This is a genomic window from Xanthomonas sp. BRIP62409 (assembly GCF_003992965.1).
Taxonomy (GTDB): domain Bacteria; phylum Pseudomonadota; class Gammaproteobacteria; order Xanthomonadales; family Xanthomonadaceae; genus Xanthomonas; species Xanthomonas euroxanthea.
The window spans coordinates 1-89,015 of the sequence record NZ_QEZJ01000035.1 but is presented as its reverse complement, the minus strand read 5'-3'; the positions used below and the strand labels follow the sequence as shown (position 1 = coordinate 89,015).

The following is an 89,015-nucleotide window of genomic DNA, read 5'->3' as shown; positions in this document are numbered from 1 at the left end:
GGCGTACTGCCCGGCCCACCCACCCCGGCTCAGCGACCGAGCGCGGTGCCGATACGCTCCAGCACTTCATCCAGCGAACCTACGCCGTCCACGCGTGCCAGCTTGCCGCGCTGTTCGTAGAAACCGATCACCGGCGCCGTGGAGTCGGTATAGACCTGCAGGCGCTTGCGCACCGACTCGGGATTGTCGTCCTCGCGGCCCTCGGCCTTGGCGCGGCCGGCAATGCGCTCGACCAGCAATTCGCTGGCCACATCCAGCTGCACCACCGCATCCAGCGGCTGACCGATCTTGCCGAGCAGGTCGTCCAGCGCATTGGCCTGCGCCACGTTGCGCGGATAGCCGTCGAGAATGAAGCCCTTGGCGACATCGGCCTGACCAAGCCGCGCCTCCAGCATGCCGAGCAGGATCTCGTCGGAAACCAGATCGCCGCGTGCCATCACTTCCTTGGCCTTCAGGCCCAGCGGTGAGCCGGCGGCCACTTCGGCACGCAGCAGATCGCCGGTGGAAATATGCGGGATCCCAAACTTGTCTTTGAGACGTGTCGCCTGGGTGCCCTTGCCCGAACCGGGCGGTCCCAACAGAACCAATCGCATCAGTGGACTCCACTTTCGAATAAAAACGCGTTGCGGTTGGCGGCGTTAGACTCAGGTCTTCGCCAGCGCTGACCGTATGGTCGTGCAGCTTACCGCATCCGGGGAATGTCCCGGCACTGTCCCCTGCGCCATCGCCCATGTAAGGAGCCCGTCCCCTATGTCCACTGGCAACTTGCTGTACGCCCAATCCGGCGGCGTCACTGCCGTCATCAACGCCACCGCCGCCGGTGTGATCACCGAGGCGCGCGCACGCAAGGTCAAGGTACTGGCCGCACGCAACGGCATCCTGGGCGCCTTGCGCGAGGAGCTGATCGACACCTCGAAGGAGTCCGCCGCCACGATCGCCGCACTGGCGCAGACTCCGGGCGGCGCGTTCGGCTCGTGCCGCTACAAGCTCAAGTCGCTGGAAGAAGACAGTGCCAAATACGAGCGCCTGCTCGAGGTGCTGCGCGCGCACGACGTGCGCTGGTTCCTCTACAACGGCGGCAACGACTCGGCCGACACCGCGTGGAAGGTCTCGCAGCTGGCCAAGGCCTATGGTTACCCGCTGCACTGCATCGGCGTGCCCAAGACCATCGACAACGATCTGGCGGTGACCGACACCTGCCCCGGCTTCGGCTCGGCGGCCAAGTACACCGCGGTGTCGGTCCGCGAGGCCGCACTGGATGTCGCCGCCATGGCCGACACCTCCACCAAGGTCTTCATCTATGAGGCGATGGGCCGCCACGCCGGCTGGCTCGCCGCCGCCGCAGGCCTGGCCGGCCAGGGCCCGGACGATGCACCGCAGGTCATCCTGCTGCCCGAGCGCGCCTACGACCAGGCGGTGTTTCTGGCCAAGGTCAAGCAGGTAGTGGAAAAAGTCGGCTGGTGCGTGGTCGTGGCCAGCGAAGGCATCCAGGACGCGCAGGGCCGTTTCGTCGCCGATGCCGGCGGCGCGACCGACTCGTTCGGCCATGCGCAACTCGGCGGCGTGGCCTCGTTCCTGGCCGCGCAGGTCAAGCAGGAACTCGGCTACAAGGTGCACTGGACGCTGCCCGATTACCTGCAGCGTTCCGCACGCCACCTGGCGTCAAAGACCGACTGGGAACAGGCCCAGGCCGTGGGCAAGGCGGCGGTGCAATACGCCCTCAAGGGCATGAACGCGGTGATCCCGGTGATCGAACGTGTCAGCGACGCGCCGTACCGCTGGAAGATCGTGCCCGCCCCGCTGCACAAGGTGGCCAACCACGAAAAGAAGATGCCGCCCAGCTTCCTGCGCAAGGACGGCTTCGGCATCACCGAGCGCGCCCGCCGCTATTTCGCCCCGCTGATCAAGGGCGAGGCGCCGCTGGCCTACGGCAGCGACGGCCTGCCGAAGTACGTGACGCTGAAGAATGTGGCGGTGGCGAAGAAATTGCCGGTGTGGGAGGGGTGACAGGGGGAGCATAGCCTCCAGCCCGGGCGCCCGCGGCACCGCTGGCGCTTCGGCGGCGCAGGGGTGCAACCGACTCCGGCTGTTGAAGCCAAGGGCGTGTGTGGATTGCCGTCCGATCCGGTTGAGTCCGTGCCGCACCCGCTGCCTACTGACCGGGGCTGGCAAAGGAAAGGGCTACGCAGGCAAATGCCGCGATCGACTGTAGGGATTTTCCTACACAAACGGGCAGAGCAAGCCGGGCCGCGCCCGGACGGCTCCCCCCCAGGAGTACAGCCTGACCTCATTAGTAGAATTTTGGTTAAGTGTGTGCCACAGTTCGCACCAAACCTGCCTCATCGCGCATAGGGATAATGGCTTCAGCAGGCAATCCTCTCCAACACCCCGAGGCGGCAGCCCCTGTCGCAGGTGCCTGCGCGCCGAAAGAAGCGGCCTCACTCAGTCGCGACGAGCCGATGATTTATAACGCCAGCGCTGCTGGCTGACCAAGCAAGCGGCCTTCACTTTTGTCCCCGCTGTACTGCTCCTGCCAACTATCTATACCGTAAAGATCGACGAGACTCGCCATGACCGCACGTTCCCGCCGCCCCCGCCATCCGATTTCCCGCCTTGCCGCCGGCCTGCTGCTAACCATTGGGCTGTGCGTAGGGCCCGCCAACGCGCAAGTAGTCGTCATTAACCCGACGGGAGAGTCGAAGGATATCGCGGAATATGCGGAACAGGCCAAGCGATGGACCGACACGGCCAAGCAGTATCAACAACAGCTGCAGCATTATCAGCAGCAGCTCATCAAGTGGCAGCGTCTGCAGTTCAATGAGCCTGGACTGGAAAACAAATTTGTCACGCGCAATTTGAATCATGGGCTGGACGCCTATTGTCCCGGAGCTTCCGGCATTGCCGGTCTTTTTGAAAAAATGGCACCGATTTCACTGGATTCGCTTACTGGCAACAATTTGCAGAAAACGCAAAACGAAATTTGCAAGCAAATTGTGGTAGCACAAAACTCGCAGTACAACGAGGCGATTTTGATGATCCAGCGCCTGGTGGAACGTTCCAGAGACTTCGAACGTGTGCAACGCCAGCGCGATAAGGTGGGAGACAAGGAGGGTGCGCTCGCTGCGAACGACAACGAAATTCGGCGTTATGCGGCACGCAACGCGATGGAGCTCACCCACTGGGAAGCCAGGATGAAGGCCTATGACATCTACATCGCAGGCCTCAAGGATGACCAGAGCCTGCTGGCCAAGCGCGCGCTGGAAGGTGACAAGAACGACATCCTCGGGCAGGTCATCCAGGCAGCTGCGTTAAAGATTGCGCTGTCCAAGTAAATGAATTAGCAGGCAACAAAGCCTCATCACGGTACATAGGCAGACAGCAATGGACGTTTTTTTTCAGGGCGGGATGAACTGGTTGCAGCCGCTGGCGGACGCCAACCTTGGCGACTTCGTTTTCTTCAAACTGGTCAGCGATTATTTCAACCAGGAAATCCAGACCTTCGGCCTAGATTTGATGAAGGAGACCATGAAGTGGGTCAGCACGATCGCGCTGACGGTAACCACGCTCTGGATCCTGATTCTGGGCTACCGCATCGCCACCGGGCAATCGCGCGAGAGTGCGATGGCCACCATGGTCAAGGCCGCCAAGGTCGCCATCATCATCAGCGTGGCCTCGGCGGTCGGGGCCAATGGAGCCATGCTGCACAAGACCGTGACCCAAAACCTGGACAAGGAAATCCACGGTCTGTTCACCGGTGACGACGACAGCACCGCTGAGGACGCTATCGACGATAACCTGGCCTACACCCAGCTCGCCTTGGCGGCGCTGGATGCCGTCCGGGTGGATGCCAGCGAGCCGGAGATGCTGGAGAAAAAAGGCAGGGCCGTGATGTTGGCGGGCTTTGGCACCGCCAGCCCACCGATGGCCGCCGGCGCGATGTTGTTGCTGTTCAAGTTCACCATGGCCTTCTTGATCGGCGTCGGGCCGATCTTTATCCTGGCGTTGGTTTTCGACCAGACCAAGGACCTGTTCAAGAAGTGGCTGTTCTACCTCATCGGCACCTTGTTCTCGATGGCCATGCTGTCGGTGGTCACGGCCATGGTGCTCAAGTTCACCGCGAAGGTGGCCGCGGCCTACTGGGCGGTCAAGTTCATTAAATTCGGCGATGCCGAAGGCTTGTCCAGCCAGGCCCTGCAGCAAGGCGGCATCGGCCTGATCATGACCATGCTCATCGTCACCGTCCCCACCATCGCCGCCGCGCTATGGCAGGGCAATATGGGCACGTTCATGGCCTACTCCGCGTTTGGGACTGCGGCAAGCCCTGGACCTCAGGGCCAGCCGGCTGGGTCGTATGTGCCGCAGCAGGCTCCTAGAAATAACAGTCAAGGAGATGAGCGCAGCACAGAGACGGCGAACGCTACTAAGGCAATCGCTGGAGGTTCAACTCCAACATATATCCAGGCGCCAGGCTCACGAGGAAATGCCAGCAGAAGTGAAGGCAGTGCCACCTAGCCAACCTAGTTATTGGAATACAGTGAATTTTCAAATGAAGACACATAAATTTTTACTTACCTTCATTTTTATGAATGCCTTCCCTGCTATGGCAGAACAGGGCTGTCCCCCTGGACAATACCCTATCGGCGGACAAGGTGTAGCGGCATGCGCGCCAATTCCTCAAGAAAACTCTAGCAATCAAGCTCCTCGCCCACTCGGCAAGTGGCTCAAGACTTGGGGCGCCATTGCCCATGACCCTGTTGATGGCGTGCTAGGTGTTTCGTCAGGAAAATTTTCTAAACGAGATGCTGAAAAAGATGCACTTATGAAGTGTACCGAAGCTGGAGGAACTAGGTGCAAAGACTGGGCAAGCTACCAAAATCAGTGTGCCGCAGTTGCAGGCCCGCAAAGAAATGGAGTCAATGTTGCTGGAGCATTACAATTTTCTAGGGGTCCATCTCTTGAAGACGTGAGACGAAAAGCGGAAAACGACTGCACCTCTTCAGGCGGTCTTACGTGCACCATTCTTTATTCGAATTGCTCGGAACAAGTATTCAAAGCCTACTAAATATCACTTTCCAATAAAATAATATTTTATGGAGAGTCTTATAATACTAGCGGCATTGCTTCCATCGACCATCAGCCTCACCTCTCTCGCGAAATACCGCCAAGGTCATTATGAATGATGGCCTGGCTCAGCCACCGGCACCTTTACGACCACTAATCCAGGCCGGTTCAACGCAGTGTCAGCTTAGATATTCGCGTACCCCTGTCGCGTACAAATGCAGCAGCCCTAAAATCCGAGCAGCGTTACCGTGCAGTAGATGCTTTCAAACGCATACATGGCTTGCAACTTTCCAGACAGCTTTAACCGATAGCTCGATCTTGAATTTTTCCGGACCCTGCTAATTTGCACTGGTGTAATGTCAAGATTAGTACGGTCGCATCCACTGCGGACCAAAACTGTATTTTCTATCGCAGAGTACGCGCAGGCAGCAGAAGTACCTCCAATGACCTCAATAAGTGTCAGCCGTTTCGCTTTCCTCCTAATGCCCTTTTTCTTCGCAGGATGCAAGCCCATGAATGGCTCCGGCGAGCCCTCGCCTCCCTACAACCTCGACACCGATCCGGTCTATCGCAAAAACCCGCATCCGGCGCAGGCGTATCGTATTACCATGACGATTGAGGATGCCCCGGGGCCGTTTGACTGGATCTCAGGCACGGCGTTTTACGCGATGAGCAACCGCGATGCATGCACGCCAATTGACCGCTCGCTGGGGTTTTCAACAAAGCAAAAAGAAGATGCAATCCCCATCCATTTCGAAAAAAACAGTGACATCACATATGTGGCAACCATCTACGCCGATGGAATGATAGATGCGGACTATTATGGAAAGGGAATTTGCACCTTCGAGCTCAATGGAGTTGGGATCTCATTGAGAGCAACTGGAAAAAAAGAAGAAACCCGATTCCAGCCTTCATTATTCAAAAACGAGATTTATAGCCCAGAACCCAAAGTTACCTACTTTTGGAAAGAGCGTTACCCACAAGCAGGCATGGATGATTTTCCTGACGGCGGCGAAGCCAGACTTGACCAATTTAATGATGCCGCGCGAAAAAACACGTTCAAGGTAACCTTGACTACTGAAAAGGTGAGCCCATGAGCCTCACAAGCCAACAGTATGCCGCGCTTTCGAGAGATGTATACGACGAGCCGAAAAAGGTTGGAGAGAACAGCGACCCTGTAAACATTGGCGGGGATTTTTATAAGCGACTCAAATATGTCGATAGCTCATCAGGCTATCAAGGCATCGTCTATCAGCGAGTTGATACAAAAGATATTATTGTCGCTCACCGTGGCACAGAGACCGAGCGGCAGCCCAAAGAAGATGGTCTTTACACCGATGGCGGCATGGTGACGTTGCGTCAAAACAATCAAGCTGCCGAAGCGATCGAGCTAACCAAGTATGCATTGAACTATGCCCACGAAACAGGCCAGGGTGGAAAGACACCGGAAGTCACCGTCACCGGCCACTCCCTCGGCGGCGACTTGGCCCAAGTTTCCGCTCATCACTATGGCCTCAAGGGCGAGACTTTCAACGCCTATGGCGCCGTCAGCTTGGACCGGCGCATTCCCGAAGGCGGCTCTGCTGTCATCAATCATGTGATGGCTGGCGACGCGGTCAGTGCTGCCAGCAAGCATTATGGACAGGTCAGGATCTACGCTGCGCCACAGGAAATCACTGCCCTGCAGAAGGCCGGCTATGCCAATGACGACAGCTCGTTTGACGACCGCAATCCGGCGGTCGTCAAACCGCTTGGCGACTCTCATAGGATGCATAACTTCCTCCCTGTCGATGGCAATGGCAAACCGGATCGCTCGGTGCTGGAGGACCCCAAATCGCAGCAGTTGGCGCAGCAGTACGCACCGATGATCGAAAAGTATCGCGACGATGTGGCGCTCTCGCGCGGCGGCCTGACGCTGGCATCGCGCCACCTGCAGTCCATGAGCGTGGTCGATGGCATCAATCACCTGCGCGGCACGCTGGCCCCCGGTGCCGGTGCAGCGGAGATGGCGGCCGAGCGTTGGAGGGAAACGCAGCAGCGCATGGAGCGCGAAGACAAGCCAGTCTATGTAGCCCCTGGCTGGAAGCTGCCGCTCGGCACTACTCCCGAGCGCTGCGTAGATCCGGGCGCGGCGGCTCTTTCCAATGATCCGTTGTACCGTTCCATCCACAGCAAGTTGCCGCAGGGCACGTCCGATGCCGTAGCCCTGCATGCCACTGTGGAAGCCAAGCGCGCAGGCATCGTCAACGTCGACCAGCTGCGCACCGTGACGGTGCAAGACGGCAATGCCTGGATCGTCGGTCACACGCCGGGCTTCCGGGCCAAGATCGATCTGGCAGCCGAAGTACCACCTGTGCAGGAAAGTTTGCGCCAGTCACAGGCTTTGGATACGCAGCGATCGCAGGAGATTTCCCAGCCCTCGCCTGCGCGTGTACTCTGAGAACTATTATCCTTGCAGCAGAGCGCACGATGCGTATGCAAGCAACCACTGCAGGTACTGGCTTTAATCCCTGCGCCAGCTCTGAGACAGGCGGCCTGGAGTTGATGAGCCGTGCCATGAAGTGGGTCAGCACGATCGCGCTGACGGTAACCACGCTCTGGATCCTGATTCTGGGCTATCGCATCGCCACCGGGCAATCGCGCGAGAGTGCGATGGCCACCATGATCAAGGCGGCCAAAGTCGCCATCATCATCAGCGTGGCCTCGGCGGTCGGGGCCAATGGAGCCATGCTGCACAAGACCGTGACCCAAAACCTGGACAAGGAAATCCACGGTCTGTTCACCGGTGACGACGACAGCACCGCTGAGGACGCTATCGACGATAACCTGGCCTACACCCAGCTCGCCTTGGCGGCGCTGGATGCCGTCCGGGTAGATGCCAGCGAGCCGGAGATGCTGGAGAAAAAAGGCAGGGCCGTGATGTTGGCGGGCTTTGGCACCGCCAGCCCACCGATGGCCGCCGGCGCGATGTTGTTGCTGTTCAAGTTCACCATGGCCTTCTTGATCGGCGTCGGGCCGATCTTTATCCTGGCGTTGGTTTTCGACCAGACCAAGGACCTGTTCAAGAAGTGGCTGTTCTACCTCATCGGCACCTTGTTCTCGATGGCCATGCTGTCGGTGGTCACGGCCATGGTGCTCAAGTTCACCGCGAAGGTGGCCGCGGCCTACTGGGCGGTCAAGTTCATTAAATTCGGCGATGCCGAAGGCTTGTCCAGCCAGGCCCTGCAGCAACGCGGCATCGGCCTGATCATGACCATGCTCATCGTCACCGTCCCCACCATCGCCGCCGCGCTATGGCAGGGCAATATGGGCACGTTCATGGCCTACTCGGCGTTTGGGACTGCAGCAAGCCCTGGACCGCAGGGACAGCCGGCTGGGTCGTATATGCCATCCCGTATTGAAGCAAACAACAACCAAATAGGTTCTGAGGCGAGCCCGTCAAGTTTGTCTTCAGGACGGGTTTCTGGCCCTCCACATTCTAGCCCCGAAAATCCCCAAGTAGGGACGCGAGGAATCGCCACTCAACGGGATAGCGGCCGCTTGGGCTGATACGTGAACTGACTGTTTTTGATATGCAATGGCGTTTTAATTTCCTGAGAGAGAAATGCTGAAAATTACGCTACTTGGGTCGTTCATTTGTGCTTTTTGTGGCCATGCTGCCGCCGAAGGAAACTGTCCTCCTGGGCAGTATCCAATTGGCGGCCAAGGAGCCGTCGCTTGCGCACCTATGCCGCAATCAGGCTCCGCCATGCCTCAGGAACCACGCCCGCTTGGTAAGTGGATTAAAACTTGGGGAGCGATTGCTCTTGGCACTATTGATTCCACTCCCTATTATGGAGTGCCGACAGGGGCGTTATCAGAGTCGGAAGCCAAACAACAGTCTTTAGAACGTTGCGCGAAGCTTGGGGCAAAAAACTGCCGTGTCACGCTAACTTATCAGAATCAATGTGCAGCTATAAGTGAACCACAATTTGATGGAAAACCAAATCCTGATGGGTTAGTTCAATTTATAGGAAGATCAACTAAAGCAAAAGCATCGGAAGATGCTTTACATCAGTGCGAAAAAAGGAATCCTGGCATGCAGTGCAAGGTCATTTATCAGGAATGCTCAGAACCGGTCCTTAAAAAATATTAGCTATATCACACTAAATTTATCAAGCAAACCGACGCCATCTTTCTGATTTCGAAGCAAGGATTACAATCTAAAGGAGTTGATAGTAGGCGACCCCAAAGAACTTTAGATTAATTATAAATCCATTACTGCGGGCCTTAACGCCCCAGTCTCCAGCATAGAGCGGCGGTCACCATGAGATCATTTCTTGCTACAACAATGATCCGTTTACGCTCTGCGTCTTTATGCTCCGACTGGTTATTGGCTGCCCCTAGCTTCACAAAACCATACTTTATTCAATGCAGCATTCGCATAGATTTTTGCACGGGTCGCCTTATCGCATGCCACCGTGGTTGTGCCGCAGGATGCTTTAGGTGCCGCGCAGCAGATAACTCGCACTTCATAGGAGCGATGCAGTGGTAGAACACTCTTCCTCCATAATGCTGATTTGGTATCGGTCAGCCGAGAGCCTGCGCAATCTCCCAATCGTCGTTGTCTTAACGCTCACGCTCACTGCCAGCCTTCTTGCCTTAGCTCACGCACAACGTTTACCCACTTTCTTGTGCTCGCACACTCTGGAGCCAGAGTGGGGGCGGCGATGCACATTGCCGTTGCACTACTGCTGACGGCGTAGATTGCACAAAACCTTCGCAAATCAGGATAAACAGACTGCGGAATTACGACAGTTGCACAATACAAGTTTCAACAACGCGTTGATGCTCCTATTAACCGTTGGCGCGGCATGCACCCCTTGGCGATGCCATCTAGTGATGCAACTCCCGGAGTTCGGACTGATTTTCGGCTTCCTACACATTGCAGGGTATTGCGCAGCCCTAACATCAACCGTAGCGCTCGTCAGCTGGGTGATGGGATCACCGTTGCCGAGCGGTCTGCACGGTGCACAATGGTGACATGAACAGCTATCTGAAGATCAAGATTTTGGGCTACCTTTTCCTCACGTTCCTGGCAGGGTGCAATCCCATGAACGCTGCTTCTGAGAAACACGAAACCGACGCGACGCCCGTCGACGGCGAACCTGTCTATCGCAAGAATCCGAATCCGACGCAAGCGTACCGAATAACGATGACCATCGAGGATGCGCCGGGGCCGTTTGAGTGGATCTCAGGCACGGCCTTCTACCAGATGACTAACCACAAGCAATGTACTCCAATTGAGCCCATTGCCGGGGTGTGGAACAAGCCTGATGAAGATGGCATCCCCATTCACTTTGAGAAGCGCGATGCCTCCATTTACGTCGCGACGATCTATGCCGATGGCATGATTGATGCAGACTACTATGCCAAGGGAGTCTGCCGATGGGAACTCACTAGCATAGATGTTTCGTTAAAGGCTACCGGGAGACACGAAGAAACCAAGTTTCAGCCAGGTTTATACAAAGATAAATTATGGAGCGGCATTCCGGCTACGACCTATTTCTGGTCAGGTGGGTATCCCGAAGATGAGATGAGCGACTACCCCGACTCTGGCCACTCAGACCCAAGTCAATTCAAGGAAGATTTGCGCAAGCAGTTGTTCAAAGTGACTTTGATAGCCAGAAAGGACGCACTATGACTCTGACCGCACAACAATATGCTGCGCTGGCAAGTGATGTTTATAAAAAGCCAGATGAAACGGGCGAAAATAGTCGAACCGCAAATATCGGCGGCGTTCCCTATAAGCGGCTCGAATACGTTGATACTCCGTCCGGCTATCAGGGAACCATCTATCAGCGGATAGATACAGGTGAAATTGTCGTCGCCCATCGCGGCACCGAATTTGATCGTCAACCCAAACAAGATGGCGCCTACGCAGATGGTGGCATGGTTGCAACTCGTCACAATAACCAAGCTGCTGATGCAATTGAACTCACCCGACATGCAATGGAGATAGCTGAGCGGCGAGGCAAGCGTGACGGGCATACACCGGTAGTCACCGTTACTGGCCACTCCCTCGGCGGCGACCTTGCGCAGGTGAGTGCACACCACTTCGGCATCAAGGGCGAGACTTTCAACGCCTACGGCGCGGTCAGCTTGGACCGGCGCATTCCGGAAGGCGGCACCGATGTCATCAATCACGTGATGGCAGGCGATGCGGTCAGTGCCGCCAGCAGACATTACGGCCAAGTGAAGCTCTATGCCACGCCGCAGGAGATCGCTTTGCTGGAACAGGCCGGTTACAACAACACCCGCAGCGTGCTGGACGCGCGTAATCCTCTTGTGGCCATTCCGCTCGGCGAATCGCACCGCATCCACAATTTCCTGCCGGTCGATGGTGATGGCAAGCCGGATCGATCGGTACTAGAACACCCCGAAGCGCAGCAGTTGGCCCAGCAATATGCACCTTTGATCGACAAGTATCGCGACGATGTTGGGTCGATGCGACTTGGCGCCACTCTCGGTGCACGTAGCATGCAGGCGATGACCCTGGCCGATGGCATTAATTACATGCGCGGCACGCTGGCACCGGGCGCCGGACATACGGAGATAGCAGCGGCGCGTTGGAAGGAGCTGCAAGAGCGGATGCAAACCGAGCACGCACCGATGTATTTCCCGCCAGGTTGGAAGATGCTGTTAGGCAGGTCGCCTGAGCGCTGCGTTGAGCCCACGCCCGCATCGATACCCAACGATCCTCTTTACCAAGCCATCCACAGCAAGCTCCCCGCCGGCACTTCGCCGGCAGAGGCCATGTACGCCACCGTCGAGGCCAAACGCGCTGGCATCCTCGACGTCGGCCAGCTGCGTAGCGTCACCGTGCAGGACGGCAATGCCTGGATCATCGGCAACACGCCGGGATTCCGGGCCAAAGTGGACCTGTCGGCTGACGTGCCGCCGCTGCAGGAGAGCCTGCAAAACTCGCGCGCACTGGACGCGCAGCGATCGCAGGCGGACATGACTCAGCAATCGCCTGCACGTGTAATGTAAGGCCATGATCGAGCGGATCACACCGATGACTGCCCAGTTGCCGACTGTTACGGCAGCTCGGTGCGCGCCGCGTGGGACGCGCTGGTTGCAGCCCCTGGTGGACGCCACGCTCGGCGACTTCGTCTTCTTCAAACTGGTCAACGATTACTTCAACCGGGAAATCCAGGATTTCGGCCTTGAACTGATGAAACGGGCCATGAAGTGGGTCAGCACGATCGCGCTGACAGTGACCACGCTGTGGATCCTGATTCTGGGTTACCGCATCGCCACCGGGCAGTCGCGCGAGAGTGCGATGGCCACCATGGTCAAAGCCGCCAAGGTCGCGGTCATCATCAGCATTGCCTCGGCCCTCGGGGTCAACGGCGCCATGCTGCACCAGACCATGACCCAGAACCTGGACAAGGAAATCCACCGCCTGTTCACCGGCGATGAGGGCACTGCCGCCGATGCCATCGACGAGAACTTGGCGTACACGCAGGTCGCAATGGCCACACTGGATGCGGTGCGCGTAGATCCGGCCCAGCCGGAAGTGCTCGAGAAAAAAGGGCGCGCCATGCTGATGGCAGGCTTCGGCACCGCCAGCCCACCGATGGCCGCCGGCGCGATGTTGTTGCTGTTCAAGTTCACCATGGCTTTCTTGATCGGCATCGGGCCGATCTTCATCCTGGCGCTGATCTTCGACCAGACCAAGGACCTGTTCAAGAAGTGGCTGTTCTACGTCATCGGTACGTTGTTCTCAATGTCAATGCTGTCGGTCGTGACGGCCATGGTGCTTAAGTTCACCGCCAAGGTCGCCGCCGCCTACTGGGTGGTCAAGTTCATCCCTCTGGCCAGTGCCGAAGGCCTCTCCAGCCAGGCCCTGCAGCAGGGCGGCATCGGCCTGATCATGACCATGCTCATCATCACCGTCCCCACCATCGCCGCCGCGCTATGGCAGGGCAATATGGGCACGTTCCTGTCCTACACTGCATTCAACAACACAGCAGCCCTGGGACCTCAGGGCCAGCCGGCTGTGTCGTATATGCCAGCGCAGGTGGCAAGAAATAGCAACCCGGGTGAAGAGCGGGGTGCAGACTCGACGAGCACCAATAAAATAATCACTGGCAACACTAATTCGACACCCATTCAAGTAGCCGGCTCGCGGGGAAATGCCAGCAGAAACGGAGATAACAGTATTTAAACACCTTCATTTTCGCCAGAAAGAAGTTTTTATGAATCTCAATGTAATTATATCTTTTCTGATTTTAATCACTACATTCTCGGCAGCGGCAGAACAAGGCTGCCCACCTGGACAGTATCCGATCGGGGGACAAGGGGTGGCGGCATGCGCCCCGATTCCTCAGGGTGGCTCTGGCCAACAGGACCCTAAACCGATAGGCAAGTGGATAAAAACGTGGGGAGCAGTCGCACACGACCCTCAAAATGGAATTCTCGGTGTTTCGTTAGGAAAATTCTCCAAGCGTGAAGCAGAAAAAGATGCGCTTACCAAGTGCTCCGAAGGCGGAGGGACTAACTGTAAAGCCTGGGCAAGCTATCAGAACCAATGCACTGCCATAGCTGGGCCTCAAAAAGATAGCAGAGACGTACCCGGCGCACCATATTTTGCTAGAGGATCTTCGTTGGAGGACGTCCAAAATAGAGCTATAGATGGGTGTATTTCAGCGAACGGACTTAAGTGCGCAACTCTCTATTCAGCATGTTCAGAGCCAGTATTTAAAAGTTATTGATTTGTCATCATCTCTAGAGGAACCGCTATAAAGCTTTCCCTGGACAGTGCTGAGGTGCTGTCCAGTCGGACCCAGCGATAGGGCGACATCAGCCTTATGTTGACCATGCTCATCATCACCGACCTCGCCGCCGCGCTATGGCAGGGCATTATGGGCGCGTTCATGGCTTACTCGGCGTTTGGGACTGCGCTAGCCCTAGACCGCAGGGACAGCCGGCTGGGTCGTATATGCCGCAGCAGGCTCCTAGAAATAACAGTCAAGGAGATGAGCGCAGCACAGAGACGGCGAACGCTACTAAGGCACTCGCTGGAGGTTCAACTCCAACATTACCCAGGCGCCAGGCTCACGAGGAAATGCCCGCAAAAGTGAAGGCAATGCCACTTAGTCATCCTAGCTATTGGAATACAGTGAATTTCAAATGAAGATAAATAAATTTTTACTCACCCTCATGCTCATGAATGCCTTCTCTGCCATGGCAGAACAGGGCTGTCCCCCTGGGCAATACCCTATCGGCAGACAGGGTGTAGCGGCATGCGCGCCAATTCCTCAAGAAAACTCTAGCAATCCAGCTCCTCGCCCACTCGGCAAGTGGCTCAAGACTTGGGGCGCCGTTGCCCATGACCCTGTTGATGGCGTGCTAGGCTGAAAAAGATGCACTTATGAGATGTACCGAAGCTGGAGGAACTAGGTGCAAAGACTGGGCAAACTACCAAAATCAGTGTGCCGCAGTTGCAGGCCCGCAAAGAAATGGAGTCAATGTTGCTGGAGCATTACAATTTTCCAGGGGTCCATCTCTTGAAAACGTGAGACGCAAAGCGGAAAACGAATGCACCTCTTCAGGCGGTCTTACCTGCACCATTCTTTATTCGAATTGCTCGGAACAAGTATTCAAAGCCCACTAAATATCAATTTCCCACTAAATAATATTTATGGAGAGTCTTATACCACTACCGGCATTGCTTCCATTGACCATCAGCTTCACCTCTCTCGCAAGATACCGCCAAATTCATTATGAATGATGGCCCTGGCCCAGCCACCGGCACCTTTACGACCACTAATCCAGGCCGGTTTAATGCAGTGTCAGATACCGCGGCTTAGCAGGCACCAAGGACACTAGCGCTAGCTCACTAGTACAGGCCTATTCGTTTATGAGACTCTTGAGCTATCTAGTTTTTTTCACGTTTCTTTTCTCAGCGACTGCTCATGCAGAGCAGGGCTGCCCTCCTGGCCAATAACCCCATCGGCGGACAAGGAGTTGCTGCATGCGCCCCATTCCTGGAGGGAATACTCAAAGTACAACTGAGCCCCGCCCACTTGGCAAGTGGATAAAAACTTGGGGGGCCGTTGCAATGGGTTCGCTCGGCTTGGAAAGAAATATTGGCGTAACCGCTGGGAAATTATCTAACAAGGAAGCTGAAAGCGATGCTCTAGCTCGCTGCTCAAAGCATGGCGAAGAAGATTGCCAAATCGGACTGTCATATAGAAACCAATGTATCGCTATTGGGGAGCCACAGATTGATGGCAAACCAAATTTAGTTGGGAATGTGCAATTCTTTACCGACCAGGCAGTCGAGCAAGCCTCAGGTTTGACACAAGCCGTATGTGAAAGAAGAAATCCAGCGAACCAATGCAAAGTGCTTCACACAGCGTGATCAGAGCCGATATTTAAATATTATTAGATATTTATTTCCGATGAAAGGCGCGACTTAAACGCAGCATCACCTCAGACGTTTGCGCGTGCCTGCCCTTTGCTTGCCGACGTGGCAGTCGCAAAAGTTCAAGCGTCCGCATAGGTCGGCAGCACGCTTCCTCTACACGTGCACGGCGTGCAGCCTTCCAGTCAGCGTTGGTTTCAGCTTGGCAGTTAACCAATAATCCGGCTCTTGAACTCTTGCGAACTTCCAAACTCGTGTTATCGAGCTAGCGCAGCGTCAGAAGTAGCGCCCCCAAATGCGTGTCAAAGCTGCGTATCTTCTATCGCGCAATGTGTGCATCGTCAAAAACCGACGCGACGACCAGCGATCCGGTCTACCGAAAGAACCCGCATCCGACGCAGGCGTATCGCATCACTTTGAAAATGAAGATGCGCCAGGGCCGTTTGACTGGATCTCGGGTACGGTTTTACCAGATGACCAACCGCAAGCAATGCACGCAAATCGAGCCCATCGCTGGTGTGTGGAGCAAGCATGATGAGGATGACATCCCCATCCACCCTGAGAAGCGCTATGCATCCACATACGTCACGACGATCTACGCCGATGGCATGGATGATGCGGACTACTATGCCAAGGGAGTCTGCCGATGGGACTCATTGGCGTAGATGCTTCGTTAAAGGCTACCGGGAGACACGAAGGAACCAGGTTTCAGTCAGGATTATACAAAGATAAATTATTGAGCGGCATTCCGGCTACGACCTATTTCTAGTCAGGTGGGTATCCGAAGATGAGATGAGTAACTACCCCGACTCGGGACACTCAAACCCAAGTCAATTCAAGGAAGATTTGCGCAAGCAGTTGTTCAAAGTGACTTTAGCAGCCAGAAAGTACGCACCATAAAAATTCACACCAGAAGCAGAATTTAACTGTTTATACAGCCTGCTCTAACCCAGTTTACAATGAATTTGGCCTTTGGCGCATGCTCTTAATAGGAAGGTAAGATTTACATTAATTTCATCCGTGCGTCAGGCCTTGGGAAACGAAAAACCCATTTCCCGGATGTCGCAGCAAATGACAGGTACGCACGCCTGCGGCGTCGGCGGCATCTACTAATTGTAAGCGGCTGACAAAAGCGGCAGGCATCTGCCAGGTGGATGCGTAGGGCGAGTACTGGGCATGCAAGTTATGTATGCCACTCGCGAACACCAGCCGCATCCATCTGACGGCTGTGAAGCAGGCCTCCTCGCCTCTCCTATTGACAGGCCTTGCCTTCCATCGTCTGCTGCGCAGCGAACATCGGTACCTGCGGGATCTTGCCGGCGGCGGCTTGTTGCTTCGCATCCTCCAGGTAGATGCGCGACTGGCCTTGGCCATCGAGCTGCGGCTTGGCCTCCACCGGCTTGCGCCAGACGCGCACCACCGCCTGCTGCGCGGGGCAGGTTGCGCTGGGGACGCGGATCACATCGTTGAAGATCCAGCCAGACGCGACGCTGGGCGCGGCCTTGGCGAAATCCACGAAGCGTGCACGCGGCTGGCAGGTGGGACTGCTGCTCACCACCGACAACGTATACGGCTGCGCGGCATTGCCGGTGAACACGCCTTCCAGGCGCGCGCAGGCCTCGGGAATCTGGCGCAGGGTGTGCACGGCGCCGACCGCTTGCGCGGTGCCGGCTGGACGCTGCTTCAATTCCGGCGTCGGTTCGGCAGCGAGCGCTTGGGCGCTGAGCAAGACTGCAGCGATCGTCACGGCATATTTTGCGGCATGGTTCGACATCGTCACTCCTGGATCGGCTCGATCACGTTGGCCGCAGGCTGTCATGCCGCAACTGAACGACGCGCCAAAGCCGCAGTGGTGGCAGCGGCGCAAGCCGCGGCGCATACTCGCCCGCAATCCGGCCACCTGAACATCGCGACGCGCATTACGGTCCCCATGGCCGTCGAGTCCGTATTCGCCACTCCACTCGCTGCGTGCATCGCCCTTGGTTCGTCCGACCGGACGACATCCATTCTCTGGGAGGGGTCATGCTGGAACACTACGGGTTACTACTTGCGCTGGGCTGTGCAGTCCTGGCAATCGTCTATGGCGGTATGTCGGCACGCTGGGTGATCGCGCAGCCGAGCGGCAATGCACGCATGCAGGAGATCGCCGCCGCAATCCAGGAAGGCGCACGCGCGTATCTCAATCGGCAATACCTCACCATTTCGATTGCCGGCGGCGTGCTGTTCGTCCTGGTCGGGCTGTTTCTAAGCTGGTACACCGCCGTCGGGTTTGCGATCGGCGCGGTGCTGTCGGGGTTGGCCGGCTATATCGGCATGAACGTGTCGGTCCGTGCCAACGTCCGTACGGCCGAGGCCGCGCGGCATGGCATCGGCCCTGCGATGGATGTGGCGTTCCGTGGCGGTGCCATCACCGGCATGCTGGTGGTCGGCCTGGGACTGCTCGGTGTCGCCGGTTACTACGCGCTGTTGCAAGCGGTGGGACTGCCGCTGGAGCGCAACCTGCATGCACTGGTGGGGCTGGCATTCGGCTCGTCGCTGATTTCGATCTTCGCGCGCCTGGGTGGCGGTATTTTCACCAAGGGTGCGGACGTGGGCGCGGACCTGGTCGGCAAGGTGGAAGCCGGTATCCCCGAGGACGATCCACGCAACCCGGCGGTGATCGCCGACAACGTGGGCGACAATGTCGGCGACTGCGCCGGCATGGCGGCGGATCTGTTCGAAACCTATGCAGTCACCGTGATCGCCACCATGCTGCTGGGCAGCCTGACGCTGGCCGAAACCGGGCCGCAGGCGGTGCTGTACCCGCTGGTGCTGGGTGGTGTCTCCATCATCGCTTCAATCGTGGGCGCCTCGTTTGTCAAGGTCAAAGCGGGCGGCTCGATCATGGGCGCGCTCTACAAGGGCGTGATCGTCTCCGGCGTGCTGGCCGCACTGGCCTACTGGCCGATCACCCAGTCGTTGATGCGCGACAACACGCATGGCGCCACCGCGTTGTATGCCTGCGCCTTGATCGGCCTGGTGCTCACCGGCCTGATCGTCTGGATCACCGAGTACTACACCGGCACCCAGTACAAGCCAGTGCAGCACGTTGCCGCCGCAAGCACCACCGGCCACGGCACCAATATCATTGCCGGGCTTGGCGTCTCGATGAAATCCACTGCGTTGCCGGTCATTGCGGTGTGCGCGGCAATCTGGGGCGCATTTCATTTTGGCGGTTTGTACGGCATCGCGACCGCAGCAACTGCAATGCTGTCGATGGCCGGCATGATCGTGGCGCTGGATGCATACGGGCCGATTACCGACAACGCCGGCGGCATCGCCGAAATGGCCGAGTTGCCGCCGGAAGTACGCAACATCACCGATCCGCTGGATGCGGTGGGCAACACCACCAAGGCGGTCACCAAGGGCTATGCGATCGGCTCGGCCGCGCTGGCCGCGCTGGTGCTGTTTGCCGACTACACCCACAACCTGCAGGCGGCAAATCCCGGCCAGGTATTCGCCTTCGACCTGTCCGACCACACCGTGATCATCGGTTTGTTGATCGGCGGCTTGATCCCGTATCTGTTCGGCGCAATGGCGATGGAAGCGGTTGGACGCGCGGCAGGCGCCGTAGTCGAGGAAGTGCGTCGCCAGTTCCGCGAGATTCCGGGGATCATGGCCGGCACCGCCAGGCCCCAGTACGACCGCGCGGTCGACATGCTGACCCGCTCGGCGATCCGCGAAATGATCCTGCCCTCGCTACTGCCGGTGGTGGTGCCGGTGGTGGTCGGGCTGCTGCTGGGGCCGCGGGCACTGGGCGGATTGTTGATCGGCACGATCGTGACCGGCCTGTTTCTGGCGATTTCGATGACCACCGGTGGCGGGGCCTGGGACAACGCCAAGAAGTACATCGAAGACGGCCACTTCGGCGGCAAGGGCAGCGAAGCGCACAAGGCAGCCATCACCGGCGATACGGTAGGCGACCCGTACAAGGACACCGCCGGGCCGGCGATCAATCCGCTGATCAAGATCATCAACATCGTGGCCTTGCTGCTGGTACCGCTGCTTTGAGGGGGACGTGCCGCAAGCCGCGGGCTGACCGAAGGTGACGGGGCGGGACCCGGAACGTGCCAACGCACGCCCCGGGTCCCTACGCCACGCCAGGCCCGACGACTGCCTGCGGTGCTTACCTGACCACCGCGGACAAGCCCATTGGCCTGCCGCGTGCGATGCTGGCGTACTGCATAGCTCGATCGCCCAAGCCGCGCCTGCCCCGCTGCTGCCCGGATGCGGTCACTGCACCAGGCAGCCCACAGCGCAACAGCCTGCGGTGCGGCCGGTCCTCAAAGGCAACCGATCAGGCCGTCATAGATCGGCGGCGCGCCACCGGGCAGTGGCTGGAACAGCGGATTGTTCACCGACAGGGTGCGATACATCTCGTCCAGGCGCGTCCCGGCCTTCAGTGGCGCCGTGCAGCGCCAGACCCGGCTGTCCGAGCGCAGGTACCCGCTTTGGGGGTCGACGCTGACCTCGCTGGCGCCGAAGGTCCAGATGCAGCTGCGCACCACCCCGCTCACCCGATGCACCGAGCAGCGGAAGCGCAGCGGCTGGTAGTCGCTGAATTCGCCGCCGCAAAAGGTATCGCCGCAGATCTGGTCGAAGTCGTGCTCCAGGCGCTGTTCCAGATCGACAAAGGCCTCCCAGCCCTCGCCGTTGGCGGGCCAGTCCACCGCGTCGACGAAGACCGGCGGTGACGCAGGCGTCGCCGCACCAGCGAGCTGGGCGGCACCGCAGAGCAGCAGCACAACAAGCAAACGCACAGGCTTGAACATGGCAGTTCCCGAGCAGTGGAGGAGTCTGCAGCGTGCGCCGCGCTGCGTGCCGCGTGGATCGGAGAGCTCCCCGGGATGAATGCGGGCTATGCCGCATATGGCAGTCAGAACATTGCCCATTCAGTGTCGCTGCACCGCAACAGCCGAACGCGTAGAATCGCGCTCCACACACTAGATGACGTCTCGGGAGTTACGCGCATGGGTCTTGAACTGGTCACCTCCGGCAAGAATCTGCCGGAAGAAATCAACGTCGTCATCGAAATTCCAAAGGATTCGGAGCCGGTCAAGTACGAAGTGGACAAGGCCAGCGGCGCGATCTTCGTCGACCGCATCCTGTCCACTCCGATGCGTTACCCCTGCAACTACGGCTATGTGCCCAACACCCTGTGTGGCGACGGCGACCCGGCCGACGTGCTGGTGGTGCTGCCGCTGCCGTTGGTGCCCGGCTCGGTGGTGCGTTGCCGTCCGGTCGGCGTGCTGCGCATGAGCGATGAGGCCGGTAGCGACGAGAAGATCCTGGCGGTGCCGATCGAGAAGATCTTCTCCGGCTACGCGCATATCGAGGATATCGACCAGGTGTCCAGCCACTGGATGGAGCGCATCGGTCATTTCTTCGAGCATTACAAGGACTTGGAGAAGGGCAAGTGGGTCAAGCTGGATGGTTGGGGCGGCGCGGCCGAGGCCAAGCGCATCCTGGTGGAGTCGGTGGAACGCTATAATTCCGACGCACCCTGATTCAACGACCGTGATGCAGCCCCGCAACCGCGGGGCGATCGGGATCACGCTTTTGGCGTGATCCCGGTGACCGCCAGCGGCAGATTGGGTACATTGCCGACAGCGTTTGGCCGGTGTCTGCCACCGGTGACTCTTGGGGAAGTGTCTTGCGTATTCTGTTTGTTGGGGACGAAGCCAGTCTTCCGTCCGAACTGAGCGACTACGTCGCTGATCTGGGTGATCAATGGCAGGTGCAGCAGGTGGCCGATGGTAATTCGGCCATTGAAGCGGCTGCGTTGTCGCCGTTCGATGCGGTCATCGTCGCCCCCGTCTTGCCCGATCTTACTTCCGCCACGCTGCTGGGGCAGATCCGTACACTGCGCCCGGACACCATCCGCATCGCCTTGATCGATGCCCGGGATGGCCAACGCACGCCGCCGGCGCGCATCATTGGCGTGGCGCACCGCTTCCTGCCGATGCCGCTGGCCCCGGAAGTCCTGCTCGAAGCCATCACCAGCCTGGAAGAACTGCGCGATCTGCTCAGCAATCCGCGTTTGCGCGCTGCGATCGGCCGGATCGAAAAACTGCCGTCGCCACCGCACCTGTATCTGAGCCTGATGCATGCCCTGGAAGAGGACGAAGGCACCGATGCGGCCGATATCGCCAAGCTGATCGCTGGCGATCCGGCGATTGCGGCCAAGGTACTGCAGCTGTGCAATTCGGCGTTCTTCTCCGGCGGCCGCAGCATCACCGATCTGCGCACGGCAGTGACCCGCCTGGGCGTAGCCACGCTGCGCGACCTGGTCCTGGCCAGCGAAGTGTTCTCGGTACAGACCCTGACCCCGGCCGAACGCAATGCGATGCAGCGCCGCGCCCTGCTCTCTTCGCGCCTGGCGGCCAAGGTGTTGCCGCCGACCAGCGCAGAACTCGGCTCCACCGCCGCGCTGCTGGCCGACATCGGCCTGCTGCTGCCCGGTGTGCGCGACGAGCGCGAACCGGCGCTGGAAGGCGGTGACGATCGCCTGGGCCACACCGAGGCCGGCGCGTACCTGCTCGGCCTGTGGGGCCTGCCGATGCCGATCATCGAAGCGGTGGCCTTCCATCGCCACCCGCAGCGCTCCAGCCTGCGCAGTTTCTGGGTGACCGGCGCGGTGCATGTGGCGACCGCATTGGCCAGCGGCGAAACCGTGGACGAAGAATACCTGTCCAAGGTCGGCGTGCTCACCCGCCTGCCGGCCTGGCGCGAACAGGCCGATACCTTGCTGGGGCTTGCCGAGGCCTGAGAGCAGCACCAGGTTGATGCAACAGGAAAGGCGCGACGTGGTCGCGCCTTTTTTCTTTGGCTGTTTGCGAAACGCCCACGCTGACATGGCGCAATGCGATTTGTCTGCGCACGCATCGCGGCGCTTGCGATCTGCACAGATATCGCAACATGACGCGCGCGGCGACGTGCAGCAAACCATCAAGCACGCTTGTCATCCCAGCGCGCGCAGCAGCTGATCAGGCAAGCAGGGACACAACGCACATGGCAGCAATAATGTTTGCCAGGCCTTGTTCCTTACTCGATCTCCGGAAACAAAAAAAACGGGCCTTTCGGCCCGTTTTTTCTTTACGACACTTCGATGATCAGAAGCGCTGGTTGTACTGCACAAACAGGAAGCGGTCGTAGTCGAGCATCGGATCGATCGCAGCGGTGCTGCTGTTGGTGATCGAGTAGGTGATCGGTGGCTGCTTGTTCCAGATGTTGCGGGCACCAACGGTCACGCTGCCATCCCACGGAGCCTGCCAGGTAACCGAGACGTCCTGGTAGGAGATCGAGCCCTTCTTGTTGGAACCGGTGCCACCAGCCCAGCCCGGATTCGGCGTCTGGTAGTTCGGGTTGTTGCACTCGATACCTGCGGCTGCATCCCAGCAGTAATCACGGAAACCGCCGTAGTAGCGCAGGTTCCAGTTGGCCGACAATGCACCCAGCGACCAGTCCAGACCCAAGGTGGCACGCACGCGCGGGAAGTTCCAGTAGCCAGCCGAGTTGGCCCATTCGGCGCCTGCTTCGGCCTGCGACTTGTAGGTCGCCAGGTAGTTGGTGTCCAGGTTGACGGCGAACTTGCCGTAGGCGGTTTCGGGCATGCGGTAACGCACGCCGAAGTTGTAGCCCTCGGTTTCCAGACGACCCAGGTTGACGTTACCGCGGCTCAGCGTGGTGACCTGGCCGGTGACCGCATCGCGGCCGTAGTCGGCGCAGTAGCTGGCCAGGCTGTTGAGGTAGCAGTTGTTCAACACATCATTGGCCGTCAGCGACGTAATGATGTTGGAGATCGAAATGCGGTACCAGTCCAGCGAGAAGTCCAGGCCCTGCACCCAATGCGGGCTGTACACCATGCCCACGGTGCGGGTGATGCTGTATTCCGGCTCGAGCTCGTCGTTACCCACGCCCGAGTTGAACGGCGCGTTGCCCTGCACGTCGCGACGCGTCACCGGGTTGCCCGCGGTATCGGTCTGACGGAAACCTGCCGGCAGGCCTTCCCCGGCGCAGCGTGCTGCCACGCCTGCATTGCCCAGCGAGCCGAAGGTCGCATCGCACGGATCGGTGAAGGTATCGAACGTCTGCGAACCGCCGCCGAAGGTGTCCGACAGCGTCGGCGCACGGAAACCGGTGCCGTAGGTACCACGCACCAGCAGGTCGTCGATCGGCTTCCAGGTGAAGCTGAACTTGCTGTTGGTGGTGTCGCCGAAGCGGCTGTAGTTGCTGTAACGCGCGGCCACGTCGAACGACAGTTCCTTGGCGCCCGGCAGATCCTTCAACACCGGGATCAACAGCTCCAGGTAGGCTTCGTTGGTCTGGTAGCGACCTTCGGTTGCCTGTGCAGCCAGGTCGGTGGTGTAACCGGCGCTGGACAGCTGATCCGGATAGTCGTAACCGCTGATTTCGCGGTGTTCGACGCCTGCGGCGAAGCCCAGTTCACCAGCCGGCAGGTCGAACAGGCCGCCGGTGACGTTGGCGGTCCACTGCTTGCTCAGGCTCTGCTGCGTGGACTGACCCAGCGCATTGATGTACTGCAGCGCGTTGGGCGTGGAGGCCGACGGGCCGCCCAGGATGTTGAACGGGGTGCACTGGCCCAGCGCATTGCTGGTACCCAGCGCGATCGGGGCCGCTGCGGTACCGCACTGCACCTGACCCTGCGCATTGAGGAACGACGGGCCCAGTGCCTTCTGCAGCGCCAGCAGGTTGATGTTGCCGCGCGAAACCTGCGTCACATCGTACTTGTTGTAGTTGAAGCCCACGTCCCAGTTCCAGCCGTGGCTGCCAACGTCGAACACGCCTTCCAGCGCCGCATCGAAGTGCAGGGTCTTGACGTTGCTTTCGGTGGTGCGCGGCAGTTCAACCGTGCGACGGAACCAGCTGTTGATGTCCTGGCCGATCGGGTTGTAGTAGCTGGCACCGCTGATCGCCACCGGGAACTGCGGCTGCGAAGAAGCCTGCAGCGGGTAGCCGGCAATCTGACGGTTCGAGTCGCGCTCGGAGTACATCGCCGTCGACTTGAAGGTGATGCTGTCGGTGATGTTGTAGCTGCCGGTGGTGAAGATCGATTTGTTGCGGCTGGACTGCTGCAACATCATCTGGTCGACGGAGTTGTAGTAGTCGTCGGTGGTGATGTCGTTGTGGTAGTTGGCGATGTTGCGCGAATCGGCGCCCACGCCACGGCCGTCGAACGAACCGGTGTGGTTGAGGATGTAGGTGTCGCCATTGGCGGTGAAGCGGCCCCACGGACCGGTCGCGCTCAGGCTGTCTTCGATATGGTTCGGGCCGGCCGAGTAACGGGTCAGCGCGCGATCCTTGGCCCACACCGGATCTTCGTTGGTGTAGTTGGCACCGAACACCAGCGAGGAGCGGTCGGTGGTGGTGCCGGCGGTGAAGGAGTACTGCTCCTTGGAACCGTCGCCACGGCCGTTCTGGCCGAAGTAGGCCGACGCTTCGGCACCGTCGTAGTTCTGGCGCAGGATGATGTTGACCACACCGGCCACGGCGTCGGAACCGTAGATCGCCGAGGCGCCATCCTTGAGGACTTCGATGCGCTCGATCAGCGAGCTGGGAATGGTGGACATGTCGGTCAGGCCGTTCAGGCTGCTGGTCCAACGCTTGCCGTTCACCAATACCAGGGTGCGGTTTTCATTCAGGTTGTACAGATTGACGTACTGGCCGCCCTGCTCCGAATCGGACGTCAGCACTGCAGCCTTGCTGTAGGACTGCGTACCGGCAATCGACAGGTTCTGCAGGATGTCACCAACGCTGACCAGGCCCGACTTCTGGATGTCCTGCTGGGAGACGGTGAACACCGGCTGTGCGGTTTCGACGTCGACCGAGCGGATGCGCGAGCCGGTGATTTCGATGCGGTCCAGCGTCGTGGTCGACGGGGCGGACTGCTCTTGTGCATTGGCGGCAAAAGCCGGCGTCAACGCGATCGCAATACCGGCGGGCAACAGGCCCAGCCGCACTGCGGAGGTGCGAAGGTTCATCAATCTCTCCAGGGTTCGTTAGTGGCGCGTTAAGCGCCCCTGTGCAAATTACGATTGCGTGAACATCGTCGCTTTGCGCGTCACGTTCCGTGGCTTTGCCGAATCTGGCGGATTTGTCGTTTGGTCCCGGTAATGCGATGCGGAGACCCCGAAACGCGCACGAAACGCACGCGCAAAGCTGCAGCAATTGTCGAAGCCGCTTGCGGCCGCAACCTCACCGATCATCATCGAGGTATCGCGCAGCAGATCGGAGGCGCGCTCCAGGCGCAGACGTGCCGACAGGGCCTGCGGGCTTTCCTCGTACAGGCTCTGGAACGTCTTGGACACATACCAGCTGGAGAAGTTGGTCAGCTGCGCCAGCTCGGCGATGCGCACCACGCGGTCACTGTTGCCTTCCAGATACAGACGGGCGCGTTGCATGCGACCGAACACCTGACGGCGACGGCTGCGCGAACGGCCCGGGCAGCGCTGCTCCTGCGCGATGAAGTCGCGCTGCATCGCGGCCAGATGCAGCAACAAGGGGCGTGCCGACGCACTGCCGCTTTGTGCGGCCGCGTTGCGCCACAAGCGCAGTGCAATCCGCAGATCGCCGCGTGACAGCTGGCTGCGCCCCGGATACAACGTGGCGTCTGTCAGTTCGGCCAGGGATTGCAGGCTGTCGCCATCGAGGCTGACGCCGACACAGAGCGCGCTGCGGTCGGCCTGTACGGTGGGATGCGATTCCTTGTCGAAGGCGATCCAGTCGCCGGCGCGCAGACGGAAACGCCCTTCCTTGGACTCCACCCAGGCGCGGCCGCGCAACTGCACCCACAGTGTGAAGGTGGCGGCGGCAGTGCGGATACTGCCCAGGCGCGAGACGGCCAGACAGGTCGTCGACGTCGGCTCGCTGGTGCCGTCCAGTGAGAGTGCGAGCCCGCGATCTGCGGTGATGACCTGTTGCATGGTGGCAGCCCCCTGTACAAAAGAGGGCGTAGTGTTTTGCCGAATCTGGCGTGAGTCAGGAAGTTCCGACGAAGGTCTGCCGAAATTGCGACGAAGTCTTTCCGAAGAACTTACGAGGCGATTTTTCTCAACACGATCAACAGGTTGGATACCACACCCAGGGGCGTCACCAGGCGTTCCGGCAACGGCATGAAGGCGATCGCGCTGCCGTCTTCTTCCGCCAATGCCACATACAGCGCGCCGCTGCGCTGATCCACGCTGAAGCCGTTGATGGTGGTGTACTTGGCCGCATCCAGGCACCGCCCGGCGCCGGCGCGCAGGTCGCTGTCGTGGGTGGCACAGGTGTCGGTGGACGACAGGTAATGCAACTGGCCTCGCGCACCGGGCGCCCAGCTGCGGTAACGCCAGCGCGATGGCTGCTGCGGATCGACTTGCTGCAAGGTGTCGGCGGCCAGCGACGGGGCGACCTGCCATAACCCGCCGCCGGTCAGGCGCGTCAGCAGTACCTGGCCACTGACGCGATCCAGCCGCAGCTGCGAAACGTCCTGCAGCGACGCCAGCGCGCGCCAGGGAGAGCTGCGTCTGTCGTAGAGCGTGGCGAAGGTGCGCCCGTCATCCGCTGCGGCAACGACCAGCAACCGGTCGGGATCGGGAAGATGGATCGCCTGCAACGGTCGCGCCTGCGGCACCGGCAGCCGCAGCACCCTGCCCGTGCCTGGGGTCACTTCGAACAAGGCCGCATGCCCTTGCGCATCGCTGCCGCTGACCAGCACGCGTTGCGAATCGGCCGACCAGTCGGCGGCCTGGCGCGCATCCGGCCGCAGGCCTTCGATCAGGCGCACCGAGCCAGGTTTGCCGACATCGCCCCACCACAGGCCGTACGCACCGGAGCGGTTGGAGGCAAAGATCAGCTGGTGCCCGTCCGGCGCGATCATCGGCTGGTCGTCGCGCCCGCTGGAGGGAAACAGCCGGCGGCGGATGTAGCCGCCATTCATGGGGTCGTGAATCACCTGATACACGCCAAATTGCGGCTTACGCTGCACGAACACCAGATGGCCCTGCGCCACATCCGGCGCCTGCGCATCGTCCACACCAAGGTCATGCAGGCTGCGGTCGACCAGATCGAGCCGGTAGAGCCGCGCCTCGCTGTCCACACGACGCCCGAAGATCAGGCCGCTGCCGTCGGGCAACCAGCTCCAGCCGCGGACATCCGCGTTGTCATGGGTCAGCCGTTCGGCGGTTCCGCCGCTTGCCGGAATGCGCCACAGGTCGCCAAGCTGCGGATTGCGCAGAAACACGATCCAGTGGCCGTCCGGCGAATAGCGCGGCGTGTAGTCGAAGTCGCTCGGCTGCGCGCTGTAGCTCAGCGGCTGCCATTGACCGGTTTCCAGATCCAGCCGCCGCATGTGCGGCGCCCCGTGCGCGCCGGTCATGCTGCCGAACAGCAACGCACGGCCGTCTGGCGACCAGCTGAAACTCAGCATGTCCGCGCCGTCGCAGCGCGCCACCTCGCGCGCGGCAGCCGGGCCGCTGGCGGCGGCAATCATGACGCGGCAGCCGCCATCGGGCGCCTGCCGCGAGAAGGCGATCTCGCGCCCGTCCGGCGACCAGGCCGGCAGCCGATCGGAGATGCCGGCCGCCGGCGTATCGAGCACGCGCGGATAGGCGTTGTTGGTGGTCTTGACCAGGATCGAGGTGCCTGCGCGATCGCTGGTCAGCGAGGCATAGGCCACCATCGCCCCGTCCGGCGACAGGCTGGGCGTGAGATCGAAACCGCCGCCTGCAGTGATGATCTGATACGGGCGCTTGGGGCTGCCCAGCACTGCCGAGGCCGCCGCGGTATCGCTGGCTGGCGCACGCATCCACAGCGTCCGTGCCGCCAGCCCCAGCACCACTAGCAAGGTCACGCCGGCCACTGCCAGTGCCATCCAGCGGCGCCGCTGCGCGGCCGCCGGTGCGGACCGGACCAACGGCAGCGGCTGCCGGTTTGCCGCGTCACGCTCCAGGGCAGCAGCGGCCGCGACGTCGGCCGTGGGATCGCGATCCTCAAGTGCCGTGCTCGATACCGTTGCCACCGATGGGCCCGCGACGGTATCGGCGGAGCTGTCCGAGCGTTGCTCCCACGCCACCGGCGCCAGCAGGCGATAGCCGGTCTTGGCGATGGTCTCGATATGCTCGAAGCGCTGGCTGCCATTGCTGGCCAACGCCTTGCGCAATTGCGTGACCGCCTGGGTCACCACGTCGTTGGTCGGCAAGGTGTCGGGCCAGACCTCGGCCAACAACTGCTCGCGGGTCACCACCTGGCCCGGCTGCCGCGCCAGCGTCAGCAACACAGCCAGGGATTTCGGCGCCAGACGCGCGGCGCGCCTGGCGCCGGGCGCATGCACTTCGCGCGAGGCAACATCGACCACGCACTGGCCGACACGCAACCGGCCCGATGGCATCGCATTAGCGGGAGGAACACTCATCGGCAAGAACACGCACCGGCATGCAAGGACTACAAAGAACGCATCACGCACTTCGCGCGAAGCGCCAAATTCAGCAAAGGACCACAACCAACTGTGTCATGCATCCATTTGGTGCAAATTTTACTCTATGCCCCGTTGCTTCCCTACGACAGGTGGCGACGTCAGGCTCTCTCTCTCTCGCCGACGAATTCAAATAATTACGATGTCCCCTTCGCGCCTCTGGCGCGATTTTTTTATCTGCGATTCAGAAAAATGCGCTGAAATGCTTGCCAGCTGTAACCGCTTGCAATGCAGTCGCAGCGCGGCACTTGCGCACCACGCTGCGATCTGCCTAAGCCGAAGCTGAATTTTTCTTAAGCGACCTATCGGCCCGCTGCAACGCAACATTGCTGGCGCGTGTCAGGTGGCGCGATACACCTGCGCACCCTGCGCCAGGAACTGCGCCGACTTCTCTTCCATTCCCGCCGACAAGGCATGCGCTTCGCCCATACCGTGCTCGGCTGCGTAATCGCGCACGTCCTGGGTGATCTTCATCGAGCAGAAATGCGGCCCGCACATCGAGCAGAAGTGCGCCAGCTTGTGCGCGTCCTTGGGCAGGGTTTCGTCGTGGAACTCCTTGGCCTTTTCCGGATCCAGCCCGAGATGGAACTGGTCATCCCAACGGAATTCGAAACGCGCCTTGCTCAAGGCGTTGTCGCGCACCTGCGCACCGGGATGGCCCTTGGCCAGGTCCGCGGCATGCGCGGCGATCTTGTAGGCCATGATGCCGTCACGTACGTCCTGCCGGTTGGGCAGGCCCAGATGCTCCTTGGGCGTGACATAGCAAAGCATCGCGGTGCCGAACCAGCCGATCATCGCCGCGCCGATCGCGCTGGTGATGTGGTCGTAGCCGGGCGCGATATCGGTGGTCAGCGGCCCCAGCGTGTAGAACGGCGCCTCGCCGCATTCGCGCAGCTGCTTGTCCATGTTTTCCTTGATCAACTGCATCGGCACATGCCCCGGGCCTTCGATCATGGTCTGCACATCGTGCTTCCAGGCGATCCTGGTCAGCTCGCCCAGCGTTTCCAGCTCGCCGAACTGTGCTGCGTCGTTGGCATCGGCAATGCAGCCCGGGCGTAAGCCATCGCCCAGCGAAAACGCCACGTCGTAGGCCTTCATGATCTGGCAGATGTCTTCGAAATGCGTGTAGAGAAAGTTTTCCTTGTGGTGGGCCAGGCACCACTTGGCCAGGATCGACCCGCCGCGCGAGACGATGCCGGTAACCCGTTTGGCAGTCAGCGGCACATAGCGCAGCAGCACACCGGCATGAATGGTGAAGTAGTCCACGCCCTGCTCGGCCTGCTCGATCAAGGTGTCGCGGAAGATCTCCCAGGTCAGCTCTTCTGCGCGCCCGTCGACCTTTTCCAGCGCCTGATAGATCGGCACCGTGCCGATCGGCACCGGCGAGTTGCGGATGATCCATTCGCGGGTCTCGTGGATGTGCTTGCCGGTGGACAGGTCCATCACCGTGTCGCCGCCCCAGCGGATCGACCACACCAGCTTTTCGACCTCTTCTGCAATACCGGACGACACCGCGCTGTTGCCAATGTTGGCGTTGATCTTGGTCAGGAAATTGCGACCGATGATCATCGGCTCGCTTTCCGGGTGATTGATGTTGTTGGGCAGGATCGCGCGGCCGCGGGCGATTTCCTCGCGGACGAATTCCGGCGTGATGCGGTGCTGGATCGCAGCGCCGAAGGCCTCGCCCGGATGCTGCTTGCACAGGATCGCGTCGGTCACCGCTTCCAGGCGCTGGTTTTCGCGGATCGCCACGAACTCCATTTCTGGGGTGATGATGCCGCGCCGCGCGTAATGCATCTGGGTGACATTGGCACCGTCGCGTGCCACGCGCGGCAGGCGCCGCGCAGGAAAACGCACGGCATCCAGGCGCGCATCGTGCTCGCGGCCGCGGCCGAAGCTGGAACTCAGGCCGTCCAGCGCCACGGTGTCGTCGCGCTCGGCAATCCAGCGCGCGCGCAGCGGCGCCAGACCGGCGGCAAGATCGATCGCCGCGTGCGGGTCGGTATATGGCCCGGAGGTGTCATAGACACTGAGCGGCGCATTGTCCTCACCGCCGAACAAGGTGGGGGTGCGGGTCAATGCGATCTCGCGCATCGGCACCTGCAGATCGGCGCGCGAGCCCTGCACGAAGATCTTGCGGGACCCTGGAATCGGCTGGGTCACAGCCTCGGACAGCGACTGGGCTTGTTGCTGCAAAACGGTAGGCGCGGCATTCATGGCGTTCGTCCTGTGTGCTGGAAAACCAGCACCCACGGCGCTGGCTCTGCGAAGAAGTCGCAGGAGGACGAAGCGGCGGCGCTCAATGGCGATGCGCCCGTGCACGGCACGGACCATCGCATCTAACGAAGCTTCCCTACGCCGGTATCAGCCGGATCAGGTTCGAAGGGACTATCTCAACCGCAGCGCACTGCGGTACCCCCACTTCGGCGGCGATTAAACCACATCGCACCCTGCGCGGCTAAAAAATGTCGCCAGCTGTCGGCACCGCGCTCGGCGAAGAGATGCACGCCTGGTGCAGGCCGTTGCGTGCAGCGGCCGCGCTCGCCTGGCGATGACCAACGCAGTGTTGTCACCTTCGGCAGCGACCGTTGTCCGTGTATGGCAGCGCAGGTCGGCAGCACACGCGCAGCGTCGCTGCGGCGCTACAAGAGCGCCCTCGCACTGCACGCCTCGCACTGCAACACAACGCGCATTCGCGAACAGCGCGTCTGCCAACGCGTTCGATTCGGCCTGGGCCATCCCGGGACGCAGCAGCCACACGTAGACGCCCAGCGCTTCTGATCGCACCCATGAGCCGCCGGTCCGCTGCCTGGAAACGCCGGTTGTCACAACGACCACTTTTGGGAAGTCGTTGTCCACGTGCCAGGACTGCCACGTCACCGGCCGCCTGGCACGCAGCAGCGCGGTGGTGCCATGCACGGACATTTCCACGGCACATCACACCGCTAGCCTGCAGTCACCACAACAAGAAACCTGCTCTCTCTCCCTGCCGTCGATCTTCGGCGGCTTTTTTTTGATCCACTTGCCACAGCTATCGCCGGTTCGTTATCTTTCTGTGAAACAGGGGAATGGACGACGCAGATGCAAGGGATGCACCGGTTTGGCTGGGCAGCGATGCTGCTGATGGGTTTTTTTTCAGGGACTGCGCAGGCCGCGTCCCCGCCGCCTGTAGAGGCCTTCGTCGAATCCGGCCCGATCTCCTCGCCGGCGATGTCGCCCGATGGGAAGCATCTGGCGGTCAGCGCGGATCTGGGCGATGGCAACTACGCGCTGGTGGTCTACCGCATTGCCGGCATGCAGTCCACCACGATGCTGCGCCTGCCGCGCTATGAATTGCCGGTGCGCATTGCCTGGGTCAGCGACCGCCGGCTGGTGATCGGCAAGGGGCGCAAACTCGGCTCGCTGGAAGAGCCCATGCCGATGGGCGAGATCATCGCCACCGATCTGGATGGCAGCAATCAGCGCTATGTGTACGGCTACCTGCAAAGCACCCGCAACGCGGGGCTGGAGCGCGGGTTCGGCTATATCGAGGGCCTGCCGAGTCGCCGCAACGGGCACTTCTACATGCGACGCCTGTCGCTGGACTCGCGCCACTCGATGCTCTACGACGTCGACGCCAGCACCACTACCCATCGCCTGATGGCAGACGTCGACGTCCCCGATCTGCGCTTCGTGCTCGACCACGATGGCGTGGCGCAATACGCGTACGGCACCGACGACAACGATAACCCGTTGCTGTTCCGCCGATCGGGCAATGGCTGGTCGCCGATGTCCCAGGTCCAGGCCAACTGGCGACCGATCGCATTTGCACGGCAGCCTGGCCGCGTCTACGGCTGGTATAGCGAGGCCGGTGGCCCTGCAGTCCTGGTGGCCAGCGATCCCGACGGCCAGCAGCGCAGCGTGCTCGCGTCGGACCCGTTCTACAGCGTGGACGATCTGCAGTGGGGTCCGGCGCCGCAGACGCCATTTGCTGCACGACTTGGACCAGGGCGACCGACGCTGCGCTATTTCGAGCAGGACACTGCCGAAGCGCAACTGCACCGGAGCCTGAGCCAGACCCTGGCCGGCCAGTACGTGGACTTCGTCAATTTCACCGAGGACGGCAGCAGCCTGCTGCTACGGGCCTATAGCGACCGCGATGCAGGTGCCTGGTACATCTTCGACCGGCCGAGCAACACGCTGAAACTTGTCATCAAGGCACGCAGTGCATTGCCGGCGGCGCAGATGAACGAGCGGCGCATGGTGACGTTTCAGGCCAGCGACGGGTTGATCCTGGACGGCGTGCTCACCGTCCCCGGCACCGCCGCACGCGGTGAACGGCTGCCGATGATCCTGCTGCCGCACGGTGGCCCGCATGCAGATGGCGATGGCTGGGCCTTCGATACCGACGCCCAGTTCCTGGCCAGCCGCGGCTATCTGGTGCTGCAGGTCAATTACCGCGGCGGCCTGGGGCGTGGCAACCGGTTCGAGCGCGCCGGGTATCGCCAATGGGGCGAGCGTATCCAGGACGATCTGGTCGACGGCGTTCGCTGGGCAGTGGGCCAGGGACTCGCGGATCAGACGCGCATCTGCAGCTATGGCGCCAGCTTCGGCGCGTATGCCGCCATGATGGTGCAGGTCAAGGCGCCGGAGTTGTTCCGCTGCGCGGTGGGCGTGGCCGGCATCTACGACCTGCAGATGATGTACAGCAAGGGCGACATCAATCGCAGCGACTACGGGCTGAATTATCTGGAGCGCGCCATTGGCCGTGATACGGCTGAACTGGCGGCGCACTCCCCGGTGATGCTGGCTGATCGCATCAAGGTACCGGTGCTGCTCGTGCACGGCGAAGAGGACGAGCGAGCTCCCTTCGCACAGGCCAAGAGCCTGCGCGCGGCATTGACGCGCAGCGGCAACGCGCCGCAATGGATGTCCGTTCCCAAGGAGGGACACGGTTTCTACAAGGAGGCCAACCAGATCACGTTCTATCGCACCCTGGAACGTTTTCTTGCCGAGCAGTTGGGTGGCGACACTGCGACGGCGACGTCCAGTGCCGTATCCGCCGCGCCGCAGTGACGCGGCGCGCTAGTCCAGCGTATAGCCCACCCGCAAACCGCCCCAGTGCCTGCGGCCGACGTAGATCGGCACCGACAGGTCGAACATGATCTGGCCGGTGTCGCGGCGGTAGACCTGCAGGCGGTACGGGTCGGTGTGCGCGCCCACGCTGCGGCCGACACGGTCGGTGAACTTGCGCTTGGTGCGGTTGCCGATCAGATCGCGTTTGGGATCGCCGGTCAGCGGCTGGGTGAAGCGCAGGTTGTGCGTGGGCACATAACCATCGGGATTGGCGCAGATCGCGAACACGATCCAGGGATGCGCATCCAGCAGCGGCTCCTGCAAGGCAGGCAACACCGCGTCGCAAAGCGCATCGAAGTCGGTGCTGAACTTGGCGGGCTCCACGCCGGCAATCGGCGTGTAGGTGCGTGCGAACAGCGCCGCTTCGTCGATCTGGCCGCGTGCGATGGCCTGCGCCAGGGCGGTGCCGATGCGAGCGGCAGCGGCCACGGCGAGTTCCTTGACGCGCGCGTGGCGGGGAACTGCCAGCGGATCGGCCGGCAGACGGAACAGGCCCACGCAGTCGCGCAGCGTCTCGGTGCCGCGCTCCAGCGCCTCGCTGCGTTCGGCCACATGCGCGGCATGCTGCAGGTTGCTGCGCCCCAGCGCCACCACGCCATCGACGGCACGTTCGATGCCGCGAATCTCGCCGTCCTGCGCCTGGATCCGCCCGGCCACCGTGGTCATCGCGCTGCTGGCCTGGCCGAGCACGCGGGTGATGCCATCGAGCACCGCTTCGGTGCCGCGCGCCGAGGCCGCGCCCTCGCCCACCGCGGCGCTGGTTTCGGCCAGGATCGCGCGCACGTCGCGCGCTGCCGCTGCGGCCCGTTCGGCCAGACGGCGGATCTCGGTGGCGACCACCGCAAAGCCGCGCCCGGCATCGCCGGCATGCGCCGCTTCGATGCTGGCGTTGATCGACAGGATGTTGGTCTGGAACGCCACCGAGTCGATGACTTCGATGACCTCTCCGGCACGCGCCGCACGACGTTCCACCTCGTGCATGGCCTGGCCCAGCGCATGTGCGGCAGCGACGCCCTGACGTGCGCTTTCGTCGGCGCTGGCGGCCAGCGCAATCACCTGCGCCAGATCGGCGTTGACGTCCTGCAGGCTCGCAGCAAGGCGCTCCACCGCCGTGCGCGCGCCATCCAGCGCGTCGGTCTGCGCCTGCGACTGACGTACCATCTCGTCGTTTTCGGCCACCAGCGGCGGCACTTCGGCAGCGATCTGCACCGACAACGCCACTGCCTGGCGGATCGCTTCGGCCAGATTGCCGAAGCCGGCCTGCAGCCGGCGCCCCATGTCGGTCTCGGACAGACCGGGCGGCAGCAACAGCTCCAGCTCGCACCCGGCCAGTGCCTGGGCGGTGCGCTCGAGTACGGTGCGGTCTTCATGTTCGGCCTGCAGGCGCGCCACCAATGGCTGCAGCAGCGGCGAGATCGGCACCGGCCGGCTGTCTTCGGCCAGGCGGGTGGCTTCGCGCAGCAGGATCGCGGTTTCCACATGCGGCAGCGACAGCATCCAGCCCCCGTGCTCGCGGTCGCGCACATAGCGCACGCGCCGGGCCGGGTCGTCGCCGGGGGCGGCCCATACGCCGTCTTCGCCGGCCAGATCGGCTGCACTCAATCCCCACACCACCGACACCGGCGCGCCCTGCAGCTCGCTGGCGGTCTTGCCCAGGACGTCCAGGCCTGCGCGGTTGCAGGCCACCACGCAGGCCTCGGCCGATAGCCGCAGCAGCGCGACCGGTGCATCGGGGAGCAGCGCCGCCTGCGTTTGCGACGGCGGACCGGGCTGTTGCATCGAGCTCATGGGCGTTCCTAATCCATCACGATCATTAGCGGCGCGCCGCGGCTGCAATTGAGCGGCGCCATGCATCCGCAGGCGCCTGCTCAGTAACCGGCGGCTTGCCCGTCCTTGCGGCTTTCCGAGGCGCCGTAATACACCCCGCTGGCCGGATCACGCGCGATCGCCTGATATCCGCCATACGGGCCATCGGCAAAGATCACCCGGTGGCCCTTGCGCATCAGCGCGCGAATGGTGTCGTAGGAGAAGCCGGTTTCCAGATTGACCTCGCCGCCATCGCTCATCGCGGTGGCCTGGCCGGTCGGCTCGGTGGAGCCTTCGTGCTGGATGCGCGGCGCGTCACCGGCTTCCTGCAGATTCATGTGGAAGTCCACCAGGTTCATCACGATCTGCACGTGGCCCTGCGGCTGCATCGCCCCGCCCATCACCCCGAAGCTCAGCCACGGCTTGCCGTCCTTGGTGACGAAGGCGGGAATGATGGTCTGGAACGGCCGCTTGCCCGGCGCGTAGCCGTTGGGGTGATCCTTCTTCAGCACGAACATCTCGCCACGGTCCTGCAGGATGAAGCCCAGCCCCGGCGGGGCCATGCCGCTGCCCATGCCGCGGTAATTGGACTGGATCAACGACACCATCATGCCGTCGGCATCGGCCACGGTCATGTAGATCGTGTCGCCCTCTTCCAGCTGCTTGGGCGTGCCCGGCTGCACCTCCTTGAGCGCCTTGTCCACGGAGATCAGCGCGCGACGCTGCGCGGCGTAATCCTTGGAGATCAGCCTGGCCAGCGGTGCCGGCTGGAACGCCGGGTCGGCATAGAAACGCGCGCGGTCGGCGAAGGCAAGCTTCTTGGCTTCGGTGAACAGGTGCACGTGCTCGGCCGAGCCGTACGGGATCTTGGAGAAGTCGTAGCCCTCCAGGATGTTGAGCATCTGCAGCGCGGCAATGCCCTGGCTGTTGGGCGGCAACTCCCAGACATCAACGCCACGGTAGTTGGTGGACACCGGCTCCACCCACTCGCCGGTGTGGCTGGCCAGATCCTCGTAGCTCAGGTAGCCGCCATTGGCCTTGAAATAGGCGCCGATGGTGCGGGCGATGTCGCCCTTGTAGAACGCATCGCGGCCGCCGTCGGCGATCTGCTGCAAGGTGTTGGCCAGGTTGGGGTTCTTCCACAGCTCGCCCTTGCGCGGGGCATGGCCGTCGATGGTGAACTGCTCCTTGAAGCCGGGGTATTGCGACAGGCGCGGCACCGAGCGGTCCCAGTAATAGGCGATGGTCTCGGCCACCGGATGGCCTTCGCGGGCATAACGGATGGCCGGGGCCAGGTTCTGCGCCATCGGCTTGCGCCCGAAGCGCTCATGCAACGCGAACCAGCCATCCACCGCGCCCGGCACCGACACCGGCAACGGGCCGGTCGGCGGAATGTCCTTCAACCCACGGCGCTGGAACTCGGCCAGGGTCAGCGACTTCGGCGAGCGGCCCGAGCCGTTGTAGCCGTAGAGCTTGCTGGTCCTGGGGTCCCAGACGATGGCGAACAGATCCCCGCCCACGCCGTTGCCGGTTGGCTCCATCAGCCCCAGCGCGGCATTGGCGGCGATCGCCGCATCCACCGCCGAGCCGCCGCTCTTCATCACATCCAGCGCGATCTGGGTGGCCAACGGCTGCGAGGTCGCCGCCATTGCGTGCGGGGCGATGACTTCCGAGCGGGTGGCAAACGGCTGCCCGGTGATCCGGTCGGCAGCACTCAGAGGTGGCGCAAGCAGCGCCAAGGCAGACACCAACAACACAGGTACGCGACGCATGACAGACGATCCCCGAAACACCACATGTGAGTGGTCAACCATACCAGCGGGTCAGGCCACTTCGTTCGGCACGCACTGCCTGTCAGCACAAATGCCGCGCATTTAGTGACGCGTAGCGCCTGCCGCTGGCCCGTACCGATCCGGTTTCAACAGCAACCATGCTGCTGCCACGCGGTTTTGCGCGACACAGCGCCCATTGACGCGGCCGTTTCACGCGCAAGGGTTGACACCCCACCAGCAGCGATGGTTATCTCGGTCTCATGCCGCACCGCCACACCACCTCGAACGCCCCAGTGTCCGCGCCCATCGGCGCGTCGGCAGCGTCGCTTCTCGTGCTCGTACTTATTACCTCGCCAACCGGTGCGGGACGGGACTTCGTGTAGGCAACAGACACACAAGGCTTCGATCAGACCCCGCACCGGCAACGGCGCGGGGTTTCGCGTTTCAGGGACCACCAAAAGTTTCGAATGACATGAACGACATCACTGACATCGCCGCAATGCCCATCACGCGTGCCCACCGGCGCGCTGGTGCTTGCGCGTGCATGCGCAGTGCCATCGTCCATCCCCGCTTTGCCTGGCCGGCCAGTGTCTGCACTGCCGGCTGATTTCTTTCCCACTGCCAAACCCGCAAGGACTACTCCATGAGCAACGACACCCAACCGAAAATCGCGATCATCGGCTACGGCAGCCAGGGCCGCGCACATGCGCTGAACCTGCGCGATTCCGGCTTCGACGTCACCGTCGGCCTGCGTGCCGGTGGCCCGACCGAATCCAAGGCCCAGGCCGACGGCTTCACCGTGGTGGCGCCGGCCGAGGCGGTGAAGAGTGCCGACCTTGTCGCGATCCTGACCCCGGACATGGTGCAGAAGAAGCTCTACGAAGAAGTCATCGCCCCGAACATGAAACAGGGCGCCTGCCTGCTGTTCGCGCATGGCCTGAACGTGCATTTCGACATGATCACCCCGCGCGCCGACCTGGACGTGGTGCTGGTCGCGCCGAAGGGCCCGGGTGCGCTGGTACGTCGCGAGTATGAAATCGGTCGCGGCGTGCCGTGCATCTACGCGGTCTACCAGGACACCAGCGGCAAGGCCGAGCAGTTCGCGCTGACCTATGCCGGCGGCCTAGGCGGGGCGCGTGCCAACATCATCAAGACCACCTTCAAGGAAGAGACCGAGACCGATCTGTTCGGCGAGCAGGCGGTGCTGTGCGGCGGCGCCTCGTCGCTGGTGCAGGCCGGTTTTGAGGTGTTGGTGGAAGCAGGCTACCAGCCGGAGATCGCGTATTACGAAGTGCTGCACGAACTGAAGTTGATCGTGGACCTGTTTTACGAAGGCGGCATCACCCGCATGCTGGAATTCGTGTCCGAAACCGCGCAATACGGCGACTATGTCAGCGGCCCGCGCGTGATCGACGCCAGCACCAAGGCGCGCATGAAGGACGTGCTGACCGACATCCAGAACGGCACCTTCACCAAGAACTGGGTGGCCGAATACGAAGCGGGCCTGCCGAACTACACCAAGTTCAAGCAGGCCGATCTGGAGCACCCGATCGAGGAAGTGGGCAAGAAGCTGCGCGCCAAGATGGTGTGGCTCAACGGGCAGCAACAAGCCGCCGCCGCACCCGCGAATCAACAAGCGGCGTAATGCCGCCGCACCCCCACCGCTAACACCGAAGGTCCGCAACGCATGAACACCTCCGCACACAGCACGCCCCGCAACGGCGCGCGCTGGCTGACGCAGGCCCTGGAAGCCGAAGGCGTGGAAACGCTGTTCGGTTATCCGGGCGGCACCATCATGCCGTTCTACGACGCCCTGGTGGATTCCAGGCTCAAGCACATCCTGGTCCGTCACGAACAGGGCGCCGCCCTGGCCGCCAATGGCTACGCCCGTGCCAGCGGCCGGGTCGGCGTGTGCGTGGCCACCTCCGGCCCGGGCGCGTCCAATCTGGTCACCGGCATCGCCGATGCGATGCTCGATTCGGTCCCGATGGTGTGCCTGACCGGCCAGGTCGCCACGCCGCTGCTGGGCACCGATGCGTTCCAGGAACTGGATGTGTTCGGCATGACCATGCCGATCGTCAAGCACAGCTTCCTGGTGCGGCGCGTGGAGGATCTTCCGGGCATGGTGCGCGAAGCGTTCCGCATCGCGCGCGAGGGGCGTCCCGGGCCGGTCCTGATCGACCTGCCCAAGGACGTGCAGATTGCCGACGCGTCGCATCTGCCCGATCACGTGCCGGCGGCGGTGTTGCCGCCCCCGGCGCCGGAAGATGCAAAACTGGCGCAGGCCCTGGCGGCCATCGCCAGTGCCGAACGCCCGGTGGTTTATGGCGGTGGCGGGATCGCGCTGGCCGGCGCGGTGGAGGCGTTCCGGCGCTTTGTCGAAGCCACCGGCATCCCCACCGCGCTGACCTTGCGCGGCCTGGGCGCGTTGCCGCATGCGCATCCGGACTATCTGGGGATGCTGGGCATGCATGGCACGCGTGCGGCCAACATGGCGATCCAGGAATGCGATCTGCTGGTCGTTGTCGGCGCGCGCTTCGACGACCGTGCCACCGGCAAGCTGAGCGAATTCGCACCCTTCGCACGCGTCATCCACCTGGATGCCGACGCCTATGAAATTTCCAAGCTGCGCACGGCCGACATCGCCGTGCCCGGCGATGTGGCGACCAGCCTGAAAGCGCTGAGCGCGGCACGCGGCAATTGCCAGGCGTGGCGCACGCGCTGCTTTGCCAACCGCGAGAAATTCGGCGCACGCTACGACGCGCCCGGCACCGATATCTACGCGCCGGCGTTGCTCAAGCGCCTGAGCGAAGTGGCCCCGGCCGACACCATCATCGCCTGCGACGTGGGCCAGCACCAGATGTGGGTGGCCCAGCATTGCCGCTTCAACGATCCGCGCAACCACCTCACCAGCGGCGCGCTCGGCACGATGGGCTTCGGCCTGCCGGCGGCGATGGGCGCGCAGTTCGCCTGCCCCGACCGCACCGTGGTGCTGGTGTCCGGCGACGGCAGCTTCATGATGAACGTGCAGGAACTGGTGACGATTGCACGCTGCAAGCTGCCGGTGAAGATCGTGCTGCTGGACAACAGTTCGCTGGGCATGGTGCGGCAGTGGCAGGAGCTGTTCTTTGCCGAGCGCTACAGCGAAATCGACCTGTCCGACAACCCGGATTTTGCGGCGTTGGCGCAGGTCTTCGGCATCCCCGCCAAGCGCATCATCGCGCGCGGCGACGTGGACGCGGCGCTGGCCGAGCTGTTGGCACAACCCGGCCCCGGCCTGCTGCACGTGGCCATCGACGCACGCGCCAACGTGTGGCCGCTGGTGCCGCCCAACAACGCCAACAGCACCATGCTGGACAGCAATCCCGCACACGCGGCCAAGGAGACATCGCATGCGTTACCGGCTTGATCTGGTGCTGACGCCGGCCGAAGGCGCCCTGGTGCGCGTGCTCGGCATGACCGAGCGACGCGGCTTTCGCCCCTGTGCCATCCAGGGCGCCTGCGCACCGGACGATGCCGGCCGCTGGCATCTGCAACTGGACGTGGACAGCACGCGCCCGCCGGAGACGCTGCGCCTGCAGCTGGAAAAAGTGTACGACTGCGAGTCGGTGGTGATCACCGCGCTGGACTCGGTCGAGGTTGCGGCATGAACGCCCAGACCTCGCGCGACCAGCAAATCGCCATCCGGAGGTGTCTTCTTCCGGATCGGCCGTGCGCGTGCCGCAATGCCTGATTCCGGCCGCCCCTCCCCGCAGGAGCCAGACGTAGGCGACGTGGCCGTCAGCGTGGCCGACGTGCTGGCCGCACAGGCACGTCTGCGCAAGTACCTGTCGCCCACACCGCTGCATTACGCCGAGCGCTTCGGTGTGTGGTTGAAGCTGGAAAACCTGCAGCGCACCGGCTCGTACAAGGTGCGCGGCGCATTGAACGCGTTGCTGGCGGGCCTGGAACGCGGCGACGAGCGCCCGGTGATCTGCGCCTCGGCCGGCAACCATGCGCAGGGCGTGGCGTGGTCGGCATATCGGTTGGGCGTGCAGGCCATCACGGTGATGCCCTACGGCGCGCCGCAGACCAAGATCGCCGGCGTCGCGCACTGGGGTGCCACCGTCCGTCAGCATGGCAACAGCTACGACGAAGCGTTTGCGTTCGCGCGTGAGCTGGCCGAGCAGAACGGCTACCGCTTTCTGTCCGCCTTCGACGACCCGGACGTGATCGCCGGGCAAGGCACGGTCGGCATCGAACTGGCTGCGCATGCCCCTGACGTGGTGATCGTGCCGATTGGCGGCGGCGGGCTGGCCTCCGGTGTGGCGCTGGCACTGAAATCGCAAGGTGTGCGCATCGTCGGCGCGCAGGTGGAGGGCGTCGATTCGATGGCCCGTGCCGTGCGCGGCGACTTCCGCGAAATCACTCCGGTCCCCACACTGGCCGATGGCGTGAAGGTCAAGATTCCCGGCTTTCTGACCCGCCGCCTGTGCTCGAGCCTGCTTGACGATGTGGTGATCGTGCGCGAGGCCGAATTGCGCGAAACCCTGGTGCGCCTGGCGCTGGAGGAACACGTCATCGCCGAGGGCGCTGGCGCGCTGGCCCTGGCCGCCGGTCGTCGCGTTTCAGGCAAACGCAAGTGCGCGGTGGTCTCTGGCGGTAATATCGACGCAACTGTTCTGGCCACACTCTTGTCCGAGGTGCGGCCGCGGCCGCCACGCAAGCCGCGTCGTCGCAATACCGAGCGGCTGCGCAACGAACGCAGCGCCAAGTCACTTCCCGAAACACCCGTCCTTTCCCGCCCATCCGCAGTCGCTTCAACGCCTGTCACCGCCATCGCCGTAGAGGAGTCATCCTGGTGAACACGACCGTATCCAACCAGACCCCGCGTATCCGAATTTTCGACACCACCCTGCGCGACGGCGAGCAATCCCCCGGTTGCAGCATGACGCCCCAGCAAAAGCTGGTGATGGCGCGCGCGCTGGACGAGCTCGGCGTGGACATCATCGAAACCGGTTTTCCGGCCAGTTCGCATTCCGACCGCGAGGCGGTGGCGATGATCGGCCGCGAGTTGCGTCGCCCCACACTGGCGGTGCTGTCGCGCTGCCTGCAGGCCGATATCGAAACTTCCGCACGTGCACTGGAAGCGGCCGCCAATCCGCGCCTGCATGTCTTCCTGTCCACCAGCCCGCTGCATCGCGAGCACAAGCTGCGCATGAGCCGCGAGCAGGTGCTGGAATCGGTGCACAGGCATGTGACGCTGGCGCGCGGCTATATCGACGATGTCGAGTTCTCCGCCGAGGACGCCACCCGCACCGAGGAGGATTTCCTGGCCGAGGTCGCGCGCGTGGCGATCGCCGCCGGTGCCACCACGATCAATCTGCCGGACACGGTGGGCTTCACCACGCCGGAAGAAATCCGCGGCATGTTCTCGCGCCTGATCGCCAGCGTGGAAGGTGCCGACAGCGTCATCTTCAGTGCGCACTGCCACAACGATCTGGGTCTGGCGGTGGCCAATTCGCTGGCGGCGATCGAAGGCGGTGCACGCCAGGTCGAATGCACCATCAACGGCATCGGCGAGCGCGCCGGCAATTGTGCACTGGAAGAAATCACCATGGCACTGAAGGTGCGCGGTGCGTTCTACAACATCGACACCGACATCAACACCCCACGCATCGTCTCTACCTCGCAGTTGCTGCAGCGCCTGGTCGGCATGCCGGTGCAGCGCAACAAGGCGGTGGTGGGCGGCAATGCGTTCGCGCACGAGTCGGGCATCCACCAGCACGGCATGCTGCGCCATCGCGGCACCTACGAAATCATGCGTCCGGAAGACGTGGGCTGGGAGTCCTCGCAGATGGTGCTGGGCCGCCACAGCGGCCGCGCGGCAGTGGAGCAGCGCCTGCGTGCCCTGGGATATCTGCTGGAGGAAGAAGAGGTCAAACTGGTCTTCGAGCAGTTCAAGGCATTGTGCGAAAAGCAGCGCGTGGTCACCGACGCGGACCTGCAGGCATTGATGCAGGATGCCACCGTGCAGGAAGGCTACCGCCTGGCGTCGATGACCATCAGCGATGTCGGCAGCCGTGCCAATGCGCTGGTGGAATTGTCCGATCCAGAAGGCAACCGCGTGGCCGAAACCGCGCAGGGCAATGGTCCGGTGGACGCGCTATTCGGCGCGTTGGCCTCGGCCACCGGTGTGAAGCTGGAGCTGGACAGCTACCAGGTGCACAGCGTGGGCATCGGCGCGGACGCACGTGGCGAAGCCAGCCTGAGCGTGCGCCACGACGGCGTGGAATACGAAGGCACCGGCACCAGCAAGGACATCATCGAAGCCAGCGCACTGGCCTGGCTGGACGTGGCCAATCGCCTGTTGCGTCAGCGCGAGCGCGGCGTGGTCGCGGGCAAGACGGCTGCGGTGGCGTAACACCGCTCATTCGCTGGACAATGCAAACCTGACGGCCGGCAGAGTGATCTGCTGGCCGTTTTTGTGCTTGCTGCTGGTGTTTGGTGTTCCAGCTTTCTTGCAAGCGCATCGACTTTCTGCGGGCGCCTGTGTACGTACCGACACGGGATGCGGCGTCGTGCCACCTGCCTTGCGGCGGTGTCTGCGGGTTCTGTGCGAATGCTTCGGTTTGCTGCGGGCGCTTGCACGCGCACCGGCGTGGGACACGCCGCAAGTACGTCCATGTAGGCTCTGGCGCGGCATCCCTGCCGCTCAAGGTCCCACGCCGGCACCCGCGCAAGCACCACCAATTGCTATCGGTTGCGGAACGAAATGCAGAGGGCATGCTGGGCTGGAGTTCCTTCGGACTGGGCTGGAGATCCTTCGGAGCATCCATCCTGGCGCCATGAGAGCAGATAGATGGCTTGCCGATTACATCGGCTGGGAAGTCTGCAGGCATCAACAAGTGCTTGAAGCATTGCTTGCCGATCAGCGATAGCAATGGTGGAAGCGTGGTGTCGCTTCCGGGGGCGGGACCGTGTGGCGGCATGGATGCCGCCACCGAGCCTCCAGGGACGGATTCACGGCGTGTCCCGACACCGGATGCGGCACCGCGCTGCCGACCAGCTCCGCTTACCGATCAATCTTGCGCACGACATCTGGCGTTCCACGCGAACTTAAAAGCATTGCTTGCCGATCAGCGGCGGCAATATTGGGAGCGTGGTGTTGCGTCCGGGGGCGGGACCGTGTGGCGGCATGGATGCCGCCACCGAGCCTCCAGGGACGGATTTACGGCGTGTCCCGACACCGGATGCGGCGCCGCGCCGCCGACCAACTCCGCACACCGACCGGCCTTGTGTACGACATCTGGCGTTCCATGCGAATGCTCCGGTTTGCTGCGGGCGCTTGCACGCGTGCCTGCGTGGGACACGCCGCAAGTACGTCCATGTAGGCGCTGGCGCGGCATCCATGCCGCTCAAGGTCCCACGCCGGCACGCGCGCAAGCACCACCAGTTGCTGTCGCCAGCTGAGGACAGGGATGCGGCATCGCGCTACCGACCAACACCCGCATGCCGGCCACTCCTGCGCACCACAACACTTCAGGAATGCGGGCGCTGTTACAGCGCTGCCACCACTGCGTCCCCCATTGCCACGGTGCCGACCTTGGTCGTGCCTTCCGACCAGATGTCGGCGGTGCGCAGGCCCTGGTCGAGCACCTTGCCGACAGCCTGCTCGATGGCATCCGCCGGAGCCGATTGCGCGAAGGTGTAGCGCAACATCATTGCCACCGACAGGATGGTGGCCAACGGATTGGCAATGCCCTTTCCTGCGATGTCCGGCGCCGAGCCATGACATGGCTCGTACATGCCCTTGTTGTTGGCATCCAGCGAGGCCGAAGGCAGCATGCCGATCGAGCCGGTGAGCATCGACGCCTGATCGGACAGGATGTCGCCGAACATGTTGTCGGTCACGATCACATCGAACTGCTTGGGCGCACGCACCAACTGCATCGCCGCGTTGTCCACGTACATGTGCGACAGCGCAATGTCCGGATAGTCCTTGGCCACCTCTTCGACGACCGCGCGCCACAGCTGGCTCGATGCCAGGACGTTGGCCTTGTCGACCGAGCACAGCTTCTTGCCGCGTAGGCGTGCCATCTCGAAGCCGGCCTTGGCGATGCGGCGGATCTCGCTTTCGCTGTAGGGCAGCGTGTCGTAGGCCTGACGCTCGCCATTTTCCAGCGTGCGCGTGCCACGCGGCTGACCGAAATAGATGCCGCCGGTGAGCTCGCGCAGGATCAATAGATCCAGCCCCGACACCACCTCAGGCTTGAGCGTGGAGGCATCGGCCAGCTGCGGATACAGCAGCGCCGGACGCAGGTTGGCGAACAACCCGAGCTGCGAGCGGATCTTGAGCAGGCCGCGCTCCGGGCGCAGCGATGGATCGATGGTGTCCCATTGCGGGCCACCCACCGCGCCCAGCAGCACCGCGTCGGCGGCGCGTGCGCGCTCCAGCGTTTCGTCGGCCAGCGGGCTGCCGTACTTGTCGTAGGCCGCACCGCCCAGTTCGTCATACACCAGGCTGACACCCAGCCCATGCTGCGCATCGATGCGCGTCAGCACCTTGACCGCTTCGGCCATGATCTCCGGGCCAATGCCATCGCCGGGAAGAATCAGAATCTGCTTGCTCATGCAATCCTCGTCAGTGAAATCAACACAGCGCAGCACGTACTGACGCAACCGGGTCGTGGGTACGTGCCGGCGGAATTACTGCAGCGCGCCGAACAGCCACGGTTGACGCGCGCGATGCCCTTGCTCGAAGCGGCCGATCGCATCGGCGTCCTGCAGGGTCAGACCGATGTCGTCCAGCCCGTTGAGCAGGCAGTGCTTGCGGAACGCATCGATCTCGAAGCCGTATTCCACGCCATCGGGGCGGCGCACGCGCTGTGCGGCCAGATCCACGGTGAGTCGGTAGCCCTCGGTGGCCAGGCATTGCGCGAACAGGGCGTCCACTTCTGCTTCGGCCAGCACGATTGGCAGCAGGCCGTTCTTGAAACTGTTGTTGAAGAAGATGTCGGCAAAGCTGGGCGCGATCACCGCGCGGAAGCCGTATTCGTCCAGCGCCCACGGCGCGTGCTCGCGCGAGGAACCGCAGCCGAAGTTCTCGCGTGCCAGCAGGACGCTGGCGCCCTGGTAGCGCGGGAAATTGAGTACGAACTCCGGGTTGAGCGGGCGCTGGCTGTTGTCGCGGCCAGGCTCGCCGACGTCCAGGTAGCGCCATTCGTCGAACAGGTTCGGCCCGAAGCCGGTGCGCTTGATCGACTTGAGGAATTGCTTGGGAATGATCTGGTCGGTATCGACATTGGCGCGATCCAGCGGCGCCACCAGTCCGGTGTGTTGGGTGAAAGGGGTCATTGAGAGAGGCCGGGATTGGGGATTGGGGATTCGAAAAGGCTGGGGATGGCGGAGCGCTTTTTACGAATCCCGAATCCCTATTCCCGAATCCCCGAGGTCACGCACATCAACAAAATGCCCGCTGACCGCCGCTGCTGCGGCCATGGCCGGGCTGACCAGGTGGGTGCGGCCGCCGGCGCCCTGGCGGCCTTCGAAGTTGCGGTTGGAGGTGGAGGCGCAATGTTCGCCGCTGCCCAGCTTGTCCGGGTTCATCGCCAGACACATCGAACACCCCGGCTCGCGCCATTCGAACCCGGCGTCCAGGAACACCTTGTCCAGGCCTTCGGCTTCGGCCTGTGCCTTGACCAGGCCCGAGCCCGGGACCACCAGCGCCTGCTTGATGGTGGAGGCAACCTTGCGCCCCCGGGTCACCGCAGCGGCCGCGCGCAGATCCTCGATGCGTGAGTTGGTGCACGAGCCGATGAACACGCGATCCAGGCGGATCTCGGTGATCGGCTGGTTTGCCCGCAAACCCATGTATTTCAGCGCGCGCTCGATCGAATCGCGCCGGGTCGGATCCTGTTCGGTTGCCGGGTCCGGCACCTGCTGGTCGACCGCCAGCACCATTTCCGGCGAGGTGCCCCAGCTGACCTGCGGCTTGATGTCTTCGGCACGCAGCTCCACCACGGTGTCGAAGTGCGCGTCAGCATCGGAAACCAGCGTGCGCCACAGTGCGACGGCGGCCTCCCAGTCGGCGCCCCTGGGCGCAAACGGGCGGCCCTGCACATAGGCAATGGTCTTTTCGTCCACCGCCACCATGCCCACGCGCGCACCGGCTTCGATGGACATGTTGCAGATGGTCATGCGCCCTTCCATCGACAGGGCGCGGATCGCGCTGCCGGCAAATTCCAGCGCATGGCCATTGCCGCCGGCGGTGCCGATCCTGCCGATCACCGCCAGCACGATGTCCTTGGCAGTCACCCCGAACGGCAGCGTGCCCTCCACCCGCACCTGCATGTTCTTCATCTTCTTGGCGATCAAGCATTGCGTGGCCAGCACATGCTCGACCTCGGAAGTGCCGATGCCGTGCGCCAGCGCGCCGAACGCGCCATGCGTGGAGGTGTGCGAATCGCCGCAGACCACGGTCATGCCCGGCAGGGTGGCGCCCTGCTCGGGGCCGACCACATGCACGATGCCCTGGCGCGCATCGTTCATCTTGAACTCGAGGATGCCGAAATCGTCGCAGTTCTCGTCCAGCGTCTGCACTTGCAGGCGCGAGACTTCATCGGAGATCGATTCCAGCCCGCCCTGGCGCTCGGCCCGCGTGGTCGGCACGTTGTGATCGGGCGTGGCGATGTTGGCGTCGATGCGCCACGGCTTGCGCCCGGCCAAGCGCAGGCCTTCGAACGCTTGCGGCGAGGTCACTTCGTGCAGGATGTGGCGGTCGATGTAGATCAGCGACGAACCATCGTCGCGGCGCGTGACCTCGTGCAGGTCCCACAGCTTGTCGTACAGCGTCTTGGCAGTCATTGCGGCGATCCGGTTGGCGGATGGTGGGAGTGCCCACCTGGCTGCGTTCGATGCTAGGAGCTTGCCTTCGATAACGCAAATTCATATTGTTTATTCAACAAATGAAATTTGGGAATGGCAATGGACCTGGCAAGCCTCAGCGCCTTCGTGGCGATTGCCGAAAGCGGCAGCTTTTCAGCCGCCGGCGAGGCCCTGCACCTCACCCAGCCGGCGGTGAGCAAACGCATCGCCTTGCTGGAAGGGCAGTTGTCGGCGCGATTGTTCGACCGCCTGGGCCGCCAGGTGGTGCTGACCGAGGCCGGCCAGGCCTTGCTGCCGCGTGCGCAACGCATCCTGGCCGAGCTGCAGGACACCCGCCGCGTGCTGGAGCATCTTGGCGCGGCGGTCGGCGGGCGGCTGAGCCTGGCCACCAGCCATCATGTCGGCCTGCATCGCCTGCCCGCCCTGCTGCGCCGCTTCGCTGCGGAGCATCCTCACGCAGCGCTGGACATCCAGTTCCTGGATTCGGAGCTGGCCTATGCCGCGGTGCTGCGCGGCGAGGTGGAGCTGGCGGTCACCACGCTGGCACCGGACACGCGTGCGCCGCTGCGCGCGCAACCGATCTGGCATGACCGCCTGCAGTTCGTGGTGGCGCCCGATCACCCGCTTGCCGCATTGCGCGCGGTGTCGCTGGAGGATGTGGTGGCGCATCCGGCGGTGCTGCCGGATCCGGGCACGTTCACCCATCGCATCGTCGCCGGTCTGTTCGCCGGGCATGGGCTGGTGCCGAGCCTGCGCATGACCACCAACTATCTGGAGACGATCAAGATGCTGGTGTCGGTCGGCCTAGCGTGGAGCGTATTGCCGGAACGCATGATCGATCACCAGATCGTGGCGCTGCCGCTGGCCGATGTGATGCTGTCACGCGAGCTGGGCTGCGTGACCCATGGCGGGCGCACCTTGTCGCGCGCCGCGCAGGCGTTTGTTGCCTTGTTGAACGCGCAGGCGGACCAGTTGCAGGAGTAAGCGCGGCAGCGCCATGCCCCTGGCAACGCGACAGGCTTACTGATCCACCAAGCGGTCGCGCCCCAGCCGCTTGGCCTGGTACAGGCGGCGGTCTGCCAGTGCCAGCAGTTCGCGGCGGCTCGGTGCTTCATCGCTCATCGCCATGCCCATGCTGGCGGTGCAGCGCACCGTCGTGCCCTGCGTCTCGATGCCGATCGCCGCCAGCCGCTGGCGCATGCGCTCGAACAGCGCGCGTGCCTGTGCAACGTCCACCCCCACTGCCGCGAGCAGAAACTCTTCGCCACCGTGGCGCGCGGCGAAGCACTGCGCCTGATCCTGCTCGTTGAATGCTTCGCCGATCGCGCGCAGCACCGCATCGCCGACCTCATGGCCGTACTCGTCGTTGATGCGCTTGAAATGGTCGATATCCATCAGCACCAACGCCAGCGAGGGGCCACCGGCGCGCGCATCATCGAACCATTGCTGCAGGACGCGCTCGGCCTCGCGCCGATTCGGCAAGGCGGTCAGCACGTCGTGGCTGGCGCGGTATTCGAGCTGGCGCATCAGGGCTTCGCGCTCCTGGCTGGCCTGCTGCAGCGCGAGGTTCTTGTCGCTCAACTCGCGGGTGCGTGCGTCGATCACCGTATTGAGTTGGCGCTGACGACGGCGGTAGCTGGCGGTGCGCCACAGATAGAGCCCGTAGATCAGGCTGCCCAGCCCGAGGATGCCCAGGGCGATCACTTCGCCACGCCGCCACCACGGCGGCGCCAGTGCGATCACCAGGCTGGATTCACCCACCAGCGCGGTCTGCCGCCAGTCCACCGGCAGCGACATCGCCTGGACGCGGAAACGGAAACGGCCCGGCGGCAGATTGGTGTAGACCGCCTCGCTGGCGCTGTCGGCGTCCACCCAGTCCGGGTCGAAACCTTCCAGCCGGTAGCGGTAGCGCACCTTGTCCGGGCCACGATAATTCAGCCCTGCATAGACAATGGCGATGCGCCGGGTCTCCGCGCCGAAGCGATGCAAGCCATTGAGCGGCTGCACCGTGCCGTCGACCAGCAGCCGCTCGAACACGATCGGCACGCGATGGCCTTGCAGGGTGCCCACGCGCGCCGGATCGATCACGCCCAGGCCCGCAGCGGTGGGAAACAGCAGCTGCCCGGACTGGGTCATCCAGCCGGCCGGCGCGCTGCTGCCGTTGCCCTGATTGCCGGGCATGCCGTCGCTGCGATCCACCACCTCCACACTCAACTGCTCGCGCGTGCCGGCATCGAGCTGGTCGAAGTCGCTGCGCGCGATGCGGAACACTCCGTGGTTGCTCGACAACCAGAAATAACCGCGGCCGTCGTCGATCACCCGGAACACCTTGTCGCGCGGCAGCCCGACCCGGTGGTCGTAGACGCGGAAGGTCTCTCCACTCAGGCGCAGCAGGCCGCGATCGCTGGCGATCCACAGGTCGCCATTGGTATCGCGCAGGAAGTCGAACGCGTTCTGCCCGGGGAAATCCTGCTCGCCCAGCCATGCGCGCGTACTGCCATTTGCCGACAGTGCGGTCATGCCACGATCGGTGCCGATCCACACATTGCCCTGCGTATCGCGATACAGCACCTGCACCGAGCCATCGGGTACGCCGTCGGCGGCGGTGAAGCGGCGTGCCTTGCCATCGCGCCACCGCACCAGCCCGGCGGTGGTGCCGATCCACAGCGTCTGGCCATCGGGCAACACCGCGCGTACCGACAGCGACGGCAGGCCGTCGGCCGCACCAATGCGCGCCAGCACGCGCCCTTGCGCATCCAGGCGCACCACACCCTGGCTGTACGTGCCGGCCCAGACGCCGCCATCGCCGGCATCGGCCAGGGCCAGCACCGATTGCTCCAGCACGCGGCCGCCCTCGTTCGGCACCACCGACACGCGGCTGATCCGGTCGTTGTGCCAGCGGTCCAGGCCCACCGCGCTGCCCACCCACACGGTGCCGTTGCCGGTCTGCAGCACCGTGCGCACGTAGTCCGAGGCCAGGCCGTCTTCGTGGGTGACGCCATGCGCGGCGCCTTCGGCAATGCGGAACAGGCCGTGCGTGCTGCCGACCCAGATCAGGCCCTCGGCGTCTTCCAGCAACGCCGGGCTGGCGACGCCCGAAATGGCGATCTGTTCATCCGGCGTACCCGCGCCGCCATGCACCACCAGCGTACCCGACGGCAGGCTCATCCACAGATGTCCGCGCCGATCCAGCAGCAATGCATCCACCCGCTGGCCTTGCCGGAAACGCTGCAGTCCGCCACCGCGGCTCCACCACCACACGCCGTCGTCGCCAGCGACCAGCAGGCCGCCCTGACGATCGCTGGCCAGCCGTCGCACCGGTGCGGCGCGCATGCCATGTGCCTTGCCCCAGGCCTCGGCCACAATGCCATCGCGGGGCAGACGATAGAGCCCGACTTCGGTGCCTACCCATAAATCGCCATCGGCATCGGCCGCCAGCGCGGTGATGCGCGCGCGCGGCAGGCCGGCCTGGCGCCCGACGTCCACCACCCGCCCGTCCGGCTCGATGCGGTATAGCGTCTGCGGCGTGCCCACCCACAATGCGCCATCGGCGCAGCGCAGCAGTGCACTGACCGCCAGGTGCCGCGCCGAAGCATCGCCCAGCTGCTGCCAGTGGCCATCCTGGTAGTGGTAGACCCCATCGAAGGCGGTGCCGAACAACATCCCGCCAGCGCTGTCGCGTGTCACCACGAACACGCCCCCCAGCTCGACGCCCGGTGTGTTCTGACGGTCATACACGGTGAAGTCGCGGCCGTTGAAGCGCGCCACACCTTCCCAGGTGCCCAGCCAGATCAGGCCATCGGCGCCCTGCGCCACCGCGTGCACCAGATTGTGCGGCAGGCCGTCGTCCATGCTCCAGCGCGTGACGGTGTGGTACGCGGTATGGGTCGGCGGCTGGGCGCCGGCCGGCCAGACGCCGAACAGCGCGCAAGCCAGCAATGCCCACCGCCACAGCAGCCCGGTCCGCCGCACGCATGTGCTGCGGACGCAGCCCGTCTGCGCATGCGCCCCGACCCTGTCCACGCTCCCCATCCCCTCGTTGTGCTGGCCAAAGGGGCTGCCGACGTGCGCCGACAGACCGTTAGCCAATCTATCACCGGGGGTTTTTCAACGCGCTAGGTGGATTCCCCACACCGATGGGATGCACCATGACACCGGGAGGCATTCAGCCGAAACAATTACCGGCCATAACCAAGCTGGTGCGCAGCTAACGCCTGGGCGCGGCCGTTCCTGAGCGCTTGCCCGCATTCCACCGGCAGCGAGTATAAATATAGAACCCGATGGTCTAGTATTGGCGGCATGTCCAGCTCGCCCCCCCTCAAGTCCAAGGCCAGGAGCAACGGCCCCGGACGGCCCAAGGATCTTGGGAAACGCGCCGCCATTCTTGGCGCTGCCCGCACCATGTTCATGGAGCAGGGGTATGCCGGGGTCAGCATGGATGGCATCGCCGCCCAGGCGGGCGTGTCCAAGCTCACCGTCTATAGCCATTTTGGCGACAAGGAGAGCCTGTTTTCCGAGGCGATCCGTGCGCAATGCCAGCATATGATGCCGGACGACCTGTTCGATCATGCTCCCGAGGGCGCGCTGCGCGATCAGCTGATCGAAATCGCCGACGCCTTCTTCGCCATGGTCAGCACCGAGTCGGCCATTGCCACCCACCGCATGATGATGGCGCCCGGTACCGGCGACGTGCATGTACGCGAGATGTTCTGGGATGCCGGCCCCAAGCGAACCCAACGGGCGCTGGCCGATTTCCTGTCCGCACGCGTGGCCGACGGGCAGCTGAAGATCGACGATGTGGCACGCGCCGCGTCCCAGTTCTTCTGCCTGCTCAAGGGCGAGCTGTATGCGCTGATGATGTGCGGCCTGCACGGCCAGCCCACCCGCGCGCAGGTGGACGAGCACTTGCAGGCCAGCGTGGATTTCTTCTTGAGGGCGTATGCGCCGCGCTGACCGCCCCCGGCCTTTGGTGGCGATGACTTCCGGCACTGCGTCGTTTGCCGGCGCGCAGCGATGCTAGATGCGCCAGTTGCCCCGTGCACCGGTAAAATGCCTGCCCCACCGCGTTGGATAACCGCACCATGACGATCGATTTCTCCCAGGCCCGCGAAAAGATGGTCGAACAGCAGATCCGGCCGTGGGACGTGCTGGACCTGCGTGTGCTCGACGTGCTGGCGCGCCTGCCGCGCGAGGCCTTCGTGCCCGAGGCCTACAAGACCCTGGCCTATGTCGATGTGGAAATCCCGCTGTCGGCCGGCCACAAGATGATGAAGCCGGTGGTGGAAGGCCGCATGTTGCAGGCACTGGACCTGCAGCCGGGCGAAGACGTGCTGGAAATCGGCACCGGCAGCGGGTTTTCCACCGCCTGCCTGGCCGCGCTCGCCCGCGAAGTGCTGAGCCTGGAGATCGATCCGGCCCTGGCCGCCGCTGCCCGCGCCAATCTGGACAGCAGCGGCCTGGGCAGCAACGTGCGGATTGAAACCGCCGACGTGTTCGGCTGGCAGAGCGAGCGCCGCTTCGATGCCATCTGCGTGACCGGCGCGGTCGATACGCTGCCGACGCAATGGCTGCAATGGCTGCGGCCGAACGGGCGCCTGTTCGTGGTCCGCGGTCACGAACCGGTGATGGAAGCGGTCCTGGTCCGTGGCGACGTCAACGCTCCGCGCATCGAATCGTTGTTCGAAACCGACCTCGCCTATCTCCAGGGCGCCGCACCGACGCCCCGATTCCAATTCTGATTCTGATTCCCAAGGAAGCTTCCCCGATGATCCGCCGATCCCTCGTCCTGGCGCTGGCCGCCGCCCTGTCTCCGATGGCCGCGAACGCCACCGATCTGCTGCAGGTCTACGAAATGGCCCGCAACGGCGATCCGCAGCTGGCAGTGGCCGAGTCCACCCGGCTGGTCAATCGGGAGGGCGAAGTGCAGGCGCGTGCGGCGCTGTTGCCGCAGCTGGACGGCACTGCCGGGTTCACGCAATCGCATCGTGAACTCGAGGGCTTGCCTGGTCGGTCCACCACCAAGCAGCGTCAGTATGCAATCCAGGGCAGCCAGACCATCTTCAACTGGTCGCAGTTCGCCACCCTGCGTGCGCAGCGCGAAGTGGCCAAGGCAGCCGACTTCACATTGGAATCGGCCAACAACGACCTGATCACCCGCACCTCGGCGGCGTATTTCCAGGTCCTGGTCGGCATCGAATCGCTGGCGGCGGCAGAGACCAACGAAGCGGCCGCCAAGAAGCAGTTCGATTACGCCGACAAGCGGCTGGAAGTGGGCCTGGCCCCGATCACCGACGTGCATGAAGCGCGCGCCCAGTACGACCAGGCGCGTGCCGACACGATCAATGCGCGCAACACCTTGAAGGATTACTACCAGGCCTTGACCGAACTCACCGGCCAGCCGGTCACGTCCTTGCGCGCACTTCCCGAAGATTTCCGCCCCGAAGTCCCAGCGGCGTACAGCAATGTCGATCAGTTGGTGGCCACTGCCATCGCCGACAACCCGGCGCTGAAGTCGCAGCAGTTGCAGGTCAGCGCTGCCGAGGCACAGGTCGATGCTGCGCGTGCAGGTCATTACCCGACCCTCAATCTGTCCGGTAGCGTGGGGCGCACCAACAGCTGGGGCGGTGGTGGCCCGGTGGATGAAGCCGCGGGCAACTTCACAACCAACAATCGCGATATCGACACCGATTCGATCGGCATCACGCTGTCGATTCCGATCTTTGCCGGCGGTGCCACCCAGTCGGCCGTGCGCCAGGCGTTGTCACGCCGCGATATCCAGCAGGACACCTACGAGCAGCAGAAGCGCGCGCTGGACCGCAATACGCGCAATGCCTACCAGACCGTGGTTGCCGGCATCAGCGAAGTGGAAGCCCGTCGCCTGGCCGTGGTCTCCGCGCAGGCCGCATACGACGCCTCGCAGGTCGGCCTGGAAGTCGGCACGCGCACCGTGCTGGACGTGGTGCAGAACCAGCGCACCCTGTTTCAGGCGCAGCTGAACTACGCACAGTCGCGCTACACCTTCCTTCAGAACCGCCTGCTGCTGGGCCAGGCGATCGGCAAGCTCAACATCACCGACCTGCAGGACGTGAACCGGCTGCTGTCGCAGGATGCCGAGTCCAAGCTGCAGGGCAGTGGCTCCCTGCAGTAAGGCATTAAACAAAGCAGAAACAGAAGGTGGGCTTAAGCCCACCTTTTTTTGCGGCAAGTTTACCGCAATCAACAACATCTGGCGCCAACTTCCCACACAAAAATTAGGGGAATCCCTACCAATCAACCAGACATCACATTACAGCTCAGCACTGCATTGAGCCCGAACATCGTGGAGCCAGATGTAGATTCGCTAGATTTACTGAATCAAACACGGCATCTTTGACTATGGAGCTGACATGAAAAAGCTTATTTCCTCCGCTTTAGTAGCCGCTGCCACCGCCTTAATCTTCCCCATGGCCCAAGCGGTAACTTACCAGACTGTTACCGAGGGCTACGCGCGAGATATTCAAGGAACTGTTGATGCAACTCCCCAGTGCCCAGCTGGATTCACCCCAATATCCGGGGGATGGAACACAGGAGACCCTAACTCAGTGAGATTTTGGGGAAGGCGAGCCGAGAATAGCAACTTGCAGGAAAACATGAACCTCGGTCGTTTTGCTATCGTTGGCAGCTATCCATTAGGGAATGGGTGGCGCACTTACGGCTACACCAATGGTCCAGTTGTTATAAATATCTATACCGTATGTGCTTCCAGCTAAAGACTTGCATATAAGCCACACAATCCCCCAGAAATAATTAGCCACAGTCAAGTCACCTAGTAACTGTGAAGCTGGCCGATTCGCTCAGTCCGACCTGCTTCACAGTTACCACCTCTTTCCAAATCCTTGCGCTACCTGTGACCTACGCGCCTACATAGCACGACTTCGGGCACCAGCCATACTCTTAGCTAAGCACATAACTGCACCCCTAACCTATGCACTTTAGACATTTGAAGCGGAAAGATAAGGCATTACATTAACCGCACCCGGGCATAATGTGCACCAGCGACCTAGGCCACAAAACGTGGGGATGCAAATATATGTCCGGCAATACTTTTAGGACGCCACACCCTCGCTCACCACCGGCGGCAGGTGCGGCGCGATCTGCACCAGCGTCCTCGCCACCGCGCCCTTGCCGTTGGCGACCAGTGCCAGCCCTGCCGCGGCCATCGCTTCACGCTGGACAGGGTCGCCGAGCAGGCGCGCCAGATCGTGGTACACGCTGTCGACATCTTCGCAGATGGTCACCGCCTCGGCCTCGCGCATGCGACGCGAAATCTCCGAGAAATTGTGCAGATGCGGGCCGGTGACGGCCGGCGTGCCGACTGCCGCCGGCTCGAGCAGGTTGTGCCCGCCGATCGGCTGCAGACTGCCGCCGACGAAGGCGACCTGTGCGCAAGCGTAGAAACTCATCAGCTCGCCCAGGGTATCGATGACAAACACCTTGTCGCGCGCCTGCGGCCATTGCTGGCTTTTACGCGTGGACACGGCCCAGCCACGCTCGCGCGCCACGGCCTCGACCTTGGGAAAGCGCTCCGGGTGCCGCGGCGCCCATAACATCAGCAGATCCGGAAACTGCAGCAGCAGGCGCGCATGGATGTCGGCCACGGCCGCCTCCTCGCCTTCGTGCGTGCTGGCGGCAATCCACACCGGCCGCGTGGCCGGCACGTGCGTGTGGAACTGCGTGACCAGGGTCTGCAGCTGCGCAGGCGCGGCGATATCGAATTTGAGATTGCCCAGCGCGATCACCTGGTCGGGCCGCGCACCCAGCGTGACGAAGCGTTCGGCATCGTCGTGCGACTGCGCCGCCACGCAGGTGACGGTGCGCAGCGCGCGGCTGATCAACGGTGCCAGCAGGCGATAGCCACGCAGCGAGCGCGCCGACAGCCGCGCGTTGAGGATGTACACCGGAATCCCGCGGTCGCGGCAGCCGAACAACATGTTCGGCCACAGCTCGGTTTCCAGGATCAACGCCAGGCGCGGGCGGAAATGCTCCAGGAAGCGACCGACGCTGCCGGGCACGTCGTAGGGCAGATACACGTGGTCCACCGCATCGCCCCAGACCGCGCGCACGCGCTCGGAGCCGGTGGGCGTGATGGTGGTGATGACCCAGCGGATATCCGGGCGCTGCGTACGCAGGGCGTTGACCAGCGGCGCGGCGGCATTGACCTCGCCCACCGACACCGCATGCACCCACACGCGCGGGCGACCGCAGGCATGCGTGTAGGAGGCATAGCGCTCGTTCCAGCGGTTGAAGTATTCGCGGACGCGAAAACCGCGCCACACCAGGTGGTACACCGTCACCGGCAGCAACAGGTACAACAGCGCCGAGTACAGTCCGCGCAACAGCCATTCGATCGGGTCTTTCCGCATCGGTGCAGGATACGGGAGCGTTGCGGCGTGCGCATGTGCACGCTGCCGCGCGCGCGTGATCCCTTAGAATTGACGCATGTCCGAACCCGCCAACGTCGCTGTCCGCCCTTCCCTGCGCAACCCCAGGCACTGGCCGATGTACCTGGCCCTTGCCGTCATGGTGATCGCCGGGCGCCTGCCCTGGATGCTGCAGCGTGCGCTGGGGCGTGGCGTGGGCTGGATCGCGATGCGCCTGGCCGGTACGCGTCGGCGCGCTGCCGAGGTCAACCTCAAGCTGTGCTTTCCCGAACAGGACGATGCCTGGCGGGCGCGGCTGTTGCGCGACAGTTTCGATGCGCTGGGCGTGGGCCTGTTCGAATTCGCGCGCGCCTGGTGGGGCAGCATCGATGCGATCCGCCCCGGCGTGCAGGTCGAAGGGCTGGAACACCTGCAGCGCCTGCAGGAACAAAAACGCGGCGTGTTGCTGGTGTCCGGCCACTTCATGACGCTGGAGATGTGCGGGCGGCTGCTATGCGATTACGTACCGCTGGCCGGCATGTACCGCAGGCATCGCAACCCGGTGTTCGAGTGGGCGGTCAAGCGCGGGCGGTTGCGCTATGCCACGCACATGTTCGCCAACGAGGATCTGCGCGCCACCATCAAGCACCTCAAGCGCGGCGGTTTCCTGTGGTATGCGCCGGATCAGGACATGCGCGGCAAGGACACCGTGTTCGTGCCGTTCTTCGGGCATCCGGCCTCCACCATCACCGCCACCCACCAGTTGGCACGGCTGACCGGTTGCGCGGTGGTGCCGTACTTCCATCGGCGCGAAGGGGGCCGCTACCTCCTCAAGATCGCACCGCCGCTGGCAGACATTCCTTCCGACGATGTGATCGCCGATACCACGCAGGTCAATGCGGCGATCGAGGACATGGTGCGCGAGGCGCCGGACCAGTACCTGTGGATCCATCGGCGCTTCAAACGCCAGCCGGGTGGGCGCAGCGATTTTTATCGTTGATATCGCGTATCTGGATGCAGGCGGCGCGTGCAGCCGCAGCACCGCAAGATGCAGGAAGAATCAGCGCGGCGGCGGCTGATCTGCGTCGTCGTTGAGCAAGGCACCGGCATACAGGCCGGCCAGCATCAGGCTCAGCCCGCCCCAGAAGCTGGAATAGAACGCCAGATGCGTGTTGAGCGGAAACACCGTGGCCACCAGTGCGATCATCGCCGGGCGTGCCTGCTCGCGCGCGGCCAGGCTGGAATAGCGCCACGCGCGCCAGGCCTGCGCCGCACCGGCCAGCCACAGCAGCAACCCGATCACCCCGGTTTCGGCCAGGATTTCCAGCACGATCTGGTGCGCATGGAAGGCCGGCCCATCGCCCCAGGCCGGCGCCTGCGCGGGTGCCGGATTGCAGGCCGGATACGCCTGCCGGAAGCCGCGGGCGCCCACCCCATTGAGTGGATGCGCGTGGATCATGCACAGCGCTGCGCCCCAGATCTGCGCACGCCCGGACAAGGCCTGGTCGACGCCCTGCTGGTCATCGCTGAAGGCCAGCGCGGTGCGCTGGATCCGCTCGCGCGCCTGCGGCGCCACCGCCACCACGCCGGCCGCCAGCAGCGCGCCGACCACCGCCACCGCAAGCAGGCGGCGGCCACCCAGCAACTGCCAGCCGGACAGCAGCACGATCACGCCGTAGGTGATCCACGAGGCCCGCGACCCCGCCAGCACCAGCACCACGCCGACCGCCGCCGCAGCGCCCGCCCAGGCCCAGGCAATGCGCCGCCCCAGTGCCAGCAGCAGGAAGGGCGACAGGCTCGCAAGCGTCTGACCGAACTTGAGGTTGCACGGCCCCAGCACGCCGCTGAGGCGGTCGACCAGGGCCAGCTCCTGCGGCGTGCACAGGCCATGCCCGCTGATCAGCTGTTTGATCTGATCCAGGCCGAAGAACAACGGGCTGCTGCCGAACACGGCCTGCAGCAGCGCATCCAGTGTCCACACCCCGCCGATCACCGCCAGGCCGGTGAAGGTGCGCCGACGCCGCTGCGCATTGGCCACCGCGATCGCGCACAACCACATGAACGGCAGATAGCGCAGATCGGTGGCCGACTTGCGCAGCGCGCGCCCCACGTCCACCGCATCGAACGCCGACAGCATCTGCGGCAACCAGTACGCGAAGAACAGCACGCTGGTCAGCGCCCAGGCCGCACCACTGAGCAGCCGGGTGCCGCCACGGAAGCGCGCATGCAGCAGGCGGTAGGCCGCAAACAGCGCGCCCAGCGACAACACCGTCTCGGCCAGCCCGGGCGTGGGCCATAGCGCCACGAACAGGAGCACCCACAGCGGCGCCCAGCGACCGGCGTCGGGGGTCAGCGCGGACGCAGGTGGGATGGCCTCAGCGGCGGAGTTCGTCATAGACCTTCAGGGTGGCCGCTTGCATGGCCTGCAACGTATAGGGGAGCACGGCGGGCGGTGTCGGCGCCTGCCGCAGCAACTGCAGCGTCTGGGTGCGCAAGGCATGGGCATCGAAGGCCGGCACAGCGCCGCCGGGCTGCAACTCGGCCAGCAGCTCGCCGACGCCGCCGTGCGCCCAACCCAGCACGGGCCGGCCCACCGACAGGGCCTCCACCACGGTGCGGCCGAAGGCCTCGGGCTTGCGCGACAGCTGCAGCACCAGATCGCTGGCGGCATAGGCCTCGGCGATGCGTGCGGTGGGTTCGGTGAAGGCCACCGCCTCGGCCACGCCCAGTCTGGCGGCCTCGGCTTCCAGCTCGCGCAGATAGGCATCACGGCCCGGCTCGCGCGCACCCGGCAGCCACAACCAGGCCGGCACGCCGGCAGCGCGCACGTCGGCGAGCAATTGCAGGCCGTCGGCGTGCCCTTTCAGGCGCGTGCCGCGTCCGGGCAGCAGCAGCAGCGGCGCATCGGCCGGCAAGCCGGGCAGCACGGTCTGTGCCCAGCTGCGCGCACGGCGGTCCGGCTGCGGGCGACGCGGAAACTGGGCGATATCGACACCGCGCGGGATCGTGCGCAGGCGCGCGGTGTCGGTCTGCGGATAGTGCGTGCAGACGTACTCGCGCACCGTCTGCGAGACGCAGATCACCCGCTCGCCATAGGTCATCACCGCGCTGTAGCGGCTGGGCGAGTTGAGCCCGTGCACGGTGGTGACGAAGCGCGGCCGGGTGGCCTGCGGCATGCCGCGCAACGCGTACCAGCCCAGCCAGGCCGGCAGGCGCGAACGTGCATGCACGATGTCGGCCCCCAGTTCGGCGAACAGCCGGCGCAGGCCGACCACGTGACGCAAGGTCAGCAGCGACTTGCGCCCGATGTCCAGCGTGAGATGTTCGCCGCCCGCCTCCAGCAGCGGCTGGACCAGGCGACCGCCGGCCGAGACCACCACCGCGCGGTGGCCGGCGCGCACCAGCGCAGCGGTGATTTCCAGGGTGGAGCGCTCGACGCCGCCGGACTGCAGCGCCGGCAGCAGTTGCACCACGGTCAGGCGGTGCATCCGGCCAGGATCAGTCGGCGAGCACGAACAGCGCGCCGCAATACGGGCACTTGGCTTCGCAGTTGGGCTCGTCTTCGATCGGCAGATACACGCGCGGATGCGAGTTCCACAACGCCATCTGCGGCGTCGGGCAGCTCAGCGGCAGATCGCCGCGATGCACGGTGTAGCGCGATTCGGCATTGGCGGGCGCGGTGGCGGTCTGGCTCATGGCGGCACGATCGTAGAGACAAGGCAGAGCGCGGATTCTAGCAGCCTGCGTGGTGATCGGCCCATTGACCGGCCATACCGGTTCGGGTGGTGATGCTCTCAACAGCCGCCCGGGCGCTGCCAGCGTCGGGGAGCGATGCGGCAGCCCTGGCTGGTCTGGCCTTGCTGGCCCGGCAGCGCCAGGCAGCCACACCCGGACATCGCGCTTATCATCGCCGGACAATGGCGCACCGCCGCGGCGTGCGCGTGCCCGGCTCGCCTGCCTCGGCAGGCCGGACCTGCCCTGCAGCATCGCACCCAAGGAGACATCGCCACGTGACCTCGTCTGTTGTGTTGCTGCATCCGCGTGACCTGTGGTTCCGGCTGGTCGTTGCCCTGGGCGTCGCTGCGCCGTTGTCGGTGAGTGCGGCGACCGGGTTGTCGACCTCGTTCGAAGCCGGCCAGCCGTTGCCGGTGAGCGCGGCGGCGGGCGATGTGCAGATTGCCATCGGCACCGGTCCGGCCGCGCCGTATGCGGCCAAGCCGAACGCCGGCTACAGCGGTGCGCATGCCCTGCGGTACGACAGTCGTGGCGCAGGTGGGCGGCGCACCTTGTTGACCGGCGAGATCCCGATCGGTGCCGATACCACGCTGTCCTGGCTGGTATTGCCCGAGAGCGTGGGTGGCGAGCATGTGGCATCGACCTATGTGTCGCTGGACCTGCTGCTGGACGACGGCACACGCGTGTCGGCCAGCGCTGCGCGGGATCAACATGGCGTCGCGCTCGGTGCGCGGGCGCAAGGCGAGTCGAAGACGCTGTATCCGCAGCAATGGGCGCGCAAGGCGGTGCGGCTGAGTGACGTGGCCGGTCTGCGTGGGCGCCATGTGCGTGCGATCGAGCTGGAAGTTGCACCGCCGGCAGGCGCGCCCGGTGCCGGCTGGATCGACGATATCGCCATTGCCGAGGTACCGCTCACGCCGGCAACGCGTCCGTCGGATTGGGTGCTGACCACGCGCGGCACGCAGTCCAATGGCACGTTCTCGCGCGGCAACAATTTCCCGGCAACCGCGGTGCCGCATGGCTTCAACTTCTGGACGCCGGTGACCGATGCGGGCACGCTGACCTGGCTGTATCGCTGGAACGAACACAACGATGCGGACAATCGCCCGCGCCTGCAGGCGTTGTCGCTCAGCCATCAGCCCAGCCCGTGGATGGGCGACCGCCAGACCTTTCAGGTGATGCCGTCGCTGGCGGCCGGCGTGCCGCCAGCCGATCGCCGACAGCGTGCGCTGGCGTTTTCGCATGCCAATGAAACCGCCCGCCCCTATCGCTACGCAGTGCAGCTGGACAACGGGATCCAGGCCGAGATCGCACCGACCGACCATGCGGCGCTGTTCCGCTTTCGCTTCCCGGCGCAGGGCGATGCCAATCTGGTGTTCGACAATGTGGACGCGCGCGGCGGGCTGCGGCTGGATGCGGCGACACAGACACTCTCCGGCTATACCGATGTGCGTAGCGGGCTGTCGACCGGCGCCACGCGCATGTATGTCCATGCCAGCTTCGATACGCCGTGGGAAACCAGCGGCCTGAGCGACACCGGCCGGCCCACCGGCTGGATCAAGTTCGCTGCCGGCAGCACCCGGCAGGTGCAGATGCGCATTGCCACCTCGCTGATCTCGCTCGAGCAGGCCAGGCACAACCTGGCACTGGAAATCGCACCACAGACAACATTCGAGCAGGTTGCCGCGCGTGCGCAGGACGCCTGGGATGCGTTGCTGGGACGCCTGGAGGTGCCCGATGCCACCGCCGACCAGAAGACCACGCTGTACTCCAACCTGTACCGCCTGCACCTGTATCCCAACTCCGGCCACGAGAACGTCGGCAGCGCCAGCGCACCGGACTGGCGTTACGCCAGCCAGAGCAGCTGGTCGGACGACAACATCGACGGCAGCGCGGTGCGCAGCTTTGCGCCGATCCGCGATGGCCGGGTCTATGTCAACAACGGCTTGTGGGACACCTTTCGCACCGCGTGGCCGGCGTACGCCTTGTTCGCGCCCGACGCTGCCGGCGCGCTGGTGCAAGGCTTTCTGGAGCAGTCGCGCGCGGGCGGCTGGGTGGCGCGCTGGTCGTCACCGGGGTATGCCGATCTGATGGTCGGCACCAGTTCCGACGTGGCCTTTGCCGATGCCTGGCGCAAGGGCGTGCAGGGCTTCGATCCGGCCGAGGCATACGTTGCCGCGCGCAAGAACGCCACCGTGGTGGCGCCCGACAGGCACGTCGGCCGCAAGGGCATGGCGCGTTCGACCTTTCGCGGTTATGCCGATACCGACACGCACGAAGGCATGTCGTGGTCGATGGAGGGCGCGCTCAACGATTTCGGTATCGCCAACATGGCCGAGGCGCTGGCCGGGCAGGCAAAGACGGCCACGGCGCGCGAGCGTTACACGACCGAGGCGGTATATTTTCGTCAGCGCGCGGCGGGCTATTCGGCGTTGTTCGATCCGGCGATCGGTTTTTTCCAGGGCCGCACACCGGACGGCCACTGGCGCGTGGACGCGGCACGGTACGACCCGCGCGTGTGGGGCCACGATTACACCGAGTCCAGCGGCTGGACGTTTGCGTTCACCGCACCGCACGACGGTGAAGGCCTGGCGGCGTTGTATGGAGGACGCGCGGGCCTGGCAGCGAAACTGGATACGTTCTTTGCCACCCCCGAGACCGCCGAGGCCAGGTTCGCCGGCTCCTACGGCAACACCATTCACGAGATGACCGAAGCGCGCGATGTGCGGATGGGCATGTATGCGCACAGCAACCAGACCGCCCACCATATCCCATGGATGTATCTGTACGCCGGGCAGCCGTGGAAGACGCAACGCATCACCCGCCAGATCCTGGCACGCCTGTACCTGGGCAGCGAGATCGGCCAGGGCTATCCCGGTGATGAGGACAACGGCGAAATGTCGGCCTGGTATCTGTTCGCGGCACTGGGCCTGTATCCGTTGCGCATGGGTGCGCCGGAATACGTGATCGGCTCACCGCTGTTCAAGCATGCCAGCGTGCGGTTGCCCGATGGCGGGACGCTGACGGTCAACGCGCCGCAGAATTCGCCGCAGAACGTCTACGTGCAATCGCTCAAGGTCAACGGAAAGCCCTGGCGCAAGACCTGGTTGCCGCATGCGGACATCGCCAGGGGGGCGACGCTGGACTTCGTGATGGGGCCTGCGCCCTCGCGCTGGGGCACCGGGCCGAACGATGCGCCACCGTCGCTGACCCCTGCGGGCAAGCGCCCTGCCCCGTTACGTGATGTGCTCGGAGACACGGCGCGCATCACGCTGGCCGATGGTGGCGAGGTCGCTGCCCTGCATGACGACGATGCGGGAACCGTCGCTGCAGTTGCATCGACATCGACGCTGACGCTCAGTGGCATGGCGCGCGGCACGCCCACGCTCTACACACTGACCAACGGCAACGCGGCCATTGCGGCCAGTGGCTGGACGTTGGAAGCGCGTACGGCCGATGGTGCGTGGACGGTGGTCGATCAGCGCCGTGAGGAAGCGTTCGACTGGCCGTTGCAGACGCGGCCGTTTCGTATTGCCACACCTGGTGCGTATACCGAGTATCGGCTGCGATTCAGTGCGCCCGCGAAAGTGCAGCTGGCGGAGATCGAGTTGCTGGGGGCGGAACCTGCGGTGCGTTGAGGCGCCGGTCTCGCAGCGCTGATTGTGCTGCTTTCTGCAGGCAGGCGACTGCAGGATGCAGGCACCCGCTCACGCAATCGACGGATTCGCACGGGTGCTGCCGGAGCGAGGTCCCACCGCGATGTCAGCAGCGCTGGTGAGCCGTACCCGCGCCCCGGCCCGCGCTTGCGGCGCGGGCGCTTCAAGGCACGCGTGCCAGTGGCGCGCAAGCAGTGCCTTGTCGCCCCGGGAGGAGAGGGGCTTGGCGCGGTGCGTCTGGTGCCGCTCGCGGATCGGTCTTTGATGTTTTCCCGGTGGGGATCTCAACCGCTATTTTTTTCGCTGGCGTTCTTCTCGGCATCGCGCTGCCGGCGGATCTGCGCATCCACCGCCGCGATCGCGGTCATGTTCATCACCCGGCGCGAGGTGGCGCTGGTGGTGAGGATGTGCACCGGCTTGGAGATGCCCATCAGGATCGGGCCGATCGCCACGCCGTCAGTGAACACGCGCACCAGGTTGTAGGCGATGTTGGCCGCCTCCAGGTTCGGCAGCACGAACAGGTTGGCGCGACCCTTCAAGGTGCTGTTGGGCATGATCTGCTTGCGCAGCGCTTCGTCCCAGGCGGTGTCGCCCTGCATTTCGCCATCGATGTTGAGCTCGGGCTTGCGCTTGAGCAGGGCCTCGCGCACCTGGCGCATCTTCAGCGCATCGCGCGAGTCGTGGCTGCCGAAGTTGGAGTGCGACAGCAGCGCGATGTTGGGTTCGATGCCGAACAGCTTGAGGCGGTACGCGGCCTGCAGCGTCGCTTCGACCACCTGCTCCACGGTCGGGTCTTCCTGCACATGCGTGTCCAGGAAGAAGAACACGCCCAGCTGGTTGATCACGCCGGTCATCGCCGAGGTGGAGCTCACCCGCGGTTCCAGCGGAATCACGCTGCGTGCGTAGCCCAGCTTCTTGTGGAAGCGGCCGACCACGCCGGACAGCATCGCATCGGCTTCGCCACGTGCCACCATCACCGCGGCGATCAGGGTCGGACGCGAACGCATCAGCTCCTTGGCGGCAGTGACGGTCACGCCGCGACGCTCGGTGAGCGCGTGGTAGTACTGCCAGTACTCGTTGAAGCGGGGATCGTCGAGGATGTTGGTGATCTCGAAATCCACCCCGGCGGTCAGGCGCAGGCCCATGCGCTCGATGCGCGCCTCGATCACGTCGGGGCGGCCGATCAGGATCGGGAAGGCCAGGCCTTCGTCGACCACGTTCTGCACCGCGCGCAGCACCACTTCCTCTTCGCCTTCGGCATACACCACGCGCTGCTTGTCGGCGCGCGCACGGTCGTAGACCGGCTTCATCATCAGGCTGGTGCGGTAGACGAACTGGCCGAGCTTGTCGCGGTAGGCCTCCATGTCGGCGATCGGCCGCGTGGCCACGCCCGAATCCATCGCCGCCTGCGCAACGGCGGACGACAGCTCCACCAGCAGGCGCGGGTCCAGCGGACGCGGAATCAGGTATTCCGGGCCGAAGCTCGGGGTCTCGCCGCCATAGGCCGCGCCCAGGTCGGAGGCCTCGCGCCGTGCCATCGCGGCGATCGCCTTGACGCAGGCGATCTTCATTTCTTCGTTGATGCCGGTGGCGCCCACGTCCAGCGCACCGCGGAACAGGTACGGGAAGCACAGCACGTTGTTGATCTGGTTCGGGTAGTCGGACCGGCCAGTGCCGATGATGCAGTCCGGGCGCACCGCCTTGGCCGCTTCCGGGGTGATTTCCGGGTTGGGATTGGCCAGCGCGAAGATCACCGGCTGGCGCGCCATCGTGGCGACCATTTCCGGCTTGAGGATGCCGGCCGCCGACAGGCCCAGGAAGATGTCCGCGCCCTCGACGATTTCGGCCAGGGTGCGCTTGTCGGTGTCGCGCGCGTAGCGCTGCTTGTCCGGGTCCAGGTCGGTACGGCCGGTGTGGATCACGCCATCGCGGTCCAGCGCCAGGATGTTCTCCGGCTTCAGGCCCAGCGAGACCAGCATGTTGACGCAGGAGATGCCGGCCGCGCCCATGCCGGTGGTGGCCAGCTTGACCTCTTCGATCTTCTTGCCGGTGACCACCAGTGCGTTGAGCACGGCGGCGCCAACGATGATCGCGGTGCCGTGCTGGTCGTCATGGAACACCGGGATGTTCATGCGCTCGCGCAGCTTGCGCTCGACGATGAAGCACTCCGGCGCCTTGATGTCTTCCAGGTTGATGCCGCCGAAGGTCGGCTCCAGGCTGGCGATGATGTCGACCAGCTTGTCCGGGTCGTTTTCGTTGATCTCGATGTCGAACACGTCGATGCCGGCGAACTTCTGGAACAGCACGCCCTTGCCTTCCATCACAGGCTTGGACGCCAGCGGGCCGATGTTGCCGAGGCCCAGCACGGCGGTGCCGTTGGTGATCACCGCCACCAGGTTGCCGCGCGCGGTCAGCTCGCTGGCCTGGGTGGGTTCTTCGACGATCGCCTCGCAGGCGAAGGCCACGCCCGGCGAATACGCCAGCGACAGGTCGCGCTGGGTCAGCATCGGCTTGGTCGCGGTGACCTTGATCTTGCCGGCCGGCTGCTGGCGGTGGTAGTCGAGGGCGGCCTGTTTGAAGTCGTCGTTGGACATCGGCGTTGTGGGTCTCGAAGGCGCAGGAGGGCTGAATTCTACCCCCCTGCCTGAACATGGGCCTGTCGCGCAGCTGTCGCGGCGGCAGGAAGATCGCATGCCACAACGCGGCATGCATTGCGGCCAGTGCTGGCTGGATGTGGAAACGGCCCTGCATCCCGCCGGCAGCGCCGACGGAATGCAGGGCCGTAGGAAGCATCAGCGCGCGCTGATCGGGGCGACGACGTCGGTCGAAGCCACCGGTGCCTGCAGCGGCGGCGAGCCGCCATCCAGCACCAGCTTGAGCTGATCGCGGTCCAGCGCATTTTCCCAGCGCGACACCACCACCGTGGCGACCGCGTTGCCGATGAAGTTGGTCAGCGAGCGGCACTCGCTCATGAAGCGGTCCACGCCCAGGATCAGCGCCATGCCGGCCACCGGCACGTCCGGCACCACCGACAGCGTGGCGGCCAGGGTGATGAAGCCGGCGCCGGTCACGCCGGCCGCGCCCTTGGAGCTGAGCATCGCCACCGCCAGCAGGGTGATCTGCTGGCCCAGGGTCAGGTCCACGTTGGTGGCCTGGGCGATGAACAAGGCGGCCAGGGTCATGTAGATGTTGGTGCCATCCAGGTTGAACGAGTAGCCGGTCGGCACCACCAGGCCCACCACCGATTTCTCGCAGCCGGCCTTTTCCATCTTCTCCATCAGCGAGGGCAGCGCCGACTCCGATGAAGAGGTGCCCAGCACCAGCAGCAACTCGGCCTTGAGATAGCGGATCAGCTTGAGCACCGAGAAGCCGCACAGACGGCAGACGATGCCCAGGATCACCAGCACGAAGAACAGCGAGGTCAGGTAAAACGAGCCCACCAGCCAGGCCAGGTTGACCAGCGATTCCACCCCGTACTTGCCGATGGTGAAGGCGATCGCACCGAATGCACCGATCGGCGCGGCCTTCATCAGCATGTGCACCAGGCGGAACACCGGCGCGGTCAGCGCTTCCAGGAAGCTCAGCACCGGCTGGCCACGCTCGCCGACCAGGGCCAGCGCGATCCCGAACAGCACCGCCACGAACAGCACCTGCAGGATGTTGCCATCGACGAACGCGCTGACCAGCGTGGCCGGGATGATGTCCATCAGGAAGCCGACCAGGCTCAGCTCGTGCGACTTCTGCACGTAGGTGTTGACCGCGCTCTGGTCCAGCTCGGCCGGGTTGATGTTCATGCCGGCGCCGGGCTGCACCACGTGCGCCACGATCATGCCCACGATCAACGCCAGCGTGGAGAAGAACAGGAAGTAGGTCATCGACTTGGCGAAGACCCGGCCCACCGTCTTGAGGTGGGTCATGCCGGCGATGCCGGTGACGATGGTCAGGAAGATCACCGGGGCGATGATCATCTTCACCAGCTTGATGAAGGCATCACCCAGCGGCTTGAGGCTTTCGGCGAAGGCCGGCTCGAAGTGGCCCAGCAGGGCACCCAGGACGATCGCCACCACCACCTGGAAATACAGCTGACGGTAAAAGGGGACGGGCGCCGGCAAGGGGCCGGCAGGCTTGCTGATGTGCATGACACCACTCCGAGGGAACATAGAGGGGGCCTGAGCAGGCACCCGGTGCGGGCATTCTGGCCGTACGTCGCAGCCCGGGCCGATAGCCCATTGGTACTACGCACTGTCGCCGGGCTGAACGTCGCCTTACACTTCAGCGGCGTCGCCACCGGCCGTTAATTCCGTTTAACGCAGACACCGATTGTTGTGTCGTTGGCCGTCCGGAACCTGCGCGCTTGCTGAAGCTGTTCAGTGCGACCGCCATGGCAGGACGCCCGGCCCTTTCTCCTTGCCGAAGACCACCACCTATGCGCCTCAATCCGCTCGTTCTCGCGTTGGCCATCGCCGCCGCGCCCGCAGCCGCCAATGCGGCCACCTCGCTGGAAAACTGGCCCACCAAGTACACCTTCGGTGATGGCACCGAGCTCGGCCTGACCGGCAACTACGCCTACGACGACAACAACTTCTCCGGCGACGATCGCCTGGAAGACCGCACCGACTTCCGCCGCAAGGAGTTCGGCGCCACCCTCAAGAAGAAGGGCGTCTACGACGCCATGGTGTATTTCGACTTCGAAGCCAAGCTGTGGCTGGACGTGTTCTTCCGCGTCGAGACCAAGGCCGTGTTCGGCCAGGATTACGGTCGCGTGCGGCTGGGCTACATGAAGGTGCCGGTGGGCCTGGAAGCGGTGCAGAGCTCGCGTGCGGGCAGCTTCATGGAACTGGGCCTGCCGGTCCAGGCGGTGTTCCAGGGCCGTCGTACCGGCGTGGAATGGACGCTGGAGCGCCAGCAGTACCTGCTGCAGGCCGGCGCGTACGGCGGCAAGGATCTGCAGGGCGACAACCCGGGCACCACCCAGGCCGTGCATGCCGCCTGGACCCCGTTCAAGGCCGAAGGCAATGTGCTGCACCTGGGCCTGGCCGGCTCGGTGGAAAACCCGCGTGGCTTCAGCGACGGCCGCGGCGTGTCGTTCAGCCCGCGCGTGCGCCTGCGTGCCCGCCCGGAGGCCGGCCTGACCGACGTGCGCCTGATCGACACCGGCACCATTCTCGACGTGGACCATGTGATCCGCGCCGGCGTGGAAGCGGTGTGGATCCACGGCCCGTTCTCGCTGCAGAGCGAAGCGCTGCGCGCCGAGGTGGCACGTAACGACAACCAGCCGCACTACATCGCGCAGGGCCAGTACCTCTATGGCACCTGGACGCTGACCGGCGAGTCGCGCAGCTATGCCGGCGGCGTACCGGGCAACATCAAGCCGGCGCACGACTACGGCGCGGTCGAGCTGACCGCCCGCTACAGCCGCCTGGACCTGGAAGACAACCGCGTCAGCGGCGGCCGCCAGCACGACACCACCATCGGCGCCAACTGGTACCTCACCAGCCACTTCAAGTTCCAGGCCAACTACAGCTGGGTGGATGCCACGCGCAACGGCGTGCATGAAACCCCGCACGTGATGGAGCTGCGCGCGCAGGTGCAGTTCTAAGCGTGATGGCGCACAGCTAACCCGGGCCTGGTCGGCCGCGCGCTGCCTTCGCTTCAACGCGCCAAGGCGGCAACCCACACCAGCGCACGTGCCCCTGCGGCCGCCTCCTTTCGGGGATGCGGCCGCAGGCGTTTGTGGCTGCGGCGGTGTCGGTGCCTGGCGCAGGCCCGGTGCCGATAGCTGCACGATGCAGCGGCGCACCGCCATACTTGCCGGCATGTACGCCTCGCAACGCCGCCGTCTGCTGCTCACCCTGACCATCGTGCTGGGCGGCATGCTGGTGGCCATGCTGGCGGCCGGGCACTTTGTCGAACAGAACGCCCTGCACGAGGAAAGCGCCACCGTGCGGCGTCAGCTGCGCCTGTATGCGCAGGCCCTGCAGCAACGCGTCGATCGCTATCGCACCCTGCCGCAGATCCTGGCGCTGGACCCGGAACTGCGCGCGGCCGTCTCCGGGCCGTTATCGGCCGCGCAGGTGGAACGGCTCAATCGCAAACTCGAGCGCGCCAACAACGTCACCCAGTCCTCCACGCTGACGCTCATCAACCGCGACGGCCTGGCATTGGCTGCCAGCAACTGGCGCGGGGCGCGCAGCAACGTGGGCGTGGACTACGCCTTCCGCCCGTATTACCAGCAGGCATTGTCCAACGGCAGCGGCAGTTTCTACGGCATCGGCATGACCACCAGCGAGCCGGGTTACTTCCTGTCGCAGGCCATCGTCGACGCCGGCGGCCAGGTGCAGGGCGTGGTGGTGATCAAGATCGCGCTGGCCGCGCTGGAACGCGAGTGGCTGCAGACCCCGGACATCGTGCTGGCCTCCGACGCGCATCAGGTGGTGTTCCTGGCCAGCCGCCCGCAGTGGCGCTACCGCATGCTGGCACCGCTGAGCCTGCGCGACCGCAGCGAATTGCGCAGCACCCGCCAATACGCCGACCAGGGCCTGCTGCCGCTGCGGCGCCGGCTGATCGAGCAGACCGGCAACGGTGGCGTGCTGGCCGAGGTCAGCGACCCACCGCTCGCCGGCCCGGTGCTGTGGCAGACCCTGGAGGTGCCCGAAAGCGGCTGGCGCCTGCATCTGCTGCACGATACCCGCGCCAGCGCGGCGGCCGGCCGCGCCGCTGCGATCGCCGCCGCCGGTGCATGGTTGGCGCTGGCCTTGCTGTGGTTGTTCGTGCAGCAGCGGCGGCGCCTGTCCGCCCTGCGCCAGCGCAGCCGGCACGAGCTGGAAACGCTGCTGCAACAACATGCCGAAGAGCTGCGGACCGCGCAGGATGGCGTGGTCACCGCCGCGCAACAGGCCAATGCCGGCCTGAGCCGCAGCCTGGAACACCTGCCGCAGGGCGTGGTGGTGATCGACGAGGCGCTCAAGCTGGTGGCGTGGAATTCGCGCTATGTGGAACTGTTCCGCTTCCCGCCGGAACTGCTCAAGATCGGCCGCCCGATCGAAGACCTGTTCCGCTTCAACGCACGCCGCGGCCTGCTCGGACCGGGGCCGATCGAAGCGGCGATCGAGCGCCGCCTGAACCATTTGCGCAGCGGCAAGCCGCATATGCGCGAGAGCGAGAAGGAAGACGGCACGGTGCTGGAAATCCGCGGCAATCCGCTGCCCGATGGCGGATTCGTCACCAGCTATGCCGACATCACCAGCTACAAGAACGCCGCACGCGAACTGCGCTCGCTGGCCGATGCGCTGGAACACCGCGTGGCCGAACGGACCCGCGACCTGGCCGCGGCCAAGCGCGAGGCCGAGAGCGCCAACCGCTACAAGACCCGCTTCGTCGCCTCGGCCGTGCACGACCTGCTGCAACCGCTCAACGCCGCACGCATGTTCGTCTCGGTGCTGCGCGGGCAGGTGCGCGAGGCCGGCAGCGCGCGCGTGGTCGACAACATCGAAGGCGCGCTCGCCGCACAGGACGCCATCCTCAACAGCCTGCTGGACATCTCGCGGCTGGAGGCCGGCAGCCTGAAGACCCGGGTGCGCGACTTCGCCATCGCCCCGCTGCTGGAAACCCTGGCCCGCGAGTTCGGCATCCTTGCCGAAGACCGCGGCCTGGTGCTGGACTGGGTGCCCACCTCGGCGGTGGTGTTGAGCGACGAGAACCTGCTGCGGCGCATCCTGCAGAACTTCCTGTCCAACGCCATCCGCTACACGCCGCGTGGGCGCGTGCTGATCGGCTGCCGTCGTCGCGGCGGCTGGCTGCGCATCGAAGTGCATGACCAGGGGCCCGGCATTCCCGAGGCCTTGCAGGACGAGATCTTCGAAGAATTCCGGCGCCTGGACGACGGCGTGGCCAACGACCGCGGCGCCGGTCTGGGCCTGGCGATCGTCGAGCGCATCGGCCGCCTGCTCGGCCACCGCATCAGCCTGCGTTCCACCCTGGGCAGCGGCAGTGTGTTTTCGGTGACCGTGCCGCTGGGCGAGCGCGCCTCCATCGCCAGGCAGTTGCCACCGCCCATCGCCAGCGCTGAAACCGCCAATGACCCGATCCTGCACGGCTGCCGCGTGTGGTGCGTGGACGACGACCCGCGCGTGTGCGAGGCCAGCCGCGCCCTGCTGCAACGCTGGGAATGCCGCGTGGACTTTGCCGGCGGCCCCGACGAGGCATTGGCCGCCGCCAACGCCGACGAGGTGCCGGAGCTGCTGTTGCTGGACGTGCGCATGGGCGAGCACTACGGCCCGATATTGCTGCCGCAATTGGTGGCGCGCTGGCAACGCGAACCGCGCGTCATCCTGGTCACCGCCGAACCCGACCCGGCGCTGCGTGAACATGCGCTCGACCTGGGCTGGGGGTTCCTGGCCAAGCCGGTGCGGCCGCCGGCGCTGCGTGCCCTGATGACGCAGATGCTGTTGCGGCGCGGGTGAGCTGCACCGTCGCGCAGCATCGACAGGCAACAACGGGCTGCGTTGGGGGTGTCGCGACGCTTCCGGCCTGCTTGCCGCCGAGAGGCCGCATGATGGCGCGCCGTGCTGCACGCGTCCCATGCGGCGATTTCCTGGCCCTGCGCGGTCTGGCGAGTTTCGCCGGATCGTTTCAGCGTACCGAAGTGCGTGCTGCCTCAAGCGCGCGTTGGCGATGGCGCTACAGTGCGTGTGTCCATTGCTGCCCACGTCTGCATCGTGCACAGCTCACCTGCCGATGTTTCTCCCCCGGAAACTTGTGGAGTCCTCATGTTCAGGCCTGCCTCCGTGATGTTGACCGCGTTGCTCGCCGCAGGTTGCGCGGCGGATATGCCCGTGCAGGCGTCCACGCCATCGGCGACCGTGCCGCCCTCCGGCCCGGTGCGCGCTGACATGGACCCGTACACCTTGCAGACCCTGGACCGCGTGCTGCACCAGGCATCCACGCATCGCGGCGTGAGTCCGGGGCATCTGATCAAGCTGCTCTCGGCGGAATTTCTCGGCACGCCGTATCAGGCCAACATGCTGCAGGGCTCGGCCACCGTGCCGGAGCGGCTGATCATCGACTTCAGGGGCCTGGATTGCTTCACCTATCTGGACTATGTCGAAGCGGCGCGCCACGCCCATTCGCAGCAGGATTTCGTCGATCGCGTGGTCCTCACCCGCTACGTCGATGGCGTCATCGGCTTCACCTCGCGCAAGCACTTCTTTTCGGACTGGGTCGCACGTTCCTACCCGCTTGCCGACGACATCACCGCAACGCTCAGCCCCAGGGCCGTGAGTGTGGACAAGACACTCAACCTCAAAGCCGACGGCAGCAACTATCTGCCCGGATTGCCGCTGGTGCAGCGGTCCATCACCTACATCCCCGCCGCCGATGTGGACAGCACGGTGGTCCGGCAGCTGCGCACCGGCGACTATGTGGGCAGGTACTCACCGGCGCCCGGGCTGGATGTCAGCCATGTCGGCATCTTCGTCATGACCGACCGGGGCCCGGTGTTGCGCAATGCCTCATCGCGCCCGGAAAACGGAAAGGTCGTGGACTCGCCGTTCATGGAGTACGTCGCCCGCACGCAGGGCATCGTCGTCTACAGGGCCAGGCCCTGATCCCGGTCGCGATGCGGGCAACCGCCAGTCCGGCGGCAGGCATCGTCTCGATCCGCTCCGCCGGTGCATTGCCGGAGCCACACCGTGTCGGTGGGCGTGGGCGCCCATCTCCCGCTGCAGCGCGCACTGGGTGAACGTGCGATGCCAACGCAGCGTGCGGATCTGCACGATCGCCGCTGAGCGATCGCGTGGAGGTCGGCGCCACGCGGCACTCGCGCGCCAGCCGGCAGCGTGCCCGGCACCCGGGCCACTGCACCTGCTACACTATCGAGAACGATTCCCATTTGACTTTGCCTAGCGGAGCATGTCGCGTGCTCCGTCAGCGCCTGGAGTTCTACTCGATGAAGCTTTCCGCCCATGGATCGGCCGGCATGCCGTTCGTTGCCACCCTCTGCCTGTTCGCCTCCGCCACCGCTTCGGCCCAATCGGACGTCACCGACACGCTGGACACCGTGGTGGTGGCCGCCTCGCGCTCCAACATGACCGTGGCCGAGTCGCCGCAGACGGTGCTGATCATCGACAAGGCGCAGATCCAGCAGCAGTTGACGATCTCCAGCAATTCGTCCGACGTGCTCGCCAACCTGATTCCCTCGTACACGCCCAGCCGCGGCAAGATGAACGGCAGCGGCGAAACCCTGCGCGGGCGCACGCCGTTGATCCTGATCGACGGCGTGCCGCAGTCCAACCCGATCCGCCCCACCGGGCGCGAAGCGCACACCATCGACTATGCAATGGTCGAGCGCATCGAAGTCATCCAGGGCGCCAATGCCATCAACGGGCTGGGTGCCACTGGCGGCACCATCAACATCATCACCCGGCGCCCGCAGGACGGCTCGCTGAACCAGCACATCGACGTGCAGGCGACCGCGCCCACGTCCGAGACGCGTGCGGAAACCACCAGCGGCGAGACGCGTTACCGTGTGGATGGTCGCTCGGACAAGCTCGATTACCTGTTCTCGGCCAGCTACAGCGACCAGGGCCTGTATGTGGACGGACAGGGCCGGCCAATCGGCGCCGACAACACCCAGGGCGACCTGATGACGTCCAAGAGCTACGACGTGCTGGCCAAGCTCGGCTACGCGCTCACCGATGCGCAGCGCCTGAGCGTCAGCGTCAACCGCTACCGCATCAAGAACGACAACGACTACATCGGCATCGCCGGCAACCGTGCGCAGGCCCTGCCCACCACCTCGGTGCGCGGCACCCCGCAAGGCACCGCGCCCTGGAACGATGTGCTGACCTCCAGCCTGTCGTACACCCATGACGACCTTGCCGGCATGCAGCTGAGCGCGATGGTGTTCAACCAGGAGTTCGAAGGGCTGTTCGGCGCCGACAACTCGTCCACGTTCCAGGATCCGCGCATCGCACCGGTCGGCACGCTGTACGACCAATCGCGTTCGGTCGCTTCCAAGTGGGGCAGCAAGATCAGCCTGACCAGGGACGACCTGCTCGACAACCGGCTCAAGCTCACCGGCGGCGTCGACCTGCTGGCCGACACCGGCAAGCAGGATCTCTACGGCACCGGGCGTACCTATGTGCCCGAGTCGGACTACCGCAACCTGTCGCTGTTCGTGCAGGGCGAATACAAGCTGCTGCCCGAGCTGACCCTGCATGCCGGCGTGCGCCGCGAAGAAGCCGAGTTGAAGATCGACAGCTACCAGACGCTGTGGCGCTACAACCGCGTCGCTGTCGAAGGCGGCACGCTCGACTTCAACCAGACCCTCTACAACGCCGGCCTGGTCTACACGCCGGTCGAGGATGTGAGCTTTTTCACCAGCTATTCCGAAGGCTTCGGCATGCCGGACGTGGGCCGCGTGCTGCGCGCGATCAACACGCCGGGCACACGCGTGGCCAGCCTGAGCACGCTGGAGCCGATCCTGACCAAGAGCGTGGAAGCGGGCACCCGCCTCACGCGCGGCGCCTTCGATGCGGACCTGAGCTACTTCCAGTCCAACTCGGACCTGGGCACGCGCGTGGTGCCGATCAACGGCGCCTTCATGATGAGCCGCGAAAAGACCCGCGTGCAGGGCGTGGACGCCAGCCTGGGCTATCGCCTGGATGCGGCGCATCGGCTGCGCCTGTCCTACGCCTACACCCGTGGCCGCTACGACAGCGACAACGACGGGCAGCTGGACGCACGCCTGGACGGGCTCAACGTGGCGCCCAACCGCGTGATTGCCTCATGGTCGGCGCAGTGGACGCCGAGGCTCTCCTCGTTCGTGCAGGCCCAGCATGCCTTCAGCCAGTCCTTCGACGAGGCCGACAAGCGCTTCAGCGGCTACACGCTGGTGGATGCGACGTTCAATTACGCGTTGCCGCGTGGCGCAGTGCGCATGGGCGTGTCCAACCTGTTCGACAAGCAGTACATCACCTACTACTCGCAATCGGCCCTGGTCGAACCGCTGCGCTACTTCGCCGGGCGTGGCCGCACCATCACGCTGGGGTATTCACTGGATTTCTGATGGCGTGGCGTGATTGCCGGCAGCGCGCGACCGATACGCCCGCGCAAGCGTGCTGCTGCGCCTGGATGTCGAGCCGTAGCGCCGTTTAGATACAGTCAGCAGCCACTGCCCTCGCCGCCCTAGACAGTTGGTCGGCTGCTTTACTGAAACCATGCACACCGACCATCTCGACTGGTCCTTGCCCGCCCATCGTCGCGGGACCTTGAGCGGCATGGATGCCGCGCCAGAGCCTACACGGACGTACTTGCGGCGTGTCCTGCGATGGTGGGCGGGCAAGGGCCCTGCAGTAAACTCGCAGCGTCGAGGGCGCGGTGCCCTCACCGCTTGCGGGACACGCCGTGAACCCGTCCCTGGGGGCTCGGTGGCGTCATCCATGCCGCCACACGGTCCCGCAACCGGCAAGGACATCGCAACAGAAAGTTAGTCGGTTGCTTTGCTTAAAAAAAATGCACACCGACCATCTCGACTGGTCCTTGCCCGCCCACCGTCACGGGACCTTGAGCGGCATGGATGCCGCGCCAGAGCCTACACGGACGTACTTGCGGCGTGTCCTGCGATGGTGGGCGGGCAAGGGCCCTGCAGCAAACTCGCAGCGTCGAGGGCGCGGTGCCCTCACCGCTTGCGGGACACGCCGTGAACCCGTCCCTGGGGCTCGGTGGCGTCATCCATGCCGCCACACGGTCCCGCAATCGGCGAGGACATCGCGACAGAAAGTTAGTCGGTTGCTTTGCTTAAAAAACCATGCACACCGACCATCTCGACTGGTCCTTGCCCGCTCACCGTCGCGGGACCTTGAGCGGCATGGATGCCGCGCCAGAGCCTACACGGACGTACTTGCGGCGTGTCCCGCGAGGGTGGGCGGGCAAGGACCCTGCAGCGCAGTCGCGGATATCAGCATCTTGGTCGCTCAATCGCCCCCCGGAAAGGCGCATCTGCGCCCGCTACGCGCGTGTTCGTTGGCGCCCTGCAATCGACGCGGCAGCGCCCCACGCACATCGCATCGAACGCTGCGATGCATGCATGCGGCTGCGGCTGCGGCTGCGGCTGCGGCTGCGTGACGATGCTGCGTTGACGATCCGGAGGATCGGGCAAGGATGCCGGATCACCGGGCTCACGCCGACCCGGCGGCCCGCGGCACAGTGCATCGCACGACGCACAACGCCACTATCGGGAGACACACCGCATGAGTCAGACACTGTCGCTGGACCACTATCGCCTGCTTGGCCGCTCCGGGCTGCGCGTCTCGCCGCTGTCGCTGGGCACCATGACCTTCGGCGAAGCCTGGGGCTGGGGCGCGGATGCGGGCGAAGCCAGGCGCATCTTCGATGCCTATGCAGACCGCGGCGGCAATTTCATCGACACCGCGGTCAACTACACCAACGGCGGCGCCGAGCGCATCCTCGGCACGCTGATCAAGGACCGCCGCGAGCGCTTCGTGCTGGCGACCAAGTTCACCATGGCGCGCGATGCGGACAACATCAATTCCGGCGGCAATCATCGCCTCAACCTGATCCGCTCGGTCGAGACCAGCCTGCGCCAGCTCGACACCGACCGCATCGACCTGCTGTATCTGCACGCCTGGGACTTCACCACCTCGCCGGAGGAAGTGATGCGCGGGCTGGAGCATCTCGTGCAGTCGGGCAAGGTGCTCTACCTCGGCATCTGCAACACCCCGGCCTGGCGCGTGGCGCAGTTGCAGACATTGGCCGATCTGCGTGACTGGTCGCCGCTGGTGGCGCTGCAGATCGAATACAGCCTGGTCGAACGCAGCGTCGAACACGAATTGCTGCCGATGGCGCGCGAACTGGGCCTGGGGGTATTGCCCTGGTCGCCGCTGGGCGGCGGCATCCTGACCGGCAAATACAGCCGCGCCGATCTTTCCGACGACAACGCGGCAGAAGTCTCGAACAGCCGCAAGGGCGTGATCGCCTCGACCGGGCATCTCAACGCACGCTCGCTGGAGATCGCCGATGTGGTCGGTGCCGTCGCCGAGGAACTGGGCGCCTCGCGCGCGCAAGTTGCGCTGGCCTGGACCTTGCGCAACCCGGCGGTGGTCTCGCCGGTGATGGGCGCACGCACGCTGCAGCAGGCCGAGGACAACTTCGGCGCGCTGGAGATCGTGTTCAGCGACGACCAGCTGGCACGGCTGGATCAGGTCAGCGGCCTGTCGCCGATCTTCCCGGAGCGCTTCATCGGCCGGCCGATGGCGCAGCAGCTCATCTACGGCAGGCACACGCTACAGCTGCGCAACTGAGCAAACGGCAGGCGCAGGCGCACAATCACCACCGTTGTCGCTGCAATGCGCCTGGTCGCTGCAAACCCGCGTCGACCGCGATCCGCAGCGCCGCTGGCCGGCAACGATCAGCCCTCGCCTTCCGGCTCCAGCGCCTTGACCAGCACCGCCGCCTGCGTGCGGCTGTAGCAGTCCAGCTTCTTCAGGATCGCGGTGACGTGCACCTTGACGGTGTTCTCGGCCAGCCCTAGTTCGTGCGCGATCTGCTTGTTGAGCAGGCCGTCGGCCAGGCTCAGCAGCACGCGGAATTGTTGCGGGGTGAGCTGGGCCAGCTTGGAGGCCAGCTGTGCATCGGCCTCCGAGCGCTCGGCGGTCATCGGCGGGAACCAGGTGCCGCCCTCCAGCACGCTGGCCACTGCGGTGCCGATCGATTCGGCCGGAGTGGATTTGGGAATGAAGCCGGCCGCGCCGAACTGCTGCGCGCGCCGGATCACGCGTGGGTGATCGTTGGAGGAGATCACCACCACCGGGATATCCGGATGCTCGCCCCGCACATGCAACAGCGCCGAGAAGCCGCGTGCGCCCGGCATCGCCAGGTCCAGCAGCACCAGCTCGGCCTGTGGGTGCGAGCGCAGCATCGCGCTCAGCGTGGCGGCGCTGGAAGCTTCCACCACATCGGCCTGCGGCAGGGTCTGCTGCAGCACATGGATCACGGCGGCACGGAACAGCGGGTGGTCGTCGGCGACGAGAATGGTGAGATCGGCCATCCGCCAAGTCTGGCACATGGCCGTGTCGGTTTCCCGCGCCCGGGCGTCCACCGCCACCCCGTTGCGCAGGCGTCAGGCCTGTCTGGCAGCCAGCGTGTGCGTTGTGAGCGCCGCTGCCGCGTCCCGCACACGCAAGGCACGTAGCGCGCGCCGCGCTGGCGCGCAGCCGTGCTCGCGGGTCGTCAGCGCCCGCCCTGGCGCGGCGGCTGCGTGCTGGCGCGCCAGGCGTCCAGAAACTGCCGGCGCTTGAGCTTGTCCAGATACACCAGCAGGCCCGGGCCCAGCGGGATCGGGCGGAACGGCGGCTGCGCCGAGCCGCCACGCCCGCCGGCGGCCGGCAGGATCGGCATCAGCCGCGCCTCGCGCGAGAGCACCTGCTGGCCGCGCGGCGACAGCAGGTAGTCCAGGAACCGGCGCGCCTCCGGCGCATGCGGCGCGGTCCTGGGGATCACCGCCGTACGCAAGGCCACCAGCGTGTAGTCCTGCGGCTGCACGATGCCCAGCGGCGCGCCGGCGTCGATTCGCGTCTGCGCATAGGAGCCCAGCACGTTGTAGGCCAGCAGCAGCTCGCCCCGGCTGACGCGGTCGAGCAAGGTGCCGGTGCGTTCTTCCAGCCTGACCTGGTTGGCCCCCAACGCGGCCAGCAGCGCACCGGCGATGCTGCCAACCTGCCCGTCCTGGGTGGCGAACAGATAACCCACCCCGCTGCGCTCCACATCATAGGTGCCGACCCGGCCGCGCAGCGGCGCGTCGGGTGCGCGCAACAGGGCCAGCAGCTGCCGGCGTGTGCGCGGCACGCGTGAGGCCGCCAGCTTGCGCGTGTTGTAGACGATCGCCACCGGCTCGTAGCTGATGCCGAATACCTCGTGCCGCCACTGCGCCCACGCCGGCAACGCCTCGGTCTGCGCGGAGCGATGCGCCAATGCATGCCCATCGTTGACCAGCTTGGTCTGCAGATCCATGCTGGCGCTGATCAGCATGTCGGCGGCCGCCGTGGCCTTGCCGGGATGCAGATAGCGGTCATAGATGTCCCAGGCGATCACATCTTCGTAGATCACCTGGGTGCCCGGATGCAGGCGCTGGTAGTCCTGGATGACCGCGCCGAACACTTCCAGATCGGTGGAACCCTGCACGCGCAATTGCGCCTGCACCGGGCCATGCGCGGGAAACACCCGTACATCGCCGGGCGCGGCGCGCGCCATAACCGGCACCAGCAACGCCACCATCAGCAACAGCACGCGCATCACCGCGTCCCTCCAGGAAAATGCAACGAGGCGATCAGCCCGCCGCCGACGCGGTTGCTCAGATCGATGCGCCCGCCGTGCGCTTCGACCACGCGCTTGACGATGGCCAGCCCCAGCCCCGCGCCGCCGGCCGGTGCCTCCGGCCCGCGGACGAAACGCTCGAACACGCGCTCGGCTTCGGCGGCGGGAATGCCGGGGCCGTGATCGGCGATGGTCAGCACGTGATGGCTGCCGTCGCTGGTGAGCGCCACCTGCAATGGCGCCCCGGCGCCGTACTTGCAGGCGTTGTCGATCAGGTTCTTCAGCGCCTCGCGCAGCAGCAAGGCATCGCCACGCAGCAGCGCCGGCTGCGGGTCGATCGCCAGGTGCACGCGCGGGGCGCCGTCGCCACGCGGCAGGGCCTCGTGCAAGGCCTGATGCAGCACCTCGGCCAGATCCACGGTGGCAAAGCGCTGCAGGTTGGCGCGATGGATCACGCTGGCGTCGCTGAGCAATTGATTGAGCAGCCGGCTCATGTGGCTGGCATTGCGCTCGATCGCCACCAGGCTGCGTTGCATCTCGCGCGGGTCGTCGTCGTCCATCGCCAGTTGCGCCTGCGCACGCAGGGCGGCCAGCGGCGTGCGCATCTGGTGCGCGGCTTCGGCCATGAAGGCGCGCAGGGTTTCGTTGCTGGACGACAGCCGCGCCATGAAGCGATTGAGCGCGGTCACCATCAACTGCATTTCCTGCGGTGCCGGCGCGCTCAGCGGCTTCAGGTCGGAGGGCTCGCGCCGCAACAGATCGCGCTCGATGCGCTGCAACGGGCGCAGGGCGCGATACACGCCCAGCCACACCAGGCCCAGGGCCAGCAGCGACAGCACGCCGATCGCCACCAGCGCATTGAGCACCACATCGCGTGCCACCGCATCGCGCGCGCGCCGGGTCTGACCGACCTGCACGCGCACCTCGCCCTGCCCGGACGCCGATGCCACCCGATGCATCACCACCGCAAAACGCACCGGCTCGCCGCTGTAGTCGGCATCGAACAGCACCGGGCGCTCGTCGCCGGGCGCGCGCGCCGGCAACGGCAGCCTGTCCTCGCCGGTGATGGTGCGGCCTTGCGCATCGAACACGCGGTAGAACACGCGGTCTTCCGGTGCCATGCCGAGCAGGTCCAGCGAGGCGTACGGCAGGTCCACCTGCCAGTCGCCGCCGACCAGCGCCACGCTGTCGATGATCGACAGCGCCGAGGACACCAGCAGATGATCGTAAGAGCGGTTGGCGGCGCGCTCGCCGTAATCGCGGGCGGCAAAGAACAGCACCACCGCGCCCAGCAACGACAGGCTGCCCAGGTACAGCAGCAGGGTGCGCCGGATCGACGGTGCCACCATCCGCGGCTCAGCCATCGAGGCCGGGCTCCACCGGCGCATGCGGATCGGCTTCCTCGAGTTTGTAGCCGGCCCCGCGCACGGTGACGATGCGCAACGGCGCGCCCGCCAGCTTGCGACGCAGGCGGCCGACATACAGCTCGATCGCATTGGGCCCGGCATCGTCGTCGAAGCCGAACAAGCCGTTGCCGATCTCGTCCTTGCCCACCACCTGGCCCAGGCGTCCGATCAGGATCTCGAACAGGCGGTACTCGCGGTTGGGCAACTCGATCGGCGCACCGTCCAGCACTAGCGTGTGCGCAGCGTTGTCGAACACGAACCCGCCGATCTGCACCACCTCGCTGGCCTGCCCGCGATTGCGCCGCAGCAGCACCCGGCAACGCGCCTCGAACTCGCGGAAATCGAACGGCTTGCCCAGGTAGTCGTCGGCGCCGACATCCAGCGCCTGCACGCGGTCCTCGATGCCGTCGCGCGCGGTCAGCATCAGCACCGGCGTGGTATCGCCACGCTCGCGCATCCCGGCCAGCACACGCAAGCCATCCAGCTTGGGCAGGCCGATATCCAGCACCACCAGATCGAAGCTCTGATAGCGCAGCACGCTCGCCGCCGCCAGGCCATCGGACTGCCAATCCACCGCATGCCCGCTACGGCGCATGCGCCGCACGATGGCATCGGCGAGGTCGGCGTTGTCTTCGACTAGCAGCAGGCGCATTGGGCGGGGATTGGGGAGTCGGGATTGGGGAGTCGCAACGGCGGTTGGCCGCGGCCGGAAGGTAACAGGCCGCGCAACCAAAAGCTTCTTTCGCTTCTGCCAATCCCCAATCCCGACTCCCCAATCCCCGCCCCCCGACGACAGGTCCATGACAGCTTCGCCGGACTAGGCTGCTGCCAACGCGCCGCAGCGTGCTTGTGCGGTGCATCGCTGAACGTGATTCACACATGTACCTGGGAGGGTCTGTGAGCAACGACACCTTGCGTCTGCGCGTCTTCACCGCCTGTGCTGCGCTGTGCCTGGCACCGGCGGCGCAGGCGGCCGAGGGCGACGGTCCGGTCACCGCCGAGGTGGGTGGGCGCGTGCACTGGGACTTCACCATGTTCGACAACGACGAACGCGGCACCCCCGAGCGCAACGACACCCAGTTCCGCCGCGCGTGGCTGGATGTGGCGGGCAAGTTCTACGGCTTCACCTACAAGGCCGAAGCGGAATTTGCCGGCCTGCAATACGAGTCCGGCAGCCGCGGCATCCTGGCGCGCGATGTGTATGTCGCCAAGAAATTTTCCGCCGGTACGCTGACCGTGGGCCAGTTCAAGCAGTACTTCTCGCTGGACGACCGCACCGGCTCCAACTACGGCCCGTTCCTGGAACGCGGATATGCGGCCACCACGCTGGCGCCGATCTACCGCAAGGCGATCTCCTGGCAGGCCAATCGTCCCGATGCAACCTGGTCCACGGCGGCCTACAGCCTGGAAAGCATCGACAACTCCTCCACCAAGGGCGGCGCGCTCGGCACCCGGCTGACCTTCGCACCGGAGATGGGCGAAGCGCGGCTGCGCCACCTGGGCGTGTCGCTGGCGCACGAGCGCTATTCGCATCCGGGCAGCGGCGGTGCGGCGCCCCTGCTGATCCGCCCACGCCCGGAAAACGATCTGGCCAACAACAGCCGCATCACCCTTGCGCGCTTTGCCGATGGCCGCGATACCGATTTCGACAAATGGTCGCTGGAATACGCCGAAGTGCTGGGCCCATGGTCGTGGCAGAGCGAATTCAGCGGTGGCCTGCTCGACGACGGCTCCCAGCATGCCAAGGTGTTGGCCAGCTACGGCCTGGTCAGCTGGTTCGTCACCGGCGAGTCGCGCGGCTACGACCGCAAGACCGGCCGTTTCAGCCGCATCAACACGCCCAACCGCCCCTCCGGCGCGTTCGAGCTGGCCCTGCGTTACGACTACATGCGCGGCGACCAGCACCTGGATGGCCAGCCCGATTTCATCAACGCCAGCACGCAGTCGTGGACGCTGGGCGGCAACTGGTACTTCAAGCCGAACCTGCGCGTGATGCTCAATGTGATCGACAGCCGCAACCGCGACCGCAGGGTCGATGCGGTGGTCGATCACACGCTGGCGGTGACCGGCCGGTTCCAGTACGACTTCTGATGACGTGCATGCGCGTACCGGCATTCACGGCGATTGGCAGTACCGGGCGCGTTGCGCCGCACAAGCGCGCCGTTGCCGCCACTGCTGCTCCGGCGCATCGAAAGCCGTGGCGAGTGCAACACTCGACGATGCGCTCAGCCGCCGCTAATGCTCCGCATCCACGGCATCGCCGCTGCATGCGCTGCGCAGCGGCGCGCTCCACTCTCCCCCTGTTGTATGCCTCAAAGGATGTGCCCGCATGCTGACCGCGCTCGGTTTCGGAATGGTGATCACCTTCATGTACCTGATCATGAGCAAGCGGCTGTCGCCGCTGGTGGCTCTGATCACGGTGCCGATCGTGTTCGCGCTGCTGGGCGGCTTCGGCACCGGCATCAACGAGATGATGCTCGACGGCATCAAGAAGATCGCGCCCACCGGCGTGATGCTGATGTTCGCCATCCTCTACTTCGGGGTGATGATCGACGCCGGCCTGTTCGATCCGCTGGTCGGCCGCATCCTGCGCCTGGTCAAGGGCGATCCGCTGAAGATCGTGATGGGGACGGCGATCCTGGCGATGCTGATCTCGCTCGACGGCGATGGCTCCACCACCTACATGATCACCGTGTCGGCGATGCTGCCGCTGTACCAGCGCCTGGGCATGAACGCGCTCAACCTCACCTGCGTGACCATCCTGGCCAGCGGCGTGATGAACCTGACCCCGTGGGGCGGCCCCACCGCGCGCGCCGCCACCGCCCTGCATGTGGATCCGGCCGACGTGTTCGTGCCGCTGGTGCCGGCGATGGCGATGGCGATCGCCGGCATCCTCACGCTGGCCTGGTATCTGGGCATGCGCGAACGGCGCCGCCTGGGCGTGGTGCGCCTGCCGGCCGACGGCAACTGGCTGGACACCAGCATCCCGGAAGAAAGCGATGCGCTGCCGCGGGTGGAAGACACCGAGGACATGAAGCGGCCCAAGCTGCTGTGGGTGAACCTGCTGCTGACGCTGGCGCTGATGGCCGCGCTGGTGGTGGGCGTGCTGCCGATGCCGGTGCTGTTCATGATCGGCTTTGCGCTGGCGCTGATGATCAACTACCCCAACCTGGCTGAGCAGCGCCGCCGCCTGGTCAATCACGCCGGCAATGTGCTGTCGGTGGTGTCGCTGATCTTCGCCGCCGGCATCTTCACCGGCATCCTGTCCAACACCGGCATGGTCGAAGCGATGTCGCGCAGCTTTCTGGCGGTGATCCCGGACAGCTGTGGCCCGTATCTGGCGGTGATCACCGCGATCGTCAGCATGCCGTTCACGTTCTTCATGTCCAACGACGCGTTCTACTTCGGCGTGCTGCCGATCCTGTCCGAGGCCGCCGGCCACTACGGCATCACCCCGGTGGAAATGGCCCGCGCCTCGCTGGCCGGGCAACCGGTGCATCTGCTCAGCCCGCTGGTGCCATCGACCTACCTGCTGGTCGGCCTGGCCAAGGTCGACTTCGCCGACCATCAGCGCTTCACGCTGAAGTGGGCAGTGCTGATTTCCCTGCTGATGCTGGCGGGCGGGCTGGTGTTTGGCCTGTTTCCGTTGGCGCGCTGACGCCCGCCGGGATTCGGCATTCGGGATTGGGGATTCGCAAAAGCGAACGCCAATGACCGCTGTTGCGAATCCCCTCATCCCCAATCCCGAATCCCAACTCCGAAGGAGTTCAAGCAATGACACTTCGCATCGCATACGTCACCAGCGGCATGGGCAGCGTGGGTACCGCGATCTGCCAGAAGCTGGCGCGCAGCGGGCATACCGTGGTCGCCGGTTGCGGGCCCAATTCGCCGCGCAAGACCTCCTGGTTGCGGGAGCAACGCGAGCAGGGCTTCGAGTTCGTCGCCTCCGAGGGCAATGCCGCCGATTGGGATTCCACTGTGGCCGCCTTCGCCAAGGTCAAGGCCGAGGTCGGCGAAATCGATGTCCTGGTCAACAACGCCGGCGGTAGCCGCGACACCTTGTTCCGGCAGATGAGCCGCGACGACTGGAACGTGGTGATCGCCAGCAACCTGCATTCGCTGTTCAACATCACCAAGCAGGTGGTCGACGGCATGACCGCGCGCGGTTGGGGGCGCATTGTCAACATCGGCTCGGTCAGCGCGCACAAGGGCCAGATCGGGCAGATCAATTTCGCCACCGCCAAGGCGGCGATGCATGGTTTCAGCCGCGCCCTGGCGCAGGAAGTCGCCTCGCGCGGGGTCACCGTCAACACCATCTCGCCGGGCTATATCGCCAGCGCCTCGATCAGCAGTTTCCCGCCCGACGTGCTCGACCGCCTGGCCACCTCGGTGCCGATCCGCCGGCTCGGCAAGCCGGCCGAAGTCGCCGGGCTGTGCGCCTGGCTCGCCTCCGATGAAGCCGCTTACGTGACCGGCGCCGATTACGCGGTCAACGGTGGCCTGTACATGGGCTGAGAGACGCCACGAAGACGGCAAGCGGTCTTCAGGTGCGTGCTGACAGCGCGCACGCACCGGCCGGTGAGTGGTACATGCCGGTTCCGAACACCGACCGCCGCCAGGCGGGGCGCACCGTCATTGTCATGGGCGCGCTGAAGCTGCACCGCTCCAAGCATCGCCGCTCCAAGCATCACTGATCTGCAGCCTCACCACCCAGCAGCCTCACGCTCGTCGTGGCCGCTGTGATGCACGCCGCGCCTGCCCTGCGCTTGCATGCAGGTGCGTGATGGCGCCTGACCCGCACGCGCAAGCGACCGCCACTGCGTCGATCAACCCGCCTCCAGTGCGAACTGATTACACTCGGGTTTTTCCGCACTGCGCTGACATGGCCAAACCTTCAGAACGCGCCACGCCGGGGCCCCGCCCGCAGATGGCCGACATCGCCCGCATGGCGGGGGTGTCCGAATCCACCGTGTCGCGCGCCCTGGCCGGCAGCCCGGTGGTGGCCGAGCGGACGCGTGCCTACATCAAGCAGATTGCCGCAGATGCCGGCTACCAGGTCGATCCGATCGCGCGCAGCCTGCGTGCCAAACGCTCCAACACGGTGAGCGTGGCAGTGCCGATGATGCATGCGCTGGACCAGCCGCTGTCGGACCCCTTCATGATGACGATGCTGGCACTGCTGGCCGAGGAACTGACCGGGCGCGGCTACAGCATGCTGCTGTCCAAGCTGGACCGGCATCAGGACGGGTGGGTGGAACAACTCGCACGCGGCAGCCGCTCCGATGGCGTGATCGTGCTGGGACAAAGCTCCGAACATGCCGCGCTGGACGAAGCCGCACGCGATGGCCTGCCGATGGCGGTGTGGGGCAGCCGCATCGATGGGCAGTCGTACATCAGCGTGGGCAGCGACAATTTCCAGGGCGGCGCGCTGGCCACCGACCATCTGATCGCCAGCGGCCGTCGCCGCATTGCCTTCCTGGGCGATGACCAACTGCCCGAGGTTGCGCCGCGGTTTGCCGGCTATCGCCATGCGCTGCAGCGGCATGGGCTGGAGTTCGATACGCGGCTGCACGCGCGCAGCCACTTCCTCAGCGAAGACGCCTACCGCCTCACCCGCGCCATGCTCAAGAAGACCGATCCGCCGGATGGCCTGTTCGCCGCCTCCGACGTGATCGCGGTCGGTGCGATCCGCGCCCTGGTCGAAGCCGGGCACCGGGTGCCGCAGGACATCTCGCTGGTGGGCTTCGACGATATTCCGCTGGCCGCCTACAGCCAGCCACCGTTGACCACGGTGCGGCAGGACCTGGGGCTGGCCGCGCGCCTGCTGGTGGACCGGCTGCTGGCGCTGATCGGCGGCGAAGCGGTGGAGTCGGTGGAGATGCCGGTGAAGCTGGTGGTGCGTGAGTCGGCTTGAGGCTGGGATTGGGGATTGGGGATTGGGGAT

60 protein-coding genes, 2 pseudogenes and 1 riboswitch are annotated in these 89,015 nt (G+C 64.4%); of the genes and pseudogenes, 39 read left to right on the top strand and 23 right to left on the bottom strand.

Going from position 1 to position 89,015, the window contains the following annotated elements; genetic code table 11:
* Positions 1 to 29: 29 nt before the first annotated feature.
* Positions 30 to 593, bottom strand: a complete 564-nt coding sequence (locus EO170_RS20605) for an adenylate kinase (RefSeq protein WP_104534684.1) — start codon at positions 591 to 593, stop codon at positions 30 to 32.
* Between the two features lie 157 nt (positions 594 to 750).
* On the opposite strand from EO170_RS20605, the gene EO170_RS20600 reads away from it, so the two are divergent.
* From EO170_RS20600 to EO170_RS20525, 14 genes and pseudogenes are all read left to right on the top strand, one after another.
* Entirely contained in the window at positions 751 to 2,007 is a 1,257-nt protein-coding gene (locus EO170_RS20600; protein WP_126947803.1) for a 6-phosphofructokinase, read from the top strand.
* A 563-nt stretch (positions 2,008 to 2,570) separates the two neighbouring features.
* Positions 2,571 to 3,332: a hypothetical protein gene (locus EO170_RS20595; RefSeq protein ID WP_119127436.1), complete on the top strand. Its 762-nt coding sequence runs from the start codon at positions 2,571 to 2,573 to the stop codon at positions 3,330 to 3,332.
* Positions 3,333 to 3,381: 49 nt separating this feature from the next.
* Positions 3,382 to 4,512: a type IV secretion system protein gene (locus EO170_RS20590; RefSeq protein ID WP_126947801.1), complete on the top strand. Its 1,131-nt coding sequence runs from the start codon at positions 3,382 to 3,384 to the stop codon at positions 4,510 to 4,512.
* Between the two features lie 34 nt (positions 4,513 to 4,546).
* A complete protein-coding gene (locus EO170_RS20585) occupies positions 4,547 to 5,062 on the top strand; it encodes a DUF4189 domain-containing protein (protein WP_241239480.1) in 516 nt (171 codons plus the stop codon).
* Between the two features lie 511 nt (positions 5,063 to 5,573).
* Positions 5,574 to 6,158 (top strand): hypothetical protein, encoded by a 585-nt coding sequence (locus EO170_RS20580; RefSeq protein WP_126947799.1) that lies wholly within the window; start codon positions 5,574 to 5,576, stop codon positions 6,156 to 6,158.
* The gene (locus EO170_RS20575; protein WP_126947797.1) at positions 6,155 to 7,501 is read left to right on the top strand and encodes a DUF6792 domain-containing protein; all 1,347 of its coding nucleotides are present in this window, start codon (positions 6,155 to 6,157) and stop codon (positions 7,499 to 7,501) included. Before EO170_RS20580 ends, EO170_RS20575 begins: the two co-directional genes overlap by 4 nt.
* Before the next feature lie 35 nt (positions 7,502 to 7,536).
* A complete protein-coding gene (locus EO170_RS20570) occupies positions 7,537 to 8,610 on the top strand; it encodes a type IV secretion system protein (RefSeq protein ID WP_241239482.1) in 1,074 nt (357 codons plus the stop codon).
* 55 nt (positions 8,611 to 8,665) lie between these two features.
* Positions 8,666 to 9,196, top strand: a complete 531-nt coding sequence (locus EO170_RS20565; protein ID WP_126947793.1) for a DUF4189 domain-containing protein — start codon at positions 8,666 to 8,668, stop codon at positions 9,194 to 9,196.
* Between the two features lie 888 nt (positions 9,197 to 10,084).
* Positions 10,085 to 10,744, top strand: coding sequence for a hypothetical protein (locus tag EO170_RS20555; protein WP_126947791.1), 660 nt, complete (start codon positions 10,085 to 10,087; stop codon positions 10,742 to 10,744).
* Positions 10,741 to 12,093 carry a DUF6792 domain-containing protein gene (locus EO170_RS20550; RefSeq protein WP_126947789.1) on the top strand — a complete coding sequence of 451 codons (1,353 nt, stop codon included), beginning with the start codon at positions 10,741 to 10,743 and terminating at the stop codon, positions 12,091 to 12,093. Before EO170_RS20555 ends, EO170_RS20550 begins: the two co-directional genes overlap by 4 nt.
* 25 nt (positions 12,094 to 12,118) lie before the next feature.
* On the top strand, positions 12,119 to 13,273 hold the full coding sequence (locus tag EO170_RS20545; RefSeq protein WP_241239481.1) for a type IV secretion system protein: 1,155 nt from the start codon (positions 12,119 to 12,121) through the stop codon (positions 13,271 to 13,273).
* Positions 13,242 to 13,820 carry a DUF4189 domain-containing protein gene (locus EO170_RS20540; RefSeq protein WP_343134530.1) on the top strand — a complete coding sequence of 193 codons (579 nt, stop codon included), beginning with the start codon at positions 13,242 to 13,244 and terminating at the stop codon, positions 13,818 to 13,820. Before EO170_RS20545 ends, EO170_RS20540 begins: the two co-directional genes overlap by 32 nt.
* Positions 13,821 to 15,082: 1,262 nt before the next feature.
* Positions 15,083 to 15,472 carry a DUF4189 domain-containing protein gene (locus EO170_RS20530; protein WP_126947783.1) on the top strand — a complete coding sequence of 130 codons (390 nt, stop codon included), beginning with the start codon at positions 15,083 to 15,085 and terminating at the stop codon, positions 15,470 to 15,472.
* 332 nt (positions 15,473 to 15,804) lie between these two features.
* Positions 15,805 to 16,375 (top strand): annotated as a pseudogene (locus tag EO170_RS20525) (hypothetical protein).
* A gap of 352 nt (positions 16,376 to 16,727) precedes the next feature.
* Here EO170_RS20525 and EO170_RS20520 read toward each other — a convergent pair.
* Positions 16,728 to 17,249 (bottom strand): hypothetical protein, encoded by a 522-nt coding sequence (locus EO170_RS20520; RefSeq protein WP_126947781.1) that lies wholly within the window; start codon positions 17,247 to 17,249, stop codon positions 16,728 to 16,730.
* A 248-nt stretch (positions 17,250 to 17,497) separates the two neighbouring features.
* Here EO170_RS20520 and EO170_RS20515 point away from each other — a divergent pair, with 248 nt between their 5' ends.
* Positions 17,498 to 19,525 (top strand): sodium-translocating pyrophosphatase, encoded by a 2,028-nt coding sequence (locus tag EO170_RS20515; RefSeq protein ID WP_126947779.1) that lies wholly within the window; start codon positions 17,498 to 17,500, stop codon positions 19,523 to 19,525.
* A gap of 272 nt (positions 19,526 to 19,797) precedes the next feature.
* On the opposite strand, the gene EO170_RS20510 is transcribed toward EO170_RS20515, so the two are convergent.
* Positions 19,798 to 20,286: a hypothetical protein gene (locus EO170_RS20510; protein ID WP_126947811.1), complete on the bottom strand. Its 489-nt coding sequence runs from the start codon at positions 20,284 to 20,286 to the stop codon at positions 19,798 to 19,800.
* Positions 20,287 to 20,484: 198 nt separating this feature from the next.
* On the opposite strand from EO170_RS20510, the gene ppa reads away from it, so the two are divergent.
* Both ppa and EO170_RS20500 read left to right on the top strand, forming a co-directional pair.
* Positions 20,485 to 21,021, top strand: coding sequence for an inorganic diphosphatase (ppa, locus tag EO170_RS20505; protein ID WP_002804918.1), 537 nt, complete (start codon positions 20,485 to 20,487; stop codon positions 21,019 to 21,021).
* A 113-nt stretch (positions 21,022 to 21,134) separates the two neighbouring features.
* Positions 21,135 to 22,283 carry an HDOD domain-containing protein gene (locus EO170_RS20500; protein WP_164739760.1) on the top strand — a complete coding sequence of 383 codons (1,149 nt, stop codon included), beginning with the start codon at positions 21,135 to 21,137 and terminating at the stop codon, positions 22,281 to 22,283.
* Positions 22,284 to 22,626: 343 nt separating this feature from the next.
* Here EO170_RS20500 and EO170_RS20495 read toward each other — a convergent pair whose 3' ends face one another.
* The 4 genes from EO170_RS20495 to thiC all read right to left on the bottom strand — a co-directional run bounded on the left by EO170_RS20495 (position 22,627) and on the right by thiC (position 31,202).
* Positions 22,627 to 25,515: a TonB-dependent receptor gene (locus EO170_RS20495; RefSeq protein WP_164741120.1), complete on the bottom strand. Its 2,889-nt coding sequence runs from the start codon at positions 25,513 to 25,515 to the stop codon at positions 22,627 to 22,629.
* 48 nt (positions 25,516 to 25,563) lie between these two features.
* Positions 25,564 to 26,457, bottom strand: a complete 894-nt coding sequence (locus EO170_RS20490) for a helix-turn-helix domain-containing protein (RefSeq protein ID WP_104584037.1) — start codon at positions 26,455 to 26,457, stop codon at positions 25,564 to 25,566.
* Positions 26,458 to 26,567: 110 nt separating this feature from the next.
* Entirely contained in the window at positions 26,568 to 28,901 is a 2,334-nt protein-coding gene (locus EO170_RS20485; protein WP_126947809.1) for a winged helix-turn-helix domain-containing protein, read from the bottom strand.
* A 423-nt stretch (positions 28,902 to 29,324) separates the two neighbouring features.
* Positions 29,325 to 31,202, bottom strand: coding sequence for a phosphomethylpyrimidine synthase ThiC (gene thiC, locus EO170_RS20480; protein ID WP_102585234.1), 1,878 nt, complete (start codon positions 31,200 to 31,202; stop codon positions 29,325 to 29,327).
* A 115-nt stretch (positions 31,203 to 31,317) separates the two neighbouring features.
* Positions 31,318 to 31,415, bottom strand: a riboswitch (TPP riboswitch).
* A gap of 651 nt (positions 31,416 to 32,066) precedes the next feature.
* Here thiC and EO170_RS20475 point away from each other — a divergent pair.
* Positions 32,067 to 34,040 carry a prolyl oligopeptidase family serine peptidase gene (locus EO170_RS20475; protein WP_126947777.1) on the top strand — a complete coding sequence of 658 codons (1,974 nt, stop codon included), beginning with the start codon at positions 32,067 to 32,069 and terminating at the stop codon, positions 34,038 to 34,040.
* Positions 34,041 to 34,049: 9 nt separating this feature from the next.
* Here the strand turns inward: EO170_RS20475 and EO170_RS20470 are convergent, their stop codons facing one another.
* Positions 34,050 to 35,888, bottom strand: a complete 1,839-nt coding sequence (locus tag EO170_RS20470; protein WP_164739256.1) for a methyl-accepting chemotaxis protein — start codon at positions 35,886 to 35,888, stop codon at positions 34,050 to 34,052.
* Between the two features lie 80 nt (positions 35,889 to 35,968).
* A complete protein-coding gene (gene ggt / locus EO170_RS20465; RefSeq protein WP_126947775.1) occupies positions 35,969 to 37,678 on the bottom strand; it encodes a gamma-glutamyltransferase in 1,710 nt (569 codons plus the stop codon).
* A 640-nt stretch (positions 37,679 to 38,318) separates the two neighbouring features.
* Here ggt and ilvC point away from each other — a divergent pair.
* The 5 genes and pseudogenes from ilvC to EO170_RS20440 form a co-directional block, all read left to right on the top strand.
* Positions 38,319 to 39,323: pseudogene (gene ilvC, locus EO170_RS20460) on the top strand (ketol-acid reductoisomerase); the annotation flags it as partial.
* 42 nt (positions 39,324 to 39,365) lie between these two features.
* Positions 39,366 to 41,087 (top strand): acetolactate synthase 2 catalytic subunit, encoded by a 1,722-nt coding sequence (ilvG, locus tag EO170_RS20455; RefSeq protein WP_126947773.1) that lies wholly within the window; start codon positions 39,366 to 39,368, stop codon positions 41,085 to 41,087.
* Entirely contained in the window at positions 41,071 to 41,328 is a 258-nt protein-coding gene (locus tag EO170_RS20450; RefSeq protein ID WP_104584030.1) for an ACT domain-containing protein, read from the top strand. Before ilvG ends, EO170_RS20450 begins: the two co-directional genes overlap by 17 nt.
* 75 nt (positions 41,329 to 41,403) lie before the next feature.
* Positions 41,404 to 42,522 (top strand): threonine dehydratase, encoded by a 1,119-nt coding sequence (locus EO170_RS20445; protein ID WP_104584029.1) that lies wholly within the window; start codon positions 41,404 to 41,406, stop codon positions 42,520 to 42,522.
* A complete protein-coding gene (locus tag EO170_RS20440; RefSeq protein ID WP_104584028.1) occupies positions 42,519 to 44,081 on the top strand; it encodes a 2-isopropylmalate synthase in 1,563 nt (520 codons plus the stop codon). The genes EO170_RS20445 and EO170_RS20440 overlap by 4 nt, the downstream gene beginning before the upstream one ends.
* Before the next feature lie 1,136 nt (positions 44,082 to 45,217).
* Here the strand turns inward: EO170_RS20440 and leuB are convergent.
* From leuB to leuC, 3 genes are all read right to left on the bottom strand, one after another.
* A complete protein-coding gene (leuB, locus tag EO170_RS20435; protein ID WP_126947771.1) occupies positions 45,218 to 46,291 on the bottom strand; it encodes a 3-isopropylmalate dehydrogenase in 1,074 nt (357 codons plus the stop codon).
* Positions 46,292 to 46,366: 75 nt separating this feature from the next.
* A complete protein-coding gene (gene leuD, locus EO170_RS20430; protein ID WP_104584025.1) occupies positions 46,367 to 47,014 on the bottom strand; it encodes a 3-isopropylmalate dehydratase small subunit in 648 nt (215 codons plus the stop codon).
* Between the two features lie 60 nt (positions 47,015 to 47,074).
* Positions 47,075 to 48,523: a 3-isopropylmalate dehydratase large subunit gene (leuC, locus tag EO170_RS20425; RefSeq protein ID WP_126947769.1), complete on the bottom strand. Its 1,449-nt coding sequence runs from the start codon at positions 48,521 to 48,523 to the stop codon at positions 47,075 to 47,077.
* 120 nt (positions 48,524 to 48,643) lie between these two features.
* Between leuC and EO170_RS20420 the strand changes: the two genes are divergently transcribed.
* The gene (locus tag EO170_RS20420; RefSeq protein WP_126947768.1) at positions 48,644 to 49,528 is read left to right on the top strand and encodes a LysR family transcriptional regulator; all 885 of its coding nucleotides are present in this window, start codon (positions 48,644 to 48,646) and stop codon (positions 49,526 to 49,528) included.
* Positions 49,529 to 49,564: 36 nt separating this feature from the next.
* Here the strand turns inward: EO170_RS20420 and EO170_RS20415 are convergent, their stop codons facing one another.
* The gene (locus tag EO170_RS20415) at positions 49,565 to 52,576 is read right to left on the bottom strand and encodes a ligand-binding sensor domain-containing diguanylate cyclase (protein ID WP_164741121.1); all 3,012 of its coding nucleotides are present in this window, start codon (positions 52,574 to 52,576) and stop codon (positions 49,565 to 49,567) included.
* A gap of 267 nt (positions 52,577 to 52,843) precedes the next feature.
* Between EO170_RS20415 and EO170_RS20410 the strand changes: the two genes are divergently transcribed.
* From EO170_RS20410 to EO170_RS20395, 4 genes are all read left to right on the top strand, one after another.
* Entirely contained in the window at positions 52,844 to 53,497 is a 654-nt protein-coding gene (locus tag EO170_RS20410; RefSeq protein ID WP_104584022.1) for a TetR/AcrR family transcriptional regulator, read from the top strand.
* A 128-nt stretch (positions 53,498 to 53,625) separates the two neighbouring features.
* Entirely contained in the window at positions 53,626 to 54,282 is a 657-nt protein-coding gene (locus EO170_RS20405) for a protein-L-isoaspartate O-methyltransferase (protein WP_104648815.1), read from the top strand.
* 26 nt (positions 54,283 to 54,308) lie between these two features.
* Complete coding sequence (locus EO170_RS20400; protein WP_126947764.1) at positions 54,309 to 55,691, top strand: TolC family outer membrane protein; 1,383 nt, start codon at positions 54,309 to 54,311, stop codon at positions 55,689 to 55,691.
* Between the two features lie 238 nt (positions 55,692 to 55,929).
* On the top strand, positions 55,930 to 56,292 hold the full coding sequence (locus tag EO170_RS20395) for a hypothetical protein (RefSeq protein ID WP_126947762.1): 363 nt from the start codon (positions 55,930 to 55,932) through the stop codon (positions 56,290 to 56,292).
* Between the two features lie 336 nt (positions 56,293 to 56,628).
* Here the strand turns inward: EO170_RS20395 and waaA are convergent, their stop codons facing one another.
* Positions 56,629 to 57,945, bottom strand: coding sequence for a lipid IV(A) 3-deoxy-D-manno-octulosonic acid transferase (gene waaA / locus EO170_RS20390; RefSeq protein WP_126947760.1), 1,317 nt, complete (start codon positions 57,943 to 57,945; stop codon positions 56,629 to 56,631).
* A 76-nt stretch (positions 57,946 to 58,021) separates the two neighbouring features.
* Here waaA and EO170_RS20385 point away from each other — a divergent pair, with 76 nt between their 5' ends.
* A complete protein-coding gene (locus EO170_RS20385; RefSeq protein ID WP_104584018.1) occupies positions 58,022 to 58,942 on the top strand; it encodes an LpxL/LpxP family Kdo(2)-lipid IV(A) lauroyl/palmitoleoyl acyltransferase in 921 nt (306 codons plus the stop codon).
* A gap of 60 nt (positions 58,943 to 59,002) precedes the next feature.
* Here EO170_RS20385 and EO170_RS20380 read toward each other — a convergent pair whose 3' ends face one another.
* From EO170_RS20380 to EO170_RS20370, 3 genes are read right to left on the bottom strand one after another with little or no spacing between them, the layout of a single operon-like run.
* Positions 59,003 to 60,337, bottom strand: a complete 1,335-nt coding sequence (locus tag EO170_RS20380) for an O-antigen ligase (RefSeq protein WP_126947758.1) — start codon at positions 60,335 to 60,337, stop codon at positions 59,003 to 59,005.
* Positions 60,318 to 61,430, bottom strand: a complete 1,113-nt coding sequence (locus EO170_RS20375) for a glycosyltransferase (RefSeq protein ID WP_126947756.1) — start codon at positions 61,428 to 61,430, stop codon at positions 60,318 to 60,320. Before EO170_RS20375 ends, EO170_RS20380 begins: the two co-directional genes overlap by 20 nt.
* Before the next feature lie 10 nt (positions 61,431 to 61,440).
* Positions 61,441 to 61,638, bottom strand: a complete 198-nt coding sequence (locus EO170_RS20370) for a zinc-finger domain-containing protein (protein ID WP_006451050.1) — start codon at positions 61,636 to 61,638, stop codon at positions 61,441 to 61,443.
* A gap of 314 nt (positions 61,639 to 61,952) precedes the next feature.
* On the opposite strand from EO170_RS20370, the gene EO170_RS20365 reads away from it, so the two are divergent.
* On the top strand, positions 61,953 to 65,315 hold the full coding sequence (locus EO170_RS20365; RefSeq protein ID WP_126947754.1) for a GH92 family glycosyl hydrolase: 3,363 nt from the start codon (positions 61,953 to 61,955) through the stop codon (positions 65,313 to 65,315).
* Between the two features lie 302 nt (positions 65,316 to 65,617).
* Here EO170_RS20365 and EO170_RS20360 read toward each other — a convergent pair whose 3' ends face one another.
* Positions 65,618 to 67,927, bottom strand: coding sequence for an NADP-dependent malic enzyme (locus EO170_RS20360; protein WP_104584015.1), 2,310 nt, complete (start codon positions 67,925 to 67,927; stop codon positions 65,618 to 65,620).
* A gap of 198 nt (positions 67,928 to 68,125) precedes the next feature.
* Positions 68,126 to 69,472 carry a dicarboxylate/amino acid:cation symporter gene (locus EO170_RS20355; protein ID WP_104584014.1) on the bottom strand — a complete coding sequence of 449 codons (1,347 nt, stop codon included), beginning with the start codon at positions 69,470 to 69,472 and terminating at the stop codon, positions 68,126 to 68,128.
* A gap of 287 nt (positions 69,473 to 69,759) precedes the next feature.
* Here EO170_RS20355 and EO170_RS20350 point away from each other — a divergent pair, with 287 nt between their 5' ends.
* The 5 genes from EO170_RS20350 to EO170_RS20330 all read left to right on the top strand — a co-directional run bounded on the left by EO170_RS20350 (position 69,760) and on the right by EO170_RS20330 (position 79,654).
* Entirely contained in the window at positions 69,760 to 70,932 is a 1,173-nt protein-coding gene (locus EO170_RS20350) for a porin (RefSeq protein ID WP_104584013.1), read from the top strand.
* A gap of 217 nt (positions 70,933 to 71,149) precedes the next feature.
* Entirely contained in the window at positions 71,150 to 73,795 is a 2,646-nt protein-coding gene (locus tag EO170_RS20345) for a PAS-domain containing protein (RefSeq protein WP_119130974.1), read from the top strand.
* Positions 73,796 to 74,161: 366 nt separating this feature from the next.
* Complete coding sequence (locus EO170_RS20340; protein WP_235858462.1) at positions 74,162 to 74,938, top strand: DUF1460 domain-containing protein; 777 nt, start codon at positions 74,162 to 74,164, stop codon at positions 74,936 to 74,938.
* Between the two features lie 341 nt (positions 74,939 to 75,279).
* Positions 75,280 to 77,400, top strand: a complete 2,121-nt coding sequence (locus EO170_RS20335) for a TonB-dependent receptor (RefSeq protein WP_241239478.1) — start codon at positions 75,280 to 75,282, stop codon at positions 77,398 to 77,400.
* A gap of 1,183 nt (positions 77,401 to 78,583) precedes the next feature.
* Positions 78,584 to 79,654, top strand: coding sequence for an aldo/keto reductase (locus EO170_RS20330; protein ID WP_126947752.1), 1,071 nt, complete (start codon positions 78,584 to 78,586; stop codon positions 79,652 to 79,654).
* A 107-nt stretch (positions 79,655 to 79,761) separates the two neighbouring features.
* Here the strand turns inward: EO170_RS20330 and EO170_RS20325 are convergent, their stop codons facing one another.
* The 4 genes from EO170_RS20325 to EO170_RS20310 form a co-directional block, all read right to left on the bottom strand.
* The gene (locus tag EO170_RS20325) at positions 79,762 to 80,400 is read right to left on the bottom strand and encodes a response regulator transcription factor (RefSeq protein ID WP_024938967.1); all 639 of its coding nucleotides are present in this window, start codon (positions 80,398 to 80,400) and stop codon (positions 79,762 to 79,764) included.
* A 182-nt stretch (positions 80,401 to 80,582) separates the two neighbouring features.
* The gene (locus tag EO170_RS20320; RefSeq protein WP_126947750.1) at positions 80,583 to 81,644 is read right to left on the bottom strand and encodes an ABC transporter substrate-binding protein; all 1,062 of its coding nucleotides are present in this window, start codon (positions 81,642 to 81,644) and stop codon (positions 80,583 to 80,585) included.
* A complete protein-coding gene (locus EO170_RS20315) occupies positions 81,644 to 83,029 on the bottom strand; it encodes a sensor histidine kinase (RefSeq protein ID WP_126947748.1) in 1,386 nt (461 codons plus the stop codon). The genes EO170_RS20320 and EO170_RS20315 overlap by 1 nt, the downstream gene beginning before the upstream one ends.
* Positions 83,022 to 83,723 (bottom strand): response regulator, encoded by a 702-nt coding sequence (locus tag EO170_RS20310; RefSeq protein ID WP_104584007.1) that lies wholly within the window; start codon positions 83,721 to 83,723, stop codon positions 83,022 to 83,024. Before EO170_RS20310 ends, EO170_RS20315 begins: the two co-directional genes overlap by 8 nt.
* 245 nt (positions 83,724 to 83,968) lie before the next feature.
* Between EO170_RS20310 and EO170_RS20305 the strand changes: the two genes are divergently transcribed.
* From EO170_RS20305 to EO170_RS20290, 4 genes are all read left to right on the top strand, one after another.
* The gene (locus EO170_RS20305; RefSeq protein WP_104584006.1) at positions 83,969 to 85,162 is read left to right on the top strand and encodes an OprO/OprP family phosphate-selective porin; all 1,194 of its coding nucleotides are present in this window, start codon (positions 83,969 to 83,971) and stop codon (positions 85,160 to 85,162) included.
* 238 nt (positions 85,163 to 85,400) lie between these two features.
* Positions 85,401 to 86,729 carry a CitMHS family transporter gene (locus EO170_RS20300; RefSeq protein WP_126947746.1) on the top strand — a complete coding sequence of 443 codons (1,329 nt, stop codon included), beginning with the start codon at positions 85,401 to 85,403 and terminating at the stop codon, positions 86,727 to 86,729.
* Between the two features lie 116 nt (positions 86,730 to 86,845).
* On the top strand, positions 86,846 to 87,586 hold the full coding sequence (gene phbB, locus EO170_RS20295) for an acetoacetyl-CoA reductase (RefSeq protein WP_016904744.1): 741 nt from the start codon (positions 86,846 to 86,848) through the stop codon (positions 87,584 to 87,586).
* Between the two features lie 367 nt (positions 87,587 to 87,953).
* Positions 87,954 to 88,985, top strand: coding sequence for a LacI family DNA-binding transcriptional regulator (locus EO170_RS20290; RefSeq protein WP_104648800.1), 1,032 nt, complete (start codon positions 87,954 to 87,956; stop codon positions 88,983 to 88,985).
* Positions 88,986 to 89,015: the final 30 nt, after the last annotated feature.

What these genes read in the sequence shown, in the direction of transcription:
- EO170_RS20605 (WP_104534684.1), bottom strand. Translation starts at nt 593, where the DNA reads ATGCGATTGGTTCTGTTGGGACCGCCCGGTTCGGGCAAGGGCACCCAG.
- EO170_RS20600 (WP_126947803.1), top strand. Translation starts at nt 751, where the DNA reads ATGTCCACTGGCAACTTGCTGTACGCCCAATCCGGCGGCGTCACTGCC.
- EO170_RS20595 (WP_119127436.1), top strand. Translation starts at nt 2,571, where the DNA reads ATGACCGCACGTTCCCGCCGCCCCCGCCATCCGATTTCCCGCCTTGCC.
- EO170_RS20590 (WP_126947801.1), top strand. Translation starts at nt 3,382, where the DNA reads ATGGACGTTTTTTTTCAGGGCGGGATGAACTGGTTGCAGCCGCTGGCG.
- EO170_RS20585 (WP_241239480.1), top strand. Translation starts at nt 4,547, where the DNA reads ATGAAGACACATAAATTTTTACTTACCTTCATTTTTATGAATGCCTTC.
- EO170_RS20580 (WP_126947799.1), top strand. Translation starts at nt 5,574, where the DNA reads ATGAATGGCTCCGGCGAGCCCTCGCCTCCCTACAACCTCGACACCGAT.
- EO170_RS20575 (WP_126947797.1), top strand. Translation starts at nt 6,155, where the DNA reads ATGAGCCTCACAAGCCAACAGTATGCCGCGCTTTCGAGAGATGTATAC.
- EO170_RS20570 (WP_241239482.1), top strand. Translation starts at nt 7,537, where the DNA reads ATGCAAGCAACCACTGCAGGTACTGGCTTTAATCCCTGCGCCAGCTCT.
- EO170_RS20565 (WP_126947793.1), top strand. Translation starts at nt 8,666, where the DNA reads ATGCTGAAAATTACGCTACTTGGGTCGTTCATTTGTGCTTTTTGTGGC.
- EO170_RS20555 (WP_126947791.1), top strand. Translation starts at nt 10,085, where the DNA reads ATGAACAGCTATCTGAAGATCAAGATTTTGGGCTACCTTTTCCTCACG.
- EO170_RS20550 (WP_126947789.1), top strand. Translation starts at nt 10,741, where the DNA reads ATGACTCTGACCGCACAACAATATGCTGCGCTGGCAAGTGATGTTTAT.
- EO170_RS20545 (WP_241239481.1), top strand. Translation starts at nt 12,119, where the DNA reads ATGACTGCCCAGTTGCCGACTGTTACGGCAGCTCGGTGCGCGCCGCGT.
- EO170_RS20540 (WP_343134530.1), top strand. Translation starts at nt 13,242, where the DNA reads ATGCCAGCAGAAACGGAGATAACAGTATTTAAACACCTTCATTTTCGC.
- EO170_RS20530 (WP_126947783.1), top strand. Translation starts at nt 15,083, where the DNA reads ATGCGCCCCATTCCTGGAGGGAATACTCAAAGTACAACTGAGCCCCGC.
- EO170_RS20520 (WP_126947781.1), bottom strand. Translation starts at nt 17,249, where the DNA reads ATGTCGAACCATGCCGCAAAATATGCCGTGACGATCGCTGCAGTCTTG.
- EO170_RS20515 (WP_126947779.1), top strand. Translation starts at nt 17,498, where the DNA reads ATGCTGGAACACTACGGGTTACTACTTGCGCTGGGCTGTGCAGTCCTG.
- EO170_RS20510 (WP_126947811.1), bottom strand. Translation starts at nt 20,286, where the DNA reads ATGTTCAAGCCTGTGCGTTTGCTTGTTGTGCTGCTGCTCTGCGGTGCC.
- ppa (WP_002804918.1), top strand. Translation starts at nt 20,485, where the DNA reads ATGGGTCTTGAACTGGTCACCTCCGGCAAGAATCTGCCGGAAGAAATC.
- EO170_RS20495 (WP_164741120.1), bottom strand. Translation starts at nt 25,515, where the DNA reads ATGAACCTTCGCACCTCCGCAGTGCGGCTGGGCCTGTTGCCCGCCGGT.
- EO170_RS20490 (WP_104584037.1), bottom strand. Translation starts at nt 26,457, where the DNA reads ATGCAACAGGTCATCACCGCAGATCGCGGGCTCGCACTCTCACTGGAC.
- EO170_RS20485 (WP_126947809.1), bottom strand. Translation starts at nt 28,901, where the DNA reads ATGCCATCGGGCCGGTTGCGTGTCGGCCAGTGCGTGGTCGATGTTGCC.
- thiC (WP_102585234.1), bottom strand. Translation starts at nt 31,202, where the DNA reads ATGAATGCCGCGCCTACCGTTTTGCAGCAACAAGCCCAGTCGCTGTCC.
- EO170_RS20475 (WP_126947777.1), top strand. Translation starts at nt 32,067, where the DNA reads ATGCAAGGGATGCACCGGTTTGGCTGGGCAGCGATGCTGCTGATGGGT.
- EO170_RS20470 (WP_164739256.1), bottom strand. Translation starts at nt 35,888, where the DNA reads ATGAGCTCGATGCAACAGCCCGGTCCGCCGTCGCAAACGCAGGCGGCG.
- ggt (WP_126947775.1), bottom strand. Translation starts at nt 37,678, where the DNA reads ATGCGTCGCGTACCTGTGTTGTTGGTGTCTGCCTTGGCGCTGCTTGCG.
- ilvG (WP_126947773.1), top strand. Translation starts at nt 39,366, where the DNA reads ATGAACACCTCCGCACACAGCACGCCCCGCAACGGCGCGCGCTGGCTG.
- EO170_RS20450 (WP_104584030.1), top strand. Translation starts at nt 41,071, where the DNA reads ATGCGTTACCGGCTTGATCTGGTGCTGACGCCGGCCGAAGGCGCCCTG.
- EO170_RS20445 (WP_104584029.1), top strand. Translation starts at nt 41,404, where the DNA reads ATGCCTGATTCCGGCCGCCCCTCCCCGCAGGAGCCAGACGTAGGCGAC.
- leuB (WP_126947771.1), bottom strand. Translation starts at nt 46,291, where the DNA reads ATGAGCAAGCAGATTCTGATTCTTCCCGGCGATGGCATTGGCCCGGAG.
- leuD (WP_104584025.1), bottom strand. Translation starts at nt 47,014, where the DNA reads ATGACCCCTTTCACCCAACACACCGGACTGGTGGCGCCGCTGGATCGC.
- leuC (WP_126947769.1), bottom strand. Translation starts at nt 48,523, where the DNA reads ATGACTGCCAAGACGCTGTACGACAAGCTGTGGGACCTGCACGAGGTC.
- EO170_RS20420 (WP_126947768.1), top strand. Translation starts at nt 48,644, where the DNA reads ATGGACCTGGCAAGCCTCAGCGCCTTCGTGGCGATTGCCGAAAGCGGC.
- EO170_RS20415 (WP_164741121.1), bottom strand. Translation starts at nt 52,576, where the DNA reads ATGGGGAGCGTGGACAGGGTCGGGGCGCATGCGCAGACGGGCTGCGTC.
- EO170_RS20410 (WP_104584022.1), top strand. Translation starts at nt 52,844, where the DNA reads ATGTCCAGCTCGCCCCCCCTCAAGTCCAAGGCCAGGAGCAACGGCCCC.
- EO170_RS20405 (WP_104648815.1), top strand. Translation starts at nt 53,626, where the DNA reads ATGACGATCGATTTCTCCCAGGCCCGCGAAAAGATGGTCGAACAGCAG.
- EO170_RS20400 (WP_126947764.1), top strand. Translation starts at nt 54,309, where the DNA reads ATGATCCGCCGATCCCTCGTCCTGGCGCTGGCCGCCGCCCTGTCTCCG.
- EO170_RS20395 (WP_126947762.1), top strand. Translation starts at nt 55,930, where the DNA reads ATGAAAAAGCTTATTTCCTCCGCTTTAGTAGCCGCTGCCACCGCCTTA.
- waaA (WP_126947760.1), bottom strand. Translation starts at nt 57,945, where the DNA reads ATGCGGAAAGACCCGATCGAATGGCTGTTGCGCGGACTGTACTCGGCG.
- EO170_RS20385 (WP_104584018.1), top strand. Translation starts at nt 58,022, where the DNA reads ATGTCCGAACCCGCCAACGTCGCTGTCCGCCCTTCCCTGCGCAACCCC.
- EO170_RS20380 (WP_126947758.1), bottom strand. Translation starts at nt 60,337, where the DNA reads ATGACGAACTCCGCCGCTGAGGCCATCCCACCTGCGTCCGCGCTGACC.
- EO170_RS20375 (WP_126947756.1), bottom strand. Translation starts at nt 61,430, where the DNA reads ATGCACCGCCTGACCGTGGTGCAACTGCTGCCGGCGCTGCAGTCCGGC.
- EO170_RS20370 (WP_006451050.1), bottom strand. Translation starts at nt 61,638, where the DNA reads ATGAGCCAGACCGCCACCGCGCCCGCCAATGCCGAATCGCGCTACACC.
- EO170_RS20360 (WP_104584015.1), bottom strand. Translation starts at nt 67,927, where the DNA reads ATGTCCAACGACGACTTCAAACAGGCCGCCCTCGACTACCACCGCCAG.
- EO170_RS20355 (WP_104584014.1), bottom strand. Translation starts at nt 69,472, where the DNA reads ATGCACATCAGCAAGCCTGCCGGCCCCTTGCCGGCGCCCGTCCCCTTT.
- EO170_RS20350 (WP_104584013.1), top strand. Translation starts at nt 69,760, where the DNA reads ATGCGCCTCAATCCGCTCGTTCTCGCGTTGGCCATCGCCGCCGCGCCC.
- EO170_RS20345 (WP_119130974.1), top strand. Translation starts at nt 71,150, where the DNA reads ATGTACGCCTCGCAACGCCGCCGTCTGCTGCTCACCCTGACCATCGTG.
- EO170_RS20340 (WP_235858462.1), top strand. Translation starts at nt 74,162, where the DNA reads ATGCCCGTGCAGGCGTCCACGCCATCGGCGACCGTGCCGCCCTCCGGC.
- EO170_RS20335 (WP_241239478.1), top strand. Translation starts at nt 75,280, where the DNA reads ATGAAGCTTTCCGCCCATGGATCGGCCGGCATGCCGTTCGTTGCCACC.
- EO170_RS20330 (WP_126947752.1), top strand. Translation starts at nt 78,584, where the DNA reads ATGAGTCAGACACTGTCGCTGGACCACTATCGCCTGCTTGGCCGCTCC.
- EO170_RS20325 (WP_024938967.1), bottom strand. Translation starts at nt 80,400, where the DNA reads ATGGCCGATCTCACCATTCTCGTCGCCGACGACCACCCGCTGTTCCGT.
- EO170_RS20320 (WP_126947750.1), bottom strand. Translation starts at nt 81,644, where the DNA reads ATGCGCGTGCTGTTGCTGATGGTGGCGTTGCTGGTGCCGGTTATGGCG.
- EO170_RS20315 (WP_126947748.1), bottom strand. Translation starts at nt 83,029, where the DNA reads ATGGCTGAGCCGCGGATGGTGGCACCGTCGATCCGGCGCACCCTGCTG.
- EO170_RS20310 (WP_104584007.1), bottom strand. Translation starts at nt 83,723, where the DNA reads ATGCGCCTGCTGCTAGTCGAAGACAACGCCGACCTCGCCGATGCCATC.
- EO170_RS20300 (WP_126947746.1), top strand. Translation starts at nt 85,401, where the DNA reads ATGCTGACCGCGCTCGGTTTCGGAATGGTGATCACCTTCATGTACCTG.
- phbB (WP_016904744.1), top strand. Translation starts at nt 86,846, where the DNA reads ATGACACTTCGCATCGCATACGTCACCAGCGGCATGGGCAGCGTGGGT.
- EO170_RS20290 (WP_104648800.1), top strand. Translation starts at nt 87,954, where the DNA reads ATGGCCAAACCTTCAGAACGCGCCACGCCGGGGCCCCGCCCGCAGATG.